The sequence below is a fragment of the Glycomyces harbinensis genome, assembly GCF_900101745.1.
GTDB lineage: Bacteria > Actinomycetota > Actinomycetes > Mycobacteriales > Micromonosporaceae > Glycomyces > Glycomyces harbinensis.
Genome location: NZ_FNAD01000009.1, coordinates 57,372 through 171,458 on the forward strand (window position 1 = coordinate 57,372; position 114,087 = coordinate 171,458).

At 70.4% G+C, this 114,087-nt stretch carries 96 protein-coding genes, 3 tRNA genes and 1 riboswitch (2 of these 100 running past the window's edge); of the genes, 53 read left to right on the forward strand and 46 right to left on the reverse strand.

Annotated elements, in window-relative coordinates:
• The 6 genes from BLQ63_RS15780 to BLQ63_RS15810 all read left to right on the forward strand — a co-directional run.
• Positions 1–36 carry the 3' portion of a HAMP domain-containing protein gene (locus BLQ63_RS15780; RefSeq protein ID WP_091037080.1) on the forward strand. The gene continues 4,410 nt to the left of window position 1, outside the view, so only the last 36 of its 4,446 coding nucleotides appear in the window; its start codon lies off the left edge, out of view; the stop codon is at positions 34–36.
• Complete coding sequence (locus tag BLQ63_RS15785; protein WP_091037083.1) at positions 33–587, forward strand: response regulator; 555 nt, start codon at positions 33–35, stop codon at positions 585–587. The genes BLQ63_RS15780 and BLQ63_RS15785 overlap by 4 nt, the downstream gene beginning before the upstream one ends.
• 405 nt (positions 588–992) lie before the next feature.
• Positions 993–1,442, forward strand: coding sequence for an STAS domain-containing protein (locus tag BLQ63_RS15790; protein ID WP_091037086.1), 450 nt, complete (start codon positions 993–995; stop codon positions 1,440–1,442).
• Positions 1,439–2,797: a PrsW family intramembrane metalloprotease gene (locus BLQ63_RS29655; RefSeq protein ID WP_091037089.1), complete on the forward strand. Its 1,359-nt coding sequence runs from the start codon at positions 1,439–1,441 to the stop codon at positions 2,795–2,797. Before BLQ63_RS15790 ends, BLQ63_RS29655 begins: the two co-directional genes overlap by 4 nt.
• 471 nt (positions 2,798–3,268) lie before the next feature.
• Entirely contained in the window at positions 3,269–3,775 is a 507-nt protein-coding gene (locus tag BLQ63_RS15805; protein WP_091037097.1) for a tRNA adenosine deaminase-associated protein, read from the forward strand.
• Positions 3,776–3,788: 13 nt separating this feature from the next.
• Positions 3,789–4,370, forward strand: coding sequence for a nucleoside deaminase (locus tag BLQ63_RS15810; RefSeq protein ID WP_245680982.1), 582 nt, complete (start codon positions 3,789–3,791; stop codon positions 4,368–4,370).
• Between the two features lie 201 nt (positions 4,371–4,571).
• On the opposite strand, the gene BLQ63_RS15815 is transcribed toward BLQ63_RS15810, so the two are convergent.
• The gene (locus tag BLQ63_RS15815; protein WP_091037103.1) at positions 4,572–6,722 is read right to left on the reverse strand and encodes a (Fe-S)-binding protein; all 2,151 of its coding nucleotides are present in this window, start codon (positions 6,720–6,722) and stop codon (positions 4,572–4,574) included.
• A 282-nt stretch (positions 6,723–7,004) separates the two neighbouring features.
• Between BLQ63_RS15815 and BLQ63_RS15820 the strand changes: the two genes are divergently transcribed.
• From BLQ63_RS15820 to BLQ63_RS15830, 3 genes are all read left to right on the forward strand, one after another.
• Entirely contained in the window at positions 7,005–10,019 is a 3,015-nt protein-coding gene (locus BLQ63_RS15820; protein ID WP_091037108.1) for an FG-GAP repeat domain-containing protein, read from the forward strand.
• Between the two features lie 232 nt (positions 10,020–10,251).
• The gene (locus tag BLQ63_RS15825; RefSeq protein WP_143014938.1) at positions 10,252–11,997 is read left to right on the forward strand and encodes an FG-GAP repeat domain-containing protein; all 1,746 of its coding nucleotides are present in this window, start codon (positions 10,252–10,254) and stop codon (positions 11,995–11,997) included.
• Positions 11,998–12,066: 69 nt separating this feature from the next.
• Positions 12,067–13,773, forward strand: a complete 1,707-nt coding sequence (locus BLQ63_RS15830) for an FG-GAP repeat domain-containing protein (protein WP_091037115.1) — start codon at positions 12,067–12,069, stop codon at positions 13,771–13,773.
• Positions 13,774–13,829: 56 nt separating this feature from the next.
• On the opposite strand, the gene BLQ63_RS15835 is transcribed toward BLQ63_RS15830, so the two are convergent.
• The 5 genes from BLQ63_RS15835 to BLQ63_RS15855 all read right to left on the reverse strand — a co-directional run bounded on the left by BLQ63_RS15835 (position 13,830) and on the right by BLQ63_RS15855 (position 19,880).
• Positions 13,830–14,921, reverse strand: a complete 1,092-nt coding sequence (locus BLQ63_RS15835; protein ID WP_091037119.1) for a LacI family DNA-binding transcriptional regulator — start codon at positions 14,919–14,921, stop codon at positions 13,830–13,832.
• A gap of 31 nt (positions 14,922–14,952) precedes the next feature.
• Positions 14,953–16,374, reverse strand: a complete 1,422-nt coding sequence (locus tag BLQ63_RS15840; protein ID WP_091037123.1) for a GH1 family beta-glucosidase — start codon at positions 16,372–16,374, stop codon at positions 14,953–14,955.
• Entirely contained in the window at positions 16,374–17,300 is a 927-nt protein-coding gene (locus BLQ63_RS15845; protein ID WP_091037128.1) for a carbohydrate ABC transporter permease, read from the reverse strand. Before BLQ63_RS15845 ends, BLQ63_RS15840 begins: the two co-directional genes overlap by 1 nt.
• Complete coding sequence (locus BLQ63_RS15850) at positions 17,297–18,232, reverse strand: carbohydrate ABC transporter permease (protein ID WP_091037131.1); 936 nt, start codon at positions 18,230–18,232, stop codon at positions 17,297–17,299. The genes BLQ63_RS15845 and BLQ63_RS15850 overlap by 4 nt, the downstream gene beginning before the upstream one ends.
• A 307-nt stretch (positions 18,233–18,539) precedes the next feature.
• Complete coding sequence (locus BLQ63_RS15855; protein WP_177154963.1) at positions 18,540–19,880, reverse strand: ABC transporter substrate-binding protein; 1,341 nt, start codon at positions 19,878–19,880, stop codon at positions 18,540–18,542.
• A 589-nt stretch (positions 19,881–20,469) separates the two neighbouring features.
• On the opposite strand from BLQ63_RS15855, the gene BLQ63_RS15860 reads away from it, so the two are divergent.
• Positions 20,470–23,082 carry a glycoside hydrolase family 48 protein gene (locus BLQ63_RS15860; RefSeq protein ID WP_091037141.1) on the forward strand — a complete coding sequence of 871 codons (2,613 nt, stop codon included), beginning with the start codon at positions 20,470–20,472 and terminating at the stop codon, positions 23,080–23,082.
• Between the two features lie 271 nt (positions 23,083–23,353).
• On the opposite strand, the gene BLQ63_RS15865 is transcribed toward BLQ63_RS15860, so the two are convergent.
• Positions 23,354–23,890, reverse strand: a complete 537-nt coding sequence (locus BLQ63_RS15865) for a DUF1349 domain-containing protein (RefSeq protein WP_091037146.1) — start codon at positions 23,888–23,890, stop codon at positions 23,354–23,356.
• Positions 23,891–24,344: 454 nt separating this feature from the next.
• Between BLQ63_RS15865 and BLQ63_RS15870 the strand changes: the two genes are divergently transcribed.
• The 9 genes from BLQ63_RS15870 (at position 24,345) to BLQ63_RS15910 (ending at position 35,292) form a co-directional block, all read left to right on the forward strand.
• The gene (locus tag BLQ63_RS15870; protein WP_143014939.1) at positions 24,345–24,770 is read left to right on the forward strand and encodes a hypothetical protein; all 426 of its coding nucleotides are present in this window, start codon (positions 24,345–24,347) and stop codon (positions 24,768–24,770) included.
• A gap of 197 nt (positions 24,771–24,967) precedes the next feature.
• The gene (gene dnaK / locus BLQ63_RS15875; RefSeq protein WP_091037151.1) at positions 24,968–26,806 is read left to right on the forward strand and encodes a molecular chaperone DnaK; all 1,839 of its coding nucleotides are present in this window, start codon (positions 24,968–24,970) and stop codon (positions 26,804–26,806) included.
• The gene (locus BLQ63_RS29975) at positions 26,803–27,588 is read left to right on the forward strand and encodes a nucleotide exchange factor GrpE (RefSeq protein WP_091037156.1); all 786 of its coding nucleotides are present in this window, start codon (positions 26,803–26,805) and stop codon (positions 27,586–27,588) included. The genes dnaK and BLQ63_RS29975 overlap by 4 nt, the downstream gene beginning before the upstream one ends.
• A 50-nt stretch (positions 27,589–27,638) precedes the next feature.
• Positions 27,639–28,766 carry a molecular chaperone DnaJ gene (dnaJ, locus tag BLQ63_RS15885; RefSeq protein ID WP_091037161.1) on the forward strand — a complete coding sequence of 376 codons (1,128 nt, stop codon included), beginning with the start codon at positions 27,639–27,641 and terminating at the stop codon, positions 28,764–28,766.
• Between the two features lie 166 nt (positions 28,767–28,932).
• Complete coding sequence (locus tag BLQ63_RS15890; RefSeq protein ID WP_091037603.1) at positions 28,933–29,385, forward strand: heat shock protein transcriptional repressor HspR; 453 nt, start codon at positions 28,933–28,935, stop codon at positions 29,383–29,385.
• A gap of 131 nt (positions 29,386–29,516) precedes the next feature.
• Positions 29,517–30,899, forward strand: a complete 1,383-nt coding sequence (locus BLQ63_RS15895; RefSeq protein ID WP_091037164.1) for a hemolysin family protein — start codon at positions 29,517–29,519, stop codon at positions 30,897–30,899.
• Positions 30,896–31,927 (forward strand): hemolysin family protein, encoded by a 1,032-nt coding sequence (locus BLQ63_RS15900; protein ID WP_091037167.1) that lies wholly within the window; start codon positions 30,896–30,898, stop codon positions 31,925–31,927. Before BLQ63_RS15895 ends, BLQ63_RS15900 begins: the two co-directional genes overlap by 4 nt.
• Before the next feature lie 148 nt (positions 31,928–32,075).
• A complete protein-coding gene (locus BLQ63_RS15905) occupies positions 32,076–33,416 on the forward strand; it encodes a coiled-coil domain-containing protein (protein ID WP_091037171.1) in 1,341 nt (446 codons plus the stop codon).
• A 250-nt stretch (positions 33,417–33,666) separates the two neighbouring features.
• On the forward strand, positions 33,667–35,292 hold the full coding sequence (locus tag BLQ63_RS15910) for a beta-N-acetylhexosaminidase (protein WP_091037175.1): 1,626 nt from the start codon (positions 33,667–33,669) through the stop codon (positions 35,290–35,292).
• A 227-nt stretch (positions 35,293–35,519) separates the two neighbouring features.
• Here BLQ63_RS15910 and BLQ63_RS15915 read toward each other — a convergent pair whose 3' ends face one another.
• Positions 35,520–36,464: a C40 family peptidase gene (locus tag BLQ63_RS15915; protein ID WP_143014940.1), complete on the reverse strand. Its 945-nt coding sequence runs from the start codon at positions 36,462–36,464 to the stop codon at positions 35,520–35,522.
• A gap of 8 nt (positions 36,465–36,472) precedes the next feature.
• Positions 36,473–36,640, reverse strand: a riboswitch (cyclic di-AMP (ydaO/yuaA leader).
• Positions 36,641–36,830: 190 nt separating this feature from the next.
• Here BLQ63_RS15915 and BLQ63_RS29660 point away from each other — a divergent pair.
• The 4 genes from BLQ63_RS29660 (at position 36,831) to BLQ63_RS15935 (ending at position 39,110) form a co-directional block, all read left to right on the forward strand.
• Complete coding sequence (locus BLQ63_RS29660; protein ID WP_091037183.1) at positions 36,831–37,178, forward strand: metal-sensitive transcriptional regulator; 348 nt, start codon at positions 36,831–36,833, stop codon at positions 37,176–37,178.
• Between the two features lie 15 nt (positions 37,179–37,193).
• The gene (locus BLQ63_RS15925; protein ID WP_091037187.1) at positions 37,194–37,403 is read left to right on the forward strand and encodes a heavy-metal-associated domain-containing protein; all 210 of its coding nucleotides are present in this window, start codon (positions 37,194–37,196) and stop codon (positions 37,401–37,403) included.
• Positions 37,404–37,554: 151 nt separating this feature from the next.
• A complete protein-coding gene (locus BLQ63_RS15930) occupies positions 37,555–38,703 on the forward strand; it encodes an RNA-guided endonuclease InsQ/TnpB family protein (protein ID WP_177154965.1) in 1,149 nt (382 codons plus the stop codon).
• A gap of 227 nt (positions 38,704–38,930) precedes the next feature.
• A complete protein-coding gene (locus BLQ63_RS15935) occupies positions 38,931–39,110 on the forward strand; it encodes a hypothetical protein (protein ID WP_091037196.1) in 180 nt (59 codons plus the stop codon).
• Between the two features lie 180 nt (positions 39,111–39,290).
• Here the strand turns inward: BLQ63_RS15935 and BLQ63_RS15940 are convergent, their stop codons facing one another.
• The 3 genes from BLQ63_RS15940 to BLQ63_RS15950 all read right to left on the reverse strand — a co-directional run bounded on the left by BLQ63_RS15940 (position 39,291) and on the right by BLQ63_RS15950 (position 43,194).
• Complete coding sequence (locus BLQ63_RS15940) at positions 39,291–40,187, reverse strand: sugar ABC transporter permease (RefSeq protein WP_091037201.1); 897 nt, start codon at positions 40,185–40,187, stop codon at positions 39,291–39,293.
• On the reverse strand, positions 40,184–41,725 hold the full coding sequence (locus BLQ63_RS15945; protein WP_091037202.1) for an ABC transporter permease subunit: 1,542 nt from the start codon (positions 41,723–41,725) through the stop codon (positions 40,184–40,186). The genes BLQ63_RS15940 and BLQ63_RS15945 overlap by 4 nt, the downstream gene beginning before the upstream one ends.
• A gap of 230 nt (positions 41,726–41,955) precedes the next feature.
• Positions 41,956–43,194: a sugar ABC transporter substrate-binding protein gene (locus BLQ63_RS15950; protein WP_177154966.1), complete on the reverse strand. Its 1,239-nt coding sequence runs from the start codon at positions 43,192–43,194 to the stop codon at positions 41,956–41,958.
• Positions 43,195–43,347: 153 nt separating this feature from the next.
• Here BLQ63_RS15950 and BLQ63_RS15955 point away from each other — a divergent pair, with 153 nt between their 5' ends.
• Together BLQ63_RS15955 and BLQ63_RS15960 are read left to right on the forward strand one after the other, a co-directional pair.
• Positions 43,348–44,346: a LacI family DNA-binding transcriptional regulator gene (locus BLQ63_RS15955; RefSeq protein ID WP_091037208.1), complete on the forward strand. Its 999-nt coding sequence runs from the start codon at positions 43,348–43,350 to the stop codon at positions 44,344–44,346.
• A gap of 14 nt (positions 44,347–44,360) precedes the next feature.
• The gene (locus BLQ63_RS15960; RefSeq protein ID WP_091037212.1) at positions 44,361–45,917 is read left to right on the forward strand and encodes a glycoside hydrolase family 13 protein; all 1,557 of its coding nucleotides are present in this window, start codon (positions 44,361–44,363) and stop codon (positions 45,915–45,917) included.
• Positions 45,918–46,148: 231 nt separating this feature from the next.
• Here the strand turns inward: BLQ63_RS15960 and fbaA are convergent, their stop codons facing one another.
• Positions 46,149–47,171 carry a class II fructose-bisphosphate aldolase gene (gene fbaA, locus BLQ63_RS15965; RefSeq protein ID WP_091037215.1) on the reverse strand — a complete coding sequence of 341 codons (1,023 nt, stop codon included), beginning with the start codon at positions 47,169–47,171 and terminating at the stop codon, positions 46,149–46,151.
• Positions 47,172–47,356: 185 nt separating this feature from the next.
• Between fbaA and BLQ63_RS15970 the strand changes: the two genes are divergently transcribed.
• On the forward strand, positions 47,357–47,557 hold the full coding sequence (locus BLQ63_RS15970) for a hypothetical protein (RefSeq protein WP_091037219.1): 201 nt from the start codon (positions 47,357–47,359) through the stop codon (positions 47,555–47,557).
• Positions 47,558–47,669: 112 nt separating this feature from the next.
• Here BLQ63_RS15970 and BLQ63_RS15975 read toward each other — a convergent pair whose 3' ends face one another.
• A complete protein-coding gene (locus BLQ63_RS15975; RefSeq protein WP_091037222.1) occupies positions 47,670–49,742 on the reverse strand; it encodes a S9 family peptidase in 2,073 nt (690 codons plus the stop codon).
• Positions 49,743–49,892: 150 nt separating this feature from the next.
• On the opposite strand from BLQ63_RS15975, the gene BLQ63_RS15980 reads away from it, so the two are divergent.
• Positions 49,893–51,011 (forward strand): ATP-binding cassette domain-containing protein, encoded by a 1,119-nt coding sequence (locus tag BLQ63_RS15980; protein WP_091037225.1) that lies wholly within the window; start codon positions 49,893–49,895, stop codon positions 51,009–51,011.
• Positions 51,011–52,885, forward strand: coding sequence for a YhgE/Pip family protein (locus tag BLQ63_RS15985; RefSeq protein WP_091037228.1), 1,875 nt, complete (start codon positions 51,011–51,013; stop codon positions 52,883–52,885). The genes BLQ63_RS15980 and BLQ63_RS15985 overlap by 1 nt, the downstream gene beginning before the upstream one ends.
• 75 nt (positions 52,886–52,960) lie before the next feature.
• Here the strand turns inward: BLQ63_RS15985 and BLQ63_RS15990 are convergent, their stop codons facing one another.
• Entirely contained in the window at positions 52,961–53,710 is a 750-nt protein-coding gene (locus BLQ63_RS15990; RefSeq protein ID WP_091037230.1) for a TetR/AcrR family transcriptional regulator C-terminal domain-containing protein, read from the reverse strand.
• An 81-nt stretch (positions 53,711–53,791) separates the two neighbouring features.
• On the opposite strand from BLQ63_RS15990, the gene BLQ63_RS15995 reads away from it, so the two are divergent.
• Positions 53,792–54,205: a VOC family protein gene (locus tag BLQ63_RS15995; protein WP_091037232.1), complete on the forward strand. Its 414-nt coding sequence runs from the start codon at positions 53,792–53,794 to the stop codon at positions 54,203–54,205.
• Between the two features lie 128 nt (positions 54,206–54,333).
• Here BLQ63_RS15995 and BLQ63_RS16000 read toward each other — a convergent pair whose 3' ends face one another.
• On the reverse strand, positions 54,334–55,581 hold the full coding sequence (locus BLQ63_RS16000; RefSeq protein WP_218125298.1) for a glycoside hydrolase family 27 protein: 1,248 nt from the start codon (positions 55,579–55,581) through the stop codon (positions 54,334–54,336).
• Positions 55,582–55,820: 239 nt separating this feature from the next.
• Here BLQ63_RS16000 and BLQ63_RS16005 point away from each other — a divergent pair.
• Positions 55,821–55,894 (forward strand) — tRNA-Phe (locus BLQ63_RS16005).
• 182 nt (positions 55,895–56,076) lie between these two features.
• Here BLQ63_RS16005 and BLQ63_RS16010 read toward each other — a convergent pair.
• A complete protein-coding gene (locus BLQ63_RS16010) occupies positions 56,077–56,601 on the reverse strand; it encodes an NlpC/P60 family protein (protein WP_091037237.1) in 525 nt (174 codons plus the stop codon).
• A 223-nt stretch (positions 56,602–56,824) separates the two neighbouring features.
• On the opposite strand from BLQ63_RS16010, the gene BLQ63_RS16015 reads away from it, so the two are divergent.
• Positions 56,825–57,439 carry a hypothetical protein gene (locus tag BLQ63_RS16015; protein ID WP_091037241.1) on the forward strand — a complete coding sequence of 205 codons (615 nt, stop codon included), beginning with the start codon at positions 56,825–56,827 and terminating at the stop codon, positions 57,437–57,439.
• A 206-nt stretch (positions 57,440–57,645) separates the two neighbouring features.
• On the opposite strand, the gene BLQ63_RS16020 is transcribed toward BLQ63_RS16015, so the two are convergent.
• From BLQ63_RS16020 to BLQ63_RS16030, 3 genes are all read right to left on the reverse strand, one after another.
• On the reverse strand, positions 57,646–58,347 hold the full coding sequence (locus BLQ63_RS16020) for a hypothetical protein (RefSeq protein WP_143014941.1): 702 nt from the start codon (positions 58,345–58,347) through the stop codon (positions 57,646–57,648).
• Positions 58,348–58,582: 235 nt separating this feature from the next.
• On the reverse strand, positions 58,583–59,008 hold the full coding sequence (locus BLQ63_RS16025; protein ID WP_218125299.1) for a low affinity iron permease family protein: 426 nt from the start codon (positions 59,006–59,008) through the stop codon (positions 58,583–58,585).
• A 93-nt stretch (positions 59,009–59,101) separates the two neighbouring features.
• On the reverse strand, positions 59,102–59,914 hold the full coding sequence (locus BLQ63_RS16030; RefSeq protein ID WP_091037256.1) for a SigB/SigF/SigG family RNA polymerase sigma factor: 813 nt from the start codon (positions 59,912–59,914) through the stop codon (positions 59,102–59,104).
• A gap of 380 nt (positions 59,915–60,294) precedes the next feature.
• Here BLQ63_RS16030 and BLQ63_RS16035 point away from each other — a divergent pair, with 380 nt between their 5' ends.
• Positions 60,295–62,304: a serine/threonine protein kinase gene (locus BLQ63_RS16035; RefSeq protein ID WP_091037259.1), complete on the forward strand. Its 2,010-nt coding sequence runs from the start codon at positions 60,295–60,297 to the stop codon at positions 62,302–62,304.
• A gap of 94 nt (positions 62,305–62,398) precedes the next feature.
• On the opposite strand, the gene BLQ63_RS16040 is transcribed toward BLQ63_RS16035, so the two are convergent.
• The 3 genes from BLQ63_RS16040 to BLQ63_RS16050 all read right to left on the reverse strand — a co-directional run bounded on the left by BLQ63_RS16040 (position 62,399) and on the right by BLQ63_RS16050 (position 65,231).
• A complete protein-coding gene (locus BLQ63_RS16040; RefSeq protein ID WP_091037263.1) occupies positions 62,399–63,595 on the reverse strand; it encodes a sulfotransferase family protein in 1,197 nt (398 codons plus the stop codon).
• Between the two features lie 323 nt (positions 63,596–63,918).
• Entirely contained in the window at positions 63,919–64,785 is an 867-nt protein-coding gene (locus BLQ63_RS16045) for a haloalkane dehalogenase (protein ID WP_177154967.1), read from the reverse strand.
• Positions 64,786–64,796: 11 nt separating this feature from the next.
• Positions 64,797–65,231: a nuclear transport factor 2 family protein gene (locus BLQ63_RS16050; protein ID WP_091037267.1), complete on the reverse strand. Its 435-nt coding sequence runs from the start codon at positions 65,229–65,231 to the stop codon at positions 64,797–64,799.
• A 95-nt stretch (positions 65,232–65,326) separates the two neighbouring features.
• On the opposite strand from BLQ63_RS16050, the gene BLQ63_RS16055 reads away from it, so the two are divergent.
• Entirely contained in the window at positions 65,327–65,800 is a 474-nt protein-coding gene (locus BLQ63_RS16055) for a MarR family winged helix-turn-helix transcriptional regulator (protein WP_091037268.1), read from the forward strand.
• A gap of 4 nt (positions 65,801–65,804) precedes the next feature.
• Here BLQ63_RS16055 and BLQ63_RS16060 read toward each other — a convergent pair whose 3' ends face one another.
• Positions 65,805–67,196 (reverse strand): aldehyde dehydrogenase family protein, encoded by a 1,392-nt coding sequence (locus BLQ63_RS16060; protein ID WP_091037269.1) that lies wholly within the window; start codon positions 67,194–67,196, stop codon positions 65,805–65,807.
• Positions 67,197–67,346: 150 nt separating this feature from the next.
• On the opposite strand from BLQ63_RS16060, the gene BLQ63_RS16065 reads away from it, so the two are divergent.
• Entirely contained in the window at positions 67,347–68,444 is a 1,098-nt protein-coding gene (locus BLQ63_RS16065; protein ID WP_091037270.1) for a calcium:cation antiporter, read from the forward strand.
• A gap of 3 nt (positions 68,445–68,447) precedes the next feature.
• Here BLQ63_RS16065 and BLQ63_RS16070 read toward each other — a convergent pair whose 3' ends face one another.
• Entirely contained in the window at positions 68,448–69,218 is a 771-nt protein-coding gene (locus BLQ63_RS16070; protein ID WP_091037606.1) for a TSUP family transporter, read from the reverse strand.
• 101 nt (positions 69,219–69,319) lie between these two features.
• Here BLQ63_RS16070 and BLQ63_RS16075 point away from each other — a divergent pair, with 101 nt between their 5' ends.
• Complete coding sequence (locus tag BLQ63_RS16075) at positions 69,320–69,919, forward strand: helix-turn-helix domain-containing protein (RefSeq protein ID WP_091037274.1); 600 nt, start codon at positions 69,320–69,322, stop codon at positions 69,917–69,919.
• Between the two features lie 196 nt (positions 69,920–70,115).
• Here the strand turns inward: BLQ63_RS16075 and BLQ63_RS16080 are convergent, their stop codons facing one another.
• Positions 70,116–71,588 (reverse strand): catalase, encoded by a 1,473-nt coding sequence (locus BLQ63_RS16080; protein WP_091037276.1) that lies wholly within the window; start codon positions 71,586–71,588, stop codon positions 70,116–70,118.
• Between the two features lie 181 nt (positions 71,589–71,769).
• Between BLQ63_RS16080 and BLQ63_RS16085 the strand changes: the two genes are divergently transcribed.
• Positions 71,770–72,186, forward strand: coding sequence for a Fur family transcriptional regulator (locus tag BLQ63_RS16085; RefSeq protein WP_091037279.1), 417 nt, complete (start codon positions 71,770–71,772; stop codon positions 72,184–72,186).
• Between the two features lie 128 nt (positions 72,187–72,314).
• Entirely contained in the window at positions 72,315–74,207 is a 1,893-nt protein-coding gene (gene nhaA, locus BLQ63_RS16090) for a Na+/H+ antiporter NhaA (protein ID WP_091037285.1), read from the forward strand.
• Positions 74,208–74,266: 59 nt separating this feature from the next.
• Here the strand turns inward: nhaA and BLQ63_RS16095 are convergent, their stop codons facing one another.
• The 3 genes from BLQ63_RS16095 to BLQ63_RS16105 form a co-directional block, all read right to left on the reverse strand.
• Positions 74,267–74,761 carry a Rieske (2Fe-2S) protein gene (locus BLQ63_RS16095; RefSeq protein WP_091037286.1) on the reverse strand — a complete coding sequence of 165 codons (495 nt, stop codon included), beginning with the start codon at positions 74,759–74,761 and terminating at the stop codon, positions 74,267–74,269.
• Positions 74,762–74,977: 216 nt separating this feature from the next.
• A complete protein-coding gene (locus BLQ63_RS16100; RefSeq protein ID WP_091037289.1) occupies positions 74,978–76,105 on the reverse strand; it encodes an acyl-CoA dehydrogenase family protein in 1,128 nt (375 codons plus the stop codon).
• Positions 76,106–76,150: 45 nt separating this feature from the next.
• Positions 76,151–77,674, reverse strand: a complete 1,524-nt coding sequence (locus BLQ63_RS16105; protein ID WP_091037295.1) for an acyl-CoA carboxylase subunit beta — start codon at positions 77,672–77,674, stop codon at positions 76,151–76,153.
• Positions 77,675–78,007: 333 nt separating this feature from the next.
• Between BLQ63_RS16105 and BLQ63_RS16110 the strand changes: the two genes are divergently transcribed.
• Positions 78,008–80,104, forward strand: coding sequence for an acyltransferase family protein (locus tag BLQ63_RS16110; RefSeq protein ID WP_177154968.1), 2,097 nt, complete (start codon positions 78,008–78,010; stop codon positions 80,102–80,104).
• A 43-nt stretch (positions 80,105–80,147) separates the two neighbouring features.
• Here the strand turns inward: BLQ63_RS16110 and deoD are convergent, their stop codons facing one another.
• Complete coding sequence (gene deoD, locus BLQ63_RS16115) at positions 80,148–80,855, reverse strand: purine-nucleoside phosphorylase (RefSeq protein ID WP_091037306.1); 708 nt, start codon at positions 80,853–80,855, stop codon at positions 80,148–80,150.
• Positions 80,856–80,963: 108 nt separating this feature from the next.
• Between deoD and BLQ63_RS16120 the strand changes: the two genes are divergently transcribed.
• From BLQ63_RS16120 to BLQ63_RS16130, 3 genes are all read left to right on the forward strand, one after another.
• Positions 80,964–81,054 (forward strand) — tRNA-Ser (locus BLQ63_RS16120).
• 176 nt (positions 81,055–81,230) lie between these two features.
• Positions 81,231–82,166 carry an endonuclease/exonuclease/phosphatase family protein gene (locus BLQ63_RS16125; RefSeq protein ID WP_245680984.1) on the forward strand — a complete coding sequence of 312 codons (936 nt, stop codon included), beginning with the start codon at positions 81,231–81,233 and terminating at the stop codon, positions 82,164–82,166.
• Positions 82,167–82,437: 271 nt separating this feature from the next.
• Positions 82,438–83,094: an ATP-binding cassette domain-containing protein gene (locus BLQ63_RS16130; protein WP_091037614.1), complete on the forward strand. Its 657-nt coding sequence runs from the start codon at positions 82,438–82,440 to the stop codon at positions 83,092–83,094.
• Between the two features lie 219 nt (positions 83,095–83,313).
• Here BLQ63_RS16130 and BLQ63_RS16135 read toward each other — a convergent pair whose 3' ends face one another.
• Both BLQ63_RS16135 and BLQ63_RS16140 read right to left on the reverse strand, forming a co-directional pair.
• Complete coding sequence (locus BLQ63_RS16135) at positions 83,314–84,537, reverse strand: acyltransferase family protein (RefSeq protein WP_091037316.1); 1,224 nt, start codon at positions 84,535–84,537, stop codon at positions 83,314–83,316.
• Positions 84,538–84,758: 221 nt separating this feature from the next.
• Positions 84,759–87,188, reverse strand: a complete 2,430-nt coding sequence (locus tag BLQ63_RS16140) for a penicillin-binding protein (RefSeq protein ID WP_143014942.1) — start codon at positions 87,186–87,188, stop codon at positions 84,759–84,761.
• 343 nt (positions 87,189–87,531) lie between these two features.
• Here BLQ63_RS16140 and BLQ63_RS16145 point away from each other — a divergent pair, with 343 nt between their 5' ends.
• Complete coding sequence (locus BLQ63_RS16145) at positions 87,532–87,858, forward strand: WhiB family transcriptional regulator (RefSeq protein WP_091037617.1); 327 nt, start codon at positions 87,532–87,534, stop codon at positions 87,856–87,858.
• A gap of 388 nt (positions 87,859–88,246) precedes the next feature.
• On the opposite strand, the gene BLQ63_RS16150 is transcribed toward BLQ63_RS16145, so the two are convergent.
• From BLQ63_RS16150 to BLQ63_RS16160, 3 genes are read right to left on the reverse strand one after another with little or no spacing between them, the layout of a single operon-like run.
• Positions 88,247–89,368 (reverse strand): ArsA family ATPase, encoded by a 1,122-nt coding sequence (locus BLQ63_RS16150; protein ID WP_091037321.1) that lies wholly within the window; start codon positions 89,366–89,368, stop codon positions 88,247–88,249.
• Entirely contained in the window at positions 89,358–90,344 is a 987-nt protein-coding gene (locus BLQ63_RS16155; RefSeq protein ID WP_091037323.1) for an ArsA-related P-loop ATPase, read from the reverse strand. Before BLQ63_RS16155 ends, BLQ63_RS16150 begins: the two co-directional genes overlap by 11 nt.
• Before the next feature lie 14 nt (positions 90,345–90,358).
• Positions 90,359–90,967, reverse strand: coding sequence for a hypothetical protein (locus BLQ63_RS16160; RefSeq protein ID WP_143014943.1), 609 nt, complete (start codon positions 90,965–90,967; stop codon positions 90,359–90,361).
• 127 nt (positions 90,968–91,094) lie between these two features.
• Between BLQ63_RS16160 and sp36 the strand changes: the two genes are divergently transcribed.
• Positions 91,095–91,253 (forward strand): Sp36 family protein, encoded by a 159-nt coding sequence (gene sp36 / locus BLQ63_RS28495; protein ID WP_091037332.1) that lies wholly within the window; start codon positions 91,095–91,097, stop codon positions 91,251–91,253.
• 2 nt (positions 91,254–91,255) lie between these two features.
• Positions 91,256–91,738 carry a RidA family protein gene (locus tag BLQ63_RS16170; RefSeq protein ID WP_091037336.1) on the forward strand — a complete coding sequence of 161 codons (483 nt, stop codon included), beginning with the start codon at positions 91,256–91,258 and terminating at the stop codon, positions 91,736–91,738.
• A gap of 61 nt (positions 91,739–91,799) precedes the next feature.
• On the opposite strand, the gene BLQ63_RS16175 is transcribed toward BLQ63_RS16170, so the two are convergent.
• The 4 genes from BLQ63_RS16175 to BLQ63_RS16190 form a co-directional block, all read right to left on the reverse strand.
• Complete coding sequence (locus tag BLQ63_RS16175; protein ID WP_091037341.1) at positions 91,800–92,894, reverse strand: fumarylacetoacetate hydrolase family protein; 1,095 nt, start codon at positions 92,892–92,894, stop codon at positions 91,800–91,802.
• 55 nt (positions 92,895–92,949) lie between these two features.
• The gene (locus tag BLQ63_RS16180; RefSeq protein WP_091037352.1) at positions 92,950–93,801 is read right to left on the reverse strand and encodes a tetratricopeptide repeat protein; all 852 of its coding nucleotides are present in this window, start codon (positions 93,799–93,801) and stop codon (positions 92,950–92,952) included.
• A gap of 21 nt (positions 93,802–93,822) precedes the next feature.
• A complete protein-coding gene (gene ispF / locus BLQ63_RS16185) occupies positions 93,823–94,293 on the reverse strand; it encodes a 2-C-methyl-D-erythritol 2,4-cyclodiphosphate synthase (protein ID WP_091037354.1) in 471 nt (156 codons plus the stop codon).
• A gap of 76 nt (positions 94,294–94,369) precedes the next feature.
• The gene (locus tag BLQ63_RS16190; RefSeq protein ID WP_091037357.1) at positions 94,370–94,867 is read right to left on the reverse strand and encodes a CarD family transcriptional regulator; all 498 of its coding nucleotides are present in this window, start codon (positions 94,865–94,867) and stop codon (positions 94,370–94,372) included.
• A 449-nt stretch (positions 94,868–95,316) separates the two neighbouring features.
• Between BLQ63_RS16190 and BLQ63_RS16195 the strand changes: the two genes are divergently transcribed.
• Entirely contained in the window at positions 95,317–96,024 is a 708-nt protein-coding gene (locus BLQ63_RS16195; protein ID WP_091037359.1) for a hypothetical protein, read from the forward strand.
• A 213-nt stretch (positions 96,025–96,237) separates the two neighbouring features.
• Here BLQ63_RS16195 and BLQ63_RS16200 read toward each other — a convergent pair whose 3' ends face one another.
• Positions 96,238–96,915: an exonuclease domain-containing protein gene (locus tag BLQ63_RS16200; RefSeq protein WP_091037361.1), complete on the reverse strand. Its 678-nt coding sequence runs from the start codon at positions 96,913–96,915 to the stop codon at positions 96,238–96,240.
• Between the two features lie 196 nt (positions 96,916–97,111).
• On the opposite strand from BLQ63_RS16200, the gene recD2 reads away from it, so the two are divergent.
• The gene (gene recD2 / locus BLQ63_RS16205) at positions 97,112–99,382 is read left to right on the forward strand and encodes an SF1B family DNA helicase RecD2 (RefSeq protein ID WP_091037363.1); all 2,271 of its coding nucleotides are present in this window, start codon (positions 97,112–97,114) and stop codon (positions 99,380–99,382) included.
• A 41-nt stretch (positions 99,383–99,423) separates the two neighbouring features.
• Here recD2 and BLQ63_RS28500 read toward each other — a convergent pair whose 3' ends face one another.
• Both BLQ63_RS28500 and BLQ63_RS16215 read right to left on the reverse strand, forming a co-directional pair.
• Entirely contained in the window at positions 99,424–100,071 is a 648-nt protein-coding gene (locus tag BLQ63_RS28500) for a ribosomal protein bL12 (protein ID WP_177154969.1), read from the reverse strand.
• A 2-nt stretch (positions 100,072–100,073) separates the two neighbouring features.
• Positions 100,074–100,565, reverse strand: a complete 492-nt coding sequence (locus tag BLQ63_RS16215) for a YajQ family cyclic di-GMP-binding protein (protein WP_091037365.1) — start codon at positions 100,563–100,565, stop codon at positions 100,074–100,076.
• Positions 100,566–100,774: 209 nt separating this feature from the next.
• On the opposite strand from BLQ63_RS16215, the gene BLQ63_RS16220 reads away from it, so the two are divergent.
• Positions 100,775–100,859, forward strand: a tRNA-Tyr gene (locus tag BLQ63_RS16220).
• A gap of 115 nt (positions 100,860–100,974) precedes the next feature.
• On the opposite strand, the gene BLQ63_RS16225 is transcribed toward BLQ63_RS16220, so the two are convergent.
• Positions 100,975–102,171: a sensor histidine kinase gene (locus BLQ63_RS16225; RefSeq protein ID WP_091037368.1), complete on the reverse strand. Its 1,197-nt coding sequence runs from the start codon at positions 102,169–102,171 to the stop codon at positions 100,975–100,977.
• 235 nt (positions 102,172–102,406) lie between these two features.
• On the opposite strand from BLQ63_RS16225, the gene BLQ63_RS16230 reads away from it, so the two are divergent.
• The 5 genes from BLQ63_RS16230 (at position 102,407) to BLQ63_RS16250 (ending at position 107,644) form a co-directional block, all read left to right on the forward strand.
• Positions 102,407–103,276, forward strand: coding sequence for an ABC transporter ATP-binding protein (locus BLQ63_RS16230; protein ID WP_245680986.1), 870 nt, complete (start codon positions 102,407–102,409; stop codon positions 103,274–103,276).
• Positions 103,273–105,237 carry an FtsX-like permease family protein gene (locus tag BLQ63_RS16235; RefSeq protein WP_143014944.1) on the forward strand — a complete coding sequence of 655 codons (1,965 nt, stop codon included), beginning with the start codon at positions 103,273–103,275 and terminating at the stop codon, positions 105,235–105,237. The genes BLQ63_RS16230 and BLQ63_RS16235 overlap by 4 nt, the downstream gene beginning before the upstream one ends.
• A gap of 260 nt (positions 105,238–105,497) precedes the next feature.
• Positions 105,498–106,343 carry a siderophore-interacting protein gene (locus tag BLQ63_RS16240; RefSeq protein ID WP_091037377.1) on the forward strand — a complete coding sequence of 282 codons (846 nt, stop codon included), beginning with the start codon at positions 105,498–105,500 and terminating at the stop codon, positions 106,341–106,343.
• Between the two features lie 265 nt (positions 106,344–106,608).
• Entirely contained in the window at positions 106,609–107,385 is a 777-nt protein-coding gene (locus tag BLQ63_RS16245; protein ID WP_091037380.1) for a hypothetical protein, read from the forward strand.
• Positions 107,378–107,644: a hypothetical protein gene (locus BLQ63_RS16250; RefSeq protein WP_091037383.1), complete on the forward strand. Its 267-nt coding sequence runs from the start codon at positions 107,378–107,380 to the stop codon at positions 107,642–107,644. Before BLQ63_RS16245 ends, BLQ63_RS16250 begins: the two co-directional genes overlap by 8 nt.
• Positions 107,645–107,721: 77 nt before the next feature.
• Here BLQ63_RS16250 and BLQ63_RS16255 read toward each other — a convergent pair whose 3' ends face one another.
• The 4 genes from BLQ63_RS16255 to BLQ63_RS16270 form a co-directional block, all read right to left on the reverse strand.
• Complete coding sequence (locus BLQ63_RS16255) at positions 107,722–108,840, reverse strand: LCP family protein (protein ID WP_091037387.1); 1,119 nt, start codon at positions 108,838–108,840, stop codon at positions 107,722–107,724.
• An 85-nt stretch (positions 108,841–108,925) separates the two neighbouring features.
• Positions 108,926–110,032, reverse strand: a complete 1,107-nt coding sequence (locus BLQ63_RS16260) for an LCP family protein (RefSeq protein ID WP_091037390.1) — start codon at positions 110,030–110,032, stop codon at positions 108,926–108,928.
• A gap of 79 nt (positions 110,033–110,111) precedes the next feature.
• Entirely contained in the window at positions 110,112–111,248 is a 1,137-nt protein-coding gene (locus tag BLQ63_RS16265) for an LCP family protein (RefSeq protein ID WP_091037393.1), read from the reverse strand.
• 175 nt (positions 111,249–111,423) lie between these two features.
• Positions 111,424–112,362: a hypothetical protein gene (locus tag BLQ63_RS16270; RefSeq protein WP_091037396.1), complete on the reverse strand. Its 939-nt coding sequence runs from the start codon at positions 112,360–112,362 to the stop codon at positions 111,424–111,426.
• A 162-nt stretch (positions 112,363–112,524) separates the two neighbouring features.
• On the opposite strand from BLQ63_RS16270, the gene BLQ63_RS16275 reads away from it, so the two are divergent.
• Positions 112,525–114,087, forward strand: the 5' portion of a protein-coding gene (locus BLQ63_RS16275) for a GGDEF domain-containing protein (protein ID WP_143014946.1). Its footprint extends 36 nt past the window's final position; 1,563 of the gene's 1,599 nt are visible here — the first part of the coding sequence; its start codon is at positions 112,525–112,527; its stop codon lies beyond the right edge, outside the window.

Below are 114,087 nucleotides of genomic sequence, written 5' to 3' on the forward strand. Positions count from 1 at the left end.
GACAATGGCGAACCGACTGATGGAGGCACCGCATGAGTACCGCCCGCGTCCTGCTCGTTGACGACCGATCCGAGAACCTCCTCGCGCTCGAAGCGATCCTCCAGGGGCTGCCGGTCAACACCATCGCGGTCACTTCGGGCGAGGAGGCGCTCAAGCGGCTCCTGTCGGAGGACTATGCGGCGATCCTCCTCGACGCGCAGATGCCGGGCATGGACGGGTTCGAGACGGCGCGGCACATCAAGCAGCGCGAGAAGACCCGCCACACGCCGATCATCTTCCTGACGGCCGCCGACCGGGACGCGCACCTGGCGATGCGCGGGTACTCGGTGGGCGCGGTCGACTACATCACGAAGCCGTTCGACCCGTGGATGCTGCGCACGAAGGTGAAGGTCTTCATCGACCTGTGGGCGCAGGGCCAGGCGCTGCGCCAGACCTCCGAGCGCACCAAGGACCTGCGCGAGCGGGAGGGGCTTTTGACGCGGCGCCTCGACGAGGTCCGCGACGCCCTCGCCTCCTGGCAGGACGGGCGCGACGCCGACCCCGAGATCGAGCGCATCCTCTCGCTGCTGGAGCCGGGCCCGGCGTAATCCGGGCAGCGCGAAGCGGGTCGTTTTTCGATGGGCCCCCGGTTCAATAACCGTGCCATGGGGGTACGACAGTTCCACGATCCCACATGAAGGCGAGTTTGCTTCGGGTTCTTGGGGTTCGGGCAGCGCGAAGCGGGCGGCGGATCGCTGGGCCCCCGATTCAAGAATCGTGCCACGGGGGTACGACAATTCGGGACCAAGCGTGGAAAGCGAATGAAACCCGCAAATCGGTGTGCGGGCAGCGCGAAGCGGGTCGCGGATCGCTGGGCCCCCGGTTCAAAAACCATGACATGCGGGTACGACAGCGTGTTCGGGGCGGATTCGAACAGCAGGTCCGCCAATGATGCGGGTTCGTGCTGTCGCCTGGACTCCTGCGGCTCGCGAATACCGGTTAGGGTTGGTTCCGTGGCGCACCAGAAACTCGACATCTCGGTCCACCGTGAAGCGAACGAGACGATCGTGGTGCTGACCGGCGAAATCGACCTGCACACCGCACCGCGGCTCACCGTCGCCGTCGACGAGGCGCTCGCGGCGGACCCCGTCCGCGTCGTGCTCGACATGAGCGGCGTGACCTTCTGCGACTCCCGCGGCCTGGGCACCCTCGTCATCCTCGCCCGCGCCGCCGCCCGCTCCCGGGCCGTGCTCGTCCTCGCCAACCTCGGCGACTTCCTCAAACGCCTCCTCGCCGTCTCCGGCATCGGCGAGCACTTCGTCATCCGCGAACCCGCACCCGACCCCGAGGACGACGCCGCCCTCGGCCTCAGCGACGTCGAAGAGTACGGCGTCGACAGCACCGAGGCCATCGGCTCCGAGCGCTCCGGGACGGAAGGCCCCGACCAGGAGCGCCCCCGATGACCGACGCCGTCTCCACCACCGTCGTCCTGACCCTCGGCGCCGCAGGCCTCCTCGCGGCCGCCGGCATCGCCCTCGGCTGGGTCGGCCTCGCCAAGCGCCTGCGCCCCCTCATCGTCACCGGCTCCCTCCTGCTCTTCGCGGGCGGCGGCACCGTCCTCGCCTGGGCCATCATCGAAGGCGCCGGCGCCCGGGCCGCCGCAGTCGGCCTCATCGCCGCGCTCTTGCCCGCCCCGATCCTCGTCGGCACGTTCCTGTGGCTCGGCCGCTACCGGCGCCGCCCCTGGCTCGTCCTCGCGTTCTGCTTCGGCTGGGGCGCCTGCGTCGCCACCGCGATCTCCCTGGCCGTCAACACCTACGCCGCCTACCTCCTCGACAGGAACGACCTCGACCAGAACCTCGCCGCCGTCGTCTCCGCCCCCGTCATCGAGGAAATCGCCAAACTCCTCGGCCCCCTCATGGTCTTCTGGTTCGCCCGCCGCCACCTCACCGGCACCCTCGACGCCATCGTCTACTGCGGACTCGCCGGGGCCGGCTTCGCCGTCGCCGAGAACGTCCTCTACGCCTCCGGCGCCTACGTCATCGGCGCCCAGTCCCTCGACGACGCCGCCGGCATCGCCCAGGTCACCCTCCTGGTCGTCGTCCGCGGACTCGCCACCATGTTCGCCCACCCGCTCATGACCGGCCTGACCGCCATCGGCCTCGGCAAGGCCGCCCGCCGCCCCGGACGCAAGGGCCGCCAAACCGCCTGGATCATCGGCATGCTCCTGTGCGGCATGGGCCTGCACGCCCTGTGGAACGGCTCCTCCGTCCTCGGCGTCGCCCTCGACCTCCCCGGCCTCTGGTTCGCCCTCTACCCGGCGTTCCTCGCGCCCCTGTTCTTCACCATGGTCGGCGCGGCCCTGTGGCTGCGCTCGGCCGACGCCCGCCGCACCCAGACCGCCCTCGCCCCCATGGTCGCCGCCGGGCAGCTCTCCCCGCCCGAACTCGCCTCCCTCGCCAGCTTCTCCCGCCGCAGCGCCGCCCGCGCCTGGGCCCGCCGCCACGCCGGGAAGCCCGGCGAGACCGCCATGCGCGACTTCCAGCGGGCCGCCTCCGACGTCGCCGAGCAGTACGACCTCGCGAGCATCGGCGGCACCTGGGACGGTCGCGCCGCCGAACACGGCGCCCACCGCATGAACGCCGCCCGCGCCGCGTACATCGGACGCGATCCCCGCACGCCCCAGGCGCTGTGGGACGGCCGCCGCTACCACGTGGTCTTCCCCGACGGCCAGATGCGCCCGGTCGAGGCGCCGATCCAGCCCGTCATGCCGCTTCCCCTGCCGCCGCCTCCTGCGTACCCTGTCACGTATGCATGAGGGACCCATCGGGCCCACCTCCTGGACCGGACCCGACGCGCCGCCGCGGCGCACCGGCCGACCCCACTGGAGGGAGCCCCACCCCGTCCGCGTCGGCCCCGCCGCCGCCGGCTCGGTCCTGAGCGCCGTCTGGGCGCTCATGTGGCTCCTGGCCTACGCCAGGAGCACCGGCGACACCCCTCCCACCGGAGCGGGCTTCGCCTGGGTGACTTTGGCCGCGAGTACGATCGGGCTGGTCGCCGCAGCCGCGCTGGCGCGCTACGGTGACCGCGGGGCCGCGGTCGGCGTTGCGGCGGTCGCAGGGACGGCCGCTGGGGTCGCGGGGCTCTCGTGCGAGCTGTATCTTTTCCTGACCGGCGATTGGATCCTGTGGTTACATCAACCGCGGGTCGCCACATCCTTCAGTAGTTCGTATCGAACGGCTGCCCATCGGGCCGCTGGTTCCATTGATTGAGAAGACGGGGACGGATCGTGTCGTATTTCGCTGTGGCTGTGGGCCGCGAGGGCGACGATTGGGAGGCCGCGGAGGTCGACCTCGACGCTGTTGCCGATGTCGAGGACGCGGCCGAGGTCATGCGTGAGGCTTTCCCTGACGCCGACCTGACGCTGCTGTTCGTCGACGCCGACGACGAGTACCTGACGGTGATGCGCCTCGACAACGGGGACGACCTGCGCACCTTCGGCTCCGACGCCGAGTACGCGTCGCAGTCGCGCCTGGGCGAGGCCCTCCTGGGCGACCTCGAGCCCGAGGACACCGAGGAGATCGACACCGAGGACGAGGAGTCGATCTCGGCCCGCCCGACCGAGCTCGACGCCGAGCCCGTCGGTGAAGCGGACCTCCTGGGCGACCTGGGCGTGCCCGGTTCGACCCTGCTGGCCCTGTGCGCCAAGGAGGGCATGATGCCCTCCGACGTGGTCTCCGAGGTCGCCGGCTCCATCGGCTTCGCCGAAGCCCTGGAAGACGCCACCGGCGCCTAGAAGCCCGTCCCCCATGCAGTCTCGCCGCGAGGTCCACGAAGACTGGATGCGCCGCGCCCTCGAGGTCGCGCGCACCGCAGGCCTCCCGGCGGGCGAGCCGCCCCGGCCCGGCAACCCGGCACGCCAGGTCGAACGCCATGAGCCGGCCGCCGGTGCGGCCGGTACGCCCCGACCGGAACCGAACCGCGAGCCGCGCACCGACCTGCCGGTCGGCGCCGTCGTGATCGGCCCGGACGGCCGCGAACTCGCGGCGGCGGCCAACGCCCGCGAGGCCCTGGGGGACCCGACCGCGCACGCCGAGGTGCTCGCGCTGCGGGAGGCCGCCGCCGTCCACGGGGACGGATGGCGGCTCGAGGACTGCACGCTGGTGGTGACGCTGGAGCCGTGCACGATGTGCGCGGGGGCGGCCGTGCTCGCACGGGTGGGTGAAATCGTGTTCGGCGCTTGGGAACCCAAGACCGGCGCGGTCGGCTCGCTGTGGGACGTGGTGCGCGACCCGAGGCTCAACCACCGGCCCGACGTCTACGGCGGCGTACTCGAAACCGAATCGGCGGCGCTCCTGCGCGGCTACTTCGGGCGGAGCCCGAACCAATAGTGCAGCGGGCGGATCCCGAACCAGTAACACAGCGGGCGGAGCCCGAACCGATAGTGCAGCGGGCGGATCCCGATCGAGCAGCGCAGCGACCGGTACTTGAACGCCTAACACTTGGGCGTTTCCCGGCGCCAGCCTTCAAAACGGACAAATGCAGGACCCCCGATACCAAGGGTGGCACGGGGGTCCGACACGTCTTGCGGCCTAGTCGCTCGCCGCGGCCGCTTCGGCTCGCTTCTCCTGAGTCCTCGCCAGCAGCTGCGCGATGTCGATGACCTCGACGTCCTCGCGGCCCGCGTCGGCCACGCCGTCGCGCAGCATCGTCGAGCAGAACGGGCAGCCCACGGCCACCGTGTTCGCCCCCGTCGCCACCGCCTCGTCCGCGCGCTCCCGGTTGACGCGCTTGCCGATCGGCTCCTCGAGCCACATCCGGGCCCCGCCGGCGCCGCAGCAGAACGACTTCTCGTTGTTGCGGGGCATCTCGGTGACCTCCGCGAACGAGCCGATCAGCTCCCTCGGCGGCGTGAAGATCCGGTTGTGCCGGCCCAGGTAGCACGGGTCGTGGTAGGTCAGCTTGCCCTCGTGCTGCTCCACCGGCGTGATCTTCCCGGCGTTCACCAGGTCGTTCAGCAGCTCCGTGTGGTGCACGACCTCGTACGTGCCGCCGAGCTCCTCGTACTCGTTGCCGATGGTGTTCAGGCAGTGCGGGCAGGTCGCGACGATCTTGACCGCGCCGACCCCGTTCAGCGTCTCGACGTTCTGCTCGGCGAGCATCTGGTACATGAACTCGTGCCCGATGCGCCGCGCCGAGTCGCCCGTGCAGGTCTCGGCCTCACCGAGCACCGCGTACTTGACGCCGGCGTCGTGCAGCAGCGTCGCCACCGCGCGCGAGGTCTTCTGCGCCTTGGGGTCGTACGCGCCGGCGCAGCCGACCCAGTACAGGTACTCCCAGTCGCCGCCGGACTCGGCGATCGGCATCTCGAAGTCGAGCGGCTCGGCCCACTTCAGGCGGTGGGCCGGGTTCTCGCCCCAGGGGTTCCCCTTGTTCTCGAGGTTGCGCAGCATCGTCTGCGCCTCCTCGGGGAAGTCCGACTCCATCATCACCATGTTCCGGCGCAGGTCCAGGATGTGGTCGACGTGCTCGATGTCGACCGGGCACTGCTCCACGCACGCACCGCAGGTCGTGCACGCCCACAGCACGTCGGGGTCGATCACCGAGCCGATGATGTTGATCTTCTCGTGCGGGTCGGCCTCGCCGCCGCGCTCCTTGGCGAGGGCCGCCGCCTTCAGGTACGGCGCCTGCTCGTAGAGGTGGTCGCGCAGGTCCGTCACGAGCTTCTTGGGCGACAAGGGCTTGCCGGTGTTCCAGGCGGGGCACTGCGACTGGCAGCGACCGCACTCGGTGCACGTGGAGAAGTCGAGCAGGCCCTTCCAGGAGAAGTCGGCGATGGTCGCGACGCCGAACGGCTGCGTCTCGGGGTCGGCGGTCTCGAAGTCGGCCGGCACGCCGTCGATGAGCATCGGCTTGGCCGCGCCCAGCGAGACGGCGCCGTCGGCGTGGCGCTTGAAGTAGAGGTTGAAGAACGCGGTGACCCGGTGCCAGCCGATGCCCATCGACGGGATCAGCGCGAGCATGAGGAAGAACGTCCACGACACGAGGATGTCGAGGCCCGCGACCAGCGTGACGGCGGTGTGCAGGGCCTCGTCGGAGACGCCGCTCCACGCGTTCGCGATGAGGACCGAGACCGGCGAGGTCCACTCCTGGCCGATCTCCCCGAGTGCGACCTTGAACGACCGGATCGCCATGTGGGAGAGGACGATCGTGAAGATCGTCGCCTCGATGTAGAAGGCCATCCACTGCCGGGAGCCCTCGAACCTGGACGAGGAGCGCCGCTGGCCGGCGTCCGAGGCGGTGCCCTGCGGCGGGACCCGGTGCGCCCGGGGCTGCCTGAACATCCGGATGCCGAAGAGCGTGAGGATGGCCACGCCGGTGAGCACGGTGAGGATCTCCGAGCCGAGCAGCCACAGCCCCCAGTGCCCGATGATCGGCAGGCCCCATTCGGGGTTGAGGACCTCGAAGTACGACTGGGCGAGGGCCGGGAACAGCAGGAAGAACCCGAAGAACACCGCCCAGTGCGCGAGTCCGACCCAGGTCCACTGCAGCATCCTGGTGTGCCCCAGGGATTCCCGGAGCATGGTCTTGACCCGGGCGCCCCGGTCGCCCTTGCGTGTCAGGTCGGGCGCGCCGAGCCGGACGAGTTCGAGCATCCCGAGCCCGGCGCGGACGAACAGCCCGATGGCGAGCGCGGTGTACGCGAACGCGATCGTGGCCGTGACGATTTGGACGACTCCCATGGCGACCTCTCGACGGAGCGGTGTTCCCGATCACGATACATGTTACTGGCCGGTAGTCTACCGGTCGACAGGGCCGTCGGGACGAGCGCGGCAGGGCCGGACGGGGCGGTGCCGCCGGTCCGTCCCCGGGACGCGCCGCCCACGCCGCCGGGGCGCCCCGCGGTCCGCCGCAATCCCCGCACCGCGCGTCTGCAACCGGTTCCACCGGCCAGGCGTGTACACACCGCTGGTCCCTTCCAGCACCCTCGAGAACCCCTCTGCCCTAATTGAACAAGGAGCTCAATGTCCCTCGACTCCCCCCGGGTCCGGCGGGCCGGCACGCGCCTGGCCGCCGCGGCGGCCATCGGAGCCGTCGTCGCGGCCGCGTTCGCGGCCCCGTCCGCGGCAGCGGTCCCCGGCATCACCGGCGATCCCGTCGTCAACCTCACCCTCAGTCCCATCGTCACCGCGGGCGCGAGCGCCCCCGGCTCGATCACCGTCGACTACACCCCCGCCCCAGGCTCCGAGGACGCGACGCACGCCGTCGCCGCCGAACTCGTCATCGAGGGCAGCGCCGAGGTCGTGCAGTTGACCTCGGCCGACGCCGCCTGCGACGCCGCCACCGCCTACCGGGTGCACTGCGCCGACGACGAGGCCGACGCGAGCACCGCGTTCGGCTTCGACCTGGGCGCGGTCGCCAGCGCCGAGGACGAGACCTTCGACTACACGCTCACGGTCACCATCGACGGCACCGAGGTCGCGTCCCGGACCACCGCCTTCGAGGTGGTGTCCACGTACGACGTCCACAACCCGTACGTCCACGGGGGCGTCGCCGTCACGGACGTCACCGGCGGCGGCACCGCCGCGGTGAACCCCGTGTTCTACCAGGACCTCGACCTGACCCCCACCGCCGCGGCCGTGATCGTCTCGTTCACCGACGCACTGCCCAGGCTCGGCATCGACCCCTCGGGTCTGGCCACCGCGTTCGCCGACTACGACAACTGCATGAACGTCGCCGACTCCGCCGACCCCGGCGTGGTGTGCGTCATCACCGACTTCGCGGACGCCAAGGGGCAGTTCCTGACCCTCACCGACTCGGTCGGCTACGCGATCGACGACGACGTGGTCGGCCCGCTGGCGGTGTGCAGCTGCCGCTACAGCGTCGAGACCGTCAATGCCGAGACGCTGGCGAGCGAGTACGACTTCCCGTTCGAGGACACCGGCAACGCCATCGGGCTCACCGCGGCGTCCGAAGGCTTCGACGGCGCCGAGGACTCCATCGGCTACTACTGGGGCCTGGTCGAGCTCACCACCGAGGAGAACCACTACGACCTCACCGCCGAGGAGATCGAGCTGGACGGCGAGGTCGGCGACACGACCACCGTCACCACCACGTTCACCAACGACGGCCCGGCCGCGGCCGACGACCTCCACCCCGCCGGCGACACGTACCTGGCCCGCGCGCAGCTGCCCGAGGGCACCGAGCTGGTGCGCGTCGACAGCGACGGCGAGGGGGTCTGGGAGTGCCACGGCGCCGACGAACTCGACGCGGTCTACGACTCGATCGTGTACACCGGCCTGGAGTGGTTCGACTTCGCCTGCGCCATCGACGGTTTCGAGCCCGGTGAGTCCGCCGAGTTCACCTTCACGGTGAAGCTCACCGACACCACCGCCTACCAGGGCGCCGTCGAGATCGGTGCGGGCCGCGAGGGCGACGACTTCGAAGGCGACTTCTCCAGCGACTTCGCGCTCGTCTACAACAACGCCACCGAGGCGCGCTACGACTACGACCAGGACGGCTACGAGGACCTGCTGACCGTCCGCAGGACGGACGGGGCGCTCGTGCTCTACAAGGGCACCAGTTCGGGGAAGTACGCGAACGCGAGCGCCGTCAGCACCGGCTGGGGCAAGTACGACATCGTCATGGGCGGCGACCTGACCGGCGACGACCTGCCGGACTTCGTCGCCCGCGACAACAAGACCGGGACGCTCTACACCTACCCGGGCGACGGCAAGGGCGGCTTCAAGAGCCGGATCACCGTCGGCACCGGCTGGGGCGCGATGGGGCAGATCTCCGTCGGCAACTTCGACGGCGACGGCCACCCCGACATCTTCGCGACCGCTTTCGCGGACGGCAACATGTACTACTACCCGGGCCTGGGCAACGGCAAGTTCGGCGCCCGCGAGGCGTGGAGCGAGTTCTGGGACGGCATGGACGTCCTCAGCTCGGTCGGCGACCTCGACGGCGACGGCTTCGACGAGTTCCTGAGCCGCTGGAACTTTGACGGCCGCTACTACGTCTACACGTCCACCGGCGAGGTCCACGAGCTCGACCAGTCGCTGTACGACTGGGTCTACACGCGCCGCTACGACCAGGTCGTCGGCGCGGGGGACCTGACCGGCGACGGCAAGGCCGACATCGTCTCCGCCGACCTCAAGACCGGGCAACTGGTGCGGCGCAGCTTCAACCCGGAGCAGCCGACCACCGTCACCGGCACGGTCATCGGCTCCGGCTGGAACACCCTCCGCCTCCCCGTGGTGCAGCTCGACCGCACGTACGACTACGACTACGACGGCTTCAGCGACCTCATCGCGCACCACAAGACGAACAAGGACGTCCTCCTGTACTGGGGGACGGGCGCCGGGATCGGGTCGCGCTGGAACATGTGCGACGACTGCGGCGGCATCACCGCGGCGTCGGCGGGCGGCGACTACACCTCCGACGGGCGCACCGACTTCCTGTACCGCGCTTCGAACGGCGAGCTGTGGATCGCCCCGGGGCTCGACAACGGCGAGATCGGCTTCACCACCGGGATCCGGTCCGGCACGGGCTGGAACGGGATGTCCTACATCACCGGCGGCCACGACTTCAACAGCGACGGCAAGGACGACCTGATCGCCCGCCAGTCGTCGACCGGGTACCTGTACCTCTACAAGGGCCGTGGCAACGGCACGTTCGAGTCGCGGGTGAAGATCGGCACCGGCTGGAACGGGATGCGCGAGATCTCCTCGGTGGGCGACCTCAACCACGACGGCTTCGCCGACGTGCTCGCCATCAGGTCCTCGAACAACTGCCTGTACCTGTACGCGGGCCGCGGCAACGGCACCGTGGCGGGCGGCGTCCAGGTCAGCTGCAACTGGGTCGGGTACGACCAGGTCACCGGCACCGGCGACTTCAACCGCGACGGGCACGCCGACTGGCTCGCCCGCCGCCAGTCCGACGGGGCCCTGTACCTGTACTACGGCAACGGGAGCGGCGGCTTCGGCAGCCGCAAGATCGTCGGCACCGGCTGGAACACCATGAGCTACCTCGCATAGGACGCCTTGCCGAGCGCGACCCGTTCGGCGGCAACGAATCAGGGCCCGCCCGACGTCATTCGTCGGGCGGGCCCCCGCCGTTGTCGGCCTCGTCCGTCGTTCAGCGGACCCCGCACCGCGGCCGCTCCGCCTACAATGGGGAAACGATTGCAACGCGTCGGCTTCCGGCCACGTGCAGTCGACGCCTCCCTACGGCGATCCATGACCCCTCGACGACCCCCAGGACAACTGTATGAACCGAGCTGCCTCCCCTGAGCCGCGTGCCGCTGCGCTCCGTCGAACGGCGTCGGCTTCGGCCGCCGCCTTCGGCTTGGCGCTGCTGGCCGCCACCGTCGCCCCCGCCGCCGGGGCCTCCCCCGTCCCAGGCGACACGACCGGTCGCGCCCAGACCGCGGACACCGCGTCCCTGAACGATTTCGACGGCGACGGCTTCCAGGACCTGTTGGCGGTGCGCGAATCCGACGGGAACCTGCTGTTCTACGCGGGCAACGGCGACGCCACCTTCGACGCGGCGGTCTCCCTCGGATCGGGCTGGGGCGGAAGGGACATCGTCACGCCCGGCGACCTGACCGGCGACGGGAACCCGGACCTGCTGGCCCGCGACAACCGGACCGGGACGCTCTACACCTATCCGGGCGACGGGGCCGGGGGCTTCAGCTCGCGCATCACCGCCGGCACCAGCTGGAACGGCATCAGCCTGATCGCCTCCGCAGGCGACTTCAACAACGACGGCCACCTGGACCTGTACGCCGTGCGGAAAGCCGACTGGAAGCTCTACCTGTACCAGGGCAAGGGCAACGGCGCCTTCGGCACCCGATACCTCGCCGACGACAACTACCGGGGCTGGGACGACGCCGACACGCTGATCACGGTGGGCGACCCCGACTCCTGGGGCAGGGACGAACTCCTCATCCGGGAGACGTCGGGACGGTACGTCATGGTCTCCGGCGAAGGGGAGACGCAGAAGCAGAACGCCGACTCGGTGCTCGACGGCTCCCTCGGCCAGGGCACCTCCACCCGGTACACCCAGGTCGCCCCGGTCGGCGACTTCGACGGCGACGGCATCCCGGACGTGGTCGGCATCGACTCGCGCACCGGTGAACTGGAGCTCCACACGGTCTCGTTCTCCGAGACCGAGGGCACCGCCCGCCCGCTGCGCACACCGGTGGTCATCGACGACGGCTGGGGCGACATGCGCCTGGCCTCCACAGACACCGACCGCACCTACGACTACGACGGCAACGGCGTCTCGGAGACCGTCTACCGCAACGCCGACGGGATCGTCTCGACGCTGGGCATCCAGCACGGCTCCTGGTGGCCCTCCGAGTCGTGGGGGACCGGGTTCAAGAACATGACGCTCCTCGAGACCGCCGGCGACCTCACCTCGGACGGCTTCTCCGACCTCCTCGCCCGCGACTCCTCCGGCAACCTGTACGCCTACCTCGGCGACGGGGCCAGCGCCGGAGCGACCCGGACCCGGGTCGGCACCGGCTGGAACACGATGAGCGCCATCGTGTCCGGCCACGACTTCAACGGCGACGGACACGTCGACATCATCGCCCGCGAGAAGTCCACGGGCTACCTGTGGCTCTATCCGGGCCGCGGGACCGGAAAAGTCGGCCCGCGCGTGAAGATCGGCACCGGCTGGAATTCGATGCGCGACCTCATCGCGGTCGGCGACCTCGACAACGACGGCCACGCCGACCTCCTCGCGGTCCGCAGTTCCGAGAACTGCCTGTACCGCTACAGCGGGAGGGGGAACGGGACGCTCAAGGCGGGGGTCAAGATCGGCTGCGGGTTCTCGGGCATCCAGAGCTTCGCGTCGGTCGGCGACTTCAACCTCGACGGCCACGCGGACTGGATCGCCCGCCGCGGCTCGGACGGCCGCACGTACCTGCACCACGGCGACGGCAAGGGCGACTACCAGGCGACGTCCGTCCTCATCGACGACTGGACCTGGGTCAACCTGATCGCCTGACCGGCCGGCTCCCCGGGACCGCGCCGCGGCCGACCGCCGGCAACCCCCTTGACAACCACAGGACCGCACATGAACCAGAGCTCCCGCCCGAAGCGGCGCGTCGTCGAGCGGATCGCGGCCTCGGCCGCGATGCTCTTCGGCGCGGCCCTCCTCGCCTCGCAGGCCGCCGTCCCGGCGCACGCCGCCGTGTCCGCGGGCGACCACTACGACTACAACGGCGACGGCTTCCAGGACCTCTACATGGTCCGCAAGTCCGACGGCCACCTGCTCTTCTCCGCGGGCAACGGCGCAGAGACCCTCCCCGCCCCGGTCTCCAGGGGAAGCGGCTGGGCCCACATGGACATCGCCATGGCCGGGGACCTCACCGAGGACGGCACCCCCGACCTCCTGGCGAGGGACGCCAGGACCGGCGACCTCTACTCCTACCCGGGCGACGGCAGCGGCGGCTTCGAAACCCGGATCCCGGTCGGCGGCGGCTGGAACACCATGGTCGCCTTCAGCGCCGCCGGCGACTTCGACGGCGACGGCCACCTCGACCTCTACGCGGTCCGCAAGTCCGACGGACAGCTCTACTTCCACCCCGGCCGAGGCGACGGGACGTTCGGCGCCCGGTCCTTGACCGAGGTCGACGAGGACCTCGGCACCGGGTGGGCCGTGTTCGACGGCATGACCACCGTCGACCACGGCTACGGACCGGTCCTGCTGCTCCACAGCTACTCCTCCGGCTACTACCTGAGCCTGCACTCCGACGGCGAAGGCGGATTCGACCCGTACCCCTCCTACACCGCGGGCTCGCTGTACTCCTCCGACGACCCGACCCGGTTCAGCCAGGTGGTCGCGGCCGGGGACCGGAACGAGGACGGCAACCAGGACTTCATCGCGATCGGCCTCCAGTCCGGGGAGCTCCTGCTGCTGGAGGGCGACGGCTACGGCAACGGGCGATACAAGACCCGCCTTGCGAACAACGGGAACGCCTACCGCCTGCCCGCGTCCGCGTTCGACCACACGTACGACTACGACCAGGACTACACCGCCGACCTCTACACGGTCAGGACCGCCACCCCGACGGACCTGAGCCTCTACCCCGGGACCGGCACCGGATTCTTCGGCCCGCGCCGCGACGCGGGCTTCCTGATCGACGGCATGAACCTCGTCGAGTCGGCGGGCGACCTGAACGGGGACGAGATCCCCGACCTCCTCGTCCGCTACACCGACGGGATCCTGGACCTCCACACCGGCAACAACGCCGGCGGCACCGGCTTCGGCCAGATCCTCAATGTCGGCCGCGGCTGGAACTCCATGAGCGCCATCGTGTCCGGGCACGACTTCAACGGCGACGGGAAGACCGACATCGTCGCCCGCGAGAAGTCCACCGGCTACCTGTGGCTGTACCCGGGCAACGGGGAGGGCCGGGTCGGCACCCGCGTGAAGATCGGCACCGGCTGGAACGCGATGCGCGAGATCACCTCGGTCGGCGACCTCGACCACGACGGGCACGCCGACGTCATCGCGATCCGCAGCTCCGACAACTGCATGTACTTCTACGGCGGCCGCGGGAACGGGACGGTGAAGCCCGGGGTCAAGAAGAGCTGCAACTGGGTCGGCTACGACCAGGCGGCCGCCGTCGGGGACTTCAACGGCGACGGGCACGCCGACTGGATCGCCCGCCGCAAGTCCGACGGGGCCCTGTACCTGTACAAGGGCGACGGCGCCGGCGGCTACGGCACGCGCACCCAGAACGGCACCGGCTGGAACTCGATCAAGTTCATCGCCTGAGCTGCAACGAGGAAGGGCCCGGCTCCACTCGGAGCCGGGCCCTTCCTCACTGCGTCTTAAGCGGACTGCCTGACGACGATCCTCGTGCCGAGGATCGTCACCAGCGGTCCCGCCTCCTCGCCGCGGATGCGGCCGCACAGGAGGCGGGCCATCTCGCGGCCCATCGTCTCGGTCGGCTGGTGCACCGTCGTCAGCGGCGGTTCGGCGACCTCCGCCAGCGGCGAGTCGTCGAAGCCGATCAGCGCCAGGTCCTCGGGGACCCTGATGCCCCGCTCGCGCGCCACGCGCAGCGTCGCGATCGCGAGCGGGTCGGAGTTGGCGAAGACCGCGTCCAGGTGCCCGGCGGTGTCGAACAGGTGGCGGGCGGCCTTGATGCCGCTCGCCTCGTCGAAGCCCTCCGCGACCGAGACCAGGCCGTCCTCGACCGGCAGCCGGTGGCCCCTGAGGCCGTCCCGGTAGCCGTTGAGGCGGTCGACGCCCACCGCCATGTCCTGCGGGCCCGCGATCAGCCCGATGCGCTGGTGGCCGCGCTCGGCCAGGTACTCCACGGCCTGCCTCGCGCCCGAGCGGTTGTCGCAGTCGACGTACGCGATCGGGCGGAAGCCCACGGGCGTGCCGCACAGGACGATCGGGATGCCGGCGTCCTCCAGCCGCTCGGGCAGCGGGTCGCCCGAGTGGCTGGAGACCATCATGACGCCGTCGACGTGCTGGCCCATCAGGTACGACTCCAGGTCGGCGCGGTTGCCGTCCCGGGGCGCGAAGGTCAGCATCAGCCGCATGTTCTCCTCGGCGAGCTGCTCGGTGATCCCGCGCAGCACCCCCGCGAAGAACGGTTCGCTCCAGAGCCACTCCTGGGACTCGGTGACGACCAGCGCCACCGTGTCGGTCCGCTGGGTGACGAGGGTCCTGGCCGCCTGGTTGGGGACGTACCCCAGCTCCTTGATCGCGGCCAGGACCGCGGCCCTGGTGTCCTCGGCGACTTTGGGGGAGCCGTTGATGACGCGCGAGACCGTGCCCCTGCCGACACCCGCGTGCCGGGCGACGGTGTCGAGCGTGGGCCGGCCGCCGCTGCGCCTGCGTCCGGAGCGCTCGCCCCTCCCGGCGGCCGCCGTCGGCTCGTCGGGCACCTCAGTTCGGGTATCGGTCATCGTGCATCACCTCGGGCATCGTCGCGTGGAACTATTCTGCCTCACGATTCGAACGGGCGCGTCGCACCAGGTCGCCGTACCAGCGCCCGGAGTCCTTGACCGTGCGTTCTCCGGTCTCGAAGTCGACGTAGACCAGCCCGAACCGCTTGGTGTAGCCCCAGGCCCACTCGAAGTTGTCGGCCAGCGACCAGGCGAAGTAGCCCACGAGCGGGACTCCGGCCTCGACGGCGTCGGCGCAGGCGGCGAGGTGGCCCTGCACGTAGTCGAGCCGCTCGGGGTCGTGCACGCGCCCGTCCTCGAGCTTGTCGGGGAACGCGGCGCCGTTCTCGGTGACCGCGAGGGCCACGTCGGGGTAGCCGGCGTGGAGGCGGGTGAGCATCTCGGTGAGCCCGGCGGGTTCGATCTCCCAGCCCATGTCGGTGACCGGGAGCCCGGCGGGGACGAACCCGATGTGCTCGTTGGCCGGCCAGGCCGAGCCCGCGCCGGTGGGGGCCGCGGAGGCGGAGGTGGCGCCGCCGTTGCCGGTGACGGTGAAGCGGCTGTAGTAGTTCACCGACAGGACGTCGACGGGGGCGTGGATGGTCTCCAGGTCGCCGTCGAGGATGAACGAGAAGTCGGTGATGGCCTTGAAGTCCTCGACGACGTCCTCGGGGTAGGCCCCGCGCAGGGCCGCCTCGGTGAACCAGCGGTTCTGGACGCCGTCGACCCGGCGCGCGGCGTCGAGGTCGACGGGGGCCTCGCTGGCGGCGTGGATCGGGTAGAAGTTCAGCCCGATGCTCACGGTCGCCTCGGGGTCGGCGGCCTTGATGGCGCGCGAGGCGAGGCCGTGGGCGAGCATGAGGTGGTGGGCCGCGGCGATGGAGGCGGCGGGTTCGCGGCGTCCGGGGGCGTGCTCGCCCGAGGAGTAGCCGAGGAACGCCGCGCACCACGGCTCGTTGACGGTGATCCAGTGCTTGACGCGGTCGCCGAGGGCGCGGTGAGCGATCGACGCGAACTCGCCGAAGCGCGTCGCGGTGGCGCGCTCGGGCCAGCCGCCGGCGTCCTCCAGGGCCTGCGGGAGGTCCCAGTGGTAGAGGGTGATCCAGGGGGTGATGCCCTCGGCGAGGAGGGCGTCGACGAGGTCGGAGTAGTAGGCGAGGCCCTTGGCGTTGACACGGCCGTCCCCGTCGGGGCAGATCCGGGGCCACGACAGGGAGAACCGGTAGCTGTTGAGGCCCAAGGCCTTGATGGCGGCGACGTCCCCGGCGATGTTGCGGTAGGAGTCGATGGCGGTGTCGCCGTTCGAGCCGTCGACCACCCGGCCCGGTTCGTTCACGAACGCGTCCCAGATGGACAGGCCGCGCCCGTCGGCTTCGGTGGATCCCTCGACCTGGTAGGAGGACGTGGCCGCCCCCCAGGTGAAGCCGGTTGGGAACCGGGACGCGAGCGCGTCCCCTTCGAATTCGTTGCTCATTACTTGGAGGAACCTTCCATGATGCCGCTCACGATCTGCCGTCCGAACACGACGAACAGGATCGCGATGGGAATGATCGAGATCAACGTGCCGGTGAAGATCATCGACAGGTCCGCTGACCACGTCGCGGTTGACAGCTGCCGGATGGCGAGCTGGATGGTCGGGTTCTCGCCGCTGAGCACCATGAACGGCCACAGGAATTCGTTCCAGTTGAGCATGAAGGTGAGCAGCGCGAGGACCACCATCGCGGGGCGCAGGGCCGGGAGCACGATCCGCCACCAGATGCCGAGGGTGGAGGCGCCGTCGATGCGGGCGGCCTCGATGATCTCGTCGGGTACGGCCTGCTCCACGTACTGGCGCATCATGAAGATCCCGAACCCGTTGATCAGGAACGGCAGGATGACCGCCTGGAGCGTGTCGAGCCATTGGAGCTCGACCATGACGATGTACAGCGGGACGATGCCGAGCTGCTGGAGCGGCACCATCATCGAGAACAGGACCGTGCCCATGAGGAACTTGGATCCGCGGAACTTGAGCTTGGCGAACGCGAAGCCGCCGAGGGTGGAGATGAGCACGACCGAGAACGTGACGATGCCGGTGATGATCATCGAGTTGCGCAGGCCCAGCAGGAGGTTGGCCTCGGGGTCGGTGAGGGCCTGCTGGAGGTTCTCGAGGAGGTTGGGGCCCGGGAGGAGGGCCGGGGGGAAGCCGGCGGCGTTCGAGGTGGTGGTCGAGGCGATGACGATCATCCAGTACAGCGGGAAGATCGAGAGGGCGGCGACGGCGAGGAGGCCGAGCCGGGTCAGCACGGTGGGCGCGTAGACGCCCTCGCCGGACTCGACCTCGCGGCGCTTCTTGCGGCGCGGCGGCTTCGCCTGGCCGGGGGCGTCGGCCTGGACGGGGCGGGGCGCGGTTGCGGTGCTCATTTGTTCCCCTGGATGCGGTTGACGACGAGGAAGTTGATGGCCGCGACGATGCCGATCACGATGAACAGGAGCCATCCGGTGGCGGCCGAGACGCCGTAGTTGCCGTGCGTGCGAAGGATGTCGACCAGGACCATCGCGGTGGTCTGGAACTGGCCGTCGGTGCCGCCGAGGAGCCGGCCGGAGTCGAACATCATCGGCTCGACGAACATGGTCATGCCGCCGACGGAGGAGACGAAGACGGTGAAGATGATGACCGGCTTGAGCTGGGGGACGGTGATCTGCCAGAACTGCTGGCGGGGCGTGGCGCCGTCGACCGTGGCGGCCTCGTAGAGGTTGCGCGGGATGGTCTGCATGGCGGCCAGGAAGATCAGGGCGTTGTAGCCCATCCAGCGCCAGTCGACCATGGACGAGATGGCGATCCAGGAACTCCACCGGGCGCCCTCCCAGTCGACCTTCTCCATGCCGATGAGGTCGAGGAAGCCGTTGACCATGCCGTACTCCTGGCCCCAGATGCGGGCGAAGATGACGCCGACGGCGACCACGGACGTCACGATGGGGGCGAGGATGAGCATGCGCCACAGCATCGGGCGCTTGAGCTTCTTGTTGAGGGCGTTGGCGACCATGAGCGCGCACACCAGCTGCGGGACGGTCGCGAGCAGGAACATGCCGAGGGTGTTGAAGACCGACCAGTTGAAGCGGTCGTACTCGAACAGGAGGAACTTGTAGTTCTCCAGTCCCACGTACTCCCGGTCGGCGCCGCCGAGCTTCCAGCTGTGCAGCGAGGCGTACAGCGTGTACCCCATCGGGAACAGGCCGAAGATCGTGAAGAGGATGAAGTACGGCGAGACGAGCGCGTACGGGGTGGCCTTGACGTCGGCGCGTGAGAGCCGGAGCCGCCATTTGGTGGCCTTGGCCGCGGTTTCGGTGGTCATTCGGGACTTCCTTGCTGTCCTGGTGAGCGCTTTCGTGCGGCTCATCGGGAGGGGCGCGGGTACGGCTTTCGAGGGAGCCGGCCCGCCGCGGGTTGGGGCGCGGCGGGCCGACACGGTGCCGCCGGGAGGGGGTGGAGACCGGTCCTGGGGCGGTGCGGCGTCCCGATGCCGGGCAACGGGGCGCCGCTCGGTCTCGGCCCGGCGGCACTGGGCTCAGCGGGGTCGGCCCGTGCGGGCCTTCCGGCGCTGGACCCGGGGGCCGGACCGGCGGCGGCAGGTGCCGCCGGTCCGGACCCGCGGGAGGAGCTTAGAGCCCGCTTCCTGCGAGTTGGATCGCTTCCTCGGCTGAGGACTGGATCTGGTCCCACACCTCGTCGGACTCGAAGGTGCCGTCGACGACGCCGTTGAGGACCGTCTCGACCGCGCCCTTCACCGGCGGGTGGTAGTACGAGTAGGTCAGCGGCGGGAAGCTCTGGACCGAGGCGGCCAGGATCTGGCCGGTCGGGGCGTCGCTGAAGTACGCGTTGGTGGAGTCGGCGACCTTCGGGTCCGCCTGCGCCTCAGGGGAGGACGGGAAGTTGCCGACGGCCTCGAAGACCTTGACCTGCTGCTCGGGGGCGCTCAGCCACGCGGCCAGTTCGGCGGCCTCCTCGGGGTGCTGGCTGGTGGCGGGGACCGCCAGCCACGAACCGCCCCAGTTGCCGGCGACGCCGGGAGCCGCGGCCATGTCCCACTTGCCGGCGTTGTCCGGGCCCGAGTTGGGCTCGATGACACCGGAGGGCATCCAGCCCGGGCACGGCATGACGGCGAAGCCGCCCTCGGCCTGGGCGGCGATCCACTCTTCGCTCCAGGAGACGAAGTTGCCGATGGCGCCCATCTCGTTGAGCTCGAGCACGGTGGCGACCGACTCCTGAGCCGCGGGGGACTCGAGGGTCAGGTTGCCGTCGGCGTCGACGTACATCTCGCCGTCGTTCTGGCCGGCGAGCTGGCCCAGGAGCATGTTCTGCAGCTGGGTCGGGCCGTCGAGGAAGGCCACGCCGGTGTCGGCGTCGACGTACTGCTGGGCGAGGGCCTTGAAGCCGTCCCAGTCCGCCCACGCGGCGGCGAGCTCGGTGCGGTCGGTGGGAAGCCCGGCCGCCTCGAAGAGGTCCTTGCGGTAGCACATGCCCATGCCGCCGACGTCGGTGCCGAAGCCGACCTGCGTGCCGTCGGGGCTCTGTCCGAGCTCCCACTTCCAGTCGACGTAGTCGGCCGAGCGGTCGGCGTAGTCGGTGCCGAGGTCGTACCAGTGGTCGGGGTTGGAGAAGAGCTGGACGACGCCCTGCTCTTCGATGCCGACCACGTCGCCGGCGCCCGAGCCGGTCTCCAGCGAGGTCTCCAGCGTGGGCCGGAATTCGGCGTCCCAGTTGACGCCGTCGCCTTCGAGGACCACGTCGACGTCGTCGTGGAGGGCCTCGTACTCGGCCTCGAGCCCGGCTTCGGTGTACCCGAAGGTGCCGAAGAGGGAGACGGTGAGCTCGATCTTGCCGTCCTCGGTCAGGCCGGTCTCTTCGTCGCCGCCGCCCGAGCAGGCGGCGGTGAGCGCGAGCGCCCCCGCGGCGGCGGCCGCGAGGGCCGCCTTGCCGTGCTGTCGTTTGAGGAGATGCATCTTTGCTGGTTCCTTCCAGGCGCCTCGGCGGCGCCGTGTGCTTACAGAGGGGTTGAGGGAATCGATGGTGTTGTCGTGCAGAGCGCCCGGGGTGCGGGCCGCCGAGAGTGCGCGGCGGCCCGCGGACTGAAACCGCCGAGGCGATCGCTCTTGGGAGCGATACCAGGATCGTACGGGAGCGTGTTCCATGACGCAAGTCCGGATGTGAGGGTCGTTACTTGCTTGTAATCCTGCCGGGCGGCCGACAAGAATCGAAGGTCGCAGATCCATAACTGTGATTCGGGATCAACAAGACGTTGAGCTGGCAAAATATTTGCCGGCTGGGGGTACATCGGCAGGTCCACGAAGAAATTTAGAGATATCAATGTATTGACATATCGGGACGGACCTTGGGAACATGGCCTGGGAGCGCTTCCGCATTACGGTCCGTTTCGTTCCACTCGTGCGATTCAACGACCACGAACCCGGCATGAGCGCTCCCATGAAAACGGACATACCACGCTAATCTACGGCTCGCTCGCATCGCCGTGACCGCTAATCTGCGGCCTGCGCGCATCGCCGTGACCGACCACTCTCAGGAGTAGCCATAATGGATCTCGACACTCCGGCCCCGCCGGCCAGGCGGCGCCGATGGCGCCGCGCCGCGGCGGTGACGCTGCCGGTCGCCCTCGTCGGCACCTTCGCAGCCGTGGCCGCACCCCAGGCGTTCGCCGCGCAGTACTGCGGCGGCCTCGAATACAAGGTCGTCTCCAGCTGGGGCTCAGGCTTCCAGGCCAACGTCATCCTCACCGCGGGCGACGCGGGCCTCAGCGGCTGGGACATCGAATGGGACTTCCCGGCCGGCACCAGCGTGACCAGCGCGTGGAACGTCGACTGGAGCCAGAGCGGCACCGGCTTCACCGGCTCTGACGTCGGCTGGAACGGCACGGTCGCCGCCGGACAGACCCGCGAGGTCTTCGGCTTCATCGGCTCGGGCCCGGCCACCGCGCCGACCGGCATCACTGTCAACGGCGAGTCCTGCGACGGCTCCGAGGAGCCGGTAGAACCCGAGCTCGAGGTCTCGCGCGCGAACGTCGTCGTCGACGCCGGCTCGACCGCCTCGATCGACGTCGGCTTCTCGGCCGCCACCACCGCCGCGGCCACGGTGACCACCTCCCGCACCTCCGGCTCCACCGACCTCACGGTGGCCTCGGGCGGCTCGCTCGCCTTCGCGGCGGGCGCCACCGCCACCAAGCCGGTCACCTTCAGCGCCAGTGCGAACGCCGAACCGGGCGAGTCGGCCGTCTTCACGGTCTCCGCTCCCGGCTACGACCCGCTGCCGGTGACGGTCACGGTCGCCGACCTCGGCGAGGTCACGCAGAACGAGGAGCGCTTCCTCACGCTGTACGACCAGCTCGCCGGCGCCGACTCGCCGTACCTGCACGAGACGGGCGTCCCCTACCACTCGGTGGAGGAGCTCATCGTCGAGGCGCCCGACTACGGCCACGAGACCACCTCGGAGGCGCTGAGCTACCTGATGTGGCTCGAGGCCGCCTACGGCCAGGTCACCGGTGACTGGTCGGGTTACAACAACGCCTGGGACGTGACCGAGCAGTACGCGATCCCGGACCTCAACCCGACCAACTACGACCCGAACTCCCCGGCCTCCTACGCTCCCGAAGCGGACAGCGTGGACGCCTACCCGACGCAGATCGACTTCGACGCCCCGGTGGGCACCGACCCGCTCGGCGCGGAGCTGCGCTCCACCTACGGGAACAACCAGATCTACGGCATGCACTGGATCCTGGACGTGGACAACGCCTACGGCTTCGGCGAGTGCGGCGACGGGACCACCGAGCCCGCGTACATGAACACGTTCCAGCGCGGCTCGCAGGAGTCGACGTGGGAGACGGTCGCGCACCCGTCGTGCGAGACCTTCGACTTCGGCGGCCCGAACGGCTTCCTCGACCTGTTCGTGGGCGACGAGGCGTACTCCCAGCAGGAGCGCTACACCAACGCCCCCGACGCCGACGCGCGCGCCGTCCAGGTCGCGTGGATGGCCCAGCAGTGGGCCGAGGAGCAGGGTCAGGCCTCGGAGATCTCCGGGTCTCTGGAGAACGCCTCCAAGATGGGCGACTACCTGCGGTACGCCATGGCGGACAAGTACTTCAAGCAGATCGACGGCGACTGCATCGGCATCGAGAACTGCGCCGACGGCACCGGGAAGAACTCGTTCCACTACCTGATGAGCTGGTACTACTCATGGGGCGCGGGCGCGAACGGCGACTGGTCGTTCCGCATCGGCGGTTCCGGTGTCCACCAGGGCTACCAGAACCCCATGGCCGCTTACGCCCTCTCCGAGGGCGGGCTGACCCCCGACTCGCCGACCGCTGCGGCGGACTGGGCCGCGAGCCTGGACGCACAGCTGGAGTTCCTGGAGTGGCTCCAGGTTCCGGCCGGTTCGCCGGGCGCGGGCGCCATCGCCGGCGGCGCGACGAACAACTGGGGCGGCAACTACGGCACCCCGACCACCTCGGCCGAGCACGAGGGCCTGTACTACGACGAGCAGCCCGTGTGGCACGACCCGCCGTCGAACCGCTGGTTCGGCTTCCAGGTCTGGGGCATGGACCGCACCGCGCAGTACTGCATGGAGACCGGTGAGGCCCGCGCCTGCGAGCTGCTGGACAACTGGGTGGCGTGGGCGCTGTCGGAGAGCGAGATCAGCGCGACCGACTACAGCCTGCCGGGCGACCTGGAGTGGAACGGCGAGCCGGGGGCGGGCCTGTCCGCCACGGTGAGCACCATGTCCAAGGACCCGGGTGTGGCCGGCGCGTTCGCGAAGATCCTGTCCTACCACGCGGCCGCCACCGGCGACACCGCGTCGCAGACGGCCGCTTCGAACCTGCTGGACGGCCTGTGGGCGGTCAACGACGGCATCGGCGTGACGCAGACCGAGGGCCGGGCGGACTACTGCCGCTTCGGCGACGAGGTCTACATCCCCGAGGGCTGGACCGGCACCATGCCGAACGGCGACGTCCTGGAGAACGGGGTCACGTTCATCGAGACCCGCTCCTTCATGACGGAGTTCGAGGGCTGGGACCAGGTCCAGGCGTACATCGACGGCGGCTGCACGGGCGCGCCGCCGGAGTTCGACTACCACCGCTACTGGCACCAGGTCGAGGTCGCCACGGCGTTCCAGACCTACGCCGCGCTGTTCGAGTAGGGCAGTGGAGCGACTGGAGTAGACCGAGGGCGCGGCGCCCGTGACCAGCGGGCGCCGCACCCGATATGACGCGATGAACGGCGCGACCGGTTGCAGCTGCTGCAACCGGTCGCGTTTCTCATTGCGCCCCTCACGGTTCGCTGAGCACACAGGTCGGCTCCGCCGGGCCTTCGAGACGGATCCCACCGGGACCGACCTCTATGCTCAGCGCTCTCCGGCCCCCCTCGGCCGGCGCGCTGGATGTAGTTGTGGGCCTTGCGTTGCGCCCTGCTCAGTCGACGTCGATGTCGAGGTCCTGCGCGGCGTCCCAGAAGCTCTCGGAGACGGGCCGGGTGCTGGCGATGCCTGCGAGCGCGGGCACGCCGCCGGGCAGGTACGTGGAGGCGATGGTGGTGTAGTCCGAGCCGTCCTCGGCGTGGGCCACGCTGATGGTGCCGCCGCTGCGGATGAGCCGCAGCCAGATCTCGTCGGACTCGGTGTCCACCGGGGACAGCGACCAGTCGGTGTGGTCGCGGGTGGTCACGGTCGTGACGAGGTGCTGGCCCCCGAGGTACTCGGCGCCCGTGCGGATCCAGTTGTAGTCGTCGACGCGGATGGTCAGCGAGGCTTCGGAGTGCTGGTGGCGGTGCTCGGGGCGGAAGCGCATCGCGATCTCGCCGTCCCCGTCGAGCCTGAGGCCGTAAATGTAGACGTGGTCGCGCTGGTGCTCGGTCCCCGCGCTTCGACTGAAGGTGGTCTTCGTTTCGAAGTAGGGAGTGATCAATCCACCGTCAACCGTCCATTGTACTTCTTCTGAAGGAGACTGCATCTTTCAATGATGCCACACGCGAAATGGTCGTATTTTGACAAAACGGTCATGGTAACCCAAAGTTAATCCAGACTTCGGGTTTGTCACCTGCCTGAAACCGCAGCTCAATGCGGATCTGATGCACTCGGTGCGGTATCCGTTACGCTTCCCGGAGAACGCACGGCCAGGCCCTCCGGAGCCCGGAGCGCCTGCGGCCCAGTGCTTCCGCCGCGCGGCGCGCAGGGGCCGATGCCGACCACGTTACCCCGCCCGCGCCGACCGCGCCCTCCGCGAGGCCAATGCGCCGCGCGCTGCATGTGATCCTCATTGTTTCGCGAGTTCGCTTCTGCTTTTCGCGGGACCGGGCGGACTAGAGTGCCGGAGACTCGGACCCGTGTCCTCTCCGGCCGCTCGACCGTTAAACCCGGATAGAGGAGTACGCAGGCACGGAAGCGAAGGCGAATGAGGAGATAGCGTGAGCATGCAGCATTCAGCGAGGCCGGCGTCGCATGACACCGATGCGCCCGAAGGGGGCCGGGGCCTGCCGCGCCAGGATCGCACCGCGCCGCCTCGCCGCTCGCGGCACACCGCCGACGCCGCCGACCAGGCCTCGATGGTGGTGCCGATACCGGCCCGCTCGCGCCGGAACCGGCGCGAGGAGCCCTCGAAGCTCTTCTCCCTGGAGCAGCCGCCGCCGCTGGAGGCGCCCGCGGGGATCACCGAGATCACCGGCTGGTCCCTGGCCTCGGCGATGTGGCGCGACCACCTGCCCGAGCAGCTGCTGGGCATCGACTGCGCCTCCTGTCGCCAGGCCTGGCCGTGCGACACCTGGAAGATCGCCGACGACCTGCTCACCGAGTGCTGCGAGGCCGCCGGAGGCGCCCCGGCCGCGGCCCGCTAGTCAGGACTTGAGTCGACCCGACTCAACTTTAGTGTATTTCGTCACAATCATCGCGATCGCCTTGACACTCGATATCCGCAGGCAGAACATTGAGTCTATCCGGCTCAACTTGGTTCGGGGTTCCCGCCCGGCCGTGTGCGGCGGCGCTTCGGTCCCGAAGCGCGGAGACACCTGTTCTGCTACTCAAGGAGATCAATATGGCACGTGCGGTCGGTATCGACCTCGGCACGACGAACTCCGTGGTCAGCGTCCTCGAAGGCGGGGAAGCCACGGTCATCACCAACGCCGAGGGGGCAAGGACCACCCCGTCCATCGTCGCGTTCGCCAAGAACGGCGAAGTGCTGGTCGGCGAAGTCGCCAAGCGCCAGGCGGTCACCAACCCCGACCGCACCATCCGCTCGGTCAAGCGCCACATGGGCACCGACTGGACCGTCGACATCGACGGCAAGTCGTACACCGCGCAGGAGATCAGCGCGCGCATCCTCATGAAGCTCAAGCGCGACGCCGAGGCGTACCTGGGCGAGAACGTGACCGACGCGGTCGTCACGGTCCCGGCGTACTTCTCCGACGCGCAGCGCACCGCCACGAAGGAGGCGGGCGAGATCGCCGGGCTGAACGTCCTGCGCATCATCAACGAGCCGACCTCCGCGGCCCTGTCCTACGGCCTGGACAAGGGCGAGGAGGAGCAGACCATCCTCGTCTTCGACCTCGGCGGCGGCACCTTCGACGTGTCCCTGCTGGAGATCGCCGACGGCGTCATCCAGGTCAAGGCCACCTCCGGCGACAACCACCTCGGCGGCGACGACTGGGACGACCGGGTCATCCAGCACCTGGTCAAGACCTTCAACGGCCAGTACGGCGTGGACCTGTCCAAGGACAAGATGGCCATGCAGCGCCTCAAGGAGGCCGCCGAGAAGGCCAAGATCGAGCTCTCCAGCGCCACGCAGACCTCGATCAACCTGCCGTACATCACCGCCGGCCCCGACGGCCCGCTGCACCTGGACGTCTCGCTCTCGCGCGCCGAGTTCGAGCAGATGACCTCCGACCTCCTCGACCGCTGCAAGAAGCCGTTCGAGCAGGCCGTCAAGGACGCCGGGATCAACGTCTCCGAGGTCGACCACGTCATCCTCGTGGGCGGCTCGACCCGCATGCCGGCCGTGTCCGAACTGGTCAAGCGCCTCATCGGCCGCGACGCGCACAAGGGCGTCAACCCGGACGAGGTCGTCGCCGTCGGCGCGACCCTCCAGGCCGGCGTCCTCAAGGGCGAGGTCAAGGACGTGCTGCTCCTCGACGTCACGCCCCTGAGCCTGGGCATCGAGACCAAGGGCGGGATCTTCACCAAGCTCATCGAGCGCAACACCACGATCCCGACCAAGCGCTCGGAGGTCTTCACGACCGCCGACGACAACCAGCCGTCGGTGCTCATCCAGGTCTTCCAGGGCGAGCGCGAGATCGCGGCCTACAACAAGAAGCTCGGCACCTTCGAGCTCACCGGCCTGCCGCCGGCGCCGCGCGGCGTCCCGCAGATCGAGGTCACCTTCGACATCGACGCGAACGGCATCGTGAACGTCTCCGCGAAGGACTCGGCCACGGGCAAGGCCCAGTCGATGACCATCAGCGGCGGCTCCAGCCTCGGCAAGGACGACATCCAGCGGATGATGTCCGAGGCCGAGGAGCACGCCGAGGAGGACCGCCAGCGCAAGGACGAGGCCGAGGCCCGCAACATGGGCGAGTCGCTGGTCTACCAGACCGAGAAGCTGCTGGCCGAGTCCGGCGACAAGGTCCCCGAGGAACTCAAGGGCCGCATCAACGACGCCACCGGCAACCTCAAGGGCGCCTTGGGCGGCAGCGACATCGAGGCGATCAAGACCGCCACCGAGGAGCTGTCGAAGGTCAGCCAGGAGGCCGGCCAGGCCATGTACGCGGCGGCGCAGACCGAGCAGGGCTCGCAGCCGCAGGGCGACGCGGGTGCGGCTCCGGGCGCCGACGACGTCGTCGACGCCGAGATCGTCGACGACGACAAGGACCAGAAGTGACGGACGAGGGCAACAAGGACGCCGAAGACCCGCAGCCGCCCGAGCCCGAGCAGGGCGACGACGAACTGACGGTCGACGACATCCTCGCGGCCGCCTCGGACGACGGACAGGCCGCGGACGACGCGGTGGCCGTCCTCCAGGCGACCTTGGAGGAGCGCACCAGGGACCTGCAGCGGATCACCGCCGAGTTCCAGAACTACCGCAAGCGGGTCGAGCGCGACAAGGCCCGCTCCGGTGAGCTGGCGACCGCGGCGGTGCTCCAGGGCCTGCTGCCGGTGCTCGACGACCTGGACCGGGCGCGCAGCCACGGGGACCTCAACGGCCCCTTCGGCTCCGTGGCCGAACAGCTCGTCAACGCACTGCACAAGCACGGGCTGGAGCCCTTCGGCGAGAAGGGCGACCCGTTCGACCCGCAGCTGCACGAGGCCGTGGCGCACATGCAGATGCCCGACGTGGACGGCCCGACCTGCATCGACGTGATGCGGGCGGGCTACCGCCTGGGCGACAAGCTGCTGCGCCCGGCCCTGGTGGCCGTGGCCGAGCCGCTCGACGAGCCGGCCGAGCCCGCCGCACCGGAACCCGGCGCCGACGAGCCCGAGACCGCCGAGGCGGCCGAGGCCTCCGAGCCCGAGGCCGACGCGGTCGACGTCGCCGAGGACACCGACGCCGATGCGGCCGAGGCCCCCGCGGCCGCAGCGGAGCCGGAGTCCGAGGTAGCGTCCGAGGACGAGTCCGACGGCAAGGGCAAGAAGCGTAAACACAAGGGCGGCAAGGACTCCTAGTCCGCTAGGTTCTCCCCGCCCTGCAACGAGCACAGTGAAGGAGGCGTCCCGTGGCATCGCAGGAATGGCTTGAGAAGGACTTCTACGCCCTACTCGGCGTGCCGCAGGACGCCTCCAAAAAAGACATCGAGAAGGCGTACCGCAAGCTCGCGCGCGAACTCCACCCCGACCACAACCCGGACCCGGACGCCGAGGAGCGCTTCAAGGGCGTCTCCGAGGCCTACTCGGTCCTCCACGACGACAAGGCCCGCGGCGAGTACGACCAGATCCAGCTGATGAAGTCCGGGCGCGGCGGGTTTGGAATGCACAGTGGCGGGGCCCACGCGGCGCCCGGCGGCGTCAACCTCGAAGACCTCTTCGGCTCCGGCGCCTCCGGCGGCTTCTCCGACCTGTTCGGCGACCTGTTCTCCCGCGGCGGCCAGCGCCGCGGCGCCGCCCAGCGCGGCAACGACCTGCGCACCCACATCACCCTCGACTTCGCCGACGCCGTCAAGGGCACCACCACCGAGATCCGGATGCGCGCGCCCGGCGAGTGCGAGACCTGCCACGGCTCCGGCGCCAAGCCCGGCTCCGCCCCGACCACCTGCCCCCGCTGCAACGGCAGGGGGCTGGTCACCGAGAACCAGGGCGCGTTCAGCTTCGCCCAGCCGTGCCCCGAATGCGAGGGCACCGGCACCGTCGTCGCCGACCCGTGCCCCGACTGCGGCGGCACCGGCGCCACCACCCGCGACCGCGTCGTCACAGTCCGGGTCCCGGCCGGGATCGGCGACGGCCAGACCATCCGCCTCGCCGGGCGCGGCTCCCCCGGCGACCGCGGCGGACCGTCCGGCGACCTGCTCGTCCGCATCGCCGTCCGCGCGCACCCGCTGTTCGCGCGCGACGGCGACAACGTCACGCTGCGCCTGCCCGTCTCCTTCCCCGAGGCCGCCATGGGCGCCAAGGTGAAGGTCCCGACCCTCGACGGGCCCGTCACCCTCAAGATCCCCGCCGGCACGCCCACCGGACGCGTCCTGCGCGTCAAGGGCCGCGGCGTGCCCGACAAGGGCGACCTGCTCGTCACCGTCGACATCGAGGTCCCCTCCTCGCTGTCGGCCGACGCCGCCGACGCCCTCGAACGCTACGCGGCCGCCGCCCCGGCGGCCGACCGCTCGAAGCTGGAACAGCTGACGGGCCAATGATGTTGCACTGTTCGACCGCACCGCGCGCGACCGCGCGCGGCACGACGCCGCGGACGGGGACACCGCCCGCGACCACCGGGCCCACGGGCGCCCGGTAAGGCACCAGGGAGGAACCGTGACCGCCTCGGACCGCACCGGCGGCCCCGCCAGCGGGCGCAGCCCCGACATGGGCGGGCCCGGGCGGGTGCGCATCGAGATCGCCTTCCGCCAGCGCGTCCCCGGCGGCGAGGACATCGACTTCGACGCGAAGATCCTCGCGATCTCCGCGGCCGCCGAGATGGCCGGGATGCACCCGCAGACCCTGCGCCAGTACGACCGGCTCGGCCTCGTCGAGCCCGCCCGCACCCCCGGCGGCGGCCGGCGCTACTCCGCGCGCGACGTCCTGCGGCTGCGGGAGATCCAGCGGCTCAGCCAGGACGAGGGCGTCAACCTCGCCGGCATCAAGCGCATCATGGACCTCGAACGCGAGGTCCACGCCGTGCGCGCCGAGGCCGCCGCCCGCATCGAGGGCCTCGCCGAAGAGCTCCGTCGGGCGAGAGCGCAGCTCGCCGAACTGCGCGCCGTCGCCGGCCCCTTCGGCCGCTCGACCGACATCGTCCTGTGGCGGGGCGACCAATGACGACCGGTATGCGGTCGCACCGGTTTCGTTAGGATCGGGCCCATGCGAAGACGACGACGCCGGCATCGAAGTCCCCGGCCCGGCAGCGGGCCCGGGCTCCGCGGGTCGGAGCCGACTAGGGGGCGTGAGCGTTGCTCATAGCCATCGGACTGGCCATCATCCTGGCAGTCACCGCCGCCACGGGCTTCTTCGTGGCGCTCGAATTCGCCTACACCGCCGTCGACCGGTCCAAGCTCGAAGACCTCGCCGCCGGCACCGACGCCAAGCGGGCCTCCCGGGCCCGCCGCGCGCTCCAGATCTGCTCCCAGCTGTCCTTCGCCCTCTCCGGCGCGCAGCTGGGCATCACCGTCACCGCCCTGTTCGTCGGCTTCTTCGCCGAGCCCTACCTGGGCCGGGGCCTGGCCGACCTCCTCGACGTCTCGGGCGTCCCCGCGGCCCTGTCGGTCACCATCGGCGTGACCATCGCGTTCCTGTTCGCCAACGTCGTCCAGATGATCCTCGGCGAGCTCGGCCCCAAGAACCTCGCGATCGCCCGCACCGAGGCGCTCGCCCTCGGCCTGGCCGCCCCCACCCGCTTCTACCTCACCGTGTGCGGACCGATCATCCGGTTCTTCGACGCGGCCTCCACCCGGCTCCTCAGGCTCCTGGGCATCCAGGCCGTCGAGGAGCTCGAGCACAACGCGACCGCCGAGGACCTGCACCGCATCATCGACGTCTCCCGCGACGAGGGCGCGCTCGAGAAGGAGCTGTCCCTGCTGCTCGACCGCGGCCTGGACTTCTCCGACACGACCGCCGACCGGGCCATGACCCCGCGCGTCAACGTCCACACCCTCGCGGCCGAGGCCACCGTGGCCGACGCGGTCGAGGCCCTCGCCGGGGGCCATTCGCGCTTCCCGGTCGTCGGCGACGATGTGGACGACCTGCGCGGCGTGGTCGGCCTCGGCCAGATCATCGCCGTCCCGCGCTCGATGCGCGAATCCGTGCGCCTCTCCGAGATCGCCGACCCGGCCATGCTCGTGCCCGGGTCCCTGCCGCTGCCGCAGCTGCTGGAGCAGATGCGCGGGCGCCACCGCCAGCTCGCCTGCGTGGTCGACGAGTTCGGCGGCTTCGCCGGGATCGTGACCCTCGAGGACCTCGCCGAGGAGCTGGTCGGGGAGATCCGCGACGAGCAGGACCGGTTCGAGGCCGTCCCGGTCTCCCTCTCGGGCGGCGCCTGGCTCATCCCCGGGCGCTGGCGCGTCGACGAGGTCGCCGACGCCACGGGCGTGCAGCTGCCCGAAGGGGAGCATTACGAGACGCTCGCGGGCCTGGTCATGGCCGAGCTGGGCCGCGTGGCCCACCCCGGCGACACCGTCGAGGTGAACACTGTGGCGGCCAACGGCGGCTACGACGAAGACGGCGACGGCGAGGCCGATCCGGCCCCGCGCAGCGTGAAGCTGGTGGTCGTCTCGTGCGCGCGCCATGTGCCCCTGATGGTCGAGTTCCACCCGCAGTCCGAGGAGGCGCGCGCGTGAGCACCGGTCCCGCACTGCTGATCTCGCTGATCCTCCTGGCCGCCAACGCGTTCTTCGTGGCCGCCGAGTTCGCGCTCGTCGCCTCGCGCCAGCACCGGCTCGAACGGGACGGCTCCGCCGCCGCCCGGGCCGCCCTGCGCGGCACCAGGAACCTCTCGCTCATGCTCGCGGGCGCGCAGCTGGGCATCACCGCGTGCACGGTCGGCCTCGGCGCCCTGGCCGAGCCGGCCCTGGCGCACGCCATCGAAGTGCCGCTGGAGCACCTCGGGCTCGAAGCGGCGGCGCATCCGATCGCGTTCGCCATCGCGCTCTTGATCGTGGTGTTCCTCCACATGGTCGTGGGCGAGATGATGCCCAAGTCCTGGGCGATCACCCGCCCCGAGTCCTCGGCGATGGCGCTGATCTGGCCGTTCACCGCGTACGTGTGGGTGACCAAGCCGATCCTGCTGGGGCTCAACCACGGTGCGAACGCGATCCTGAAGCTGCTCAAGGTCGAGCCGGCCGACGAGAAGGCCCAGGCCCACTCGCCCGAGGAGCTGCGCTACCTGCTGCGGTCCTCGGCCGAGGCCGGGGTGCTGGGCGAGCCGGAGCACCAGATGCTCACGCACGCCATCGAAGTGCAGCGCCGCGGCGTCGGCGAGGTCGCGATCCCGTGGGACGAGGTCGTGACGATCCCGTTCGGCGCCGACGCGGTGGAGGCCGAGGAGCGCAGCCGCGCCACCGGCCGCTCGCGCCTGGTCGTGGTGGACGGGGAGGAGCGCCCGGTCGGGCTGGTCCACGTGCGCGAGGCCGTCCAGGCCGCGCCGGACGTCCCGGTCACCGACCTGGCCGCGGCCCCGCTGCTGGTCACGGCCGACACCACCGTGGCCGCCGCCGTCGCGCTCATGCGGCGCCAGCGGGCCCAGCTCGCGCTGGTCACCGGCGCCGACCGCGAGGTCACCGGCCTGGTCGCCATGGAGGACCTGCTGGAGGAGATCATGGGCGACTTCGAGGACGAGACCGACAGGCCCTTAGCGACGACCACATGAGAGGGGGCCTCGGCTTCGCCGGGGCCCTTTTCCCGTGCCCTCTGGACGAATCGCGACGACACGCGGACCGTGGCGTGTTCGTCGCCGGTTTCGGGGTCTTCAGGCGTGATCATGATTCATCAACCGTTTCCTGTGACTCTGGAAGACCATGTCGAAATTCTTCGAGGAAACCGGGCCCGAATTCGCCGTCGCCATGCGCGGCTACGACCGCAATCAGGTCGAAGAGTTCACCACCCGGCTGTATCAGAACATCAAGACCCACGAGCAGCACCGCGATGAGGCCGCGCGTGCATTGGACGCCACCGAGCAGCAGTTGCGCCGCGCCGAGGAGCGCATCGGCGCCCTGGAGCGGCGCGTCTCCGACCGCGCCACGCAGATCGCCGAGGCCGAGCAGCCGACCCTGGCCGGGCTCGGCGCCCGCGTCGAGAAGATCCTCCGCGCCGCCGAGCAGGACGCCGGGGTCCAGAAGGCCGACGCGAAGCGCCAGGCCGCGGCCATGCTGGGCGAGGCCCGCGCCGAGGCCGAGGCGATGATGCGCTCGGCCCACACCGAGGCCGCCGACATCACCGCCACCACCGACCAGGACGTCACCGAGATCCGCGCCCGCGCGGTCAACGAGACCACCGAGCTGCGCGAGAACGCGCGGCGCAACCACGACCTCGCCGTCGCCGACGTGCACCGCGAGGTCCAGACCGCCCAGGGGCAGGCGCGGGCCGGGGCCGAGAAGGCCCGCTCGCAGGCCGACCGCGAGATCGCCGTCCTGCGGGCCACCGCCGAACGCGAGGTCACCGAGCTCAAGGCCATGGCCTCGCGCGAGGCCGACGAGCAGCGCAACGCCGCGCAGCGCCTCCTCGCCGAGGCCGCCGAGCACCGCAAGCGCCGCACCCAGGAGCTGGCGCTCACCGAGGCCGACCGGCGCGAGCGGGCCCAGAAGGAGGAGGCCGACCGCCACCAGCAGGCCATCGCGACCGCGCAGCGGATCGTCTCCGAGGCCGAGGACCGCCTGGCCCTCGCCGAGGAGCGCGCCCGCAGCGCCGAGAACCGGGCCCTGGAGCGCCGCGAAGAGGCCGAACAGCACGCCAAGGACGCGCTGAACCGGGCCGCCGAGCAGGTCAAGGCGGTCACGGCCGAGTCGGTGAAGGAGGCCGACCGCCTGCGGCGCAGCGCCCAGGAGCGCGCCGCCGAGCGCATCCAGCCGCTCGCCGAGGAGGTCGAGGCGCTCTCGCGGCAGCGCGACAGCGCCGGTTCGAACCTCACCGACCTGCGCCGCCAGCTGGGCCTGGTCTCGGGCGAGGAGGAGTCGACGGTCGCGCAGAGCCCGCCGCGCTCCTACGACTCGCCCCTGACCGGCAGCGGCTTCGACTCGCCGTCTATGGGGAGCGGCCAGTCGAGCGGGGTGTTCGAGTCCGAATCCGCGCCGATCCCGATCAACCGCCAGCGGGACGGCTCCGACATCGACCGGACCCAGCAGCTCCCGGTGGTCCGATAACCGAAGGCAGTGCCGCGCGCCGCGGTCGGACCCAGTGGGTAACGGAATCCATCGAATCCGTTCGCCGCACTGGCCGACCGCGGCGCGGCCCTATATTATAAATAAACTGAACTAATTCGCTGAGGGCGGATCGTCGCCCTCCGCACACCCCGGAGCGGTCCGCGCCAGCGGACCGCGAGGCCGACCAAGGCAAGCGGTTCACCGCCTCGGGCCGACCCTCCGCAACACCGACCACAGGAGCCCCCGCACTATGCAGCGCCGCATCTCGCTGATTCCGCAGCCGCAGCAGCTCACCGCCGCCGACGGCGACCTCGACCTGGCCTCCCTCGGCGCCATCGCGTCGGACCCCGAGCTGCGCTCCCTGGCCTGGCTCCTGTCCGACCTCCTCGACCGCGGCACGGGCCTGCGCCTGCCCGTCGTCGACCACGCCGAGGGCCCGGTCCTGCGCCTGCGCCTCGACACCCCCGCCCCGGAGCGTCCCGCCGACCTCACCACCGCCGCCGAGGCCTACCGCCTCGACGTCACCGCCGACGGCGTCGACCTCGTCGCCGCCCACCCCGCAGGGATCAGCCGCGGCATCGCCACCCTCCGCCAGCTCCTGCCCCCCGACGCCCTCCGCGACGCCCCCGCCGCCGATCCGATCGTGCCCCTCGTGGCGATCCGCGACGAGCCGCGCCTGCGCTGGAGGGGCGTCATGCTCGACGTGGTCCGCCACTTCCAGCCCAAGGACTTCGTGCTCAAGATGATCGACCGGGCCTGGATGCACCGGCTCAACGTCGTCCACCTGCACTTGACCGACGACCAGGGCTGGCGCTTCGACGTGCCCTCGCGCCCCGGGCTCGCCGAGACCGCGTCCTGGCGCGCGGAGACGAAGGTCGGCCACGCCCGCGACGAGTCCGCCGGCTACGAGCCCACCCCGCACGGCGGGTTCTTCTCCGTCCCGGACCTGCGCGAGATCGCCTCGTACGCGCGCGTGCGCCACATCATGATCGTCCCCGAGGTCAACCTGCCGGGCCACGCCCGCGCGGTGCTCGCCGCCTACCCCGAACTCGGTGCGGGCCAGAACGAACCCGTCTGCCCGACCTTCGGCGTGTTCGAGGAGGTCCTGGAGCCCACGCAGGCCTCGCTGGACTTCGCGCTGGAGGCCTACACGGCCATCGGCGAGGTCTTCGAGGGCCCGTTCGTCCACATCGGCGGCGACGAGGTCCCGATGACCCAGTGGGAGTCCTCGCCGATCGCCCGCGAGCTCATGGAGCGCGAGGGCATCGCGGACGTGCGCGGCGTCCAGGCCTGGTTCACGAAGGCCTTCTGCGACCACCTGACCGGGATGGGCAAGCGCGTCATCGGCTGGGACGAGATCCTCGACGGCGGCGCCCCCCAGGAGGCCGTGGTCCACGTGTGGCGCAACGAGGCCTACGTCAAGAAGGCCATCGCCGCCGGCCACCAGGTCGTCGCCTCGCCCGAACCGTACTGCTACTACGACCACTACGAGAGCGACGGCCCCGACGAGCCGCTGCGCATCCACGGGCACACCCCGGTCGAAAAGGTCGCCGGCTGGGACCCGGTCCCGCCCGGGACCGACGAGTCCAAGGTCCTGGGCATCCAGTGCCAGCTGTGGGCGGAGTACATGCCCAGCCCCAAGGACGTCGAGTACGCGGCCTTCCCGCGCCTGTCGGTCCTCGCCGAGGTCGGCTGGACGAACCTCGAAGTGCGCGAGGCGAACCCGGTCCTGGACCGCCTCGGCGACCACCTGGAACGCCTGCACGCCATGGGCATCGGCTACCGCCCCCTCGAGGGCCCCAAGCCGTGGCAGCGCGGCGGCACCGGCCGGCGCAAGCGCTTCGACCGCGAGTTCGTCGAGCACCCCGCCGAGTAGGCGGCCCCGCGAACCGGAGCCGCAGGCGCTGCGCCGCAGCGGCTTCGAACGCGGACAGACGAAGAACCCTCGCGGGCGGCTACGGCCGCCCGCGAGGGTTTCTTTACGATGGAGGCCCCGGCGGCGGAGCTGGCTTATTGCGGGTCAGCAGCAGGGTCAGCAATATGGGAGCGCCCGCCCCGTCGCCGGGGAGTCAGTGGACCGGGCCCCGAGGGGCCCGGTCGCGACTACGGACGCCCGTAGCCGTCGATCGATCCGCTGTAGTCCATGTCGACGATCTTCACGACCGTGCTCGAGTTCGGGGCGTGGATGATCTCCCCGCCGCCGATGTAGATCCCGACGTGGGACAGGTTGTTGTAGAAGACGAGGTCGCCCTCCTGGAGCTCGTCGCGCGAGATGCGCGCCGTCTCGTCCCACTGCATCGCCGCGTTGTGCGAGAGCGAGACGCCCACCGCGCCCCACGCGCCCTGGGTCAGGCCCGAGCAGTCCCATGAGTCCGGTCCGGCGTCGCCGTAGCCGTAGGGGTCGCCGAGCTGGGCGTACGCGAACTCCACCACGCCGGAGGACCCAGAGTAGTTGCTGTCGCTGTAGTCGGGCGGGTTCTCCTCGGCGTACGCGTCGTCGTACTCCTCTTCGAGGGCGGCGATCTCGGCCTCGATCTCCTCCTGCTGCTTCTCGATGTCCTCGAGGATCTCGTCGGCGCTCGCCTGGAGCGCCTCGAGCTCGGACTTGCGGGTCTGGAGCTCTTCGACCTGCGCGAGGTTGGCCGCCAGGGCCTCGTTCTCGGCCGAGGTCAGGTTCTCGAGGTACATGAGGCGGTCGGCGAAGTCGGCGGGGTCGCCGGACAGGACCGAGTTGACCATCGCGAAGTCGCCGCCGGTGTAGGCGCTCGCCGCGAACTCGCCGAGCGCTTCGGTGGCCTCGAGCGAGGCGGCCTCCAAGAGGGGCAGCTCCGCCTCGATGTCGGCGATGAGCTGGTTGGCGTCGTCGAGTTCTTCGCGCTTGGCGTTGAAGTCCTCGATGACCTTCTCGAGGTCTTCGTTGCGCTCGTCGATCTCCGCCTGGATCTCGTCGCTCGTCTGCGCGGACGCCTGCGAGGCGCTGAGCAGCGCCGCGGTGGCCGGTAGCAGTGCGACGGCTGCGATGGCAGCCGCGATTCGCCGGGTACGCACCAAGGATGCGCTCCTTCCTCTGGCCGCCTACCGGGTTAGCTGTCGGGTTCGGGCGGAAGGAAGGGTCGCCCTACGCGCCCGAGGACGCGATTCACCCCGTCGGCCCTCGTGGCGCCGACTGCTGGTTCCCCGGTTCGGAAGGGCGGGGTGCCCGGCCGACTCGGCGGTGCCGCGCGGCGGATGCGGGGTGCACCCGAGTTTCCGACGCGACGGGTTCACGTTAGAGGTGCCTTCTGCGCCTTGACAAGGGCGGGGGGAGAATTTCTCGCACAATGGCACGGAATACTACGGGCCGCTGCTCAGGGCTAACGAGCAGTTGCCGGGATACCCCTGCGGGGTATACACTGACGACCGGAGGGAAGCGACATGGCGAGCGATCAGACCGACTGCGGGACGGCACACGGGCCCGGCGACGGCGGCGAGAACCAGCAGTACTGGTACCACGGCGACAAGGCCGCCCTCACCCGCCGCCTCAAGCGCATCGAGGGGCAGGTCCGCGGCATCCAGCGGATGGTCGAGGACGACGAGTACTGCATCGACATCCTCACCCAGATCTCGGCGTCCACCAAGGGCCTCCAGGCCGTGGCGCTCAACCTCCTCGAGGGCCACCTGGCCCACTGCGTCGCCGAGGCCCAGACCTCCGGCGACGAGGCCGCCGCCAAAGCCAAGGTCAAAGAGGCCTCGGACGCGGTGGCCCGCCTGCTCAGAACCTGACCGTAAGGAGTCGACATGGAAACCGTGTACGTCGTCAAAGGCATGACCTGCGGGCACTGCGCCGGCAGCGTCACCTCCGAACTCACCGCCCTCCCCGGCGTCGAGGGCGTCGACGTGGCCCTGGAGACCGGCAACGTCACCGTCAAGAGCGCGGCCGCCCTCGAACTCGACCAGGTCCGCGCCGCCGTCGACGAGGCCGGCTACGAACTGGTCGGCGTCGCGTAGACCCGCGGACCCTGGACACCCGTTCACCTGAGTGCCCGGGTTCCTCGCCAGCTTTAAGGCTGGGGAACAACCCGGGCACTTGCCTGCCCCGGTTCCGCGGAGCGGAACCGGGGCAGGGGAAATGTCGGACCCGTTGTCTATGGTGTTGGTCGTGCAGCTTCGTTACACCTACCGGGTCTACCCGACCGCGCCGCAACGCTCCGCGCTGGCGCGGACGTTTGGGTGCGTCCGGACGGTGTTCAACGACGCTGTCGCCGCGCGCCGGAAGGCGCACTCCGCGGGACTGCCGTTCCCATCCACGGCGGTGCTCGACAAGCAGCTGATAACGGCGGCGAAACGCACTCCAGAGCGGGCCTGGCTGGCTGAGGTGTCGACGGTGCCGTTGCAACAAGCATTGCGGGACTGCCATGTGGCATACCGGAACTTCTTCGACTCGCTCAGGGGGAAGCGAGGCGGGGCACGGATCGGACCACCGCGTTTCAAACGCCGTTCGAATCGGCAGACCGCCCGATACACACGCAACGGATTCGCCCTCAAACCGAACGGCCGGTTGTATGTGGCGAAGGTCGGTGAGCTCAAGGTCGTCTGGTCGCGTCAGTTGGTGGCCGAACCCAGCTCAGTGACGATCGTTCGGACAACGACGGGAAAATACTTTGCTTCCTTTGTCGTCGGTGTCGATGACGGAGCCGAAAAGCTGGAGCCGTGCGCCGACCCAGAGGCCGAGACCGGGATCGACCTTGGCCTGAAGAGCTTTGCCGTGCTGCGCGGCGGAAAGGTGATCGCGAACCCGCGATTCTTCGCTCGGATGGAACGTCAGCTGCGGAAGGCGCAGCGGGACCTGTCTCGCAAGCAGCAAGGCTCGGTGAATCGCGAGCAGGCCCGTATCAAGGTTGCGAAGATCCACGAGCGGGTCCGGAATACGCGCGAGGACTGGCTGAACAAACAGGTCAAGACACTGGTGAGCGAGAACCAAGCTCTCTATGTTGAAGACCTGAATGTGCAGGGCCTCTCACGCGGTCGGGCTGCGAAGTCAGTACGCGACGCCGCATGGGGCAGATTTTTGGGGAAACTCGAATCGAAAGCGGCCAGGACCGGACGCACCTTCGTCAAAGTCGACCGGTGCTTCCCCTCGACGCGGTTGTGCTCCATGTGCGGTGCGCTGACCGGCCCACAAGGGCCAGCGGACTTGAGAGTGCGGACCTGGGTCTGTGGGTGCGGGGCGGTCCATGACCGGGATGCCAACGCGGAGGTCAACATCCGTCGCGAAGGACAGCGTCTCGTGGCTGTCGCCGTGAAATGAGCAAGACCCGTCGCCCGGGGGCACTGGGAGACGCAAAATGCCTGTGGAGGGTTGGTAAGACCAGGAACACCTGGCGCGGCCTGTTGAAGCAGGAACCCGACCGTAGCCGGACCGCAACAGCGGCCCGCAAGCCGGGAACCTCCGCCGTTCACGGTGGAGAGGATGTCAACGGGTGTTCAGGGTCTCGTCGTTGCGGGCCGCTGCGCCGATTGACGTAAAGTCGACGCATGGCAGTCTCCGACGACGACCGTTCCGTCGAGCTCGACGAGGACTTCTCGGTGCTCCCGGACCAGACCTCCGACGACACCGACCAGGGCTGGGGCGAAGCGATCCCGCAGCGCCCCGCGCGCTCCAAGCTCACGGCCCGGGACCTCGACCTCCTGGCCGAGCGCCCCCCGCACTGGTAGCCCCCTTCCCGCACACTCCGCCGCCCCCGCAAGGGAAGCGGCCCGAAGCCGTGCCCGGCGACGCCGCCGCGACCGCGTTGCAGGGGCCCGGATCGGGGAGAGGGAGGCTCTCCCCGATCCGGGCCCCTGCAACGCCTGTCCCGCGGACAGGCCCTCTGCGTCGAGCAGCGGGCTTTCGGCCTAGCCCTTCACGGCGCCGCCGGTCAGGCCCGAGACGATGTAGCGCTGGAGGCTCAGGAACACCGCGACCGTCAGGATCGACGTCAGCAGCGTCCCCGCCGCGAAGATCCCGAAGTAGCTCGCCGGCGAGTTCTCCGCCGTCAGCGTCTTCAGCCCCACCGCGAGCGTCATCTCCGGCCGGTCGGTCAGGAACAGCGACGCCAGGATGAAGTCGTTCATCGTCCCCACGAACGCCAGGATCCCCGAGATCGCGATGATCGGCGCCGCGAGCGGCAGGATCATCCCGAAGAAGATCTGCGCGTGCGTCGCCCCGTCGATCGTCGCCGCCTCGTCCAGCTCCTTGGGGATCGTGTCGAAGAAGCCCTTCATCAGCCACGTCGAGACCCCGAGGGCCCCGCCCATGTACACGAGCATGAGCCCGAGCTTCGTGTTCAGCCCCGCCACCGGGTAGAACTCGCCGATCGACCCGAAGATCAGGTACAGCGCCACGACCGCCAGGAACGCCGGGAACATCTGGATCAGCAGCAGGAACAGCAGCATCGGCCGCCGGCCCCTGAAGCGGAACCGGCTGAACGCGTACGCCGCGAGCGACGAGATGAAGATCGAGATGAACGCCGCCGGGACCGCGATGACGAGCGAGTTGAGGAACCACCGCCCGAACGGCACGTTCGGGTCGGAGAACAGCTTCTCGAAGTTGCCGAGGCTGAACCCGGTCGGCAGCAGGCTCGTCGAGGACAGCGTCCCGTTCGGATTGAACGCCGCCGAGATCACGTACACGATCGGGACGAGCCCGAACACCAGCACCGCGATCGCGACCAGGTGCCGCCAGCCGGTGTCCCCGAACCACTTCGCGGCCCCGGGCCTGCTCTTGCGCTTCACAGGCGCCGAAACCGTCATGAGTACACGTCCTCCTGGTTGCGGGTGAAGCGGAACATGAACGCCGAGATCGTGGCGACGATCAGGAAGATGAACACGCTGATGGCGCTGGCGAAGCCGTAGTCGGCGCTCGAGGACCCGAAGGCCTGGCGGAACGCGTAGGTGATCAGCAGGTCGGTGCCGCCGACGGCGTCGCCGGCCCCGAACGGGTGCCCGCCCGAGAGCAGCTCGATCGCGTTGAAGTTGTTGAAGTTGAACGCGAAAGAGGAGATGAGCAGCGGGGTCAGCGCGATCAGGAGCAGCGGCAGCGTGATCTTGCGGAACGCCGTCACGCCCGTGGCCCCGTCGATCTTGGCCGCCTCCAGCGAGTCCGAGGGCAGCGCCTGGAGCGCGCCGAGCGAGATGAGGAACATGTACGGCCAGCCGAGCCAGGTGTTGGCGATGAGGACCATCGCCCGCGCCGACCAGGTGCCGCCGTACCAGTTCACGTTGAGGTTGAACAGCTCGTTGATGAGGCCGAAGTCGCGGTTGAACATCTGCGCCCACACCAGCAGCATCGCGAAGGACGGCATGGCGTACGGCAGGATCATGAGCGTCCGGTAGACCTTGGTGCCGCGCATGGAGGGCTTGTTGAGCGCCATGGCGGTGCCCAGCCCGATCGCGAAGGTGAACAGGACCGATCCGGCCGCGAACATGACGTTCCAGGCGAAGATCCCGAGGAAGGGGCCGCGGATGTCGGGGTCGGTCAGGACGTCGAGGTAGTTGTCGGCGCCGATGGTGACGCGCCAGCCGACGAGCGCGGCCTCCCCGTCCTCGGTGAGGAAGGAGCCGGTCTCGTTGTCGGCGTACCAGACCGTGCCGGTCCCCGAGTCGGTGATGCAGTCGCAGGCCTCGTCGTAGGAGCGGGTCGAGGCCCCTTCGAACGCGGACAGGCCCTGCACCTTGATGCCGGTCTCGGGCCCGGTCGGGACCGCGAGCTCGGCCAGCTCGGCCTGGCGCTCGTTGAGCTCGGCGAGGTCCCACACGGTGTAGTCGGGGGCGGCGGTGATGCGGCCGGTGGGGTCGACGGTGGCGTCGTCGAGCTCGGTCAGGCCCTCTTCCGTTCCGGCCCAGGTGGAGCCGTCGGCGGTGTCCGTGAGCAGGAGGGTGAGCTCGCCGGCGGCGGACTCGCCGACCGCGAGCAGGTACGTCGCGCCGCCGGGGGTCTGCTGCACGCCCGCGGCGATGATCGCCTCGGTGGCCTGCTCCTTGTCGACCCGGTGCCCGTCACCGTAGTTGGAGAAGGAGGTGCCGACGGTCAGCACGACCGGGAGGATCTGGAAGGCGAGGAGCAGCAGGGTGCCGGGGATGAGGTATTTGAGCTGGATCGCCCGGCGCTGGAGGTACACGTAGAAGATGACGGCGACTACGAGCGCCTCCAGCGCCAGGCCCCACCAGGCCTCGGCCGCGATGAGCGGCACGGCCGCCCAGACGGCCAGCGCGGCGACCACCGCGAGCACGCCGATCTTGATGAGCAGGCCCGCGGCGGTCGCGGAGCCTTTGGGCCGTTGGTCGAGCACAGTGCGATCCTTCGCTCGTCGAGGGCTTGCCGGAGGTCGTGGGGGACGGTCGTGCGGACCGGCCCCTTAGGGCCTGTCCTGTGAATCAGAACGGTCGGGCTCCGGCCCATTTGCCCGCTCGCTGCGTTGTCAGGGCCTTCGAATACAACACCGGTATTCGAAGGCCCTTCCGCCTTGCGAGCGAACAAATGGACTCGGATCCCGCCTCGCCCTGATTCACAGGACAGGCCCTAGGAGCCGGCGACGGCGTCGCGGATGGTCTGCGCGGCGGTCGTGGCGGCTTCCTCACCGGTGGAGACGCCGTCGATGGCGTCGGCCTCGGCGCGGCCGAAGGGCTCCCAGACGGCGTTCATCGCGGGGATGTTCGGCATCGGGACGGCGTTCTCGCCGGCGGCGGCGAAGCCGAGGACGTCGGCGTTGCCCTCGGAGTAGGCCTCGGCGGCGGCGGTGAGCGCCGGGAGGCGCCCGCCCGCTTCGGCGAGCTTGAGCTGGAGGTCCTCGGTGAGGACGTAGTTGGTGACGAACTCCTGGGCGAAGACGGCGTTGGCCGCGGTGGCGGAGACGTAGAAGCCCTGGACGCCCAGGAACGGCGAGGCCGGGCCCTGGCCTTCGAAGCCGGGGATGGCGGTGACCTCGTAGTTGAGGCCGGCGCCCTGGACGTCGGTGAGGGCCCACGGGCCGGAGATCATGAACGCGGTCTTGCCGTCGACGAAGAACGGGATGACGTTCGAGGCGTCGTAGGTGGTCTTGAGGATGCCGTCGGCGCCGAGTTCGGCGAACTTGTCGAACGCGGCGATGCCCTCGGGGGAGTCGACGCCGACGTCGGTCGGGTCGAGGTTGCCGGAGCCGTCGTCCTTGAACAGGTAGGCCCCGAAGGAGGAGAACAGCGCGTAGGCGCTGTAGGCGTTGCCGTCGACGCCGACCTCCATGGTGAGGACCTCCTGGGTGCCCGCGGCCTGGCCGGCGGTGATGAGCTCCTCGAAGGTGGCGGGGGCGGCCGGGGCGAGGTCGGTGTTGCGGATGAGCGCGAGGTTCTCGAGCGCGTAGGGGACGCCGTAGACGTTGCCCTCGACGGTGAAGGCCTTGACGGAGGCTTCGCTGAGGGCGGTCTGCTGGTCGGCGCTGAGGGTGACGGGGGCGATGACGCCGTCGGCGGCGAACTGGCCGGACCAGTCGTGCGCGCCGACGATGATGTCGGGGCCCTGGCCCTGCTCGGCGGCGGTGAGGAAGTCCTCGCGGAGGGTCTCCACGTGCTCTTCGACGGTGACCTTCACGCCGACGCTCGCCTCGAAGTCCTTGACGAACTCCTTGAGGACGGGAGTGCGGGTCTCGTCGGCCCAGATGACCAGCTCGCCCGAGAACGAGTCGGTCTCCTCGCCGGACGAGTCGCCGTCGTCCGAACCGCAGGCGGCGGCCGCGCCGAGAGCGGCGGCCGAGACGGCGGTGATACCCAGGGTCCTTCTACGCATGTGTCTTTCACTCCTCGTTGAGGGGCCCCGGGGCGGGGGCCGCTGGTGCGGGACTCGCGTCCCGACTCCATCACACATTAGCAAGATGTTTCAGAATGAGGAAAGCCTTGCAACCAAACTGTTGCTAAGTTTCAGATAGGCTAGTCTGTCATCATGCGGCTTCGACTCTCTGACATCGCCCGGCAGGCCGGGGTCAGTGAGGCAACGGTGTCCCGGGTGCTCAACGACAAGCCCGGCGTCGGTCAGCAGACCCGACAGTCCGTCCTCACTGCTCTCGACGTGCTCGGTTATGAACGCCCCCAGGCTCTCCGCAAGCACGCTATCGGCCTCATCGGCCTCGTCGTGCCCGAACTCGAGAACCCCATCTTCCCGCTGTACGCGCAGACGATCTCCAACGTCCTGGCCGGTTCGGGGTACACCCCGGTGCTGTGCACGCAGACGCCCGGCGGGGTTTCGGAGGACGAGTTCGTCGAGATGCTCCGGGAGCGGGCCGTCGCCGGCATCATCTTCGTTTCGGGCTTGCACGCGGACACCACCGCCAGCACCGAACGCTACCAAGAGCTGAAGGACAAGCGCCTGCCCGTGTCCTTCGTCACCGGCCACCCGGAGGGCGTCGAAGCCGCCTCGTTCTCCTGCGACGACACCGTGGCCGCCCGCATCGCCGTCGAGCACCTCGCCGGACTCGGCCACGAGAAGATCGGCCTGGTCTCGGGCCCGGACCGCTACTGGCCGGTGCGCCGCAAGATCTCCGGCTACCGCGCCGCCATGCAGGGGGTCGGCCCCGAGCTCATCGAGCTCACCCTCTTCGGGGAGCAGGGCGGGTACGCGGCCGCGTCCCGGCTCATCGACCGCGGCGCGACCAGCGTCGTCTGCGGCTCGGACATGATGGCCCTGGGCGCGATCCGCGCCGCCGAGGAACGGGGACTCAACGTCCCGCAAGACTTTTCCGTCGTCGGCTACGACGACTCCCCCCTCATCGCGCACACCAACCCCCCGCTCACGACCGTGCGGCAGCCGGTGCGCGACATCGCCACCGCCGCCGCCCGGGCGCTGCTCGACGAGATCGCCGGGCAGCCCACGCCGTCGTCGGAATACCTGTTCCGGCCCGAACTCGTCGTACGCGGTTCCACCGGTGCGGCGCCCCGAGACTGAAAGGGAACTCTTCGATGAGTGAACACTGGTGGCGCGACGCGGTCATCTACCAGGTGTACCCGCGCTCCTTCGCCGACGCGAACGGGGACGGCATGGGGGACCTCGAGGGCATCCGGTCCCGCATCCCCTACCTCGCGAAGCTCGGCGTCGACGCCATCTGGCTGTCGCCGTTCTACGCCTCGCCCCAGAAGGACGCGGGCTACGACGTCTCCGACTACCGCGCCATCGACCCGCGCTTCGGCGGCCTCGAGGATTTCGATCGGATGCTCGAAACCGCCCACGAGGCGGGCATCCGCCTCATCGTCGACCTGGTTCCCAACCACACCTCCTCGGAGCACGTCTGGTTCCAGGCGGCCCTCGCCGCGGCCCCCGGCTCGCCGGAGCGAGAGCGCTACCACTTCCGCGACGTGGACCCGGCCGACCCGCAGACGCCGCCGAACAACTGGCAGTCGATCTTCGGCGGCCCCGCCTGGACGCGGACCCCCGACGGCGCCCAGTGGTACCTGCACCTGTTCGACTCGTCGCAGCCGGACCTGAACTGGGACAACGCCGAAGTCCACGAGGAGTTCGAGTCGGTCCTGCGCTTCTGGCTCGACCGGGGCGTCGACGGCTTCCGCATCGACGTCGCCCACGGCATGGTCAAGGCCCCGGGCCTGCCGGACACCGGCGGCGACGGCACCATCGAGATGATCGGCACCACGCAGGCCCCGTTCTTCGACCAGGACGGCGTCCACGACATCTACCGCACCTGGCGCCCCATCATCGAGGAGTACGAGGGCGACCGGATCTTCGTGGCCGAGGCCTGGACCGACTCGGCCGAGCGCCGCTCGCTGTACCTGCGGCCCGACGAGCTCCACCAGGCGTTCAACTTCGACCTGGTCCTGGCCCCGTTCGGCGCGGTCGACTTCCGCAAGGCCATCGACTCCGAGATCGCCAACAACGCCGGCGTGGGCGCGCCCTGCACCTGGGTGCTCTCCAACCACGACGTGCAGCGCCACGTGACCCGCTACGGCGGCGGCGAGACGGGCCTGGCCCGGGCCAGGGCCGCGACGCAGCTGCTCTTGTCGCTGCCGGGCGTCGTCTACGTCTACCAGGGCGAGGAACTCGGCCTGAACGAAGTCCTCGACCTGCCCGCGGAGGTCCGCGAGGACCCGTCGTTCCACCGCACCAACGGGGAGCAGATCGGCCGCGACGGCTGCCGCGTCCCGCTGCCGTGGACGAGGGAGGGCGTCTCGCTCGGCTTCGGCCCGGCGGGCGAACCGTGGCTCCCCCAGCCCGCGGACTGGACGGACCTGTCGGTGGAGGCCGAGGACGGCGTCGAGGGCTCCACCCTCGAGTTCTACCGCAAGGCCATCGCGATCCGCAAGGGCCACAAGGCGACCGGCCTGACCTGGCTGGCCGACCCGGGCGACGACGCCTTCGCGTTCGACAACGGCGCGCTGGTGGCGGTGGTGAACTTCAGCGACGAACCGGTCCCGGTCGAGGCCTACGGCGAGGAAGTCCTCCTCACCAGCACCCCGCTGGTGGACGGCGAACTCCCGGGCGGCGCAGCCGTCTGGTTCAAGAAGTAACCCAAGCGCAAAGGCGGGCCCGAAGCGGCAGCTTCGGGCCCGCTCGCGATCTCCGCACTGATCGACACGGCGCGCCGAAACATGGAATCCGACGACAGGCCGCCCAGCGTCGACTCGCGGCGACCGTCGAAGCGCACGAGGTGCCGGAAGGCCTTGTCGCCAAGCTGCGGGAAGCGACGAAGGGCCCGGCCGCACAGCGGCCGGGCCCTTCATTCGCCTTGCGGCGCTTGCTTACTTGATCTTGTTGCCGGCGCTTCGCAGCTGCTGGCAGGCTTCGACGATGCGGGCGGCCATGCCGGCCTCGGCGAGCTTGCCGTAGGCGCGCGGGTCGTAGGCCTTCTTGTTGCCGACCTCGCCCTCGACCTTGAGCACGCCGTCGTAGTTCTTGAAGATGTGGTCGACGATCGGACGCGTGAACGCGTACTGGGTGTCGGTGTCGATGTTCATCTTGATGACGCCGAAGTCGACGGCGTCGGAGATCTCCTGCGCGGTCGAGCCGGAGCCGCCGTGGAAGACCAGGTCGAACGGCTTGTCCTTGCCGATCTCCTTGCCGATCTCGTCCTGGATCTCCTTGAGGATCTCCGGACGCAGGTGCACGCCGCCGGGCTTGTACACGCCGTGCACGTTGCCGAAGGTCAGGGCCGTCATGTAGCGGCCGTTCTCGCCGGAGCCGAGGGCCTCGACGGTGGCGCGCGCGTCGGCGACGGTCGTGTAGAGCTTCTCGTTGATCTCGGCTTCGACGCCGTCCTCCTCGCCGCCGACGACGCCGATCTCGACTTCGAGGACGACCTTCGCCTTGGAGGTGCGGGCCAGGAGCTCCTGGGCGATCTCGAGGTTCTCCTCGAGCGGCACGGCCGAACCGTCCCACATGTGCGACTGGAAGAGGGGCTCCTCGCCGCGGGCCACGCGCTCTTCGCTGACGGCGAGCAGCGGGCGGACGAAGGCGTCGAGGTGGTTCTTCGGGCAGTGGTCGGTGTGGAGGGCGACCTTCACCGGGTAGTTCTTGGCGATCTCGTGGGCCGCGGCGGCGAGAGCGACCGCGCCGGTGACCTTGTCCTTGATCGTCGGGCCGGAGAGGTACTCGGCGCCGCCGGTGGAGACCTGGACGATGCCGTCGGACTCGGCCTCGGCGAACGCGGCCAGCGCGGCGTTGAGCGACTGGGTCGAGGTCACGTTGATGGCCGGGTAGGCGAAGGAGCCGGCCTTCGCCCGGTCGAGCATCTCGTTGTATTCCTCGGGTGTTGCGATAGGCATGCTGCCTGCTCCTTAGACAAGTCGTTGATTGCTCCCCGACCGGGGGCGGGACTCAGACGCCGCTGTCTGACGGCCTCGAACTGTTGCGCCGGGGTGAAGTATCGCCGACGACCATGTGAAGGCCCTCCTCAGGCTACCTGTTGGTTCATGGGCTGGGAGGGGTCGGGCGGTCTACGGTGGGCTTTATGAACTATCACCAGGAATGGGCGGAAGACGACTTGTCCGAGTTCGATCTGGCGAACTCCGCCGATCCGCCGGACGAGCGCGACCCCGAGGAGAACGTGTCCGAGGAGGACGGCTCCGTACCCGACGAGGTGGACCCGGCGGACGCGGCCGAGCAGCGCCGTGCCGTCCCGGTCGACGACGAGGACTCCCGGCAGGGCTGAACGGGTCGGGCTGGGAACGGTGCAGGGCCCGGCCCCGCGGTCTCCCGCGGGGCCGGGCCCTGCAATGTCAGAGGCGCCGGGCCGCGCCCAACTACTGTGTGCCTCAGGCGATCTAGGCCGCACCCAGCTTGTCGAGCACCCAGGCCAGGTTGAAGGCCTCTTCCTCCCAGGCGTCGTAGCGGCCGGAGCGGCCGCCGTGCCCGGCCTCCATCTCGGTCTTGAGCAGCACGTCGGACTCCGGGCTCTCGTGGCGCAGCTTCGCGATCCACTTGGCGGGCTCGTGGAAGCCCACGCGGATGTCGTTGAGGCTGGTCACGGCGAGGATCGACGGGTACCGCACGTCGGTGACGTTCTCGTAGGGCGAGTACGACTTCATGTACTCGTAGACCTCCGCGGACTCCAGCGGATTGCCCCACTCCTCCCATTCGCCGACGGTGAGCGGCATGGTCGGGTCGAGGATCGTGTTGAGCGCGTCCACGAACGGGACGTCGGCGAGGATGCCGGCGAAGCGCTCGGGAGCGATGTTGGCGATCGCGCCCATGAGGAGGCCGCCGGCCGAGCCGCCGCGGGCGACGATCCGGTCGGGCGCGGCCCAGCCGGCCTTGACGAGGTGGTTGGCGCTGTCCACGAAGTCGGTGAAGGTGTGCTTCTTGTGCAGGAGCTTGCCCTGCTCGTACCACTGCCGACCCATCTCGCCGCCGCCCCTGACGTGGGCGATCGCGAAGACCACGCCGCGGTCGAGGAGGCTGAGGCGGGCGATCGAGAAGTACGGGTCGATCGAGTGCTCGTAGGAGCCGTAGCCGTACAGCAGGCACGGCGCGGTCCCGTCGGGCTCGACGCCGGCCTTGGCGACGATCGAGATCGGGACCTGGGTGCCGTCGGCGGCGGTGGCCCACTCGCGGTACTGGACGTAGTCGGCCGGGTCGAAGTCGCCGAGCACGGCGGTGCGCTTGCGCAGGTGCAGTTCGGCGGTGTCGATGTCGTAGTCGTAGACCGACGGCGGGGTCACGAGCGATCCGTACCCGATGCGCAGCTGGCGCGACTCGTAGTCGGGGTTCTGGCCCAGGCCGACGTCGTAGAGCGGCTCGTCGAAGGCGATCTCGGTGAGGCGGCCCTCCGGGTCGAGCAGGGCGACCTGGGGCAGCCCGGCGCGGCGCAGGGAGACGACGGCGTGGTCGGCGAAGGCCTCGACCGACTCGAGCCGGACGGTCTCGTCGTGCGGGATGACCTCGTGGAACCGGGTAGTGTCCTCGACGGGGGTCCAGCCGAGGGTGAAGTTCTCGGCGTTCTTGTTGTGCAGCACCCAGAAGCGGTCGCCCTGGTGGTCGATGACGACCTCGACGCCCTGCTCGCGGCCGTTCCCGAAGAGGGTGAAGTCGCCCGTGGGCGCGTCGGCGTCGAGGTAGCGGTACTCGGTGGTGGTCGAGGACCCGGAGTAGACCACGAGGTAGCCCTTGGAGCGGGTGAGGCCGATGCCGGTGCGGAAGCGCTCGTCGTCCTCCTGGTAGACCAGCGCGTCCTCGGTCTCGCCGAGCACGTGGCGCCACACCTGGTGGGGGCGCCAGGCGCCGTCGACCTTGGAGTAGAAGAAGACCGAGCCGTCGGCCGACCACGCGCCGCCGTAGAAGACGCCGGCGATCTCGTCGGCGAAGACCTCGCCGGTGCGCAGGTCCTTGAACCGCAGGGTGAACCGCTCGTCGCCGGAGTAGTTGACGCCGAAGGCGAGCAGGTTCCCGTCGGGCGAGACGTCGTAGATGCCCAGGGAGAAGAAGTCGTGCCCTTCGGCGAGGGCGTTGCCGTCGACGAGGACCTCCTCGCCGGGCACTTCGACGCCGGCCTCGATCTCGGGCGGCGTGTCCCCGGCGGCCTTGAGGCGGCACTGGATCGGGTACTGCTTGCCCTCTTCGGTGCGCCCGTAGTACCACCAGCCGCCGTCCCTGACCGGGACGGACAGGTCGGTCTCCTGGGTGCGGTCCTTGATCTCGCCGAAGATCGCCTTGCGCAGGCCCGCCAGGTGGGCGGTGCGCGATTCGGTGAAGGCGTTCTCGGCGTTGAGGTAGTCGCGGGTCTGAGGGTCCGCGGGGTCCTTGAGCCAGGCGTAGGGGTCGTTCACCGTGTCGCCGTGCTGGGAGCGCGGGTGGTCGCGGCGAGGAGCCGCGGGTTTCGCGGGTTGCGTTTCCGACATGCCTCAACTGTAAGGGCCGCGCGCGGGACGCGCCGGTCACAGCGCGCCCGCCTCCATCCGACCGTAAGTTACTCATTAGTAATATCCGATCGGTCAGTAACCCGCGAAAACGCCCGAACCGGGGCGCATCGGCCTGTGAGGATGGTCCCCATGAGCGACAGGAGCGACGACGGCGGTCCAGTGCCCGAAGTGTCCGGAGGCGACGGCGCCGAGGCGGCCCCGCCGAAGCGCGCCGAGAACGGCGTCCCGGATCACGATGCCCTGGGCCACAACGCCGCACCGACCCCCGCCTCGGAGCTCCCTGGCGCGGCGACGCCCGCCTCGGACGCCCTCGCCCCGGAATCGCCGACGCCGGAAGTCCCCGCCCTGGAGGCCCCCGCCTGGGTCGAGACCCCCGGCGATGCGGCCGTCGATCCCGTCGATCCCGTCGACCCCGCGGAGCCGACCGGCGCCGGGGACGCGAGCACCCGGATCCTCCCGGCCGCCGACGGCGCCGCCGCGGCCCCCGTCCCGGTCCCCCTCAGCGAAGCCGAGCACACCGCCCTCCTCGAACACGCCAACGGCACCCCGTTCCTCCAGGCCCGCGGCCTCTCCTCCCGCGGCCGCCAGGGCCCGATCTTCACCGGCGTCACCCTCACCGCCGGCCTCGGCCAGGTCGTCGCCATCTGCGGCGACGGCGGCGACGGCCGCTCCTCGCTCCTCCTCGCCCTCACCGGCCGCTTCGCCTTCCAGAGCGGCGAACTCGAAGTCGACGGCCAGACCAGGCCCGGCCAGATCCGCCGCCGCTTCACCATCGCCCAGGCCGGGCCCCCGATCCGCTTCGACCCGTACCACACCGTCGCCTCCTGCATCAAGGAGACGATCGCCGTCTCCAAGGGCGCCGCCACCCGCGCCAACATCAACGCCTGGCTCGACCGCCTCGCCGTCGGCGTCGACACCGGCGACACCTTCGGCTTCCTGCCGCGCATCGACCAGATCCGCTTCGCCGTCGCCTGCGCCGCCGCCTGCCGCACCCCCGCCATCGCCGTCGACGACGCCGACAGCGGCCTCGACACCTGCGGCGCCGAACGCGTCTTCGAAGCCCTGCGCACCGTCGCCGACGCCGGGCAGCTCGTCCTGGCCGCCTGCACCCGATCCGACCCGCCCGCCGACGCCGTCGTCGACCTGCGCGGCCAGCACGCGTCCGCGGCCCCCGCACACCGCCGCGGCGACCACGCCCCGCCCCGCCGGCACCGCCACGAGGCCGATCGAAACGGAGGCCACCAGTGATGAGCCCGTTCATGCTGAGCCCCTTCAGGCTTGCCGCCGCCGAACTGCGGCGCTTCCGCGGCCACCCGATCCGCACCGCCGCGCTCGTCGCCATCGTCCTCATCCCGCTCGTCTACGGCGGGCTCTACCTCTGGTTCGCCTGGGACCCCTACGGCGAACTCGACCGGATGCCCGTCGCCGTCGTCAACGAGGACACCGGCGCGAGCGTCGAGACCGACGGCGAGACCACCGCCATCAACGGCGGCGACCAACTCGTCGACCAGCTCGAGGAAGACCCCATCTTCGACTGGCGGTTCGTCTCCGCCGACACCGCCCGCCAAGGCCTCGAAGACGGCGACTACTACATGGTCATCACCGTCCCCGAAGACTTCTCGACCCGCCTCGCCAGCCTCTCGGGCACCGACCCCGAACAGGCCACCGTCGAATTCGACCTCAACGACGCCAACGGCTACGTCGCCGGCGTCATGGCCTCCACCGTCGAAGCCGAACTGCGCAACCAGATCAACACCGCCGTCTACGTCACCTTCGCCACCACCATCTTCGGCGACCTCACCGAACTCCACACCGGCCTCACCGACGCCTCCTCCGGCGCGAGCGACCTCGCCGACGGCATCGGCACCGCCCAGACCGGCGCGGACGACCTCCAATCCGGACTCGGGGACCTCACCGCCGGCGCGCAGCAGGTCGCCGACGGCGCGAACCAGGTCAGCGACGGCGTCGACCAGGCCGTCGACGTCGCCCAGCCCGTGGTCCAGACCCTCGCCGACAACTGGACCCGGATCCAGACCGGCGCCTCCTCGGCCGCCGACCTCGCCGACCGGGCCGACACCGACCTCGACACCGTCTACGGCACCCTCTGCACCGGCGACCCCGACGCCGACGCGGACGCCTGCGCGCGGCTCCAGACCTACATCGACGACGCCGACCAGGTCAACAGCGACATCCAGTCGGCCGACGACACCATCCAGAGCACCTCCACCGACACGCTCGACCAGGCCTCCAGCGACCTCACCGACCTCCAGACCGGCGCCGCCGACGTCGCCACCGGCGCCTCCCAGGTGGCCGACGCCGCCGCCACCGCCCAGACCGGCGCGGGCGACCTCGCGAGCGGCCTCACCGAACTCCACGACGGCGCCGAGACCCTCGCCTCCTCGCTCGCCTCCGCCGCCGAATCCGTGCCCAGCACCAACCCGGCCGAGGACGCCGACAACGCCGAGGCCTACGGCAGCCCCGTCGCCGTCGCCGAGGACAACCTCAACCCCGCCGAGACCTACGGGCGCGGCCTCGCCCCGTTCTTCATCGCGATCGCCCTGTGGGTCTTCGGACTCATGGCCTACCTCGTACTGCGTACGGTCAACAGCCGGGCGCTGGCCGGGCCCCTGCGCTCGGTCCCGATCGCGATCGGCGGCTGGCTCCCCGGCGCGTTCCTCGGCGTGATCTCCGCGCTCGTCCTCTACTTCGCGGTCGAACTCGGCCTCGGCCTCCACCCGAAGGACTCGCTCGACACCGTCGGCCTCTCGATCCTCGTCATCCTCACGTTCTCGGCGATGGCCCACCTGTTCAAGCTCGCGTTCGGCACCGCGGGCAGCCTCCTGCTGGTCGTCCTCCTCATGCTCCAGCTCACCAGCGCCGGAGGGCTCTACCCGGTGGAGACGACGCCGCGGTTCTTCCAGGCGCTCCACCCGCTCCTGCCGATGACCTATGTGGTCGACGCCCTGCGCGTGACGATCAGCGGCGGCGAGACCGCGCACGTGGTGCGGGCCCTGGTGGTCCTGGGCGCGTACCTGATCGGCGCGCTCGCGCTGTCCTCGTTGATCGTCGCCGTGCGCCGCAGGTGGCGGCCGGACAGCCTGAACGAACCGCTCCAGGTCTGAGGGGCCCGACGCGCCGCCGGTTCCGGACACCGCCCGAGCCGCACCGGTTCCGGGGGCTGGGACGCGCCCGCCCGGTCAGCCGGGGATGATCGCGGCCAGGCCGTCGAGCGTGCGCTCCAGCCCGAACGCGAAGGCGTGCTCGGCGTCGTAGGCCGCGTCGTGGGCCTCCCCGGCCGCCTGCCCGACCCGGACGGCGACCGGAAAGCGCTCGGTGTCGAGGACCTTCGCGAGCAAGGGCCCGTTGGCCTGCCACCACTCGTGGTCGGTCATGGCGGTGGCCTCGCGCTCGGCCTCGGACTGGGCCGCGTCCTGGGCGGCGGTGCGCACGAACGCGAGCAGGTAGGCGAGCGCGTCGTCCATCGCGACGTCGCCGAGCCCCAGGCCCTCGAGCGCCCGCAGCTCGTGCTCGTACTTGGCGCACTGGCCCGGCCCGAGCGGCGGTCGGCCGGGCGAGGCGGCGGCGGCCCAGGGGTGCGCCCGGTAGAGCGCGTAGTTGTCGCGGGCGACGGCGGCCAGGCCCTCCCGCCAGGGCCGGCCCTCGACCGGCGTCATCGTCATCGCCGTGAACAGCGAATCGATCATGAGCGCGACGAGTTCGGTCTTCCCCGGCACGTAGGTGTAGAGCGTCATGGTCGCCTTCCCGAGCGACTGCGCGAGCCGGCGCATGGTGACGGCGTCGAGCCCTTCTGCGTCGGCGAGGCCGATCGCGGCGGCGACCACCTCGTCCACGGTCAGGCCCTTGCGGGGCCCGCGGCCGGTCTCCGGCGCGGCCCTCCAGAGCAGTTCGAGCAGATTCGGCTTGGGCGTCTCAGTGGCGGCACTCACGGGGAAATCCTAACCGGTGAACTTGTACGCCGTACATCGTACGTTGTACAATATACAACGTACGAAGAAAAGGAGCCGCACATGCACATCACCGCTTCCGCCGTTTCCCTCAACGTCGCCGACCCGACCGCCTCGGCCGAGTTCCTCAAGCGCCACTACGGCTTCAGCGAGGACATGGCCGCCGACGGCTTCGTCTCCGTCTCGCGCCCCGACGCCGGCTTCAGCGTCGTCTTCCTGAGAACGGGCCTGTCGAGCTTCAAGCCCGAGAGCGCCAAGGGCCACGCCGACGGCCTCCTGCTCGCCTTCGTGGTGGACGACATCGACGCCCAGTACGAGCGCGTCCGGGCCGAAGGCGTCGCGATCACCACGCCGATCGAGACCGAACCGTGGGGCGAGCGCTACTTCCAGACCGCCGACCCGAACGGCGTGATCATCCAACTGGTCCAGTGGATGACGGCACCCGAGGAGGCCGCCGCGCAGGCGGCCCAGTCCTGAACGACCGGGGCGTGCGCCTAGGGCCCGTCCTGTGAATCGGAACGGGCCCTGGCGAGGTGAGCGCGCGGGCGCACCGGCCGGTGCGCCCGCGCCGGAAGAACGCGACTCGAAAGCCGGCCGGGCTCGAACTACGACAGGCGGAACAAGGCCGCGCCGTGCGGCTGGAGCTTCACGCGCAGCTGATCGTCCGGCACGATGTCCGAGCGGTTCCAGCAGTCCCGCAAGCCGTCCGGCCGGGTCAGGCCGAGCGTCGCCCACGGCAGCCGGAGCTCGGCGATCTCGGGGCCGCGGTTGAACACCGCCGCGAAGGCGCCGTCCTCGGAGGCCCAGGCGACCTGTTTGCCCTCCCGCCAGACCTCGCGCGCCCCGGCGTCGTGGCGCTGGGCCGCGAGGACTTCGGGGTTGGTGAGCAGTTCGATCGTTTCACCGCTGGAGGTCGGCAGGTCGGCGCCGACCATGAGGGGCGAGCGGGCGATGCACCACAGGGTCAGCATCGTCCGCTGCTCGTCGGGGGTCAGCAGGCTCTCGCGCGGCTCGCCGACCTCGGCGCGCAGGCCCATGCGGCCCAAGGGGAGCATGTCCGCGTCCGGCCAGTGGCCGGGGCCGCCGTAGGGCGCCCATTCGCGCAGGAGGTCGAACTGGGCGTCGATGTCGCGCCAGCGGTCCCACAGGTCCGCCGAGATCCGCCACAGGTGCGAGTGCGCCTGGAGGTGCTCGGCGTGGTCGGTCGAGAGGTGCACGCCCGGGGAGAGGCTGAGCACGATGTCGCGGCCCGACCGCTGGACGGCGTGGGCGAAGGCCTCGACCTCGTCCTCCCAGTAGGGCGCGATCATGTCGTCGGCCTTGACGTAGTCGACGCCCCAGTCGGCGAACTGGCGCACCAGCGAGTCGTAGTAGGCCTGCCCGCCGGGGTGGGAGTGGTCGATCCCCCAGTTGTCGTCGATCCACCCGGCGAGGCGCTCGCGGTCGGGGATCTGGGCCGCCGAGTACTCGCTGCCCTTGATCGGGGTGTCGGCCGCGACGGCCTGGCGCGGCACGCCCCGGAGGATGTGGAGGCCGAACTTGAGGCCGAGCGAGTGCACGTAGTCGGCGAGCGGTTTGAACCCGGCGCCGCCGGCGGCCGAGGGGAAGCGGTTCGGGGCCGGCTGGGGGATCCCGTACTCGTCGAGCACCAGCTTGGCCCTCGAGTTGTAACCGCCCGAGCGGGCCGCGGGGTCGTACCACTGGATGTCCACGACGACGTACTCCCAGCCGTGTTCGGCCATGTGCTCGGCGATGAACTCGGCGTTGGCGCGGGTCTCGGCCTCGGTCACCGAGGTCCCGAACACATCCCATGAATTCCAGCCCATAGGTGGCGTGGCGGCGAGTCGGGTCACAGAAACCTCCTCGGGGGTTGAGTCCCATGTACGCTACCCGCGCCCGCCGACGCCCACTACCGCCCCTTCGAAAGCGATTGCAGCCCTTGGCCTTACCCGCCGCGGCCTCGAAGAACGCCCCGCCGGGGCCGGGCGGGCCCGGGAGGGGGCGGACGCCTGGTCCCCGCCGACACCGCATGGAGTCCGCGGCCGGTGGTGCTGTACAGTGTTCACGGCGATGCGCTCAGGCAGCGCATCCTGGCCAGGTAGCTCAGTTGGTACGAGCGTCCGCCTGAAAAGTGGAAGGTCGCCGGTTCGACCCCGGCCCTGGCCACCGCGATGTACAGGGAGAACACCCCGCCTACCAGTAGTGATACTGGTAGGCGGGGTTTCTTCTCGTCCGGCAGGATACGGCCGATCTGTGGCCCCACAGTGGCCCCGACTCCATGCGTCGCGCCGGTCGCGGTCGAGTTCGGAGGCGAGCTTCAGCCGTTGAGCCCCGCCGCCGGTGGTCGGTCAGTTGTCGCGGATGTTCCGGTACCGCCGCGGGATGTAGTTCTGCTCCCGCAGTGAGGAGGGGGACACCTGGATGTGCCGCATGTCGCTCGCGGGCGTCGCCAGATCGTAGATCCAGATCTTCCCGTTGTCGCCTCGCATGTGGTACAGCATGCAGTGGTTGTCGGCGGAGTTGACGACGTCGCCGGGCTTGAGCTGGCTCCACTCGATCCTGTTCGCGATGTCGGGGATGCTCCTGGTGCTGTGGCCCGGGGTGGAGGTGTGCCAGCACATCGAGACGAAGCCCGAGCAGTCCTGCCGGTACGTGTGGTCGCCGTCGATGTCGGTGGCCCGGCTGTTGCCGTTGTACTGGATGTTGCGGGTGAACCAGTTGCGGGCGCGGTCCATCACTTCGTCGCGGACGATGGTGCCCCGGTACGCCGCGTTCGCCGGGCTGCCTACGGCGAGCACGGGGATCGCGGCGGCGGGAGCCACGGCGGCGACCTGGAGCAGGCGGCGCCGCGAGAGCAGCGGTCGTTCGGTCATGCGGTTCTCCTCTGAGGGATGGCCGGACGGGGGGTCCGGTCGGCGTGACCTCCATACTTCGTGGAACCGGCGCCCCGGTCGAGGCGGAACGGGGGCAGGATGGCGGCGGGACGGCGGCGTGCGCTCGCGGCACACGGTCGACGAACCGCGCCCGGTGTTGTGCGGGGTATCACCCGTTTTCGGCCTTGAGCGTGCCGCAGCGGCATGGTCTTCCATGGAGGGCATGGAGCCTGACTCTCCGACCGACCGGCTGCGGCCGCTGCGCCGCCGCGAGGTCTTCCACCGGTACCTCTACTGGATCGACCTGCCCGGGCCGGGCGGCGATCCGGTCAGGTACACCGTCGAGGCCGACGGGAACGAGGACTGGGTCGCACTGCTGTACGCCGACGGCAGGCGCGTCGCGAAGGCGGACCTCCCGGCGCGGCTGCCGGTCCCCGGCGGGGTCGTCGAGGTCGATCTGGGGCTGTACGGGGTCACCCGCGTCCACTTCGTGCCCGACGACGGCGCCGAGAGGCGGCTCGCGCCGGTGCGCGGGACCCTCGAAGACCTCAGGGGCCGCTTCGCGCGGCGCCACCCGGGCGCGAGCAGGGCGATCGGCTGGGCCGCGGTCGCGGCCCTGGCGGTGAACCTGGTCCTGGCGGCGCCGCAGGCGGTCGAGTTCGTCTCGGAGATCCCGCGGGTCGCCGAGCGGTTCGGGACGTTCGACTCGCCCGTGGACCTGCCGGCCTGGCTGAACATCGGCCTGGTGTTCGCCGGCGCGGCCGCCTCGGTCGAGCGGGTGCTGACCTTCCGCCGCAACCGCGTCCTCGACATTGAGACGATCTGGACGGACATTTGACGCGGCCGAGGCCGGCGAGGCGGCTGCCGCTGCTCCTTCGGGTATCCCCGTCCGGCAAGAAGATCGCCGGGCTCAACCCATCAGGGAGCCGTCGAGGCACGGGTGCCGACGGCGAAGACGGCTGCCGCGCCTCGGGACCGACTCCGGACCGCCGCTCAGCATCCGCGGCCCCGCACCACGGCGCGACCCCGAATCGCCTTCGCCGCTCAGCCTCGGCTCGGTCCCACGACCTCGATCTCGGGTCCTTCGACACCGCTGAAGACCGGGGTCCGCAGGACCGTCGAGGACGCCGCACCGTCAGGGGTCGCCGGAATCGCATCGGGCGAGGCATCGTGGATGACCGGGAGCCTCGTCCACCGGAGCACCGTGCGGAGCTGGCCCGCCGCGTGCTGGATCGCGGGATCGGAGGCGAACCGCATGGCGGCTTCGAGCGCCAGGGTCTCGTGCGAGAGCCGCATGTGCCGGGCGCGCAGATCGGCGAGTTCGACGGCGGCTTCGCGTTGACCGGATTCGGAGAGCAGCACCAGAACCGGACGGAAGCTGCCGACCTTCTCACGCGCCTCGGCGCTGCCCGGCCTCGATCCGGGCACCTTGTCCAACCGCACTTCCGAACGGGCCCGGGTGAGGTCGAAGACCTTGGGGGCGCGGCGTCCCGGCTTCACCACGGTCAGCTCTGTGCCGTTGAGGTACAGCAGATCGCCCGCGTTCGATCGAAGCGCGTATCCGATGCCGAGCGGGCCGATCAGGAACGCGAGGCCGAACATGACACCCGTGGCCTCGTAAGACAATCCGGTCCCGCCGCTGCGGCGGGCGGAGGAGCTGTGATAGCTCGTCCACTCGAATCCGCCGTCGGCGGTCGCCAGCACCACGGAGCCCACGATCAGCACGATCCCGAGACAGGCGCCCATGATCCGGATCCTGCGCACCAAAGCGGCAGTGCGCTCGGGGTCGAGGAAGACACCGACACGCGACACCATGCGCTGACCACTGATTCGACTACCAGACATTATAAGACCTGATCCCATCGGCCGGGTTCGACAGTCTGGCGATACTAATCGACGGCCGCCAGCGCCTTTGGGCGGGATTTCCCCCCGATACAGCTACTCGCGGCCCGCCTGCCCGATCCGGCGTGCGGGCGAGCCGTCAGGCGCTCTCGTCCCGTTCGAGGCCCACCGCGCGGCGCAGTTCCTTGCGGCGCTCGTCCAGGTCGTGCGAACCCGAGTCCTTCGCCACGTGCTCCATGAGGTCGGCCAGGCCGCTGGCGACCGCGTTGAGCTTGTGCTGCGTCGCCGCGTCGTTGCGCGACTGGGTGTTCTGGAGCAGGGCCACCAGCAGGAACGTGATGATCGTGGTGGTGGTGTTGATGATCAGCTGCCAGGTGTCGAGCGGGAGGAAGAGGACCGACGGCGCCCACACCAGCACCAGCACGATGCAGAACAGGAAGAACGGCGCCCTGGCCGCAAGCTGGGAGGCCCTGGTGGCGAAGTGGTCGAAGGGACTGACCTTGTGGGAGACGTCCAGCGGCATGGTCGCCGACGCGCTCTCCGACTCATGCGCTCGTGATTCCATACAGGAGAGATTCCCGCCGCGGCGCGGGGATAAACCTCCCCGGGGTCCCCCGCGGCGGCGCATGAATCGGAGAACCGCGTAGACGCCGGCGCGTCAGCGCGGTGCGGTCAGAAGGTGTTCGCGCAGGTCGTCGAGGGTGCCCTTGAGGAGGCGGGAGACGTGCATCTGGGAGATGCCGACCTCTTCGCCGATCTGCGCCTGGGTCTTCTCGCCGTAGAACCGCAGGGCCAGGATCCGCTGCTCGCGTGCGGGCAGGTCCTGGAGGAGCGGCACCAGCGCCTCGTGGTCGACCACGAGTTCGAGGGCGAGGTCGTCCTCGCCGATCGTATCGGAGAGGGCGCCTGTTCCGGAGTCCTGGAACGCCGGCTCGTCGAGCGAGACGGACCGGAACGCCTGCCTGGCCTCCATGCCCTTCTCGATCTCGGCCTCGGTGACGTCGAGGCGGCGGGCGAGGTCGGCGTTGGTGACCGGGCGCCCGAGCTCCTGGGTCAGGTCGGCCCCGGCCTGGTTGATCGCCAGGCGCAGCTCCTGGAGCCGGCGCGGGACGCGCATGGGCCAGGTCGTGTCGCGGAAGTGGCGCCGCACCTCGCCCATCATGGTGGGGACGGCGAAGGAGAGGAAGTCGCTGCCGCGGGCCGGGTCGAACCGGTCGACGGCGTGGATGAGGCCGACCGAGGCGACCTGGAGCAGGTCCTCCTTGGCGATCCCCTTGCCCGAATAGCGCTGTGCGATGTGGCGTGCCAGCGGAAGGTATCCGGTGATGAGCTGGTCGCGCAGGCCCGCGCGCTTGGGATCGTCGTCGGTGAGGGTCGTCAGGCGGTGGAACAGCGGTGTGAGGGCGCCGTATTCGTCGCGGACGCGTTTGCCGTCGTTCTCGGTGTGTGCCTTGCCGTGCTGTGCAGCCATGCGGCTACCGCCTATCAGCGGTCTCGTTGGGCGAGCCGGCCCATTGGCCGGCTTCGGATCGAGTTCGCAGACGACAGCGCCTCTGCGGGGGTCCGGAAACGACCGGTCCCCGCAGGCTCCCTCGTGTCTCCAACGAGACTCCAGCGTATAACGGAATCTTCACACTGTCGTCAGACTGGCTTGCGGCGACTTTTCTAAACATGCGGCATATGCCAACTTTGCCGGATTGATTCGGCTGTTACCTGGTGCTTTGCGGCGGTATCCAGCGGTTGCACGGGCATCCGAGACTCGATGAATCGGGACCGCGCCGTCATGACGAAATTGTGACGGGCGGTCTTAGCGTCGCGAATCGTTGATTCGTCGAGATCGGGAGCCGTCGCATGAAACCACTCCGGGATGGAGAGCCCAGGGAGATCGGGCCCTACCGCCTCCTCGCCGAACTCGGCGAGGGCGGCATGGGGCGGGTCCTGCTCGCCACCGCCTCGGACGGGAAGCTCGCGGCCCTCAAGGTCATGCGCCCCCACCTCCTGCACGACGACCGGTTCCGCTTCCGGTTCCGCCGCGAGGTCATCACCTCCCGCGAGGTCGCCGCCAGCCGCTGGACGGCCACGGTCGTCGCCTCCGACGAGCACGCCCCCGAGCCCTGGCTGGCCTCCGAGTTCTTCCATGGCCCCACCCTCGCCGAGGCCATCGCCGCCTCCGGGCCGCTCGACGAGCCCGCCGCCCGCCGCCTCATGCACGGCCTCGCCTCGGCGCTGGCCGAGATCCACTCCCACGGCGTCGTCCACCGCGACCTCAAACCGTCCAATGTGATCCTCACCGAGGACGGCGTGCGGCTCATCGACTTCGGGATCGCCCGCGTCCCCGGCGGCAGCGGCGACACCACGATCACCGAGACGGGCGCGCTCATCGGCGCCCCCGCCCACATGTCGCCCGAGCAGATCACCAAGCGCCCCGTCGGTCCGCCCACCGACCTGTTCTCCCTGGGCACCACGGTGATCAACGCCGCGACCGGCGCCAACCCGTTCGAGGCCGAAGCCCTGTTCGACATCATGAACAAGGTCGTCTCCGGCACCACCGAACTCGACGCCCTCCCCGAGGGCCTGCGCTCCCTCGTGGCGCCGTGCATGACCAAGGACCCCGGCGAGCGCATCACCGCCGCCGAACTCCTCACCCGCATCGGCGAACCCCTCGCCGGGCCGTGGCCGCCCGGCGTCACCGCCCTGGACGAGATGCAGCGCGTCGAAGTCGCCTCCATGGCCCGGCGCCACGGCTGGGAGACCCGCGTGCAGCCCGACCGCACCGTGCTCATGTACGGCCCCGGCATCGTCCACGCCGCCGAGGCCCCCGGCGGACCCGCGTACCAGTACGCGAGCGGCCCTGCCGCCCCGGCGTTCCAGTACCCGGGCGGCCCCTCGGCGCCCAACGGCCCCGGCTCGCCGCACCCGAACCCCGGCGGCCCCGCCTTCCAGTACCCGGCGGGCATGCCCGGTCCGGTCCCGCTGCGGCCCAAGCAGGACCGCACGGTCCTCTACGGCATCGTCGCGGTGATCGCCGTGGTCGCCCTGGCCTCGCTGCTCTTCCTCATCGACCGGCCGGAGGACGACGACCCCGCCACCATCGCCGACGGATCGACCACTTCGGACTCCGACGGCACCGACCCGGGCGCCGGCGGGGAGGACGACACCGAACCGGTCGAGGCCACGACCGACCCGGTCGCCGACGCCGCCGTCGGCGACTGCTTCTACGACTACGGCGACGCGGACGAGGCCGACCTCGAGGCCGCCACCTGCGGCGACGGGACCTTCACGGTCGTCGACATCTACTACGACACCACCGACCTCTCGATGTGCGACGGCACCGACGACCTCACCACCAGCGTCTCGGACTCCGCCAGCCGGACCGTGCTGTGCCTGAGCTACCAGCACTCCTACGGCGACGCGTACCACGCCGAAGTCGGCGAATGCGTGTTCGGACCCGACGACGACGTGTCCCCCTGGTACCAGATCGAATGCCAGACGGGCGCGTTCGAAGTCCTGGAGCGGCTCACCGGCCAGTCCGACATGGACGCGTGCACCGACTCGACCTACTACAACCACGGCTTCGAGTTCACCACCGACCAGTCCTATCTGGACGTGGTGCTGTGCCTCCAGTTCATCTACCCCGACGACGCCGGGTACGCCGAGCTCGACGACTGCATGTACATGGACGGCGACCCCGCCGCAGGCGCCTACTACTGGTTCAGCGACTGCGACTCCGCCAACGTCTACGTCACCGGCCGCACCGACGAGTACGAGGCCGGCGGCTTCTGCGGCGACGACGGCTGGACGACCTGGTCCAGCCCCGACTTCGCCGTCCACACCTACACCGTCTGCTGGCGGTACCTATAGGGCCGCAACCGAAATCGCGACCGCACCGCTGAACGGCGGCATCACCCGACCGCGCCGCTGAACGGCGGCACCGACCTGAGCCGGACCGGCGCCGTCAGCCGCGCAGGTCCGCGACCTCCTGCCCGTAGTCCCCGAAGGCCTCCTCGACCTCCTCGGTCCCCAGCCCGTACCGGGAGAGGTCGCGGCGCGGACCCACGCCCCCGTCCGGAACGCCGGCGATCGCGTCCAGGCCCATCCGGTCCGCGAACGTCCACGGCACGCCCAGGCGCTCGAACAGCTTGGGCGCGTAGCGGTGCGGATCGGCGACGATCCGGTGCGAACTGACGTCCGCGACCGCGTCGGCCGGAAGCGCCCGCCGCAGCTTGCGGCCCCGGTCGATCGACTCCGCGAGCACCCCCAGCCACAGCCGCCCGACCGCCACCGGGTCCACCCGCCTGCAGTGCACCCCCGCGAGCGCCTCCACCAGGGCGCAGAACGACCCCACGGCCGCGACCGGATCGCGGTGCGTCCACACGAACACCGCCCCCGGGAACACCTGCCGGATCACGTCGAGATGCGCCACGTGCCCGGGGAACTTCAGGATCCAGCGCCGCCGCTCCCGCCCGTACTGGAGCACCTGCAGCACCTGCCTGAGGTACTCGTAGTCGGCGGTGACGTCCGCCTGCTCCAGCCAGGCCCGGTAGTCGGGCATGACCGCGCAGCTGAGCGGGAAGTAGGTGCGCCACATGACCGCGATCGACTCCTCGGGCCGGTCGGCCCGCAGCGGATGCATGGCGTCGTAGGCGGGGGCGAGCGCGGTCAATCGCGCGACCTGCCGCTCGACGGCCCGCCTGCTGCGGTCGGCGCTGGCGGCGTCGCGTCCGAGGCCCGTGCGCTGCAGCTCCCACAGGAGCGGGCCGCGGTGCGGTTCGGAGGCGGACAGGATGCGGTGGACGAGGCTGGAGGCGGTGCGCGGCAGGCCGACGACGAAGACGGGCCGCTCGATCGGCTCGTCCGCGACCAGGGGGTTCTGGGAGTGGATCCATTTGACGCGCAACCGGTTCGCCAGGCGCTCCTCGGCGCTGCGCAGCTGCACGGTCCACCCCAGGGGCGTCAGCTCCGGTACGCGGGCGAAGCACTGGAGGGTGAAGCCGAGGTCCTCGACGAAGGCGGCGTCGTCCGCGTCGGGCTCGGTGTCGGCCGCGGCGGCGACCACCGCGGCCCTCTCCCGCCACAGGGCCAGTGCCCGCCCGGGGTCGCGGCGGTCCTTCGCGGCCCGGCCCAGTGCGGCATTGAGCACCATACGTCGCATGAAGACGTCCTCACGGCATGAAGTCCTTAAAGGACGGTCTTGTCACTGCTGAGAGGCACAATATATCCGACAGGGACGGTTGCTGTACAGACCAGTCCGCACCATCCCGAAACGGACTGGTACGGCACTCGAATCCCCAATGGACTGATGGTGGTTCCAGTAGTGACTGTTTCCGTTGGGAGCGTTCGCAATCAGTGTGCACCCGCCCGCCCATAGCGCGCGCAAGTGGTTTGATACGCTCATGCCAAGCTTGTCTTCGAGGGGTATTGGCCCTGGCCGGCGTCACCGCCGGTCAGGGCCTTTCTCGTGTCCGCCGCGCGCCGTCAGGCGAGCCGGTCGAGCAGTCCCAGCACGGCCTCGGCGATCGGGCCCGGCGCGTCCTCGGGGGCGTGGTGGCCGACCTCCTCGCCGATGTCCGCCACCTGCAATGCCGGGATGTGGTCCTCGGCCCACCGGACCATCGCGGGCGACCCGAGCCCGTAGGGGCTCGCGGTGAGGAGCACCTTCGGGACCTGCGGGGTCGTCCGCATCCAGTCGACGTACGCGTCGAAGCGCTCGGCCACGGCGGCCGGCTCGAACGGGCCGCCCTCCTCGGCGAGCGGGATCTGCCGGGGCCAGGCCAGGAGCGGCCTGCGCGAGGCCGGGTCCGGGTAGGGCTTGCGGTAGACGGCCAGGTCCTCGTCGGAGATGCCGCCGTTGGTGGCGCGCACCGCGTTCTCGATGAACCAGTTCTCCTCTAGGGCCATCCGCTCGCCCGCGCCGGGGGTCCGCAGGGTCCGGAAGAACTCGACCGCTCCGGCGGGGTACTCGGCCCACGTCATCGGCCGCAGGAACGTCTCCATGACGACCACGCCCTTCGTGCGGCCCGGATGCCTTGCAGCCCAGTCGAGGGCGAGCGAGCCGCCCCAGTCGTAGCCGACCAGGACCGGGTCCTCGACGCCGAGCGCGTCGAGCAGCGCCTCCAGGTAGGCGGCGTGGTCGGCGAAGGCGAACTCGATGTCGGGCTTGCCGGAGTCGCCCATGCCGATGAGGTCGGGCGCGATCACGCGCGAGGCGCCGGTGAGGCGGGGGACGACGTTCCTCCAGATGTGGGAGGAGGTCGGGTTGCCGTGCAGCAGTACGACGGTGGACGCTCCCGCGCCTTCGTCGCGGTAGGACATGTGGGAGTCGAGGAGGTCGATGGTGTTCATGCGCATGCCTTTCAGAGGGCTCGGGCGATGGATTCGGTGAGGGCGAACGGGACGACCTCGAGGCTGTCGAAGCGCCACCCGGCCGGGGTGCGCCGCGCCGTGTAGCGGTGGACTCCGGCGGCCACGGCCTCCTCTTCGCCGCTGATGGCGAAGATCGCGATGTCGTTGGCCCGCACCGACGCGGTGTCGCCGTCGAGGTCGATGACGAGGTTGGCCTTGGTGTGCAGCGTGGCCTCGTAGGCGCTCTGGCTGCCGGTGACCAGGCCGACCAGGGCCTCGATCCCGCGGGCCTCGCCGCGCGGGGACGTGACGGCGACGTCCCCGGTGAAGATCAGCGCGGTCTCGTCCCAGCGGGCCTGGTCGACCCACAGGGTGTGGCGGGCGACGAGGTCTTCGAGCTCGGCGCGGTCGGCGAGGCGGCGGACGAGGGCTTCGGTGGTGGTCATGAAAGGCTCCCTTGCTCGTTAGATTCACTAACGTTAGTTGCACTAATGAAACTACATCGTTAGTGTCACTAACGCAAATGGGGTAGGCTCTCCCCATGGAATCCCACCCGGAGCTGCGGTTCGACAACGGCGGGCAGACGCCCGAACGGCTCAAGCGCCAGATCTCGCGCCTCATGGGCATGACCGGCGCGCAGATGCGCCGGATCGCGAACGAGGCCTTCGAAGCGGTCGGCGCCCGCAAGGACCACTTCGTGGTGCTCGCCGCCCTCGCCGAGTTCGGCCCCGCCAGCCAGGCGCAGCTGTCGGACCGCACCCGCGTCTACCGCTCCGACCTCGTCGCGGTCCTCAACGAACTCGCCGACGGCCGCTGGATCGAGCGCGCCCCGGACCCGGACGACAAGCGCCGCAACGTCATCACGATGACCGACTCGGGCGCCCGCCGACTGGACGAGTTCGACCGCATCCTCGCCGGCGTCAACGACCGCATCATGGCGCCGCTGAGCCCCGACGAGCGCGAGCAGCTGTTCGCCCTGCTCGGCCGCATCAACGCCCACCTCGCGGCGGGCTAGGCGGTCAGCGCAGGCGCCGCAGCACCTGCTCCTTCAGCGCCGTGAACGGCGGGTAGACCACCCGCAGCGTGTCCGGCGCGAGCGGCTTGTCCAGCACCGACTTCACATGGCTGAACGCCTCGATCGACGCCTTCCCGTGGTAGGAGCCGAGGCCGGAGTTCCCGACCCCGCCGAACGGCAGTCCGGGCACGTCGATGTGGGCCATCGGCACGTTGAAGCCCACCGCCCCCGACGAGGTCCGCGTCAGCAGCCGGCGCCGCGACCCCTCGGAGTTCGTGAACGCGTACAGCGCGAGGGGCTTCTCCCTCGCGTTGACGAACGCGATCGCCTCGTCCAGCGACGCGACCGCCAGGATCGGCAGGACCGGCCCGAAGACCTCCTCGCCCATCACCGCGTCGTGCGCCGAGACGTCGGCGATCACCGTCGGCGCGATGTAGCGCTCCTCGCGGTTGTACCCGCCCCCGCAGACCAGCCGGCCCTCGTCGAGGAACCGCGCGAGCCGGTCGAACGAGGAGGCGTCGATGATCCGCCCGAAGTCCGGGCTCTCCGCCGGCGCGTGCCCGTACATCTCCCGGATCGCCTCGGCCAGGTGCCGCTCCAGCTCCGGGCCCGTGTCGCCGACCGCGAGCACGTAGTCGGGGGCGATGCACGTCTGCCCGGCGTTCATGAACTTGCCCCACGCGATGCGCCGCGCCGCCGTCGCCAGGTCCGCGCCCGGCTCCACGATCGCCGGGCTCTTCCCGCCCAGCTCCAGCGTGGTCGGCGTCAGGTGCGCGGCCGCCGCCTTCGCGACGATCCGCCCCACCCGCGGCGACCCCGTGAAGAAGATGTGGTCGACCCGCTCGGCCAGGAGCGCCGCCGTCTCGTCCGGCCCGCCCTGCACGACCGCCACCGCCTCCGGGTCCAGGTACTCCCCGATGAGGCGGCCCAGCACCGCACTGGTCGCGCCCGCGGCCTCGCTCGGCTTCACGACCACCGCGTTCCCGCAGGCCAGCGCCCCCGCCAGCGGCGCGAGCAGCAGCTGCACCGGATAGTTGAACGGCCCGATCACCGTGACCACCCCGAGGGGCTCGCGCAGCGTGTACGCCTTCGCCGGCTGGAGGTGCGGCGGCGTGTAGACCCGCCTGGGCCGCATCCACGACCGCAGGTGCTTGCGCAGCGCCCGCACCTCGGCGGCGACGAAGTCGATCTCGGCCAGGAACGACTCCGGCGCGGCCTTGCCCAGGTCCGCGCGCAGTGCGTCGGCCAGCTCCTCGCCGGCCTCCCTGAGCATCCGGTCGAGGCCCTTGAGCTGCTCGAGGCGCCACGGCAGCGGCTTGGTCCGGCCCGTGTCGAATTGGGCCCGCAGGCGGGCGACGGTCTCGGAGACGGGAGGGGAGTCGTTCACGCTTGCCATGCAATGACTCTAGCGAGTTCGGGCCCCGCCCGGCGGCATAGCCGACCGCGAATCCGAACAAGACATAAGGGACAGTACAGGTGTGTCATGGCACATGGCGCGGGTGTGGTCCCGGAGACAATGCGACCACCCCGTGACACGATGTCGAACATGAAAGTCGCGAAACGATCCCCGCTGTTGTCCTGGACCGTCATCGCACCGATCGTGGGGATCCTCGTCCTCGCCGTGACCTGGGGTCGCGACTCGGGCCCGGCGCTCGTGACGATCGCCGCCGCAGCCCTCGTCGCGACCGTCCTCGCCGCCGTCCACCACGCCGAAGTCGTCGCCCACCGCGTCGGCGAACCCTACGGCTCCCTCGTCCTCGCCGTGGCCGTCACCGTCATCGAAGTCGCCCTGATCCTCACCGTGATGGCCTCCGGCGGCCACGATGCCGAGACCCTCGCCCGCGACACCGTGTTCGCCGCCGTCATGATCACCACCAACGGCATCATCGGCATCGCCCTCCTCGTGGGCGCCCTCAAGTTCGGCTTCACCCACTTCAACCCCGAAGGCTCGGGCGCGGCCCTCGCCACCGTCGCCACCCTCGCCACCCTCGGCCTGGTCCTGCCCACCTTCACCACGAGCACGGCGGGCCCGGAGTTCTCGACCTCGCAGCTGGTGTTCGCGGCGCTGGCGTCGATCGTGCTGTACGGCCTGTTCGTGTTCACGCAGACCGGCCGCCACCGCGACTTCTTCCTGCCGGTGACCTCCACCGGAGTGGTGAAGGAGGAGGAGCACGCGGACCCGCCGAGCGGCAGGACCGCGCTGCTGAGCGTCGCGATGCTCATGGTCGCCCTGGTGGGCGTGGTGGGCCTGGCGAAGGTCGAGTCCCCGGCGATCAAGGCGGGCGTGGACGCGGCGGGCTTCCCCGCCTCGTCCGTGGGCGTGGCGATCGCGCTGCTGGTGCTGCTGCCCGAGTCGATCGCGGCGGTCCGGGCGGCTTCGCGCGGGCGGGTGCAGACGAGCATCAACCTGGGCTACGGCTCGGCGATGGCCTCGATCGGCCTGACGATCCCGGCGATCGCGATCGCGTCGTTCTTCATGGACGGGCCGCTGCTGCTGGGTCTGGGCCCGACCCAGATCGTGCTGCTGGGCCTCACCATCGTGGTGAGCGTCCTGACGGTGGTCCCGGGCCGGGCGACGCGCCTCCAGGGCGGCGTCCACCTGGCGCTGCTGGCGGCCTACCTGTTCCTGGCGATCAACCCGTAGGGCTCAGGCGCCCCAGACGTCCCAGCTGAGGCGGGCCAGGAGCGCGAGCACGACGACGACCAGGACGACGCGCACGAACCGGGTGCCCCGGGCCATGGCGGTGCGGGCGCCGAACCACGCGCCCGCCATGCAGCACAGGCCCAGCGTCAGGCCCAGGAGCCACCAGATGTTGCCCTGGATGCCGAACACGACGAGGGCCCCGAAGTTGGTGGCGGCGTTGACGACCTTGGTGTGGGCGGCGGCCACGACGTAGTCGAGGCCGATGATCGTGGTGAAGGCGACGGAGAGGAAGATGCCGGTGCCGGGGCCGATCATGCCGTCGTAGAAGGCGATGGCGACGCCGCACACGAGCATGACGGCGGCGCCGCGCACCGGGGTCCGCAGCCTCGGCTGCGGCTCGAGCCCGAGCTGGGGCTTGGCGACGACCAGGACGAGGACGGCCAGGAGCACCGCGATGATGATGGGCTTCAAGGCGCTCGCGGAGACCGCGAGCGCGGCCACGGCCCCGCCGCCGGAGCCGACCAGGGCGAGGCCGACGGTGGGCCACAGCAGCCGGTGGTCGAGTTTGATCTTGCGGGCGTAGGTGATCGCCGAGGTGGCGGTGCCGAAGACCGAGGCCATCTTGTTGGTGCCCAGCATCAGTGCCGGGGGCGCTGTGGGAAAGGCCACCAGCAGCGCGGGAAGCTGGATCAGGCCGCCGCCGCCGACGACCGCGTCGACCCAGCCTGCGAAGAGTGCCGCGGCGATGAGCAGGGCGAACAGGCCTGGGTCGATGTCGAAGGGCACCAGGCCAAATTACTTGCCGCACGGCCAGTCGACACGCCGATGAGGTGAGGAACACGTGTCGGTGCGTAATCATCTGATATCAACAGGTCATGGACTTGACGAAGCCTATGACCCACTTGGTGAAACGCGGCTACGAGTATACGTTCGACCCTGATGAGCAGCAGCGGCGGAACCTGGAGGAGACCCTCGAAGCGGTTCGGGCCGTTTACAACTGGTCGTTGTCGGTCTTCCAGCGCGAATGGCGCGCGAAGGCGGAGAAGATCTCGTACGCGGACATCTCGGCGCGGTTGACCAAGTGGAAGAACCTGCCCGCGAACCGGTGGGTCAAGGCCTATTCGTCGGTGCCGCTGCAGCAGATCGCCCGCCAGCTCCACACCGAGTACCACGCGTTCCTCAACGGGCGCAGCCGCGAGCCGGTGCCCAAGGAGCACGGCGAGCAGGTGCAGCTGGTGTATTCGCGGGCCGGCTACTACCTCAAGGGCCGCGAGGTGAAGCTCGCGAAGCACAAGGAGCCCTTGGACATCGCGTGGGGACTCGAGCGGCCCAGCCGCGACGACATCACCTCGATCACGGTGCTGCGCGAGGGCGAGGACCGCTGGAAGCTGTGGATCGTGGCCGAGGAGTTCGTGGAGGTGCCGCGCCAGAAGCCGCCGGAGTGCGGCGAATGCGGACGCGAACTGGACGAGTAGGCGCACCGACGACGGCACCGGCCCCCCGCATGGAGCAGGGGGCCGGTGCCGTTTCGCGCCCGGCCGGGAAGCCCTTCGAATCCCGGCCGGGCGATCGGCTCGCATCGGCGTCCCGGACAGGGGACCGATGCGGGCCGCGGGCGCGGCGCCGACCCTGGCGGCTTCTATCTTCGGGTCGGCGCCGCGCCTCGTGGTCCTACTTCGCGCGCAGTTCGGCGACGGCGACCGTGAGCCTCTTGCCGTAGTCCTCGTCGGCCCTCGCGAAGTTCGCGATGGCGCGCTGGGCGATGTCCTCGCGGCTGACCTTGGCGATGAACCCGGCCAGGTTCGCGATGAGGCGCTCCTTCTCGGGCTCGGTCATGAGGTTGTAGAGGTACCCGGCCTGGACGAAGTCGTTGTCCTCGGCGTGCTTGGGGGTCTCCCACTCGCCGGTCGGGCCGTTGACCTGGACGGGCGCCCACAGCGGCCGGCCGGTCTCGTTCGGGCCGCCGAAGGAGTTCGGCTCGTAGTTCTTCTGCCCGCCGTGGCGGCCGTCGTAGTAGTAGCCGTCGCGGTTGCCGTTGCGCGCCTCGGTGGCGTGCGGGCGGTTGACCGGCAGGTGGTCGGCGTTGGCGCCGACGCGGTAGCGGTGCGCGTCGCCGTAGGCGAACAGGCGGCCCTGGAGCATCTTGTCGGGGCTCGGCCCGATGCCCGGCACGAAGTGCGCGGGGGAGAAGATCGACTGCTCGACCTCCGCGAAGATGTTCTCCGGGTTGCGGTTGAGCTCGAGCTTGCCGATGGTGATGCGCGGGTAGTCCGCGTTCAGCCACACCTTCGTGAGGTCGAACGGGTTGAACCGGTAGCTCGCGGCCTCGGCGGCGGGCATGATCTGCACCTGCACGGTCCAGGAGGGGAACTCGCCGCGCTCGATGGACTCGCGCAGGTCCCGCTGGTGCGAGTCGGGGTCGGCGCCGGCGAGGACGTCGGCCTCCTCGGAGGTGAGGGTCTTGATGCCCTGGTCGGTCTTGAAGTGGTACTTGACCCAGAACTGCTCGCCGGCCTCGTTGACCCACTGGTAGGTGTGGGAGCCGAAGCCGTCCATGTGGCGGTAGGACGCCGGGATGCCCCGGTCGCCGAACAGCCAGGTGACCTGGTGGGTCGACTCGGGGGACAGGCCCCAGAAGTCCCACACGTTGTCGGCCTCCTGCGAACCGGAGTACGGGTCGCGCTTCTGGGTGTGGATGAAGTCGGGGAACTTGATCGCGTCGCGGATGAAGAACACCGGGGTGTTGTTCCCGACGAGGTCGTAGTTGCCGTCCTCGGTGTAGAACTTGAGCGCGAAGCCGCGGGGGTCGCGCACCGCGTCGGCCGCGCCGAGGTTGCCCGCGACCGTGGAGAAGCGCAGGAACGTCTCGGTCTCCTTGCCCACCTGGGACAGGAAGTCCGCCCGCGTGTACTTCGTGACGTCGGCGGTCACGGTGAAGGTGCCGTAGGCGCCGGCGCCGCGCGCGTGGACCACGCGCTCGGGGATGCGCTCGCGGTTGAAGTGCGCCAGCTTCTCCAGCAGCACCTGGTCCTGCACCAGCAGGGGCCCGCCCACGCCGGCGGCCTCGCTCTGGTTGTTGTTCGAGATCGGCGCGCCGGACTCGGTGGTCAGCGGCCCAGCAGTGTTGTCGAACTGCTCGCTCATGAATCGGCCCTCTCTAGCGTGTCACCGGCTCCCGCGGCGCGACCGCTCGCGGAATCCTTGGCTTTCGACAGAATCCTAGCTTAGACTATGTCTAAACAAAGAACCAGTCCCGAGTAAGTGGTACCACAGTGTTTAGCCTGCTAGAGTGGTATTTCACTCCCCGACCGCGTGAGAGACCTGCATGAGCGACCTCGTTACCCGCCTTCGCCGCCACAACTGGCGCATCACCCCGCAGCGGCGGGTCATCGCCGAGACCCTCGACGGCTCCCACGTGCACTACACCGCCGAAGAGATCCTCGAGCGCGCGTGCGAGCAGATGCCCGAACTCTCCCGCGCCACCGTCTACAACACCCTCAACGAGATGGTCGCCCTCGGCGAAGTGCTCGAACTGGCCCTCGACGGGCGCTCGAAGCGCTACGACCCCAACGCCGACCACGAGCACCACCACCTCATCTGCGAGGGCTGCGGCCTCATGAAGGACGTCCACGCCCTCGCCGACCCCGTCGACTGGCTCCCCGGCGACGAGCGCCACGGCTTCACCGTCACCCGCGCCTCCGTCACCTACCGGGGCCTGTGCCCCGAATGCCGGGCCGCATAGCCCCCACCGTCCACTGCGGACGCCACCGATCGCGCTCCGGGCCCGCCGCGCCGCCGATGCGCTGACACGCGGGCACGAATAGTGATGAGCCCTTCCACTCCCTCGGACCCGTCGGTAGGCTCACGCGCATGACGCAGTCGAAGGAACCCTGGAAGTCACCCATCTGGCGCTCCGAGCCGGCGTTCCTCTACTCGCGACGTTCCCTCGCCCGCTACGTCGGCCGCCCCGCCGCCGAGTTCCTCAAGATCGAACCGGCCGCCGGCGTCGTCCTCGTCATCTGCGCGGTCCTGGCGATGCTCTGGGCCAACTCCCCCTGGGCCGCCTCGTACGAGACCGTCTGGGGCCTCGACATCACCTTCCAGTTCGGCGACTTCACGCTCCACCACACCCTCAAGGACTGGATCAACGACGGCCTCATGGCCGTCTTCTTCTTCGTCGTCGGCGTGGAGATCAAGAGCGAGATCGTCACCGGCGAACTGCGGCGCCTGCGCAACGCCCTGCCCCCCATCGCCGCCGCGCTCGGCGGCATGATCGTCCCCGCCCTCATCTACACCGCCTTCAACGCAGGCGGCCCGGGCGCCGCCGGCTGGGGCATCCCCATGGCCACCGACATCGCCTTCGCCGTCGGCGTCCTCGCCCTCTTCGGCTCCCGCATCCCCTCGGCCGCAAGGATCTTCCTCCTCACGCTCGCCATCGTCGACGACCTGGGCGCGATCGCCGTCATCGCCGTCTTCTACACCGACGACCTCTCGATGCCCTGGCTCGGCGCCGCCGCGGCCCTCATCGCGCTCGCGGTCGCCATGCGCCTGCTGCACGTGTGGTCGACGCCGGTCTACCTCGTCATCGGCGTCGCCCTCTGGCTCGCCATGCTCGAATCGGGCGTCCACGCCACCATCGCGGGCGTCGTCATGGGCCTCATCATCTCCGCCCGGCCCCTCCTCGACCCCGAAGTGGCCCATGCGGAGGCGCAGGAGCTCGCCCAGGACGGCCTCACCGTCGAGGAGACCGAGCGCCTCGTCAAGCTCACCCGCGACGCCCAGCCGCCCGCCGACCGCGTCCAGCTGCGCCTGCACTACTTCTCCTCGTTCGTGGTGCTGCCGCTGTTCGCGCTCGCCAACGCCGGGGTCGCCCTCAGCGCCGACCTGTTCACCGCCGCCATGGGCTCGGCGGTGACCCTCGGGATCGTCCTCGGCCTGGTCCTGGGCAAGGTCACCGGCATCACCGCCGCCACGTGGCTCGTCGTCAGGCTCGGGATCGGGCGGATGCCGCGCGGCACGAGCTGGCCGCTGCTGGGCGCCATCGGCATGGTCGCCGGCATCGGGTTCACGGTGGCGCTGTTCATCACCGAGCTGGCCTTCCGCGGCGGCGACGCCGCCCTGCTCACCGACGAGGGCAAGATCGGCGTCCTGTGCGCCTCGCTCCTCGCCGCGCTCCTCGGCGCCCTGGCCGTGCACCTCACGGCCCCCCGAAGGCCGCGGGGCGGCGACGGGGACGAGGGGGAGGATGAGGACTCCGGGGAGGATGAGCAGGCGCCAAAGGGCGCCGCGCATGCGGGGTTAGGCTTGGCTGACTGCTTTCACGAGCGACTCGATCTTAGAGTGAGGACAGCGCAATTGGCTCCGCAGAATCTCATGTCCCAACCGCCGGCGACCACGCTGCCGGACGATGCCGAGGCCAGGAAGTACCTCGACGAGCACACACCCGAGGACACCGTCCGCCACTACCCGTGGTTCTGCGCGGCGTGGGCCCGGCTGGCGAAGAACGCCCTGGAGTCGGGCGACGACGTGACCGCCTACGCCTTCGCCCGCACCGGTTACCACCGCGGGCTCGACCAGCTGCGACGCAGCGGCTGGAAGGGGCACGGCCCCATTCCCTGGGAGCACAAACCGAACCGCGGCTTCCTCAAGTCGCTCCACCAGCTCTCGCGCTCGGCCGCGGCCATCGGCGAGGCGGACGAGGCCGCCCGCTGCGCGCAGTTCCTGCGCGACTCGGACCCGGCGGCGGCCGACGCCCTGACCTGATCCGCGCAGCGAAGCGGCCGGGGAGCCCACGCTCTCCGGCCGCTTCCGCGCATCCGGCCTCAGGCCAGGAAGATCTGGCCGTCCTCCACGGTGATCTCCACCGCGGACAGGTTGACCTCGGCCGGGCCCTGCTCCAGCTCACCGTCGATGGTCCAGGTCGAGCCGTGGTTGGGGCAGACGATGTTGCCGTCCGCGTCGGGGGCTTCGACGATGGTGCCCATGTGGGGGCAGACCGCCGAGAAGGCGAGGAACTCGTCCGCGGTCGGCTGGACGATCACGGTCTCGTCGACGACGAGGCCGCCGCCCTCGGGGACGTCCTCGGTCGTCGCGATCCCGGTGCCGGCGCCCGAATCGGCCCCCTCGCTGGTGGCGCCGTCGGTCGCACCGGCCGACGACTCCGCGTCGGAGTCGGAGGGGGACTCGGCGGTGCCGCAGGCGGCGAGCGCGCCCGCCGCCCCGAGCCCGGCGAGCCCGCACATGACGCCCCGCCGCGAGGCGTTGCCCTTCGCGAGCGCTTCCCGGGCCAGATCGGCCCCGACTCTGGTGTCGGTCATTGTCGAACTCCTTGCGGTCGTGGTGCGGCGCCGCGTCCGGCCGGGGTTGCCTGCGAACCCCGATCCGGTCGTTGCGGCGCCTGCGGCCGCAACGTTAACGCCGGAATGCCGAGCTTGTCACGCCCTGACGGGGAATCTCAAGAGTTTTAGTTGAAGATTTCATAAAACTCTCAGCGACCTGATCGGCACTCAGGCACCACTGCTCGACCCGCGCCACTACACCCCCAGCGACCGGGCGATGATCATCCGCTGCACCTCGTTGGTGCCCTCGCCGATCTCCAGGATCTTGCAGTCGCGCCACGCCCGCGCGACCGGCGTCTCGTTCATGAACCCGTAGCCGCCGAAGATCTGCGTGGCGTCCCGCGCGTTCTCGACCGCCGCCTGCGAGGCGTGCAGCTTCGCCAGCGCCGCATCGGCGCCGAACGGCTCGCCCGCATCGGCCCTCAGCGCCGCGTCCTGCCACGCCAGGCGCGAGGTGTGGGCCCGCAGCCGCATGTCGGCCAGCATGAACGCGATCGCCTGGTTCTGGGCGATCGGGCGCCCGAACGCCTCGCGCTCCTTCGCGTGGGCCACCGACTCGTCCAGGCACCCCTGCGCCGAACCGGTCGCGAGCGCGGCGATGGCGACGCGGCCGCCGTCCAGGAGCTCCAGGAACTGCACGAAGCCCCGCCCGCGCTGACCCATGAGGTTCGCCTCGGGGACGCGGCACGAGTCGAAGTAGACCGGGCGCGTGTCCGAGGCCCGCCAGCCCACTTTGGAGTACTCGGGGCCGACCTGGAGGCCGGGCGTGCCGGGCTCCACCGCGATGCAGGAGACCTCGCCGGGCCCGGTCTGGGCGGTGGCGATGATGAGGTCGGTCATCTCGGTGCCGGCGTTGGTGATGAAGCACTTGGCGCCGTCGATGACCCACTCGCCGTCCTCCAATCGCGCCTTGGTCTCGGTGTGCCCGGCGTCGGTGCCGCCGCCGGGCTCGGTGAGCGCGAACGCGACCAGGCCCTCCCCGGCGGCCAGGCGCGGTAGCCAGCGCTCCCGCTGCTCCTTCGTCCCGTAGCGGGCGATGCCCTCGGCGCCGAGGGTCACCGAGGCCTCGACGGTGACGGCCACGGAGGCGTCGACGCGGGCGATCTCCTCCAGGGCGAGGCCGAGCATGAACAGCCCCTGGCCGCTGCCGCCGTACTCCTCGGGAAGGGTGACCCCGAGGACGCCCAGCTTGCCCAGTTCGCGGACGAGGTCGATCGGGAACTCGCCCCGCTCGTAGAAGCCGCCGATGACCGGCTTGATCTGCTCCTCGGCGAACTCGCGCACTGCTGCGGCGAACTCGGTCTGCTCGATGTCGAGTCTCATGGCTGCTCCCAGGTGTGGTACGGATCGCAGGCGTCGCCGAGGCGGCTACACCGGTGTGATCGGGTGTCTGCGGTCGGAGAACCGGCGGTCCTTGTGGGTCAGCCGGCGGTAACGGGCGATGAGGTCATCGCGGAGTTCCTCGGGGGCGAGGACGTCGTCGACGACGAGTTCCCCTGCGAGCCTTCGCAGGTCGACGTCGGCTTCGTATTCGGCGCGGCGGTCGGCGACGAAGCGTTCGCGCTCCGCCGGATCTTCGATCGCGGCGATCTTGTTGGCGTACACGGCGTTGACGGCCGCCTCGGCGCCCATGACGGCGATCCGGGCGGTCGGCAGCGCGAGCACGGCGTCGGACCCGAACGCGGGCCCCGCCATCGCGTACAGGCCCGCGCCGTAGGCCTTGCGGACCACGACGCACAGCTTCGGGACGGTGGCCTCGGCGACGGCGGCGATCATCTTGGCGCCGTGGCGGATGATGCCGCCGTGCTCGACGGCCGAGCCGACCATGAAGCCGGGGACGTCGGCGAGGAACAGCAGCGGCACGTTGAACGCGTCGCAGGTGTTCACGAAGCGGGCGGCCTTGTCCGCGGAGTCGGAGAACAGGACGCCGCCGCGCACCGCCGAGTTGTTGGCGACCAGGCCGACCGGGCGCCCGTCGAGGCGGGCGAACGCGGTGATGAGCTCCCCGGCCCACCGGGCCTGGACCTCCAGGACCGAGTCGCGGTCGACCAGGCCGTCGAGGAACGCGTGCATGTCGAACGGGGCCGACTCGCTGGGCGGGACCACCGCGGCGAGGTCGACCGGCAGCGGCGGGCGGGCCGCGCGCACCGGCGCGGGCTGGGTCCAGTTCGACGGCAGGTAGGAGAGCCAGCGGCGGACGTCGGCGATGGCCTCGTCCTCGTTGCGGCACAGGAAGTGGCCGACGCCGGACTGCTCGCAGTGGACGCGCGCGCCGCCCATCTCCTCCAGGGTCGTCTTCTCGCCGGTGACCATCTCGACCATGCGGGGGCTGCCGAGGTACATGGAGGCGTTGCCGTCGACCATGGCGACGATGTCGCAGAACGCGGGGATGTAGGCGCCGCCGGCGGCGGAGGGGCCGAAGAGCGCGCACGCCTGGGGGATGCGCCCGGAGGCGCGGACCTGCTCGTGGAAGATCCGGCCGGCCCCGCGGCGGCCGGGGAACAGCTGCACCTGGTCGGTGATGCGGGCGCCGGCGGAGTCGACGAGGTAGACGATCGGGTGCTGCTCGAGCTGGGCCGCCTCGATGGTGCGGATGATCTTCTCGACCGTGCGCGCGCCCCAGGACCCGGCCTTGACGGTGGAGTCGTTGGCGACCAGGCGGATCGGGCGGCCCTGGACGGTGGCGGTGCCGACCACGACGCCGTCGGCCGGCAGGGTCGGGTCGGGGTTGGCCCAGAGGGCGTCCTCGCGGAAGGAGTCGGGGTCGCACAGGCGCCTGATGCGCTCGCGGGCGTGGTACTTGCCCGCCGCGGCGGCGGCCTGGTGGTACTTCTCGGCCCCGCCGCGCTCGATCCGCGCGCGCTCGGCCGGGTAGTGCCCGCTGAAGTCCACGGAACCGCTCCTCCTCGACGACCCAAGTCCCTTAACGATCGTTAAGGCAATGCAATCCTGGCATGTGGGAACCCCCCGTGTCAACGCTTCGCACGACCCCGCCCGGCCGCGCCCGAAACCATGTCGCACCCCCGCGCCATCGTTGATTCGGGGGCGCCCGCGAACGCCCGATTTGCCCCGGACCCTCCGTTCACCTTCCCGCGCCGCCCCTGGCCCGTGCCCGGACCGTCCCGATCGCACCCGGCCCCCGCCTTCCCGCAACCCGGCCGCATTAGGCTCGAAGTCGCCTCCTCACCGCCAACCGCGGGCACACCCACCGCCACCCGGAGACCCATGAGCGCCACCGCCACCCCGGCCGACACCGCGGCCCCCGCCGCCGCGCCCGCCGCGCGGGCGCCGCGCCTGCGCGAGATCGACGGCCTCCGCGGCCTCGCCATCGCCGTCATCGCCGTCTACCACATCTGGTTCGACCGCGTCTCCGGCGGCGTCGACGTCTTCCTCCTGCTCTCCGGCTTCTTCATCACCGCGAGCCTCCTGCGCACCGTCGAGAAGACCGCCACCCCCGAACGCGCCGGCTCGGTCGCGCCCCTCGCCTTCGCCGCCCGCATCGTCCGCCGCATCTTCCCGCCCGCGCTCGTCGTCGCCGCGGCCACCGTGCTCATGACCGTCATCTGGCTGCCGCGCGCCACCTGGAACCAGCAGCTCGGCGACATCCTCGCCACCGCCCTCTACTACGGCAACTGGCACCTCGCGCTCAACTCCGTCGACTACCTCTCCTCCAACAACGGCGCCAGCATCGTCCAGCACTACTGGTCCATGGGCATCCAGGCCCAGTTCTACGTGCTGTGGCCGATCCTCATCGGCGCCTCGGCGTGGCTCGCCCACCGCGCGGGGCGGGGCTGCCGCCGCGTCCTCGCGGTCGCGCTGGCCGCGGTCTTCGCCGCCTCGTTCGCCTTCGCGCTGTGGGAGACCGCGGAAAACCAGGCCTTCGCCTACTTCGACCTGCGCGCCCGCCTGTGGCAGTTCGCCGCCGGCGGCCTGCTCGCGGTGGCCCTGCCGCGCCTGCAGACCGCGTTCGCGGGCCCGGACGCGCCGCAGCGCCGCGTCCTCGCGGCCGCGCTCGGCTGGGCCGGGGTCGCCGTCCTCCTCGGGGCCGGCTTCTTCCTCGAGAGCACCCAGTTCCCCGGGCTCGCCGCGCTCTGGCCCGTCGGCGGCGCCTGCGCCGTCGTCATCGCCGCCTCGCTGAGTCCCGGCACCGGCGCCGGGCACCTGCTCAACGCGCGCCCGGTCCAATGGCTCGGCGACCTCTCCTACACGCTCTACCTGTGGCACTGGCCGGTCCTCATCTGCTACCTCACCGCCACCGGCCGCGACACCGCCACGCTCATGGGCGGCCTCGGCGTCCTCGCCGCCGCGACCCTCCTCGCCTGGGCCACCCGCTGGGCCCTGGAGCAGCGCCTGCCCGCGACGGGACTGGGCCAGCGCACCAAGCGCGGCGCCTTCGCGCTCGGCGCGGCCTGCCTGGCCCTCGTGCTCGCCTCCTACGCGGCCCTGACCTGGTACGTCTCCTTCGAGCGCGACCGCCTCGCCGAAGCCGCGTCCGACGCCTCGCGGTACCCGGGCGCGGCCGCCCTCGCCGAAGGCCTCGACGTCCCCGAAGCGGACTTCACGCCCTCCACGCTCGACGCCGCCGAGGACTACGACCCGGCCCTGTCGGGCCGGTGCAACCAGACCATGGAGGGCTACGAGCCCGTCCGGTGCGACTTCGGCGCAGAGGAGTCCGAGGCCGCCGCCACCGTCGTCATGTACGGCGGCTCCAAGATCTGGCAGTGGCTCCCGGCCGTGCTCGAAGCCGCCGAAGCCCAGGACTGGCACGTCATCGCCTACACCAAGAACGCCTGCATCATCGAGACCGGCCAGGAGGACCTCGGCGAGGAGCGCTACCGCTCCTGCGCGGCGTGGAACGACGCCGTCGTCGCCGAGATCGACCGCATCGGCCCCGAACTGGTCTTCACGTACGGCTCGCGCGTCGGCTACGAGGCCTACGAGACCTTCCCCGACTACACCGACCGCTACGAGCAGCTGCTCGCCACCGGCGCCGCCGTCGTCGCGATCCGCGACACCCCGAGCCCGCGCTTCGACATCCCCCTGTGCGTGGACCTCAACGGCGCGGGCGCCGCCGAATGCGCCGTGGACCGGTCCTCCTACTACGAGGAGGGCGCCTTCGCGTCCCTGGAGGTCCCCGAGGGCGTGCGCAAGGTCGACCTCACCGACTACATCTGCGGGCCCCGCTCCTGCGAGCCGGTGGTCGGCAACGTCCTGGTCTACCGCGACGACGCCCACCTCACGAACACGTACGCCGCGACGCTCGGCCCCTACCTCGAGGCCGAGCTCGCCGCCGCCCTCGCCGCCCGCACCGGGGCCGGGTAGCGGGACGGCCCGGCTCGATGAGCCGGGCCGTCCGTTCCGCGCCTTAAGCGGCGACCGCGTCCAGGGCGATCTCGACCATCTCGGAGAAGGACTCCTGGCGGTCGGCCGCGGGCAGCTCGGTGCCCTTGAGGATGTGGTCGGAGATCGTGCACAGCGCCAGCGCGCGGGCCTTGAACTTCGCCGCGATCGTGTAGATCGCCGCGGCCTCCATCTCGATCGCGAGGATGCCGTAGTCGGCGAGCTTCGCCTCGACCTCGGGCGCGTCGGTGTAGAACGTGTCCGAGGAGTACAGCTGGCCCACGTGCAGGTTGATCCCGCGCGCGGCCGCGGCGTCCACCGAGGCGCGCAGCAGGTCGAAGTCCGCGACCGGCGCGTAGTCGACCACGCCGTTGAAGCGGATGCGGTTCATCGAGGAGTTCGTGGAGGCGCCGATGCCCGCGACCACGTCGCGCAGCTCGATCCGGTCGTGGATCGCCCCGGCCGACCCGACCCGCAGCACCGTCTTGACGCCGTACACGTCGAGGAGCTCGTGCGTGTAGATCGACGCCGACGGCTGCCCCATCCCGGTGCCCTGGACTGACACGCGCTTGCCCTTGTAGGTGCCGGTGAAGCCGAACATGTTCCGGACCTCGGTGTAGCACGTGGCGTCCTGCAGGAAGTTCTCGGCGATCCACTTCGCACGCAGGGGGTCCCCCGGGAGGAGGACGCTCTCGGCGATGTCGCCCGGCGCAGCGGAGATGTGTGCAGTCATGACGCCAGCTTCTCATAAACATCCCATGAATTTGCGGGGACCGTCTGTGAGGTGGATCGCCGGATCCCGGCTGCGGTTCCGCAACCGGGGTCCGGTAATCTTCTCGGCGGTGGCGTGTCCGAGCGGCCGAAGGAGCTCGCCTCGAAAGCGAGTGTTGGGTAACCCTCAACCGTGGGTTCAAATCCCACCGCCACCGCCAGTCAAGGCCAACGCCGGGTCCGATATCGGGCCCGGCGTTCGCCGTTCCTGGCGGCCTGCGGCTAATCTGTCGGGACCGCGGATCCGGAACGCCGGCACGTCCCGAACGCCGCCGGCGACACGACGACAGTGCGAGCGGGCGCGACAGCGCCGACGGTATGAGAAGGACGGGCAGCGGTGAGTCGATCCTCCACGGGCGCGAAGGTCTACAGCGCGGCCGTCATCGTCCTGTCGCTCCTGCTGGCGACGATCCTGCTCCTGCACCGGTTCATCCCCAACCGCTGGTTCAACCTCGGCAGCCTCGCCGAGACGTTCCTGCCCTGGTTCGGCCTGGCCGTCCCGGTCCTGGTGCTCCTGGCCGCGATCCGCCGCAGGCCCCTCGCGATCGTCTGCGCCCTGCTGCCGGGCCTGGTGTGGTTCCAGATGTACGCCGGCGCCTTCGCCGACAAGCACGTCGGCGAGGGCGACTTCCGCGTCGTCGCCCACAACGTCAACGCCGAGAACACCGACACCGAGGGCACCGCGGCCGCGCTCCTGGCCGCCGAACCCGACATCATCGTCCTCGTCGAGCTCACCGAGGACCAGCGCCTCGCCTGGGGCGACCTCCTGGACGGGCAGTACGAGTACTCGGTCGCCTACGGCACCGTGGCCCTGTGGTCGTCCTACCCGGTCGTCGACTCGAACGAGGTGGACCTCGACCTCGGCTGGGCCCGGGCGTTCCGCGCCGCGGTCGAGATCGAAGGCGAGCAGGTCGCGTTCTACGTCGCCCACCTCCTGTCGGTGCGCGTGAACGCCGAGGGCTTCACCTCCGCGCAGCGCAACGAGACCGCCGAACTCCTCGCCGAGGCCATCGCCGACGAGCCGCTCGACAAGGTCATCCTGGCCGGAGACCTCAACGGGACCGTCCAGGACCGGGCCCTCGCGCCCATCACCTACCAGCTGGAGTCGGCCCAGGCCGCGGCCGGGAAGGGCTTCGGCTTCACCTGGCCCGCCGAGTCCCCGATGGCCCGGATCGACCAGGTCCTGTTCCGGGGCCTGGAGGCCACGGGCTCGGACGTGCTCGACGCGACCGCCTCCGACCACCGCCCGGTGCTCGCCGACTTCTCCTTCTGACCCCCGCCGCGGACCGCTCGGCCGTACCGTGCAGGCGCCGCGCGCACATCGCGCCGTACCGTCCGCCCTGCCGTGCAACCCCGGGCGGCGCCTCGGGCGTCTTGGAGACGTGACCGAAGACGACGCCACCATCATCCTGCCGACCGTGACCGACCGGCCCGCGGCAGGCGGCATCCTCGACGACAGCGCCATCGACGCGACCGCGGTGTTCGCGCGCGTCGGCGATGTCGAGGACGTCAAGCACGCCCTGATCGAGCTCGACGGGGTGGGCATGACCTACCCCGGCCCGCCGCCGGTCGAGGCCCTCAAGCCGGTGGTGCTGCGCGTCGAGGACGGCGAGTACGTCGCGATCGTGGGCCCGTCGGGCTCGGGCAAGTCGACGCTGCTGAACCTGCTGGGCCTCCTGGACGCCCCGACCGAGGGCACCTACTGGCTCGACGGGCACGACACGTCGAAGATGAAGGAGGCCACGCGCACGCAGCTGCGGGCCGACAAGATCGGGTTCATCTTCCAGGCCTTCCACCTCATGGCGCACCGCACCGCGACGGAGAACGTCGCGATGTCGCTGGTGTACCAGGGGATCGGGCGCCGCAGGCGGCGCCAGATCGCGCGCGAGAAGCTCGAACTGGTCGGCCTCGGCCACCGCCTGGACGCGCTCCCGACGACGCTCTCGGGCGGCGAGCGCCAGCGCGTGGCGATCGCCCGGGCGCTCGCGGCCGACCCGAGCCTGCTGCTGTGCGACGAGCCCACCGGCAACCTGGACTCGAAGACGGCCGACTCGATCATGGCGACGCTCGACGAGCTCCACGCGCAGGGTCTGACGATCCTGATGATCACCCACGACCACGACGTGGCCGAGAGAGCCGAGCGCGCGGTGACGATCCGCGACGGCCAACTGCGCGAAGGCAACCACCTCGCCGAGCACTGATCGCCGCACCGGACGGCCCCGGAACGCCCTGGAGTGACCCCGGAAGGTCTCGGCACGACCCCGGGCAGTCCCGGGGCGATCCCGGGCCGCCTCCAGATCACCTGCACGGCTTGAAGACGGTCCCCGACCGTTGCCCGCGCCTCAGCGGGCCGAGGCCCGCCGGACGCGGTCAGGCTGCTGATCGGCGTCGGCGATCACCATGCCGCGCAACCGCTCCGGTCACACCCGGCCGCGCTCGTCGGGGTCGTACTGGTTCGGTGTCCGGCGCTGCCGGGGCAGGAGCATCGTCGCGTCGCTGTCCACGGGCCCGCCGCCGCCGGGGCCGTACTGGCCCGGCGCCCGGGGCTGCCTGGGGAGGATCAGCGTCGCGTCGTTCACGGGGGCCGGCGTCCCCGCCGCGGCGGGCTCCTTGCGGGGGAGGACGACGAGCGGGTTGAACAGGAACCCCCGGCCGATGCGGTTGAGCAGGTTGTGCGCCAGCAGGCAGATCGCGATCACCGCGGCGGTCAGCAGCAGCGGGTAGACGAGCGCCACCGCGGGGTTCGCGAGCGCCTCCGCGGCGCCGGTGCCGCGCACGACCCTGTCGATGACCGCGAGAGGGAGCATGTGGATGACGTAGATCGGCAGCGTGCGCTGCCCGATCCAGCCCAGCGGCTTCGTCATCCGCGGCAGCCACCGGTCGAGCAGGACGCACCAGGACATGCCGAAGTACACGGCCGCGAGGCACAGCAGCGTCCAGACGCCGAACCACTCGCGGGCGTTGAGGAGCGCCATGCCCCCGATACCCGCCGCGAAGACCGCGCCGGCGGCCAGGGCCGTCCACACGTTCACCGAGGCCGCGATCCGCTTCACCAGGTCGCGCATGCGCACGCCGAGGAGGAAGAAGAACAGGTTCTGGATGACCTGCCAGAGGTTCCCCAGGTCGGGCAGGACCCCCATGCCCATGACCCCGGACACGATGAAGGCCAGGGACAGCACGATCGGCGTCGGCACCTTCCTGGTGGTCCGGGCGATCACCAGGTACAGGCCGAGCGCGAGCAGGTACCAGAGGTTGGTGGGGCTGATGGTCAGCTCGGCGAGGTATTCGACGACGTTGTGGGCGCGGGCCGTGTCGAAGTCGGGGGCCGCCAGTGCCAGGGCGAAGGTCTGGATGGTGAGCCAGAGGACGTACAGGCTGAGGAGCAGCCCGACGCGGCGCCCCGCCTTGGCCCGGTCGGCGGCGAACACGGCGCTGGCGGCGAACAGTCCGGAGACGAGGAAGAACAGCGGCATCCGCAGCGGCAGCAGCTGCGCGCTGAACGTCGCCCACAGGGAGGCGATCCCTTCGGCCGATCCCCAGTCGATGAAGTGGACGTGCTTGGTGATGACGTGCCAGAAGACGACGAGGATAATGCAGACGCCCTTTGCGACGTCCGCCCAGCCTTCCCGTGTTCGGAGGTTCATGTGGGTGCGCCAATTTTCCTTAGGGGGCAAGGTGGTACGACTCTAACGTTTGGCCTCGTCAATGACGCGAGTGGCCCTCATGCAGGTGGGGTGCGTCTGCCGCTGAAATCGCCTGGTCGTGCCCGTTCGTGCCCGTTCGCGCGAGGCGTTCCGTCGGCTTCGGCTTCGGGCAGAGGCCCCGCTTCGAGCGGTGCGGCGCCGCTGCCCGTCGCGCCGTTTCGTCAGTCCTGGCCGGGCGGCCCGCTGGAGCTCTCGTCGTCTCCTGGCGTCTCGTCGTCGTCCTTGTAGTCGGAGCCGTTGGAGATGAGGATGTAGACGGGGCTGCCGCTGGGGGCGGAGCCGGTCACCGAGGTCGAGAACGCCTCGCCCTCTTTGCAGTCGGAGTCGAACTGGCCGGGGGAGATCGCGGCGTCGAAGCCGGCGTTGGCGACCCGCGAGCGGGCGTCGTCGGCGTCCATGCAGTCGATGGAGGGGATGGAGACGAGGTTCTTGCCGTTGACCATGTCGCTCGACGGCTCGCCCCAGCCCTTCTCCTCGAGGTCCTTCACGGCCGCTTTGAGGATCGCGACGCCCGTGGACTTCACCGCGTCCTTGAGGTCGGCCGTGGCGACGCCGGACCGGTAGGTCGCGTCGGTGTCCCCGACGAACGTGGCGGTGGTGGCGTTCGGGGTCGAGCCGATGAACCAGTAGGAGCGGTCGGAGTCGGCGGTGCCGGTCTTGCCGAACATCGGGCGGTCGAAGTTGCCGGTGTAGGCGGCGGCGGTGCCGTTGCCCGTGCACTGGGTGCCCTCGGCCTGCTGGCCGACGACGCAGCGCCCGGCGCTGACGGCCGCGTTCGCGACCTCCTTGGGGAAGGCCTGGTCGCAGACGGGCTCGGTGACGTCGGCCCACTCCTCGCCTTCGGCGTTGATGACCTGGAGGACCGGGAGCGGCTCGCAGTGCTTGCCCTTGGCGGCGACCGTGGCGTAGGCCTCGGCCATCTCCAGCGGGGTGGTGGCGTCGAACCCGAGGGTGAAGGTGCCGTAGTCGTCGAGGTTGCCGGCCTCGTCGCGCTTGGACACTTCGCTGTCGGGGTGGAAGTCGATGCCGGCGGCGACGGCGGCCTCGTAGGCCTTCGAGGTGCCGACGAACTCCTGGAGCTGCACGAACGCGGTGTTGGAGGAGCGTCCGAACATGCCCCACATGTTCAGCGGGCTGGAGGACCAGTTGCTGTCGTTGGAGGGGCACCAGGGTTTGAGGCCGTCGCGTTCGGATCCGCAGGCGGACGGGTCGTCGGCGGCGGTGAGGTAGTGGGAGGTGTACCGGCCCGGCGAGGGGATGCGGGTCTCCAGCGGCCAGCCCTCGTCGAGGGCGGCGAGCATGGTGAACATCTTGAACGTCGAGCCGGCCGGGTATCCGGCGAGCTGGTCGTTGCCGCTGAGCAGGGGCACGGTGGTGTTGGGGTAGTTGGAGGGCTCGTCCTTGCCGTCGGTTCGGGGCCCGTTGTCGGTCTGGTCGAGGGAGTAGACGCGGTTGACGGCCATGGCTCTGACGTGTCCGGTCCCCGGGGTGATGGTCACCGATCCGAGGGTGGCGGGGTTGTCGACGTCGACGCGGTCGGCGAGCTTCTCGGTGGCCTTGTCCTGGAGGTCGGCGTCGAGGCTGGTGACGATCTTGAAGCCGCCGCGCTTGAGGAGGCTGATGCGTTCGCGCTCGTCGGCGCCGAAGGCCTCCTGGCCGGCCCACCACTCCTTGAAGTAGTCGCAGAAGAAGCCCCAGTTGGCGGTGGCGACGTCGACGCATTCGCTGCGGACGGGGCGCGGGTTCAGCCCGAGGGGCTGCTCCTTGGCCTCGTCGGCTTCGGTCTGGCTGATGTTGCCGAGGCCGACCATGCGGTCGAGGACCCAGTTGCGGCGCTCGACGATCTGGGAGTCGTCGCCTTCGCCGTCGAGGAGGCCGTCGGCGTAGGAGGGGAACTTCGGCAGGGAGGCGAGGGTGGCGGCCTCGGCCATGGTGAGTTCGCTGGGGGGCTTGTTGAAGTACGTGTAGGACCCGGCGTGGACGCCGTAGGCCTGGTTGCCGAGGTAGATCACGTTGAGGTATCCCTCGAGGATCTCCTCTTTGGACATCGACTCCTCGATGGACATGGAGTAGCGCGCTTCTCGGAGTTTGCGCTCGTACGTGTCCTCGGACGCGGCGATCACGTCGTCGATGGTTGAAGCGGAGTAGATCAGGGTATTGCGTACGAACTGCATGGTGAGGGTCGACGCTCCCTGGGAGTCGCCGCCCTGGTTCGCCACGGCGGCGCGGATGATCCCGGCCCAGTCGACCCCGTTGTGCTCGTAGAACTTTGAATCCTCGGCGGCCAGGAGCGCGTCGATCATGAGGGGGGACACCTCGTCGAGGGTGACCTCGCGGCGGTTCTCCTCGTAGAAGGAGGTGATGAGCGTCTCTCCATCCGAGGCGTACACATAGGACGTCTGCGGAAGCGTGGGCTGGGTGAGCTCGGTGGGCAGCGACTCGAACGAGTCGACACTGTTCGAGGTCACCATCCCGGCGAGGCCCACCAGCGGGAAGGCGGCCGCGGCCGCGAGGACTCCGGCGAGGACGCCGCAGATCAGCAAGGCTATGCCGTCCCCTAGAGGGCTCCGGTCGCGTTTCAAGGTCTGCACCGCCTCAGATTAGAACGAACGTCGGGAAGCGCGGAAGTTGCTACGTCCCTGTATCAAAAACGGCACGCGAGTTCAGTCGCCGCCGGCGCTCGACATTGATACGCCGCGGGCTCGGCATCGAGCTGCCCTCGTATCGGAATCGTTATTATCGCGAGTCGTCATCGCGTAGTGAACCTTAGGGGTGAAGCCGTCCCGCGGAGTCCGATTTTCGTCTCGGAGAGTAGTCAAACCCTTACAAGAGGTGTAGGGTCCGTTCTGACGACGACATTGCGTGACCGAGAGGTCACTCGACTGTAGTCGTCGGGGGGTATGAAGGGAAAGATCTCACGGGGAGGTCATGCGGATGGGACTGCTGATCGACTGGACGACCAAGGCGCTATGTCAGGAAGGTGATCCTGACGCCCTGTTCGTACAAGGAGCAGAGCAGAACAACGCGAAGAAAGTGTGCCGCGGCTGTCCGGTTCGGCTTGAATGCCTCGCCGACGCGCTCGATAATCGCATCGAGTTCGGCGTCTGGGGCGGCATGACCGAGCGGGAACGGAGGGCGTTGCTGCGCAGGCACGCGGACGTCCGGTCCTGGAGAGCGGTCTTCGAGGTCGCACTGGAGGAGGAGCAGCGCAGTGCCCGCAAGGGCAGCCGGCGCCGGATACCGGTGAACATCAACTTCTGACCGGCGATCCGCCGCATCGGCGGAGCAAGACAACCGCGCCCGAGACGGCCCAGCCGTCCGGGCGCGTCGTCGTTCCCTGTGGATAACTTTGCCGCATGCCAACAGGCAAAATAACAATTCCTCGCATAGTTATCCACAGGTGAAGAACTCGTCCTTGTCGCTGTTTGCGGTTCATGTGACAGTAGATAGAAAAAAGAGGTCGATATCGCCGGTGGTGGTGGTAGTGCGAGATCGATCAACCGGCCCTGTGGGACCGGCGGCATAGGAAGAGGGAATCCCGGGAGCCGCCCCCGAAGACCGCGTGCGGGTGCACCCGCACGCGGCTCCCACAGGCACACCTCGCGAGGTGACCATCGCGGGCGGACTGCTGGTTGCAGTCCGCCCGCACCTACACCTCGCCGGCGGCCACCGCACCGAAAGCACGCAGGTCGTCCAGATCGACCACCTCCACACCCAACGACGGCAGCCACCGCTGCGGCACCGCCGGGCAGGCCGCCTCGTACCGCGCCGCCACCCGCTCCTCGGCGGCGCGCCGACGCGCGAAATCCGCATGCGTCCGCAGCACCGCCGCGACCGGGTCGTCCGCGTCCGCCTCCTCGAGGGCCGCCGCCGCACCCAGCGCGCGCTCGGCCGACAGGTCGGCCGCCACCGGCGTGAGCCGGTTGAGGATCAACCCGTCCAGCGGCATCCGCTCCTCCGTGAGCCGCCGGGTGAAGTACACCGCCTCGCCCACCGCCGCGGGCTCAGGGGCCGCGATCACCAGGAACGACGTCTGATCGTCCTGCAGGGCCCGGAACGTCGCCTCCGCACGCTTGCGGAAACCCCCGAAGGTGTCCTCCAGGCTCGCCGTGAACTCCGCGACATCCGTCAGCAGATGCCCGCCCAACACCTTGTTGAACACCCGCGTGAACACCGCCGCGCTCGCGCCCATGAGCGAGAGCATCGACCGCCGCGCCCCCGGGGTCGACGCCGACAGCAGCCGGATCACCCGCCCGTCCAGCAGCCGCGCCAACCGCGCCGGCGCGTCCAGGAAATCCAGGGCCGACCGCGACGGCGGGGTGTCCAGCACGATCAGGTCCCACCGGCCCGTCGCCCGCAACTGCCCGAGCTTCTCCATCGCCATGTACTCCTGCGTGCCCGAGAACGTCGAGGACACCGCCTGATAGAACGGGTTCGCGAAGATCTCCGCCGCCCGCTCCTTCGTCGTATGCGACGCCACGACCTCGTCGAACGTCCGCTTCATGTCGAGCATCATCGCGTCGAGCGAACCGCCGCGCACCCCCGCGACCGGGCGCGGCGTGTTGTCCAGCGCCTCCATGCCCAGCGACTGCGCCAGACGCCGGGCCGGGTCGATCGTCAGCACCACCGCGCTCCGCCCGTGCACCTCCGCCGCCCGCAGCGCCAGCGCCGCGGCCGTCGTGGTCTTGCCGACCCCGCCCGAACCGCAGCACGCGATCACATGCTTGCCGCCGTCGCCCAGCAGCGCGTCGACATCAAGATCAGGCCGCATCCGAACCCCCCGCCGACCGCCGCGCACCGGCGACCCCCGGGCGCAGCACCCGCGCGAGCTGGTACAGCCCCGACAAGTCCACGCCCTCGGGCAGCAGCGGCAATTCCGCGACCGGGCGACCCAACCGCTCCAACCGGTCCCGGTAGGCGTCCACCGCCTCGATCTCGGCCCGCGCCGACGCGTACTCGTCCATCAGCCCGCCCACGAGCGCCGCATCGGCGCTCAGACCCGCGCGCGCGAGCCCGGCCCCGACCTCCTCGGCCGTGACCTCCACCGTCTTCGCCCCCGCGACCTTGTTCAGCACCAGGTGCCCCACCGGCAGGTCGGCCGCCATGAGCTCCTTGTACGCATCGGCGGTCTCCTGCACCGGCATCGCCGCCGGCGTCGTCACGATGTGCACGGCCGTCAGCGACGAGTGCAGCATCCGCGCCACCGAACGCGAGTGCTTCCCGATCGGGCCCGTCTTCGCCAGTCGCCCGCTCTCCACGGTCACGTTCAGGAACTTCACCACCCGCCCCGTGGGCGGCGCGTCCAGCACCACCGCGTCGTAGGCCATCCGCCCCGACTCGGTGCGCGCCACCGCCTCCTTGAGCTTCCCGGTCAGCAGGATGTCCCGCAGCCCCGGCGCGATCGTCGTCGCGAAATCGATCGCCCCGGTCTTCTGCAGCACCTTCCCGGCCGAACCCAGCCGGTAGAACATCGCCAGGTAGTCCAGCAGCGCCTCGTCGGCGTCCACCGACTGCCCGAAGACCTCGCCGCCGTCGAGGCCCGCGGCCAGATGCCGCTCCTGGTAACCCAGCGACGCCGCGCCGAACAGCGGCGCGATCCCCTGCCGACCCTCGACCTCGACCAGCAGGACCCGCCTGCCCGAACCCGCCAGCGCCAGGGCCAGCGCGGCGGCGACCGACGTCTTCCCCGTGCCGCCCTTCCCGGTGACGACGTGCAGGCGCGACACGTTGGGGGCGGTGGCACTCATTCATCGGAGTGTAGTCATTGGGCCGCGATACCGCATATGAGCCACTGCGGTTCGCCCTCCTCGGCGACGAGCGAGAACACCCACGTGGTCGGGTCCGAGAGCGTGTCGTCGTGTCCGCCGCCGATCCGGATCTCGGCGGTCACCGTCGCCGCGGCGACCGATCGGCCCGTCTCGGCGACCTCGCCCCACTCGAACCGGCCCTCGCCGTCGAGGGACGACAGCGCCGAGACCGCCTCGCTCAAGTCCCGGTCGGCCTTGTCCGAGCACAGCCACTGGGACGCGGCCGAGGCGTCGCGCTGGTCGAGCAGGGCCTCCAGGAACGCGTCGACGGTCCGCTCGGGCGTGTCCGTGACGTCGTTGACGTCCGTGTACAGGCGCATCGCGCCCAGGACGAGCGCGACGCAGAACAGGACCGCGGCCGCGGCGGTGAGCAGGGCCCACCCCCGGCCGGGTCGCTTGGCGTGCTTGAGATGACGGCCGGGCCCGACGGGTCCGGCGTCGTGGGACGACTGCTTCGGCACGGCGTGCCGTCGCCCGTCGGCGCCCTCGGGCGGTCCTCCGGCCCGGGATTCGGGCGGTGTGGCGGCGGTGTCTGGCGGCTGGGCCGCAGTGCCTGACGACACGGGTACTCCCTGGTTCACGGGTGCGGCCTGCGGCTCGGCACCGTAGTTCGACAACACATTGGGGAGGCGACGCACTCTGAGCGTAGCGGTGCGCCGTCGGTGAATCAAGACGCCGTACTGTGGGCCCATGGAGAAATGGGAGTACTTCACGGCGCCGCTGCTGATCCACAACACCAAGATGATCCTCGATACGTTCGGTGAGGACGGCTGGGAACTGGTGACCGTCCTGCCGGGCCAGAACTCGGAGCAGCTCGTGGCCTATTTCAAGCGCAAGAAGGAGCAGTAGCGGTGGTCGATGTGGACAAGGCGCTCGCGCGCCTGGGCCTGCGGCTTCCCGCGGTCGTCCCGCCGGTCGCCGCCTACCAGCCCGCCGTCCGTTCGGGCGACTACGTGTACACCTCCGGCCAGCTGCCGATGGTCGACGGCGCGCTGGCCGCGACCGGCAAGGTCGGCGCCGAGGTCGACCCGGAGCAGGGCTACGAGCTCGCCCGAATCTGCGCGTTGAACGCGCTGGCGGCCGTGGCTTCGATCGCCCCGCTCGACCAGGTGGTGAAGATCGTGAAGGTCGTCGGGTTCGTGGCGTCGGCGCCGGGGTTCACCGGTCAGCCGAAGGTGCTCAATGGTGCTTCCGAACTGCTGGGGGAGGTCTTCGGTGAGGCCGGGACGCACGCCCGCAGTGCGGTGGGCGTCGCCGAGCTGCCGCTGGGCGCACCGGTGGAGGTGGAGCTGATCGCTCAGCTCGCTCCGGGTGCGAAGACCGTCCTGGTCTGAGTTTCATCGGTCTCAACGGCTGGTCCCGCAAGTAGCGGGACCAGCCGTTCGCGTGTTCCCGTCAGGTGATCGAGGGGAGGACGCGGGTTTCGACCTCGCCGAGGGCGATGGTGGTGCCGCGCGGGCCCGGCGCGGTCGCGGTGACCTTGACGGTGTCGCCGTTCTCGAGCCTCCACTGGCCGGTGACGGCTTCGCCGGAGCCGTACATGAGGCCCGGTCGCAGGACGGCGCCGCCGGCGGTGAGTTGCGCGAGCTGCTGCGCGGGGGTCCAGTAGGCCTCCGCGAAGTCGGCCCCGGCCACGCCCACGCCGTTGACTTCGATGTTGAGCCGCAGGTCGTAGCCGTACCGGTCGGATTCTTTCAGGTACGAGGCCATGTCGCCGCCCTGGGCGGGCGCGGTGGTGCGGGCCGCGTTGAGCGATTCGATCGGTGTGACCCAGGCGCTCATGGAGGTCGCGAAGGACTTGGACGCGAACGGGCCGAGCCCGTCGGTCTCGAGTTCGGCGAAGTCGCGGGCGGTCCAGTCGTTGAGCAGGACCGCGCCGAAGACGTAGTCCTCGAAGGCGTCGGGGGAGATCGGCTGCCCGAGGGCGGATTCGCCGCCGATGAGGAATCCGACCTCGGCCTCGATGTCGAGGGCGCGGGTGGGCCCGAAGAGGGGCTGTCCGTCCTCGCCGCGGCGGTGGCCGGCGGGGCGCACGAGGTCCATCCCGGAGGGGATGAGGGTCGAGGCCCGGCCGTTGGAGGCGCGCGGGAAGAGCCGGTCGGCGTCGGGTGCGCGCATGGTGAAGTCGACGTAGTCGGTGACCAGGAGCGGGGCGTGCATGACGGCTTCGCCGATGGGGGTCAGCCAGTTGGTGGCGACCTCTTGGAGGCTCGGTTCGCTCAGGCATTCCTGGATCTGGGCGCGGACCTGCTTCCAGGCCTCCTTGCCCAGCGACAGGAGCCGGTTGAGGGCCGGGTCGCGCAGTGCGGTGCAGGCGGCGCAGGTCTGGCAGTCGCCGGAGAGGACGGCCTTGTGCATGTCGAGGATCTGGTCCCCGATGCGCACGCCGATCCGCGGCAGGTTCTCCTCGGCGGTCGAGAAGACCCCGAACGGGAGATTGTGGATGTTGTAGAGGCTTTCGTCGGCCCCGGGAACCCAGCAGGTTGTCACTGGTCAGTCCTCCAGATGTCGTGGTGAAGGACTAACGAGCGCCGCGCGCCAAAGGTCACTCAGTGCGGCGGTGGCGGCGCAGAACTGTGAACCAGCCCACCCATGCGGCGACGGCGACGAGGGCCAGGAACAGCCGCGGGCCGGTGGCGATCTCGGTGCCGAGCAGGGCCGGGATCGCGAAGACGATGGCCAGGCCGAGCAGGACGGAGCGCCCGAGCGCGCCGGAGAAGAGTCCGGGCCCGTAGATCTTGTCGCGCCACTGCGGGTCGTCGTCGGCGGCGTCGACCCAGCGCCTGCGCACGCGCCGCGCTTCGGGCGGCAGCGGCGGCAGGTCCGCGGCGATGCCCTCGGGCGCGCCGATACCGCCGGCCTCGCCGGGGGACAGCTCCTCGGCGGCCTGGCGGGAGCGCTTGGCGAGGTCGGCCATGCCGAGGCTGTCGGCGATGGCGGCGAGCGTCAGGTGGGTGCGCGGCTGCTCGGGGGCGAGGTTCACGGCGTTCCACGCGGCGTCGAGCGCGGGCTGGCCCGCGCCGGCGCGGCGGGTGATGAGCGCGTAGTGGACGTGGTGGAGCCAGGAGCCCCGGTCGAGTTCGAGCATGCTCGCGGCGGCCTGGAGGGCCTCTTCGCGCCTGCCGGCGTCGGCGAGGGCGTAGCCGCGCATGATGAGCGCCCGCTGGTGCTCGGGCCGGTGCGCGAGCGCGGCTCCGGCGTAGACGAGGGCCTCGTCCGGGTCCTGCTCGGCCACCGCGCATGCGGCGGCCATGGCGTTGGCGTCGGGGTCGAGGGGGTCGACGCGCAGGGCGGCGTCGACTTCCTCGCGCGCGTCGGGCACCTGGCCGAGCTGGAACATGAGCTCGGCGCGCTGGAGGTGCTCGGCGACGGTGCGACGAGTGGGGTCTGCGTCCATGGGTCTACTCCCGGATGGGAATCAGGGCTGGTACAGCAACGCTACCGCGGTCGCGGCCAGACCCTCGCCGCGTCCGGTGAAGCCCAGGCCGTCGGTGGTGGTCGCCGACAGCCGCACGGGGGCCCCGACGGCCTCGGACATGGCCGCCTCGGCCTCGGCCCGCCTGGGTCCGATCTTGGGGTGGTTCCCGATGACCTGCACGGACACGTTGCCGAGGGCCCAGCCGGTCTCGCGGACGCGGCGGGCGGATTCGACGAGGAGGGCGGTGCCGGAGGCGCCGGCCCATTCGGGGCGGCTGGTGCCGAAATTGGAGCCGAGGTCGCCGAGGCCGCCGGCGGAGAGCATGGCGTCGCAGGCCGCGTGGGCGGCCGCGTCGCCGTCGGAGTGCCCGGCCAGGCCCGCGACGCCCGGCCAGTCGAGGCAGGCGAGGCGGCACGGGCGTTCGTCGTCGAAGCGGTGCACGTCGCTGCCGTGGCCGATGACGAAGGGCATTCGGAATGCCGAGCCCGCGGGCGGGCTCGCGCTGTGGTCGTGATTCACGCTGATGCGGTTCGCTGGCGGGGACCGGTTATTTGACCGGGGCCTCCGACAGCAGGACCTTGTCGAGGATGTTGTCGGCCTCGGTCTTCACGCAGTCCTCGGCGAGGGCGATCTCGCCGGTGAGGATCTCGCGGGCCTTGGAGAGCATGCGCTTCTCTCCGGCGGAGAGGCCTCGTTCGCGGTCACGCCGCCACAGGTCGCGCACGACCTCTGCTATTTTCAGCGGAGAACCCGAGGCGAGCTTCTCGACGTTGGCCTTGTAACGCCGCGACCAGTTGGTGGGTTCCTCGGTGTGGGGAGCGCGCAGCACTTCGAATACCTCTTCGAGGCCTTCGGCGCCGACGACTTCCCGGACGCCGACGAGCTCGACGTTCTTGGCTGGAACCTTGACCGTGAGGTCACCCTGTTCGACGCGCAGCACGAGGTATTCCTGTTCGATACCGCCGATGACGCGAGTCTCTACAGCTTCAACGAGTGCGGCCCCGTGGTGGGGGTAGACAACGGTCTCGCCGACACTAAAACCCATAGGATCGAAACCCCTTTCGCTGTGTCTAGCCTAACACGTCATCGGGGTTTTCCCCGACAGCGGATCGCCACGAATTCCCTGGTCAATTGGTATGTGACTGATTACTCTACGGCACGTTGGACTTTCGGGCGCCGTCTGGAGGACGCGAATGAGGCCTGGGTCGCTCCTGTGTGTCGGGCGCCTCTCGCGCCGCGGCGGGGTCGAATGCGGGTCGCAGGGGCGAGCGATTCGTAACGCGCGCCGACGGGCCGCCCACCGGCCCGAACGGCATCGAAGTACTCGCATCCCCTTCGGCCCCAGTGATTTCGCTCGAATCCGCACGCGGGGTGAGATCCAGGGCTCGCCTCGTGCCCGGCCAAGGGAAGCGATGAGTCCTCGTCGTCTACGCTGTCGTCAGCATTCCTGTCGGAACTCAGGGAGGACCAGCAGTGGTCAGGGGAAACAGCTCGGTGATCACGGTTCGCCGCGCGGCCGCCATCGCAATCGCGGGGGCCGCTGCGACCGTGCTGTCCGCCTGCGGTGCGGGTCAGGTCACGCAGACCGACACCAAGCAGAGCGCCATCGCCGGTGTCAACGTCGACGCGGGCGACCTCGCGCTGCGCGACCTCCAGGTCGAGTTCGACTCGACCGAGGGGTACGCCGCCGGCGACGACGCCGCGCTGCGGGTGTGGATCGCCAACGAGGGCACCGAAGAGGTCAGTCTCGTCGGTGTCGAGACCGGGGCCGGCACGGTGACCTTCGTGAGTCCCGCCGCCCAGGCCGAGGAGGAGGCCGCCGAGGCGGCCAGCAGCGAACCGGCCGACGACGCCTCCGCCTCCGATGAGGCCGCCGACGGCGCCGAGTCGACCGAGGAGTCCAGCGCTCCGGCCGACGACGCGACCACCGAGGCGCCCGCCGAGGACCCGCTCGAGGGCGAGACCTCCTTCGACATTCCGATCACCCCCGCTGATCATGTCCGCCTCGACCAGGGCGTCGAGAACGGCGACTACCTCCTCATCGAGGGCCTCGGCGAGGCCCTGGTGCCCGGCGACGTCATCGAGGTCGTCTTCGTGTTCTCGAACGGCTCGGAGATCCCGGCGCAACTGCCGGTCGGCCAGAGCCTCGAAGGCGAAGAGCGCTCGTACTACGAGCCCGAGGAAGCCGCCGAAGGCCACTAGGCGACCTGAGCGATACACGCGACGAAGGCCCCGTTCGAGTGAACCGGGGCCTTCGGTCGTCTTTCGGGGCGGTTTTCTGTCGGACCCGGGTGCCACGATCGCGGCGGGTCCCGCGATCCCCTCAGGGTGGGTGGGGGCTCGGGACGGCATTCGGCCTTAAGCTTTATGCGACCCGATCGCGAAGCGCGCTCGTGAAATGCGCACTCGCGAGTCTCAGCGCTGCAGCGGCCAGCGCCGCTCCACCGTCTCCTCGCGGCCCTTGCGGCGGAAGTACGCCTCCAGGCTCTCCGCGTCCTCCGCGTGCCAGCGCACCTGCGACAAGTGCAGTTCCTGCGGCGTGACGTCGCCGACCTCGGGGTACAGGGCCCCGATCGCCCGCGCCAGCGCCACGGTCGCGGCGGCGTCTCCCGCCGCCGAGTGCGCCTCCGAATGCGCCACGCCGTATTGCAGCGACGTCGCGCCCAGGGTCCGCTTGCCCTTGCGGTAGCGGTCGACGCGCTTGTCGAGCACCGACGGGTCGACGACCGACAGCCGCGTCCAGTCGGGCTGCCCGATCCCGTGGCGCTCCAGTTCGTACGACAGCAGGGTGCAGTCGAATCCGGCCCGGAAGGCGACCACGGGCACCCCGGCGCTCACGGCCGCCCGCAGCAGTTCGGCGATCTCCGCCAGCGCCTCGGCCGGCGCCCGGCCCTCGGCCCGGACCCGTTCGTCGGTGATGCCGTGGACGCGGGTGGCGCCCGGCGGGATCGGCACCCCCGGATTGATCAGCCAGGTCCGTGCGCCTTCGCCGGTCACCAGGGCCGCCTGGACGATCCGGTCTCGGTCGACGGCGACCCCGGTCGTCTCGGTGTCGAACCCCAGCAGGGGTCCTTCAAACCATCGCTCGCTCATGCCCACACGGTACCGGGAGGGTCCGACAATCCACCGATATGCTCTCGCTCACCGCTGCGCTGCCCTTCTGCGGGTTTTCGGCCTGCCTGCGCGCCGAGCGGCTTTAGGCCGCTTCGCGGTCGCGCGTCTCCGTTTCGAACACGGCCGGTCGAACCGGGCGAAAGGGAGTGACGGACCCCGCGTCTAGCATCGGGCCATGGCCGAACCCCGATCCGGCGCCAGCGCGAACCAGGTCCCCGTGAACGCCGTCGAGCTGGAGGCGGTGCTCGAACGCGTCACGTACGCGAACGAGGAGACGGGCTACACGATCGCCCGCGCCAGCCCCGCCGGGGCGGGGTCCGATCTGGTGACCATCGTGGGGCCGCTCCTGGGCGCGCAGGTCGGCGAGTCGCTGTCGCTGACGGGCCGGTGGTCGAGCCATCCGAAGTACGGCCGCCAGTTCGAGGTCTGGTCCTACCGGACCGTGCTGCCCGCCACCGTCCAGGGCATCGAGCGGTATCTCGGCTCGGGTCTGATCAAGGGCGTCGGGCCGAAGACGGCCGGGAGGATCGTGGGGCACTTCGGGGCCGGCACCCTCGAGGTGATCGACGCGGACCCGGGTCGGCTCGTGGAGGTCCCCGGGCTCGGCCCCAAGCGCACCGGGATGATCGCGGCCGCGTGGGAGGAGCAGCGGGCGATCAAGGAGGTCATGGTGTTCCTCCAGTCCGTCGAGGTCTCCACCTCGCTGGCGGTGCGCGTCTACAAGCAGTACGGGGACGCGTCCATCGGCGTGGTCAAGAACGAGCCGTACCGGCTCGCGAACGAGGTGTGGGGCATCGGGTTCAAGACCGCCGACGCGATCGCGCGCGCCGTGGGCATTCCGCACGACTCCCCCGAGCGGATCAAGGCGGCGCTGCAGTACACGCTCTCGCAGGCGTCAGACGGCGGGCACTGCTTCCTTCCGGCGCCGAACCTCGTGGCCGACACGGTGGCGCTCCTGGGCCTGGAGGCGGGGCCGGTCGCGAAGGCGCTCGGCGAGCTGGCGGCCGAGGGCGAGCGGGTCGTCGCCGACGAGATCCCGGTGAACGGCTCGCGGGTCCCGGCCCGCTACCTGGCGCCGTTCTTCCACGCCGAGCGCGGGCTCGCGGCGGGGCTGCTGGGTCTGCTCGACAGCGGCGAGGACCGGTTGGCGGCGTTTCGCACCGTCGAGTGGGACAAGGCGTTCGCGTGGCTGCGCAGGCGCGCGGACACCGAGCTGGCGCCGGAGCAGGCCGCGGCGGTCCGGCTCGCGCTGACCGAGCACGTCGCCGTGCTCACCGGCGGGCCCGGCTGCGGCAAGAGCTTCACCGTCGCCTCGATCGTGGCGCTCGCGAGGGCCAAGGGCGCGAAGGTCATGCTGGCCGCGCCGACCGGGCGGGCCGCGAAGCGCCTCGCCGAGCTCACCGGCCACGAGGCCCGCACGCTGCACCGGATGCTCGAGTTGCGCCCGGGCGGGGACGCCGCCTTTGACCGGGAGAATCCGCTCGACGTGGACCTGCTGGTGGTCGACGAGTCCTCGATGCTGGACGCGATCTTGGCGAACAAGCTCGTCAAGGCCGTTCCGCCGGGCGCGCACCTGCTGCTCGTGGGGGATGTGGACCAGTTGCCGAGCGTCGGCGCCGGGGAGGTCCTGCGCGACCTGCTGGCCGCCGAGCGGATTCCGAGGGTCCGGTTGACGCGGATCTTCCGGCAGGCCGCCGAGTCGGGTGTGGTCGCGAACGCCCACAACGTGAACCAGGGGCGGTTCCCCGATCTGGACGCCTACCCGGACTTCTTCTGGTTCGCGTGCGACGACAACGACCTCGTGGCCGACCGGGTGGTCGAGATCGTCGCCCGCCGCATTCCGGCGAAGTTCGGGCTGCACCCGGTGCGGGACGTCCAGGTGCTCGCGCCGATGCACCGGGGCGGTCCCGGCGCCGGGAACCTCAACGCGCGCCTCCAGGAGGCCCTGACGCCCCCGCACGACGGGCTCGCGGAGCGCCGCCACGGCGGGCGGGTCTTCCGCTTGGGCGACAAGGTCATCCAGATCCGCAACGACTACACGAAGGGAAGGGCGGGGGTCTTCAACGGCACGGTGGGGCTCGTGCAGTCGATCGACGCGGTGGACCAGACCCTCACCATCCGCACCGACGAGGACGAGGACGTGGTCTACGAGTTCACCGAACTCGACGAGCTCGTGCACGCCTACGCGATCACCGTGCACCGCTCGCAGGGCAGCGAGTACCCGGCGGTGGTGATCCCGGTGACCACGAGCGCGTGGACCATGTTGCAGCGCAACCTGATCTACACCGCGATCACGCGCGCCAAGCGCCTGGTGGTCCTCGTGGGCTCCAAGCAGGCGCTCGCGGCGGCGGTGCGGACGGCGGGCACCGGGAAGCGCCACACCGGCCTCACGCACCGGCTCGCGGGTCCGGACGACGGCCGCCCGGGACGTTCGCATCGGCCGTAGGCGATGCCCGACCTACACGGGATCCCCGAACGCCACCCGGCTCAGGCTTCGGCGACCCGCACGACCGCGCCGGCTCCGGCGAGCCTGTCGTGGGCGGCGGTCGCGGTGGCGTGGTCGACGCCGGACAGGATCGTGGACGGCGTGACATCGGCGAGCCGCTTCGCCTCGGCCAGGCCGAGGCCCGTCAGGGCGCGGATCTCCTTGATGACCTGGATGTGCTTGGGTCCGGCGTGGTCCACGACGACCGCGTAGGAGTCGCCCGGGGCCGCCGCCCTCGCGAGCGCCTCCGGCGTCGCGGCGACCTCGGTGATTCGGACCGTCGCGCCGGCGGTCGCCAGCACCCGGTAGGCGACGCTCGCGGCGGCGTGGTCGACGCCGGACAGGATCGTGGACGGCGCGTGGTCGACGAGCTGCTTCGCCTCGACCAGTCCGAGCCTGGTGAGCGCCCGGATCTCCTTGACGACCTGGATCGGCTTGCGCCCGGCGTCGTCCACGACCAGGGCCCACAGGCCCGGCTGCGGGGGCACCACGGGCACTTCGCCCTTCGCGGTCGGGTACTGCACCCAGTGCTCGGTGCGCTCGTCGCGCCGGTAGCTGCGCTGGGTCACGATCACCATGAGCGCGACCAGTCCGCCTCCGGCGAGGAAGAGGGCCAGTGCGAGCCAGTCGGTGAGGGAGATGTCCGGCATCGCTACCGGTAGTTCGTGAACTGGAGCGCGACTTCGAGGTCCTTGCCCTTGAGGAGCGCGATGACCTCTTGGAGGTCGTCGCGCTTCTTGCCGGTCACGCGCAGCTTGTCGCCCTGGACCTGCGGCTTGACGCCCTTGGGGCCCTCGTCGCGGATGATCTTGCCGATCTTCTTCGCGTCCTCGGTCGAGATGCCCTGCTTGAAGGACACGTCGATCTTCGACTCCTTGCCGGACTGGCGCGGCTCGCCCGCGTCGAGCGCCTTCAGGGAGATGCCGCGCTTGATGAGCTTCTCCTTGAGCACTTCGAGGGCGGCCTTCACGCGGTCCTCGGTCTCGGCGGTGATCACGGCCGCCTCGTCGCCGCTGCGCTCGACGCCCGCGCCGGTGCCGCGGAAGTCGAACCGGGTCCCCAGTTCCCGCTGGGCCTGGTTGATCGCGTTGTCGAGTTCGGCCAGGTCGATCTCGGAAACGATGTCGAACGAGGCGTCAGCCATGGCGGACCGGTCCTTCCATATCGAGGTGCTGCATTGCCGAGCACGGCGTCGGGGCGGCGCGAGGGTCGCGATCGTCAAGCCTAGTCGGGCCCCGCCCCACCGCACGCGCCCCTACGGGCCCGGAGCCAGTGAACGCGGTCTCATCGGAGGAGAACCCGCTTGCGCCCGCCCGCAAGGGGGAGGCTATTCTTGCTCTCGCTACACAGCACGGCAGGTTGCCCGAGCGGCCAAAGGGAGCTGACTGTAAATCAGCCGGCATTGCCTACGCAGGTTCGAATCCTGCACCTGCCACCAGTAGCGGAGCGGCCCGCGATCCGAGCAATCGGATCGCGGGCCGCTTCATTTCCACCGTGGACGCGGACGGCCCCCTCGCGGGTTCCGGGCCCGCCGCCGATGCCCGGAACGCGTCTCAGACCGCCGGCGTCGGGGCGGTGCGCGGCAGCCACGCCGTGGTCTCCCAGCCGCCCTCCGGACGACGCTGCGCCCGCAGCCGGCCCCCGACCGCCTCCACCCGCTCGGTGAGGCCGACCAGGCCCAGTCCCGCGCCGGAGTCGGACAGGCGGCCCTTCGCCGGGCGGCCGTCGTCGCGCACCGACACCTCCAGGCCCTGGCCGCCCGCCGCCGCGACCACCACGCGCACCCGGGTCGCCCCGCGGGCGTGCTTGCGCACGTTCGTCAGCGCCTCCCGCACCACGCGGTGCGCCGTCGCCGCGATCTCCGGGGCCACGTCCCCCAGCTCGGGGGAGATGAAGCACGTCGCGTCCGAGCCCTCGCGGCTGAACCGGTCGACCAGGTCCTCGACCTGCGACAGGTCGCCCAGCGGGTTCACCCCGGCCCCGTCGGCGCCGCGCAGCATCCCCACCATCCGCCGCATCGACGCCAGCGCCGACAGTCCCGCCTCCTCGATGTCCGCGAACGCCTTGCGCGGATCGGTGTCGGTCACCTGCGCGGCCTGCGCGAGCACGACCATGCCCGTCACGTGGTGGGCGACGAAGTCGTGCATCTCGCGGGCCAGTTCCAGGCGCTCGGCCCGGCGCACCTCCTCCTGCGTCTCGCGCCGCAGCCTGTCCATGCTGCGCAGGTACGCGCCGAATCCGATGACGGTGGTCATCGCCATGACGACCATCATGGTCCCGCCGACCCGCGTGCCGTCGAGCACGAACAGCCGGGCTCCGATCACCAGGATCGCGGCGCCGGTGGCGAACGCGACCCACCGGCCCGGTGCGGCGTCCCAGTGGCGCACCGCGAACAGCATCAGCAGTCCCAGCGCCAGCAGTTCGGCGGTGCCCACGCCGCGCTGGGCCTGGTCGACGACCACGTCGAGCCCGGTCACCGCGAGCGATGCGATGGCGGCCGCCGCGATCCACCGCTTGCGGCCGGGCCGGTACCAGACGTACACGCCGATCGCGAGCAGGGAGGTCGCGAACTGCACCCATGAGACCCACGAGTAGGCAGGCGGCTTCTCGTCCAGGCCGTGCGAGGCCATCTCGGCCGTCAATATGAGCAGCAGCGTCGAGACGATGCCGATTCTCAGCAGGCGCATGCTGAGCCGGTTGAAGCGCTTGCTCCAGGTGGGCTTGGCCGACGCGGCGGGAGTGGCGGTCATGCCACGACGGTATCCGCCCCGGAGCGGCCCTCGGCCGAACGGCCGACCCGCGGCGTGCGAAACCGGTCGGGGAGCCGAAGCGGCGGCACCCCGTTCACGGCGACGCTGGTCCCATGAACGGATTCCTGGAGATCACCACCATCGTGAGCCTGGTGCTCACCCTCGCGTTCCTCATCGCGGGGACGGCCCTGCCCTTCCTCCCGTCGCAGCGAAAGGCCCGCCGATGAGGCCGCCCATGCTCAGCGCCCGCTCGCTCGTCAAGCACTTCGGCACCGCGCCGGCGCTCGACGGCGTCGACTTCGGCGTCGCGCCCGGCGAGTCGGTGGCCGTGACCGGCCCCTCCGGCTCGGGCAAGTCGACGCTCCTGCACTGCCTCGCCGGGATCATGCGCCCGGATTCGGGGGAGGTCCACCTGTTCGACGAGCGCATCGACACCCTGTCCGAACGCCAGCGCAGTCACCTGCGGCGCACCAGGTTCGCGTTCCTGTTCCAGTTCGGGCAGCTCTTGCCCGAGTTGCCCGCCGAGGAGAACGTGGCCCTGCCGCTCATGCTCGGCGGGATCTCGCGCCGGGCCGCGCTGGAGCCGGCCCGGACCGAACTGCGCCGGCTCGGCGTCGAAGGCAAGGAGGGGCGCCGGCCCGGCGAGCTGTCGGGCGGCGAGGCCCAGCGGGTCGCCCTGGCGCGCGCCCTGGTGGTGCGCCCGGCGGTGGTGTTCGCGGACGAGCCGACCGGCGCGCTCGACCGCGCCACCGGCGACCAGGTCATGGGCGTCCTGCTCGACACGGTCGCGGAGCTCGACGCGGCGCTGGTGGTGGTCACCCACGACCCGCGCATCGCGGCCCGGTGCACGCGGACGATCGAGATCCGCGACGGGCGCCTCAGCGGCGCGCCGCGCACCGGTGACGGCACGGCCCCCGAGGCCGGCGTGCCGGTCGCGCCGCGGTTCGCGGCGGGAAGCGTCGCCGCGCAGGCGTCTTCGGGCGGTGGTCCGGCGTCGGATCCGGCCGTCCGCGCGGTCGGCGGGGGCGGTGACGCCTTCGCGTCCGGTGCGGGCCCCGACGGCGGACCGTTCGGGCACGAGCCGGTCGCGGAGGTGTGGCGATGACCGAGCTGGCCTGGCGCCTGACCCGCCTGGGCGGGCGCAGTGCGCTGCTGAGCACGGGGCTGACCGCGCTCGCCGTCGCGGTGGCGACGCTGCTGCTCCAGTTCGCGGTCGCCGGGAACTTCGCGTTCGACCAGCGCGGCGACCGCACCGCCTGGCGCGATCCCGGCGAGGCGGACGGGGCCGCCTCGGCGGTCATCGCCACGGCCGCCGACCACTTCGGCGGCGACACGATCACCCGCGTCGACCTGGCCTCGCTCGGCGGCGCCCCGGTCCCGCCGGGCCTGGACGCCTTCCCGGCCCCCGGCGAGGTCTGGCTCTCCCCGGCCGCCGCCGACCTGCTCGAAGGCGTGCCCGAGTCGGACTTCCTCGCCCGCTACGGCGATGTCGCCGTCGCCGGGGAGCTCGGCGGGGAGGCCCTCGCGCATCCGAACGAGCTGGTGGCGGTGGTCGGCCGGTCCGCCGACGACCCGGTGATGACCACGGAGCGGTTCAACGCCGACGCGGTCTCGCCGCGCGGGTTCGACAGCTTCGCGGGCGGCGCCGCCGACGCCGTCTACGGCTTCTACATGATCCTCATGGTCCTCGCGGCGATCCTCATGGCCGTGCCCGCCGCGGTCTTCGGTGCGGCGTCGGCGCGCCTGACCGTGTCGAGAAGGGACGAGCGGCTCGCGACGCTGCGCCTCATCGGGGCGACGCCCGGGCAGGTGATGCGGTTGACGCTCATCGAGACCGTGCTCGCCGCGGCCGCGGGGGCGGTCGCCGGCACCATCGCGTGGATGCTCGTGACGCCGCTGGTGGCGCTCATCCCGATCGACGGCGGCCGCTGGTACGTCGCGGACCTGTGGGCCGGGGCGCCGTGGATGACCGCGGTCGCCCTCGCCGTGCCGGTCCTGGTGGCCGTGTCGGCCCTCATCGGGCTCCGCGGCGTCGTGATCAGCCCGCTGGGGGTCGCGCGGCGCGTGAAGCCCAAGGGCCTCAAGGCGATTCGCGTGGTCGTGTTCGTCGTCCTCGCGGTGCTGTTCCTCGCGGCCACGCAGGCGGTGAGCGGCAGCATGCTCGCGGTCGGCATCCTCGTCGTGCTGTTCGCCGCGACGCTCGCGGCCGTGAACCTCATCGGCCCCTGGACGGTCCAGAAGCTCGGGAACGTCCTGGCGCGCACCGCCCGGGGCCCCGCGCGGCTGCTCGCCGCCCGGCGCCTCGCCGAGGACCCCAAGGCCGCCTGGCGGGCCGTCGCCGGCGTCGCCATCGCCGGCTTCATCGCCGGATCGGTCGCGCTCTTCCCGATGATCGTGACCGACACGAGCACGCGGGAGACCGAGACGATCGCGGCCATGGTCCCCGAAGGCGAGGCCGAGGCCCTCGCCGCGGTCCTGGGCGAGCGGCTGGGCGACGGCGCCGGCGTCGCGGTCGTGGACTCCAGCGGGTACCTGACCGCCGTCGACGGCGCGGCCGTCGTCGAGGCGACCACCACCGGCGCGGAGCTCGAAGCGGTCCGCAGCGCCATGACCGCGGTCCTGCCCGGCGACCCGCCCGAACGGGAGGTCGACTCGAGCATCGTGTCCAACCGCCTCGTCGGCAGCATCCGCGTGGGCGTGACCGTGGTCCTCGCGGTGGTCTTCGCGACCGCGGCCGTCTCGGCGGCGATCAGCGCGATCGGCTCGGTCCTCGACCGCCGCCAGGCCTACCGCCTCCTCCACCTCGCCGGGACCCCGCAGCAGGTCCTCGACCGGGCCCGCCGCCAGGAGGCACTGCTGCCCCTGGGCCTCCTCGGCGGCGCCTCGATCCTGACCGGGATGCTCCTGACCGCCCCGGTCATCGGCGCGATGGGCTTCGACGCCAGCGGCGCCCTCATCCTGGGCGCCACGGTCGCCCTCGGGTTCGGGGCGGTCGTCGCGGCCGGGGCCGTGTCGCGCCCGCTCCTGCGGTCGGTCATGCAGGACGTGAGCCCCCGGCCCGACTGAAGCCGCCCCATGCGCGGGCGGACGGCTCCCGTCCGCCCGCGTTCGCGACGTGTGCGACCGCCGCGGACCGGGTATTCCAGGTCGGCCGGGAGCCGGCACGGCGGTGTGGTGTCCCCGGTGCGGGCGGTGTCCCCGAAAACGAGATAGAACTGAGGATGTGATAGTTAGGGAAACCTAAGCTGTCTTCCCGTGACGAGGCCGACCGACGGCTCGCAGGCCTCGCCAGGCAGGTCTGCGAGCCGCGAATCCGAGGAGCCCTGATGGCTGAACGTCGAGGACGCAGAACCCCGAATGTCACGACCGCCGAAGTGCTGCGGACCGAGCAGGTCACACCGCACATGATTCGCGTGGTCCTCGGCGGCGAGGGCCTCGCGGGCTTCGAGTGCGGCGACTACACCGACCACTACCTGAAGCTCCAGTTCCCCGTCGAGGGCGTGGCCTACCCCGAGCCGTTCGACCTCGCCCGGATCCGCGAGGAGCTCCCCAGGGAGCAGTGGCCCGTGACCCGCACCTACACCGTTCGGCGCTGGGACGCGGCCGCCCGCGAACTGTGGATCGACTTCGTCTACCACGGCGACGAGGGCGTCGCCGGCCCCTGGGCCGCGAACGCGAAGCCCGGGACCCTCCTCCGCTTCGCCGGACCGGGCGGCGGCTACGCCCCCGACGCCGGATCGGACTGGCACCTGCTCGTCGGCGACGAGAGCGCCCTCCCCGCGATCAGTTCGGCCGTGGAGCGCCTGGCCCCCGGCGCCCGCGCGCACGTCTTCGTCGAGGTCGAAGGCCACGACGAGGAGCAGCAGTTCAAGTCCGCCGGCGACCTGCGGGTCACCTGGCTCCACCGCGGCGCCGACCGCGTCGGCGAGCGCCTGGTCGAGGCCGTGCGCGGCTTCGAGTTCCCCGGCGGCACCGTGCAGGCGTTCGTGCACGGCGAGGCCGGATTCGTCCGCGAGATCCGCCGCCACCTGCGCTTCGACCACGGCGTCCCGCGCGAGCGCCTCTCGATCTCCGGCTACTGGCGCCTGGGCCACAACGAGGACGGCTGGCAGTCCTCCAAGCCCGAGTGGAACAAGGTCGACGAAGTGGAAGAGGCCGAAGCCGCGAACTGAGGACCGACGACGCAAGGGGCCGCCCCATGGGGCGGCCCCTTCTGTTCGCGCCGCAACGACCCCCGCGCCCCGGCCCCGGTTCGGCCCGCGCCCCGGTCCGACCCGGAATCCACGCGTACGTCATGTGTACCAAACGAAACCGACATCGCACGCAGTTCATCTATAAGCTACTTTGTTGACAGAAAAACTTCACCCCCCCCACCACTCCTCCTGGAGGCACGCATGGCCGACCCCCGCACTCCCGCGCGCAGGGAGAGGTGACCGGATGCCCAAGGGCAAGATGATCCGCGCCGCACTGGACTTCTTCAGGATCGGCAAGAAGCGCAAGGGCAGAGGGCTCGACAAGGGCAAGGGCCCCGACACCACTCCCGACGTCACGACGGAGCCGAAGGGCTGGACGCACCCGACGAACCCGAACGCGAAGCTGTCCCCCGAGGCGAACGCCGCCGCGGACCAGTTCCTCAAGAACGCCAGGGACACCGAGGCGCGCGTCACCCCGAAGATGGACCAGCTCGCCAAGGACCTCCCCGCCGACCTGCTCGGCCGCGAGCACCGGCTCAAGACCGAGGACTCCCTCAAGGAGAAGGTCTACCGGACCATGCGCGACGACGGCGTCGACCACGACACCGCGCTCAAGCGCATGAACGACTCCGTCAGGTACACCGTCCAGCACTCCCCCGACGGCTACTCCGACGGCGTCAAGAAGACCCACAAGCTGCTCGAGGACAGCGGCTTCGAGGCCGACCCGAAGCAGTTCAAGAACAAGTGGAACGAGAACGGCACCTACCAGGGCATCAACTCCACCTGGACCGACCCCAAGACGGGCACGCAGTTCGAGGTCCAGCATCACACCGAGCAGAGCTTCTGGGCCAAGGACGCCGGCACCCACCACCTCTACGATGAGATGAAGAGCATCGGGGACAAGTCGAGCCCGCGGTACCAGGAGCTCGTGCAGCAGCAGAAAGACGTGTTCAACAACGTCCAGCGCCCGCCCGGCGTGCAGGACCTGAAGATCGATCAATTGGGGAACAGACGTGGATGATCTCAAGTACTTCGTGAGGACGAACGCGTGGACCTCCCGGTCCGACCCGGCCGGCTTCCTGCGCACCTACCGCAGCGGGAACACCGACCACACCGAGAGCTTCAACTTCTTCACCGCCGAGTGGGACCACACCGACTTCTTCCTCGACTACGACCGCGGCAGCGTCGACGACGAGTACGAGGAGGTCCCCGCGGCGGAGGCCGAGCGCCTGCTCCAGGAGCGCCTGCGCCAGAAGGCCGAGCGCGAGCGGTCCAGCTGACCTCCCCCACTCCCGCAACGTGAAACGGGGCCGCCCGCCGGGCGGCCCCGTCGCTGCTGCGCTCTCGGATCGGGGCCCTAGTCCGTGCCCGCCGTCGGCGACTCCCCGGCGTCGCCGGCCGTCTCTCCTGCGCCGGCGCCGCTGTCCTTGACCCACTTCGGGTTCGCGGCGATCCACTGGTCAAGGGTGTCGGTCTGGAGCGCCTCCCACAGCGCGTCCGCGGCGGTCTGCTCCTCGCCCTCGTGGGTCCGCACGATCGACAGCGGCTCGCCGTTGTAGTCGATCTCCTCGGCCGTGGACGGCACCTGGATCGAGGTGATGTCGTCGGGGTTGATGTCGCGCAGGTTCACCACGAGGTCGGTCAGCGCCCATTCCTCGGGCAGCTGCATCGTCAGCGAATCCCCGAATCCCGAGAGGATGTCGTTGAGCTTGGTCGGGTCCTTGTGGTACCCGTCGGCCTTCAGCTCGGTGATCAGCGACCGGATGGCCTGCTGCTGCATGGCCTGGCGCCCGTAGTCGCCGCCGCGCCCCTCCTCCCAGTCCGAATCCCAGTTCCAGCCGTAGCGCTGGCGGATCAGGTCGAGGGAGTCCTTCTTGTCGTAGTATGCGCAGCCTTCGGGGAAGACCTTGTTGTCGCCGTGGTGCGAGGTGATCTCGTGCCAGGGGCACAGCTCGATCTCCCCGACGAGGTCGACCAGCTCGAGGAAGCCGTTGAAGTCCACCGTCGCGCCGATGTGGAACTGGACGCCGGTGAGGTCGTAGATCGTGTTCACCACGTTCGGCCGGGTGGTCTCCCAGTCGTCGCTGATCGACGCGGCGTGGTTCAGCTTGAACTCGCAGGGGTCGTTGCCCCAGTCGGGGCCGCAGTCGGGGATGTCCACCCACAGGTCCCGCGGCAGCGACACCATCGACACGTCGGTCAGGTCCTCGTTGATGTGCACCATGATCATCGTGTCGGAGCGGGTCGACCCGCCCTGCTTGTCGACGCCGAGCACCAGGATGTTCAAGGGCCCCTGGATGTCCGCGACGACCTCGGCCTGCGCGTCGCCGAGGATCTCCTCCGATTCGACCGCGTTGTTCGCCGTGTCGAGCGCGATCTGCGCCGCGGCCGCCGCGCCGCCGGCGACGACCAGCGTCAGTCCGCCCGCGTACATCATCAGGTGCGCCCACCACGGGGCCCCGCTCTTGCCGGCCATGCGTCTCCAAGTCGGATAGGGGTCTTCCACAGCGATAACGCCGCGGTAACGCCTTCCGGTTGCACGCCGGCGGGAGCGGGCCCGATCAGTCGGTGGTGCCCGCCGAGGCGTCCTCGCTCGGTGCGGTGTCGGCACCGCTGCCGGTCGTCTGCTTGACCCACTCCGGGTACTGGACGATCCACTGGTCCATCGTGTCGTTCTGGAGCGCGTCCCACAGCGCGTCGGCCGCGATCTGCTGCTCGCCCTCGGCGATCACCTCGGAGGAGCCGACGTCGGTCTCCTGGGACGTGGCCGGCACCCGGATCGAGGTGATGTCGTCGGGGTTGATGTCGCGCAGGTTCACCGCCAGGTCGGTGACCGTCAGCCCGTCGGGCAGGTCCAGGGTCAGCTTGCTCCCCAGGCCGTTGAGCACCTCGGTCAGCTTCGCGGGGTCCTTGTGGTACCCGTCGGCCTTCAGCTCGGTGATGAGCGCCTTAATGGCCTGCTGCTGCATCGCCTGGCGCCCGTAGTCGCCCCACAGGTCGTTCTCGTAGTCCTCGGGGTGGTCCCACGGATAGCGCTGGCGGATGAGGTCGAGGGCCTCTTCCTTGTTGTAGTCGTTGCAGCCCTCGGGGAAGACCCGGTTGTCGCCGTGGATCGAGGTGATCTCGTGCCACGGGCACAGCTCGACCGTGTCGACCAGGTCGACGAGGTCCATGAAGCCCTCGAAGTCGACCGTGGCGCCCATGTGGAACTCGACGCCGGTGAGGTTGTAGATCGTCTCGACCACGTTCGCGCGCGTCACGTCCCAGTCGTCGGAGATCGACGCGGCGTGGTTGAGCTTCTGCATGCAGGTGTTGTTGCCCCAGTCGGGGCCGCAGTCGGGGATCTCGACGTACAGGTCGCGGGGGAGCGACACCATCGACACGTCGGTCAGGTCCTCGTTGATGTGCACCATGATCATCGTGTCGGACCGGGTCGACCCGCCCTGCTTGTCGACGCCGAGCACCAGGATGTTCAGCGGGCCCTTGATGTCCTCCACGTCCATCTCGGCGCGGTTGTCGCCGAGGATGTCCTCGTTCTCGACCGCGTTGTTCGCGGTGTGGAGCGCGATCTGGGCGACCGCGGCCGCGCCGCCGGCGACGACCAGGGTCAGTCCGCCCGCGTACATCATCAGGTGCGCCCACCACGGGGCGCCGCTCTTACCAGCCATGCCTCTCCAAGGGTCCGGTCGGCGATATCACCGTATTGATAACGCTTCGGTAACGTGGCCCGGTTGCATGGGAGACAGCCTAATCGGCGGTCTCGGTGGCACCGTCGGAGGGCGGAGCCGAGGAGTTCTCACTGGTCACGGTCGCGCAGTCGGGGTGCGAGTCGCCGCTGAGCCAGTCGGGGTACTCGCAGGCCCACTCGTTGAGGGTATCGCTCTCGATCGCGTCCCACAGCGCCTCGGACGCGACCTCCTCGTCGGTGCCCTCGTGGATGAGCACGTACGAGGTCCCGTTGATGCTGCCCTCCGAGGACGGCGTGCCGATCGAGAGGATCTCGTTGGGGTCGATGTCGCGCATCTGCGTGATCAGGTCGATGAGGTTGTAGCCGCCGACGTCGAGCGTCAGCGCGTCGCCGAAGCTGTTGAGCAGGCTCACGGCCTTGGCCGGGTCGGTCGCGTACCCCTGCTCCTTCGCCCGCTCCAGGATCTTCTTGATCGCCTGCTGCTGCATCTTCTGGCGGCCGAAGTCGCCCCAGGTCCCGTTCTCGTAGTCCTCGTCGGAGTCCCAGCCGTAGCGCTGGCGCACCAGGTCGAGCGCGTCCTTGCGGTCGTACTCGGCGCAGCCCTTGGGGAAGGTCTTGTCCGTGTGGATCGAGGTGATCTCGTGCCAGGGGCACAGCTCGATGGTCCCCAGCTCGCCGACCATGTCGAGGAAGCCCTCGAAGTTCGCGATCGCGCCGCCGTCGAACTGGACGCCGGTGAGGTTGGTGATGGTCTCGGCGGTGTTCTGGAACGACTCGCCCCAGTCCTCGGAGTAGGCGAACGCCTCCGTCAGCTTCGTCTGCTCGGCCGGGACGCCCGAGGGGATGTCCACCAGGAGGTCGCGCGGCAGCGAGATCATCGAGACCTGCGTGAGGTCCTTGTTGACGTGGACGATGATGTCGGCGTCGGTGCGGGCCTCGCCGCCCGCGTCCACGCGCTCGTCGGTGCCCAGGACCAGGAAGTTCAGGGGCCCCTCGATGTCGGCGCCCGCCACGGCCTCGACCCGCTGGTCCCCCAGGAGGTCCTCCTGGTTCACCGAGTTGTTGACCAGGTTGAGGCTGACCTGGGCGGCGATCGCGCCGCCGCCGGCGACGACCATGACCATCGAACCGCTGATGACCATGGCCTTCGCCCACCAGGGGGACGACGCCTTGGCAGCGTGTTTGACCGGGCTCATTGCCTCTCCCGTACGTTCAGTGGGGTGCGGCGGCGCAGCCGGGGTGGGCTGGGCCGCTCTGAGGGGTACACGCGCAGTTCACCTGGGGGGTTGCGCATACATGACCATAGTTCATTTCCATCGCGTAACCACTCGGTCCACGGCCCGTCGGGCCGTTCAGTGAGAATGATTCGGATTAAGAGCTGAAATACAGTATGACGCCTGCAGCGCCCACCGCGAACAGGAACGCGACGGCGAGCCTCGCGGCGCTCCAGGCGCGCTCGCCGACCACCCGGCCGGTCTCCCCGTGCACCGCGACCATCCGCGCCCGGCCCCGGTGCGGATACGAGGCCAGCCACACCGGCAGCAGCACCAGCCGGTACGCCAGGCCCGCGTACGCCGTGTCGATGCCCTGCACGTGCCGCTCGTCCCCGCCGACCCGGGCGCGCACCTCGGCCTCGATCGACCCGGCCATCCGGGCCTTCGCCAGCTCCAGCCCGGTCTCCGGCTCCAGGTCGTAGCGCTGCACCCAGTACCCCTCGAGCCGCTCCGGCGCGAACGGCACCGCATCGGCGAGCGTCCAGTCGCGCATGAGGTCGGCCAGCGCCCGGCCGTCGAGGCGCACCGTCGCCGGGATCGCGACCGCGGTGAAGTCCCGGTCGACCACGCCGGCCGCCGGGGTCCAGTGCACGCCCCTGACCCGGGCGCCCGTGTCGCCCCCGGCCCGCGACCAGTACGCCTCGCCGCGGGCGGCCCGGTACCGCGACCTGGTGCGCGCCTGCCACACCCAGTGCGGCAGGTAGGCGCCCCGGAACGTCGTGGACTCGTCGATGCGCCGCAGTACGGACGGGGCGAACGGGCGCCGCCGCGCCCAGTCGCGCAGGAGCCGGCGCGCGGTGGCCCGCTCGATCCGGAACGGCACGAGCGCCTCGGGGGCGACGATGAGCTCGGGGGTGTCGTCGGCGTACCGCAGTGTCGCCTTGGGCGCCAACGCGGTCCAGTCGGGGTCCTGGAGGCGGCGGGCCGCGGGGCGGCCGTGCTGCTCGGTGCCGCAGGCGCCGCAGGCGAGGACGGTGGCGCCGGGTGCGGTCCGCAGCGGGGCGCCGCAGGAGGTGCACGGACATGAGGGGAGCAACGCACACCATCCTTCCATTTCGGGCACTGCTCCCACTCTAAGGGCCGCGGCCGCCCGACGGAGGAAAACGGTTCGGGCCCATGCCCATCCGTCGAGTCCGGACGGAGCGGTCGGGACCCGCCCCACTGGATATATCGCCGCGGCGGTGGCAGGATAGAGCGCGTGACGCCACGGAGGGGGATCACGTCTGCGCGTGATTATGACGACCAGTATCTGCGCCTGCGCGGACTCATGCGGTCGGGCCAGGTCGCCGAGGCCGTCAGCGAGAGCACCTGGATCTCCTACAACTCGGAGACCGCCCACCAGCGGGCCCAGGCGTGGCTCTTCATCCTCGAGGGCCAGATCAGCCAGCGGGCGATCGACAAGATCCCCGGCACCATCGACCAGGCCGGCACCGCGGTCGCCCGCTGCCGCGACCCCCGGCTCGACGGCAAGTACCACGCGCTCGCGGCCTGGTACTACCACCACCACATCAAGTCCCTCGACTTCACCGCGCAGCGGCTGGTCCTCTCCCAGCGCGCGCTGCGCTCGATGACCGAGGCGAGCCAGGGCGCGGTCGACGCCTGGTACGACCTGGCCGTGATCCTCTCCAACTGCGGCTACCAGCAGCAGGCGGCCGGCGCCCTGGACCAGTGCCACACCCTCGCCGAGCGCGCCGGAATCAGCCGGTCCTCAGTGGAGGGCGTGGAGATCCGGGTCCGGGACGCGCTGCTGCGCTACTACACCGGCGACCCGCGGGCGTGCACGGGCCAGCTGCGCCAGGAGCTGCGCCGCGTCAAGCCGAACCTGCACGACCTGGACACGCGCGAACTCGAGTGGGTGCACTACGCGCTGGCGCGCCTGAGCCTGCTCGGCTTCAGCGAGCAGTGGTCGGTGGAGCACCTGCTGCCGGAGGAGACCTCGTCGGTGGAGGCCCAGGACCTGCGGATCATGGCGCGCGCCTCGCGGCTCATCGCGCAGGCGCGGGGCCTGGAGGCCCTGGAGGTGCTGGAGACCCGCGAGATCGGGGACGAGACGCTCGGCGTCATGGAGCCGCAGCACCTGAAGTCCCTCGCCCTGGTCGCGAAGGGCGACCACGCCGCCTCGATCCTGGCGGCGCACGCGACGACGTACGCGCTCTACAAGCAGATTAACGAGTTCCACACGATCTACCTGGCCTCGGCGGCGGCGCTGGTGGACCACGACCAGCTGCGCCGCGCGGCGGCGGGCTGGGCCGACCGGGCCAACACCGACGATCTGACGGGGCTGCCGAACCGGCGGCGCCTGGACGCGTTCCTGTCCGATGTGGACGGCGACGGGATGATCGCGGTGCTCGACCTGGACGGGTTCAAGGCGGTCAACGACACGCACGGGCACCAGGCGGGGGACGCGATCCTCCAGCGGGTGGCGGCGCTCCTGTCGAGCGTGGTGCGCTCGGGCGACCTGTTGGCGCGCACCGGCGGCGACGAGTTCATCCTGGTGCTGCCGGGTGCGACGGAGTACGACGCGGACGCGGTGTCGGACCGCATCCGGGTCGCCGTCGCGGCGGAGAAGTGGGAGTACTCGGTGCCGGGAACGCCGGTCGACGTGTCGATCGGCTGGGCCCGGCTGGCGGCGGGCGGGAATCCGGCGCAGACGCTGTGGGCGGCCGACCAGGCGATGTACCAGATGAAGCGCTCGCGCAAGCACTACTTAAGCAAAGGCTGGATCGGGCGGATCTGGGCGAGCCCGGGAGAGTCTGAACAA

What these genes read in the sequence shown, in the direction of transcription:
- BLQ63_RS15935 (WP_091037196.1), top strand. Translation starts at nt 38,931, where the DNA reads ATGGCAGTCTCCGACGACGACCGTTCCGTCGAGCTCGACGAGGACTTC.
- fbaA (WP_091037215.1), bottom strand. Translation starts at nt 47,171, where the DNA reads ATGCCTATCGCAACACCCGAGGAATACAACGAGATGCTCGACCGGGCG.
- BLQ63_RS15785 (WP_091037083.1), top strand. Translation starts at nt 33, where the DNA reads ATGAGTACCGCCCGCGTCCTGCTCGTTGACGACCGATCCGAGAACCTC.
- BLQ63_RS16040 (WP_091037263.1), bottom strand. Translation starts at nt 63,595, where the DNA reads ATGCGACGTATGGTGCTCAATGCCGCACTGGGCCGGGCCGCGAAGGAC.
- BLQ63_RS16110 (WP_177154968.1), top strand. Translation starts at nt 78,008, where the DNA reads ATGAGCGCCACCGCCACCCCGGCCGACACCGCGGCCCCCGCCGCCGCG.
- BLQ63_RS15980 (WP_091037225.1), top strand. Translation starts at nt 49,893, where the DNA reads ATGAGCGACAGGAGCGACGACGGCGGTCCAGTGCCCGAAGTGTCCGGA.
- BLQ63_RS15985 (WP_091037228.1), top strand. Translation starts at nt 51,011, where the DNA reads ATGAGCCCGTTCATGCTGAGCCCCTTCAGGCTTGCCGCCGCCGAACTG.
- BLQ63_RS16055 (WP_091037268.1), top strand. Translation starts at nt 65,327, where the DNA reads ATGGAATCCCACCCGGAGCTGCGGTTCGACAACGGCGGGCAGACGCCC.
- BLQ63_RS15950 (WP_177154966.1), bottom strand. Translation starts at nt 43,194, where the DNA reads ATGCGTAGAAGGACCCTGGGTATCACCGCCGTCTCGGCCGCCGCTCTC.
- BLQ63_RS16225 (WP_091037368.1), bottom strand. Translation starts at nt 102,171, where the DNA reads ATGACCGCCACTCCCGCCGCGTCGGCCAAGCCCACCTGGAGCAAGCGC.
- BLQ63_RS16095 (WP_091037286.1), bottom strand. Translation starts at nt 74,761, where the DNA reads ATGACCGACACCAGAGTCGGGGCCGATCTGGCCCGGGAAGCGCTCGCG.
- BLQ63_RS16015 (WP_091037241.1), top strand. Translation starts at nt 56,825, where the DNA reads ATGGAGCCTGACTCTCCGACCGACCGGCTGCGGCCGCTGCGCCGCCGC.
- BLQ63_RS15830 (WP_091037115.1), top strand. Translation starts at nt 12,067, where the DNA reads ATGAACCAGAGCTCCCGCCCGAAGCGGCGCGTCGTCGAGCGGATCGCG.
- BLQ63_RS16100 (WP_091037289.1), bottom strand. Translation starts at nt 76,105, where the DNA reads ATGAGACTCGACATCGAGCAGACCGAGTTCGCCGCAGCAGTGCGCGAG.
- BLQ63_RS16030 (WP_091037256.1), bottom strand. Translation starts at nt 59,914, where the DNA reads ATGGCTGCACAGCACGGCAAGGCACACACCGAGAACGACGGCAAACGC.
- dnaK (WP_091037151.1), top strand. Translation starts at nt 24,968, where the DNA reads ATGGCACGTGCGGTCGGTATCGACCTCGGCACGACGAACTCCGTGGTC.
- ispF (WP_091037354.1), bottom strand. Translation starts at nt 94,293, where the DNA reads ATGCCCTTCGTCATCGGCCACGGCAGCGACGTGCACCGCTTCGACGAC.
- BLQ63_RS16010 (WP_091037237.1), bottom strand. Translation starts at nt 56,601, where the DNA reads ATGACCGAACGACCGCTGCTCTCGCGGCGCCGCCTGCTCCAGGTCGCC.
- BLQ63_RS16020 (WP_143014941.1), bottom strand. Translation starts at nt 58,347, where the DNA reads ATGGGCGCCTGTCTCGGGATCGTGCTGATCGTGGGCTCCGTGGTGCTG.
- BLQ63_RS16240 (WP_091037377.1), top strand. Translation starts at nt 105,498, where the DNA reads ATGGCTGAACGTCGAGGACGCAGAACCCCGAATGTCACGACCGCCGAA.
- BLQ63_RS16235 (WP_143014944.1), top strand. Translation starts at nt 103,273, where the DNA reads ATGACCGAGCTGGCCTGGCGCCTGACCCGCCTGGGCGGGCGCAGTGCG.
- BLQ63_RS15955 (WP_091037208.1), top strand. Translation starts at nt 43,348, where the DNA reads ATGCGGCTTCGACTCTCTGACATCGCCCGGCAGGCCGGGGTCAGTGAG.
- BLQ63_RS16050 (WP_091037267.1), bottom strand. Translation starts at nt 65,231, where the DNA reads ATGACCACCACCGAAGCCCTCGTCCGCCGCCTCGCCGACCGCGCCGAG.
- deoD (WP_091037306.1), bottom strand. Translation starts at nt 80,855, where the DNA reads ATGACTGCACACATCTCCGCTGCGCCGGGCGACATCGCCGAGAGCGTC.
- nhaA (WP_091037285.1), top strand. Translation starts at nt 72,315, where the DNA reads ATGACGCAGTCGAAGGAACCCTGGAAGTCACCCATCTGGCGCTCCGAG.
- BLQ63_RS16150 (WP_091037321.1), bottom strand. Translation starts at nt 89,368, where the DNA reads ATGCGGCCTGATCTTGATGTCGACGCGCTGCTGGGCGACGGCGGCAAG.
- BLQ63_RS16060 (WP_091037269.1), bottom strand. Translation starts at nt 67,196, where the DNA reads ATGGCAAGCGTGAACGACTCCCCTCCCGTCTCCGAGACCGTCGCCCGC.
- BLQ63_RS16045 (WP_177154967.1), bottom strand. Translation starts at nt 64,785, where the DNA reads ATGAACACCATCGACCTCCTCGACTCCCACATGTCCTACCGCGACGAA.
- BLQ63_RS16180 (WP_091037352.1), bottom strand. Translation starts at nt 93,801, where the DNA reads ATGGACGCAGACCCCACTCGTCGCACCGTCGCCGAGCACCTCCAGCGC.
- BLQ63_RS15860 (WP_091037141.1), top strand. Translation starts at nt 20,470, where the DNA reads ATGGATCTCGACACTCCGGCCCCGCCGGCCAGGCGGCGCCGATGGCGC.
- BLQ63_RS15910 (WP_091037175.1), top strand. Translation starts at nt 33,667, where the DNA reads ATGCAGCGCCGCATCTCGCTGATTCCGCAGCCGCAGCAGCTCACCGCC.
- BLQ63_RS15905 (WP_091037171.1), top strand. Translation starts at nt 32,076, where the DNA reads ATGTCGAAATTCTTCGAGGAAACCGGGCCCGAATTCGCCGTCGCCATG.
- BLQ63_RS16130 (WP_091037614.1), top strand. Translation starts at nt 82,438, where the DNA reads ATGACCTACCCCGGCCCGCCGCCGGTCGAGGCCCTCAAGCCGGTGGTG.
- sp36 (WP_091037332.1), top strand. Translation starts at nt 91,095, where the DNA reads ATGGAGAAATGGGAGTACTTCACGGCGCCGCTGCTGATCCACAACACC.
- BLQ63_RS15825 (WP_143014938.1), top strand. Translation starts at nt 10,252, where the DNA reads ATGAACCGAGCTGCCTCCCCTGAGCCGCGTGCCGCTGCGCTCCGTCGA.
- BLQ63_RS15890 (WP_091037603.1), top strand. Translation starts at nt 28,933, where the DNA reads ATGGGCGGGCCCGGGCGGGTGCGCATCGAGATCGCCTTCCGCCAGCGC.
- BLQ63_RS28500 (WP_177154969.1), bottom strand. Translation starts at nt 100,071, where the DNA reads ATGCCGGACATCTCCCTCACCGACTGGCTCGCACTGGCCCTCTTCCTC.
- BLQ63_RS15925 (WP_091037187.1), top strand. Translation starts at nt 37,194, where the DNA reads ATGGAAACCGTGTACGTCGTCAAAGGCATGACCTGCGGGCACTGCGCC.
- BLQ63_RS15845 (WP_091037128.1), bottom strand. Translation starts at nt 17,300, where the DNA reads ATGAGCACCGCAACCGCGCCCCGCCCCGTCCAGGCCGACGCCCCCGGC.
- BLQ63_RS16025 (WP_218125299.1), bottom strand. Translation starts at nt 59,008, where the DNA reads ATGGAATCACGAGCGCATGAGTCGGAGAGCGCGTCGGCGACCATGCCG.
- BLQ63_RS16035 (WP_091037259.1), top strand. Translation starts at nt 60,295, where the DNA reads ATGAAACCACTCCGGGATGGAGAGCCCAGGGAGATCGGGCCCTACCGC.
- BLQ63_RS29655 (WP_091037089.1), top strand. Translation starts at nt 1,439, where the DNA reads ATGACCGACGCCGTCTCCACCACCGTCGTCCTGACCCTCGGCGCCGCA.
- BLQ63_RS16245 (WP_091037380.1), top strand. Translation starts at nt 106,609, where the DNA reads ATGCCCAAGGGCAAGATGATCCGCGCCGCACTGGACTTCTTCAGGATC.
- BLQ63_RS16200 (WP_091037361.1), bottom strand. Translation starts at nt 96,915, where the DNA reads ATGAGCGAGCGATGGTTTGAAGGACCCCTGCTGGGGTTCGACACCGAG.
- BLQ63_RS16075 (WP_091037274.1), top strand. Translation starts at nt 69,320, where the DNA reads ATGGACTTGACGAAGCCTATGACCCACTTGGTGAAACGCGGCTACGAG.
- BLQ63_RS15820 (WP_091037108.1), top strand. Translation starts at nt 7,005, where the DNA reads ATGTCCCTCGACTCCCCCCGGGTCCGGCGGGCCGGCACGCGCCTGGCC.
- BLQ63_RS15960 (WP_091037212.1), top strand. Translation starts at nt 44,361, where the DNA reads ATGAGTGAACACTGGTGGCGCGACGCGGTCATCTACCAGGTGTACCCG.
- BLQ63_RS15815 (WP_091037103.1), bottom strand. Translation starts at nt 6,722, where the DNA reads ATGGGAGTCGTCCAAATCGTCACGGCCACGATCGCGTTCGCGTACACC.
- BLQ63_RS15940 (WP_091037201.1), bottom strand. Translation starts at nt 40,187, where the DNA reads ATGACGGTTTCGGCGCCTGTGAAGCGCAAGAGCAGGCCCGGGGCCGCG.
- BLQ63_RS16230 (WP_245680986.1), top strand. Translation starts at nt 102,407, where the DNA reads ATGCTCAGCGCCCGCTCGCTCGTCAAGCACTTCGGCACCGCGCCGGCG.
- BLQ63_RS16145 (WP_091037617.1), top strand. Translation starts at nt 87,532, where the DNA reads ATGGGACTGCTGATCGACTGGACGACCAAGGCGCTATGTCAGGAAGGT.
- BLQ63_RS16085 (WP_091037279.1), top strand. Translation starts at nt 71,770, where the DNA reads ATGAGCGACCTCGTTACCCGCCTTCGCCGCCACAACTGGCGCATCACC.
- BLQ63_RS16155 (WP_091037323.1), bottom strand. Translation starts at nt 90,344, where the DNA reads ATGAGTGCCACCGCCCCCAACGTGTCGCGCCTGCACGTCGTCACCGGG.
- BLQ63_RS16265 (WP_091037393.1), bottom strand. Translation starts at nt 111,248, where the DNA reads ATGAGCCCGGTCAAACACGCTGCCAAGGCGTCGTCCCCCTGGTGGGCG.
- BLQ63_RS15975 (WP_091037222.1), bottom strand. Translation starts at nt 49,742, where the DNA reads ATGTCGGAAACGCAACCCGCGAAACCCGCGGCTCCTCGCCGCGACCAC.
- BLQ63_RS15970 (WP_091037219.1), top strand. Translation starts at nt 47,357, where the DNA reads ATGAACTATCACCAGGAATGGGCGGAAGACGACTTGTCCGAGTTCGAT.
- BLQ63_RS15855 (WP_177154963.1), bottom strand. Translation starts at nt 19,880, where the DNA reads ATGCATCTCCTCAAACGACAGCACGGCAAGGCGGCCCTCGCGGCCGCC.
- BLQ63_RS16260 (WP_091037390.1), bottom strand. Translation starts at nt 110,032, where the DNA reads ATGGCTGGTAAGAGCGGCGCCCCGTGGTGGGCGCACCTGATGATGTAC.
- BLQ63_RS15850 (WP_091037131.1), bottom strand. Translation starts at nt 18,232, where the DNA reads ATGACCACCGAAACCGCGGCCAAGGCCACCAAATGGCGGCTCCGGCTC.
- BLQ63_RS16190 (WP_091037357.1), bottom strand. Translation starts at nt 94,867, where the DNA reads ATGGGTTTTAGTGTCGGCGAGACCGTTGTCTACCCCCACCACGGGGCC.
- BLQ63_RS15865 (WP_091037146.1), bottom strand. Translation starts at nt 23,890, where the DNA reads ATGCAGTCTCCTTCAGAAGAAGTACAATGGACGGTTGACGGTGGATTG.
- BLQ63_RS15995 (WP_091037232.1), top strand. Translation starts at nt 53,792, where the DNA reads ATGCACATCACCGCTTCCGCCGTTTCCCTCAACGTCGCCGACCCGACC.
- BLQ63_RS16215 (WP_091037365.1), bottom strand. Translation starts at nt 100,565, where the DNA reads ATGGCTGACGCCTCGTTCGACATCGTTTCCGAGATCGACCTGGCCGAA.
- BLQ63_RS16135 (WP_091037316.1), bottom strand. Translation starts at nt 84,537, where the DNA reads ATGAACCTCCGAACACGGGAAGGCTGGGCGGACGTCGCAAAGGGCGTC.
- recD2 (WP_091037363.1), top strand. Translation starts at nt 97,112, where the DNA reads ATGGCCGAACCCCGATCCGGCGCCAGCGCGAACCAGGTCCCCGTGAAC.
- BLQ63_RS15835 (WP_091037119.1), bottom strand. Translation starts at nt 14,921, where the DNA reads ATGACCGATACCCGAACTGAGGTGCCCGACGAGCCGACGGCGGCCGCC.
- BLQ63_RS16065 (WP_091037270.1), top strand. Translation starts at nt 67,347, where the DNA reads ATGAAAGTCGCGAAACGATCCCCGCTGTTGTCCTGGACCGTCATCGCA.
- BLQ63_RS15840 (WP_091037123.1), bottom strand. Translation starts at nt 16,374, where the DNA reads ATGAGCAACGAATTCGAAGGGGACGCGCTCGCGTCCCGGTTCCCAACC.
- BLQ63_RS16080 (WP_091037276.1), bottom strand. Translation starts at nt 71,588, where the DNA reads ATGAGCGAGCAGTTCGACAACACTGCTGGGCCGCTGACCACCGAGTCC.
- BLQ63_RS16255 (WP_091037387.1), bottom strand. Translation starts at nt 108,840, where the DNA reads ATGGCCGGCAAGAGCGGGGCCCCGTGGTGGGCGCACCTGATGATGTAC.
- BLQ63_RS15810 (WP_245680982.1), top strand. Translation starts at nt 3,789, where the DNA reads ATGCAGTCTCGCCGCGAGGTCCACGAAGACTGGATGCGCCGCGCCCTC.
- BLQ63_RS29660 (WP_091037183.1), top strand. Translation starts at nt 36,831, where the DNA reads ATGGCGAGCGATCAGACCGACTGCGGGACGGCACACGGGCCCGGCGAC.